The organism is Pseudomonas sp. TNT2022 ID1044 (genome assembly GCF_028656895.1).
GTDB lineage: Bacteria > Pseudomonadota > Gammaproteobacteria > Pseudomonadales > Pseudomonadaceae > Aquipseudomonas > Aquipseudomonas reinekei.
Genome location: NZ_JAMDHB010000009.1, coordinates 228,320 through 339,408, shown reverse-complemented (window position 1 = coordinate 339,408; position 111,089 = coordinate 228,320). Strand labels below are relative to the sequence as shown.

At 59.7% G+C, this 111,089-nt stretch carries 111 protein-coding genes and 6 pseudogenes (2 of these 117 running past the window's edge); 55 read left to right on the top strand and 62 right to left on the bottom strand.

All coding sequences use genetic code 11. The features are described from left to right. From tssB to tssA, 14 genes are all read left to right on the top strand, one after another. On the top strand, positions 1-317 hold the 3' portion of the coding sequence (tssB, locus tag M5G20_RS14495; RefSeq protein WP_273919621.1) for a type VI secretion system contractile sheath small subunit. 217 nt of this gene lie to the left of the window's left edge; only the last 317 of its 534 coding nucleotides appear in the window; the start codon falls outside the window, past its left edge; the stop codon is at positions 315-317. Positions 318-327: 10 nt separating this feature from the next. Beyond that, positions 328-1,830, top strand: a complete 1,503-nt coding sequence (gene tssC, locus M5G20_RS14490; protein ID WP_075949369.1) for a type VI secretion system contractile sheath large subunit — start codon at positions 328-330, stop codon at positions 1,828-1,830. Between the two features lie 25 nt (positions 1,831-1,855). Continuing rightward, positions 1,856-2,338 carry a type VI secretion system baseplate subunit TssE gene (gene tssE, locus M5G20_RS14485; RefSeq protein ID WP_075949370.1) on the top strand — a complete coding sequence of 161 codons (483 nt, stop codon included), beginning with the start codon at positions 1,856-1,858 and terminating at the stop codon, positions 2,336-2,338. Next, entirely contained in the window at positions 2,338-4,170 is a 1,833-nt protein-coding gene (gene tssF, locus M5G20_RS14480) for a type VI secretion system baseplate subunit TssF (protein WP_273919620.1), read from the top strand. The genes tssE and tssF overlap by 1 nt, the downstream gene beginning before the upstream one ends. Next, on the top strand, positions 4,134-5,204 hold the full coding sequence (gene tssG / locus M5G20_RS14475) for a type VI secretion system baseplate subunit TssG (RefSeq protein WP_150736178.1): 1,071 nt from the start codon (positions 4,134-4,136) through the stop codon (positions 5,202-5,204). The genes tssF and tssG overlap by 37 nt, the downstream gene beginning before the upstream one ends. After that, a complete protein-coding gene (gene tssH / locus M5G20_RS14470; protein ID WP_273919619.1) occupies positions 5,201-7,804 on the top strand; it encodes a type VI secretion system ATPase TssH in 2,604 nt (867 codons plus the stop codon). The genes tssG and tssH overlap by 4 nt, the downstream gene beginning before the upstream one ends. Positions 7,805-7,827: 23 nt before the next feature. Next, positions 7,828-8,583, top strand: coding sequence for a type VI secretion system lipoprotein TssJ (gene tssJ, locus M5G20_RS14465; RefSeq protein WP_273919618.1), 756 nt, complete (start codon positions 7,828-7,830; stop codon positions 8,581-8,583). Continuing rightward, positions 8,580-9,923, top strand: a complete 1,344-nt coding sequence (gene tssK, locus M5G20_RS14460) for a type VI secretion system baseplate subunit TssK (protein WP_034150984.1) — start codon at positions 8,580-8,582, stop codon at positions 9,921-9,923. Before tssJ ends, tssK begins: the two co-directional genes overlap by 4 nt. Then, on the top strand, positions 9,920-10,633 hold the full coding sequence (gene icmH / locus M5G20_RS14455; RefSeq protein ID WP_273919617.1) for a type IVB secretion system protein IcmH/DotU: 714 nt from the start codon (positions 9,920-9,922) through the stop codon (positions 10,631-10,633). Before tssK ends, icmH begins: the two co-directional genes overlap by 4 nt. Before the next feature lie 30 nt (positions 10,634-10,663). Next, entirely contained in the window at positions 10,664-14,536 is a 3,873-nt protein-coding gene (locus M5G20_RS14450; RefSeq protein ID WP_273919616.1) for a type VI secretion protein IcmF/TssM N-terminal domain-containing protein, read from the top strand. 31 nt (positions 14,537-14,567) lie between these two features. Beyond that, positions 14,568-15,494 carry a type VI secretion system-associated protein TagF gene (gene tagF, locus M5G20_RS14445; protein ID WP_273919615.1) on the top strand — a complete coding sequence of 309 codons (927 nt, stop codon included), beginning with the start codon at positions 14,568-14,570 and terminating at the stop codon, positions 15,492-15,494. Beyond that, positions 15,491-17,971, top strand: a complete 2,481-nt coding sequence (gene tssM, locus M5G20_RS14440) for a type VI secretion system membrane subunit TssM (protein WP_273919614.1) — start codon at positions 15,491-15,493, stop codon at positions 17,969-17,971. Before tagF ends, tssM begins: the two co-directional genes overlap by 4 nt. 150 nt (positions 17,972-18,121) lie before the next feature. Next, positions 18,122-18,640, top strand: coding sequence for an Hcp family type VI secretion system effector (locus M5G20_RS14435; RefSeq protein WP_075949379.1), 519 nt, complete (start codon positions 18,122-18,124; stop codon positions 18,638-18,640). A gap of 94 nt (positions 18,641-18,734) precedes the next feature. After that, positions 18,735-19,832, top strand: coding sequence for a type VI secretion system protein TssA (tssA, locus tag M5G20_RS14430; protein ID WP_273919613.1), 1,098 nt, complete (start codon positions 18,735-18,737; stop codon positions 19,830-19,832). A 229-nt stretch (positions 19,833-20,061) separates the two neighbouring features. On the opposite strand, the gene M5G20_RS14425 is transcribed toward tssA, so the two are convergent. The 4 genes from M5G20_RS14425 to M5G20_RS14410 all read right to left on the bottom strand — a co-directional run bounded on the left by M5G20_RS14425 (position 20,062) and on the right by M5G20_RS14410 (position 24,673). Beyond that, on the bottom strand, positions 20,062-21,408 hold the full coding sequence (locus M5G20_RS14425) for a glutamine synthetase family protein (protein ID WP_273919612.1): 1,347 nt from the start codon (positions 21,406-21,408) through the stop codon (positions 20,062-20,064). 21 nt (positions 21,409-21,429) lie between these two features. Beyond that, a complete protein-coding gene (locus M5G20_RS14420) occupies positions 21,430-21,984 on the bottom strand; it encodes a helix-turn-helix domain-containing protein (protein WP_075949382.1) in 555 nt (184 codons plus the stop codon). A gap of 25 nt (positions 21,985-22,009) precedes the next feature. Continuing rightward, positions 22,010-23,299: an NAD(P)/FAD-dependent oxidoreductase gene (locus M5G20_RS14415; protein ID WP_273919611.1), complete on the bottom strand. Its 1,290-nt coding sequence runs from the start codon at positions 23,297-23,299 to the stop codon at positions 22,010-22,012. A gap of 171 nt (positions 23,300-23,470) precedes the next feature. After that, positions 23,471-24,673 carry an NAD(P)/FAD-dependent oxidoreductase gene (locus M5G20_RS14410; RefSeq protein WP_273919610.1) on the bottom strand — a complete coding sequence of 401 codons (1,203 nt, stop codon included), beginning with the start codon at positions 24,671-24,673 and terminating at the stop codon, positions 23,471-23,473. 293 nt (positions 24,674-24,966) lie between these two features. On the opposite strand from M5G20_RS14410, the gene M5G20_RS14405 reads away from it, so the two are divergent. Continuing rightward, positions 24,967-25,536 carry an RrF2 family transcriptional regulator gene (locus M5G20_RS14405; protein ID WP_273919609.1) on the top strand — a complete coding sequence of 190 codons (570 nt, stop codon included), beginning with the start codon at positions 24,967-24,969 and terminating at the stop codon, positions 25,534-25,536. A 3-nt stretch (positions 25,537-25,539) separates the two neighbouring features. Here M5G20_RS14405 and M5G20_RS14400 read toward each other — a convergent pair whose 3' ends face one another. After that, positions 25,540-25,881: a hypothetical protein gene (locus tag M5G20_RS14400; protein WP_273919608.1), complete on the bottom strand. Its 342-nt coding sequence runs from the start codon at positions 25,879-25,881 to the stop codon at positions 25,540-25,542. A gap of 246 nt (positions 25,882-26,127) precedes the next feature. On the opposite strand from M5G20_RS14400, the gene M5G20_RS14395 reads away from it, so the two are divergent. Next, positions 26,128-26,361, top strand: a complete 234-nt coding sequence (locus tag M5G20_RS14395; RefSeq protein ID WP_273919607.1) for a hypothetical protein — start codon at positions 26,128-26,130, stop codon at positions 26,359-26,361. A gap of 64 nt (positions 26,362-26,425) precedes the next feature. Here M5G20_RS14395 and M5G20_RS14390 read toward each other — a convergent pair whose 3' ends face one another. Further along, positions 26,426-26,617, bottom strand: coding sequence for a DUF2188 domain-containing protein (locus M5G20_RS14390; RefSeq protein WP_273919606.1), 192 nt, complete (start codon positions 26,615-26,617; stop codon positions 26,426-26,428). Between the two features lie 217 nt (positions 26,618-26,834). On the opposite strand from M5G20_RS14390, the gene M5G20_RS14385 reads away from it, so the two are divergent. Then, complete coding sequence (locus M5G20_RS14385; RefSeq protein WP_273919605.1) at positions 26,835-27,197, top strand: NUDIX hydrolase; 363 nt, start codon at positions 26,835-26,837, stop codon at positions 27,195-27,197. Between the two features lie 11 nt (positions 27,198-27,208). Here M5G20_RS14385 and M5G20_RS14380 read toward each other — a convergent pair whose 3' ends face one another. The 8 genes from M5G20_RS14380 to M5G20_RS14345 all read right to left on the bottom strand — a co-directional run bounded on the left by M5G20_RS14380 (position 27,209) and on the right by M5G20_RS14345 (position 34,706). Further along, positions 27,209-27,982 carry a 1,6-dihydroxycyclohexa-2,4-diene-1-carboxylate dehydrogenase gene (locus M5G20_RS14380; RefSeq protein ID WP_273919604.1) on the bottom strand — a complete coding sequence of 258 codons (774 nt, stop codon included), beginning with the start codon at positions 27,980-27,982 and terminating at the stop codon, positions 27,209-27,211. Between the two features lie 7 nt (positions 27,983-27,989). Then, positions 27,990-29,003: a benzoate 1,2-dioxygenase electron transfer component BenC gene (gene benC, locus M5G20_RS14375; RefSeq protein WP_150736196.1), complete on the bottom strand. Its 1,014-nt coding sequence runs from the start codon at positions 29,001-29,003 to the stop codon at positions 27,990-27,992. Positions 29,004-29,013: 10 nt separating this feature from the next. Further along, positions 29,014-29,502 carry a benzoate 1,2-dioxygenase small subunit gene (benB, locus tag M5G20_RS14370; RefSeq protein ID WP_273919603.1) on the bottom strand — a complete coding sequence of 163 codons (489 nt, stop codon included), beginning with the start codon at positions 29,500-29,502 and terminating at the stop codon, positions 29,014-29,016. After that, complete coding sequence (gene benA, locus M5G20_RS14365; protein ID WP_273919602.1) at positions 29,499-30,863, bottom strand: benzoate 1,2-dioxygenase large subunit; 1,365 nt, start codon at positions 30,861-30,863, stop codon at positions 29,499-29,501. The genes benB and benA overlap by 4 nt, the downstream gene beginning before the upstream one ends. A 254-nt stretch (positions 30,864-31,117) precedes the next feature. Continuing rightward, positions 31,118-32,077: an AraC family transcriptional regulator gene (locus tag M5G20_RS14360; RefSeq protein WP_273919601.1), complete on the bottom strand. Its 960-nt coding sequence runs from the start codon at positions 32,075-32,077 to the stop codon at positions 31,118-31,120. Between the two features lie 194 nt (positions 32,078-32,271). Next, the gene (gene catA, locus M5G20_RS14355; RefSeq protein WP_273919600.1) at positions 32,272-33,201 is read right to left on the bottom strand and encodes a catechol 1,2-dioxygenase; all 930 of its coding nucleotides are present in this window, start codon (positions 33,199-33,201) and stop codon (positions 32,272-32,274) included. Positions 33,202-33,256: 55 nt separating this feature from the next. Beyond that, the gene (gene catC / locus M5G20_RS14350; protein WP_034150962.1) at positions 33,257-33,547 is read right to left on the bottom strand and encodes a muconolactone Delta-isomerase; all 291 of its coding nucleotides are present in this window, start codon (positions 33,545-33,547) and stop codon (positions 33,257-33,259) included. 10 nt (positions 33,548-33,557) lie between these two features. Beyond that, complete coding sequence (locus tag M5G20_RS14345; RefSeq protein WP_273919599.1) at positions 33,558-34,706, bottom strand: muconate cycloisomerase family protein; 1,149 nt, start codon at positions 34,704-34,706, stop codon at positions 33,558-33,560. A 127-nt stretch (positions 34,707-34,833) separates the two neighbouring features. Between M5G20_RS14345 and M5G20_RS14340 the strand changes: the two genes are divergently transcribed. Continuing rightward, positions 34,834-35,718: a LysR family transcriptional regulator gene (locus tag M5G20_RS14340; RefSeq protein ID WP_273919598.1), complete on the top strand. Its 885-nt coding sequence runs from the start codon at positions 34,834-34,836 to the stop codon at positions 35,716-35,718. A 6-nt stretch (positions 35,719-35,724) separates the two neighbouring features. Here the strand turns inward: M5G20_RS14340 and M5G20_RS14335 are convergent, their stop codons facing one another. Continuing rightward, the gene (locus tag M5G20_RS14335) at positions 35,725-35,964 is read right to left on the bottom strand and encodes a DUF1652 domain-containing protein (RefSeq protein WP_075949398.1); all 240 of its coding nucleotides are present in this window, start codon (positions 35,962-35,964) and stop codon (positions 35,725-35,727) included. A 112-nt stretch (positions 35,965-36,076) separates the two neighbouring features. Continuing rightward, complete coding sequence (locus M5G20_RS14330) at positions 36,077-36,976, bottom strand: polysaccharide deacetylase family protein (protein ID WP_273919597.1); 900 nt, start codon at positions 36,974-36,976, stop codon at positions 36,077-36,079. 209 nt (positions 36,977-37,185) lie between these two features. Here M5G20_RS14330 and M5G20_RS14325 point away from each other — a divergent pair, with 209 nt between their 5' ends. Continuing rightward, on the top strand, positions 37,186-37,866 hold the full coding sequence (locus M5G20_RS14325) for an SOS response-associated peptidase family protein (protein WP_273919596.1): 681 nt from the start codon (positions 37,186-37,188) through the stop codon (positions 37,864-37,866). Positions 37,867-38,124: 258 nt separating this feature from the next. Beyond that, positions 38,125-38,394: a hypothetical protein gene (locus M5G20_RS14320; RefSeq protein ID WP_273919693.1), complete on the top strand. Its 270-nt coding sequence runs from the start codon at positions 38,125-38,127 to the stop codon at positions 38,392-38,394. Between the two features lie 76 nt (positions 38,395-38,470). On the opposite strand, the gene M5G20_RS14315 is transcribed toward M5G20_RS14320, so the two are convergent. From M5G20_RS14315 to M5G20_RS14305, 3 genes are all read right to left on the bottom strand, one after another. Then, positions 38,471-38,626, bottom strand: a complete 156-nt coding sequence (locus M5G20_RS14315) for a hypothetical protein (protein WP_273919595.1) — start codon at positions 38,624-38,626, stop codon at positions 38,471-38,473. Between the two features lie 66 nt (positions 38,627-38,692). Then, the gene (locus M5G20_RS14310; protein WP_191635301.1) at positions 38,693-39,004 is read right to left on the bottom strand and encodes an AzlD domain-containing protein; all 312 of its coding nucleotides are present in this window, start codon (positions 39,002-39,004) and stop codon (positions 38,693-38,695) included. After that, a complete protein-coding gene (locus M5G20_RS14305; protein ID WP_273919594.1) occupies positions 39,004-39,702 on the bottom strand; it encodes an AzlC family ABC transporter permease in 699 nt (232 codons plus the stop codon). Before M5G20_RS14305 ends, M5G20_RS14310 begins: the two co-directional genes overlap by 1 nt. Positions 39,703-39,841: 139 nt before the next feature. On the opposite strand from M5G20_RS14305, the pseudogene M5G20_RS14300 reads away from it, so the two are divergent. Beyond that, a pseudogene (locus M5G20_RS14300) lies at positions 39,842-39,952 on the top strand (sensor domain-containing diguanylate cyclase); the annotation flags it as partial. Between the two features lie 35 nt (positions 39,953-39,987). Beyond that, positions 39,988-40,371, top strand: coding sequence for a DUF2784 domain-containing protein (locus M5G20_RS14295; protein ID WP_273919593.1), 384 nt, complete (start codon positions 39,988-39,990; stop codon positions 40,369-40,371). 41 nt (positions 40,372-40,412) lie between these two features. Here M5G20_RS14295 and M5G20_RS14290 read toward each other — a convergent pair whose 3' ends face one another. Together M5G20_RS14290 and M5G20_RS14285 are read right to left on the bottom strand one after the other, a co-directional pair. Further along, on the bottom strand, positions 40,413-41,966 hold the full coding sequence (locus M5G20_RS14290) for a sensor domain-containing diguanylate cyclase (protein WP_273919592.1): 1,554 nt from the start codon (positions 41,964-41,966) through the stop codon (positions 40,413-40,415). 88 nt (positions 41,967-42,054) lie between these two features. After that, positions 42,055-42,582 (bottom strand): DUF3087 domain-containing protein, encoded by a 528-nt coding sequence (locus tag M5G20_RS14285; RefSeq protein ID WP_273919591.1) that lies wholly within the window; start codon positions 42,580-42,582, stop codon positions 42,055-42,057. Positions 42,583-42,813: 231 nt separating this feature from the next. Here M5G20_RS14285 and ppnN point away from each other — a divergent pair, with 231 nt between their 5' ends. The 4 genes from ppnN to M5G20_RS14265 all read left to right on the top strand — a co-directional run bounded on the left by ppnN (position 42,814) and on the right by M5G20_RS14265 (position 46,607). After that, entirely contained in the window at positions 42,814-44,187 is a 1,374-nt protein-coding gene (gene ppnN / locus M5G20_RS14280) for a nucleotide 5'-monophosphate nucleosidase PpnN (RefSeq protein WP_273919590.1), read from the top strand. Between the two features lie 596 nt (positions 44,188-44,783). Continuing rightward, positions 44,784-45,524, top strand: coding sequence for a response regulator (locus M5G20_RS14275; protein ID WP_150736252.1), 741 nt, complete (start codon positions 44,784-44,786; stop codon positions 45,522-45,524). A 170-nt stretch (positions 45,525-45,694) separates the two neighbouring features. Beyond that, on the top strand, positions 45,695-46,147 hold the full coding sequence (locus M5G20_RS14270) for a hypothetical protein (RefSeq protein ID WP_273919589.1): 453 nt from the start codon (positions 45,695-45,697) through the stop codon (positions 46,145-46,147). Between the two features lie 235 nt (positions 46,148-46,382). Continuing rightward, positions 46,383-46,607 (top strand): hypothetical protein, encoded by a 225-nt coding sequence (locus M5G20_RS14265; RefSeq protein WP_075949018.1) that lies wholly within the window; start codon positions 46,383-46,385, stop codon positions 46,605-46,607. Positions 46,608-46,711: 104 nt separating this feature from the next. Here M5G20_RS14265 and M5G20_RS14260 read toward each other — a convergent pair whose 3' ends face one another. The 3 genes and pseudogenes from M5G20_RS14260 to M5G20_RS14250 form a co-directional block, all read right to left on the bottom strand. Beyond that, the gene (locus tag M5G20_RS14260) at positions 46,712-48,142 is read right to left on the bottom strand and encodes an FAD/NAD(P)-binding protein (protein ID WP_273919588.1); all 1,431 of its coding nucleotides are present in this window, start codon (positions 48,140-48,142) and stop codon (positions 46,712-46,714) included. Between the two features lie 14 nt (positions 48,143-48,156). Beyond that, positions 48,157-48,264, bottom strand: a pseudogene (locus tag M5G20_RS14255) (ABC transporter ATP-binding protein); the annotation flags it as partial. Between the two features lie 32 nt (positions 48,265-48,296). Continuing rightward, positions 48,297-48,860, bottom strand: a complete 564-nt coding sequence (locus M5G20_RS14250; protein ID WP_273919587.1) for a helix-turn-helix domain-containing protein — start codon at positions 48,858-48,860, stop codon at positions 48,297-48,299. Here M5G20_RS14250 and M5G20_RS14245 point away from each other — a divergent pair. From M5G20_RS14245 to M5G20_RS14215, 7 genes are all read left to right on the top strand, one after another. Next, entirely contained in the window at positions 48,855-49,880 is a 1,026-nt protein-coding gene (locus tag M5G20_RS14245; protein ID WP_273919586.1) for a DMT family transporter, read from the top strand. The genes M5G20_RS14250 and M5G20_RS14245 overlap by 6 nt on opposite strands. A gap of 233 nt (positions 49,881-50,113) precedes the next feature. Then, the gene (locus tag M5G20_RS14240) at positions 50,114-53,032 is read left to right on the top strand and encodes a monovalent cation/H+ antiporter subunit A (protein WP_273919585.1); all 2,919 of its coding nucleotides are present in this window, start codon (positions 50,114-50,116) and stop codon (positions 53,030-53,032) included. Continuing rightward, a complete protein-coding gene (locus M5G20_RS14235; protein WP_007944721.1) occupies positions 53,032-53,376 on the top strand; it encodes a Na+/H+ antiporter subunit C in 345 nt (114 codons plus the stop codon). Before M5G20_RS14240 ends, M5G20_RS14235 begins: the two co-directional genes overlap by 1 nt. Continuing rightward, positions 53,373-55,058, top strand: coding sequence for a monovalent cation/H+ antiporter subunit D (locus tag M5G20_RS14230; RefSeq protein WP_273919584.1), 1,686 nt, complete (start codon positions 53,373-53,375; stop codon positions 55,056-55,058). The genes M5G20_RS14235 and M5G20_RS14230 overlap by 4 nt, the downstream gene beginning before the upstream one ends. Then, complete coding sequence (locus tag M5G20_RS14225) at positions 55,055-55,543, top strand: Na+/H+ antiporter subunit E (RefSeq protein ID WP_273919583.1); 489 nt, start codon at positions 55,055-55,057, stop codon at positions 55,541-55,543. The genes M5G20_RS14230 and M5G20_RS14225 overlap by 4 nt, the downstream gene beginning before the upstream one ends. Next, a complete protein-coding gene (locus M5G20_RS14220; RefSeq protein ID WP_075949011.1) occupies positions 55,540-55,818 on the top strand; it encodes a K+/H+ antiporter subunit F in 279 nt (92 codons plus the stop codon). The genes M5G20_RS14225 and M5G20_RS14220 overlap by 4 nt, the downstream gene beginning before the upstream one ends. Then, positions 55,815-56,177: a Na+/H+ antiporter subunit G gene (locus M5G20_RS14215; protein WP_273919582.1), complete on the top strand. Its 363-nt coding sequence runs from the start codon at positions 55,815-55,817 to the stop codon at positions 56,175-56,177. Before M5G20_RS14220 ends, M5G20_RS14215 begins: the two co-directional genes overlap by 4 nt. 18 nt (positions 56,178-56,195) lie before the next feature. On the opposite strand, the gene M5G20_RS14210 is transcribed toward M5G20_RS14215, so the two are convergent. From M5G20_RS14210 to M5G20_RS14195, 4 genes are all read right to left on the bottom strand, one after another. Next, positions 56,196-56,633, bottom strand: a complete 438-nt coding sequence (locus M5G20_RS14210) for a DUF3995 domain-containing protein (RefSeq protein WP_273919581.1) — start codon at positions 56,631-56,633, stop codon at positions 56,196-56,198. A gap of 225 nt (positions 56,634-56,858) precedes the next feature. After that, a complete protein-coding gene (locus tag M5G20_RS14205; RefSeq protein ID WP_273919580.1) occupies positions 56,859-57,875 on the bottom strand; it encodes an ABC transporter substrate-binding protein in 1,017 nt (338 codons plus the stop codon). Between the two features lie 118 nt (positions 57,876-57,993). Further along, complete coding sequence (locus tag M5G20_RS14200) at positions 57,994-58,197, bottom strand: hypothetical protein (protein ID WP_273919579.1); 204 nt, start codon at positions 58,195-58,197, stop codon at positions 57,994-57,996. After that, the gene (locus tag M5G20_RS14195; RefSeq protein ID WP_075949006.1) at positions 58,197-58,646 is read right to left on the bottom strand and encodes a hypothetical protein; all 450 of its coding nucleotides are present in this window, start codon (positions 58,644-58,646) and stop codon (positions 58,197-58,199) included. The genes M5G20_RS14200 and M5G20_RS14195 overlap by 1 nt, the downstream gene beginning before the upstream one ends. A gap of 432 nt (positions 58,647-59,078) precedes the next feature. On the opposite strand from M5G20_RS14195, the gene M5G20_RS14190 reads away from it, so the two are divergent. The 3 genes from M5G20_RS14190 to M5G20_RS14180 all read left to right on the top strand — a co-directional run bounded on the left by M5G20_RS14190 (position 59,079) and on the right by M5G20_RS14180 (position 60,095). Beyond that, positions 59,079-59,327 (top strand): hypothetical protein, encoded by a 249-nt coding sequence (locus M5G20_RS14190; protein WP_273919578.1) that lies wholly within the window; start codon positions 59,079-59,081, stop codon positions 59,325-59,327. Positions 59,328-59,487: 160 nt separating this feature from the next. Beyond that, entirely contained in the window at positions 59,488-59,718 is a 231-nt protein-coding gene (locus tag M5G20_RS14185; protein ID WP_273919577.1) for a hypothetical protein, read from the top strand. A gap of 137 nt (positions 59,719-59,855) precedes the next feature. Continuing rightward, entirely contained in the window at positions 59,856-60,095 is a 240-nt protein-coding gene (locus M5G20_RS14180) for a DUF2789 domain-containing protein (RefSeq protein ID WP_075949004.1), read from the top strand. A gap of 5 nt (positions 60,096-60,100) precedes the next feature. On the opposite strand, the gene M5G20_RS14175 is transcribed toward M5G20_RS14180, so the two are convergent. The 4 genes from M5G20_RS14175 to M5G20_RS14160 all read right to left on the bottom strand — a co-directional run bounded on the left by M5G20_RS14175 (position 60,101) and on the right by M5G20_RS14160 (position 64,170). After that, entirely contained in the window at positions 60,101-60,304 is a 204-nt protein-coding gene (locus tag M5G20_RS14175; protein WP_273919576.1) for a hypothetical protein, read from the bottom strand. Between the two features lie 216 nt (positions 60,305-60,520). Beyond that, positions 60,521-61,744, bottom strand: a complete 1,224-nt coding sequence (locus tag M5G20_RS14170) for a methyl-accepting chemotaxis protein (protein ID WP_443218303.1) — start codon at positions 61,742-61,744, stop codon at positions 60,521-60,523. Between the two features lie 627 nt (positions 61,745-62,371). Continuing rightward, positions 62,372-62,776, bottom strand: coding sequence for a TraR/DksA family transcriptional regulator (locus M5G20_RS14165; RefSeq protein ID WP_007907888.1), 405 nt, complete (start codon positions 62,774-62,776; stop codon positions 62,372-62,374). Between the two features lie 461 nt (positions 62,777-63,237). Beyond that, a complete protein-coding gene (locus M5G20_RS14160; protein WP_273919574.1) occupies positions 63,238-64,170 on the bottom strand; it encodes a hypothetical protein in 933 nt (310 codons plus the stop codon). Between the two features lie 267 nt (positions 64,171-64,437). Between M5G20_RS14160 and M5G20_RS14155 the strand changes: the two genes are divergently transcribed. Both M5G20_RS14155 and M5G20_RS14150 read left to right on the top strand, forming a co-directional pair. Beyond that, on the top strand, positions 64,438-65,121 hold the full coding sequence (locus M5G20_RS14155; RefSeq protein WP_273919573.1) for a response regulator transcription factor: 684 nt from the start codon (positions 64,438-64,440) through the stop codon (positions 65,119-65,121). After that, on the top strand, positions 65,099-66,493 hold the full coding sequence (locus tag M5G20_RS14150; RefSeq protein WP_273919572.1) for a sensor histidine kinase: 1,395 nt from the start codon (positions 65,099-65,101) through the stop codon (positions 66,491-66,493). Before M5G20_RS14155 ends, M5G20_RS14150 begins: the two co-directional genes overlap by 23 nt. 140 nt (positions 66,494-66,633) lie before the next feature. Here M5G20_RS14150 and M5G20_RS14145 read toward each other — a convergent pair whose 3' ends face one another. The 3 genes and pseudogenes from M5G20_RS14145 to M5G20_RS14135 all read right to left on the bottom strand — a co-directional run. Then, complete coding sequence (locus M5G20_RS14145; protein ID WP_273919571.1) at positions 66,634-67,044, bottom strand: SRPBCC family protein; 411 nt, start codon at positions 67,042-67,044, stop codon at positions 66,634-66,636. Between the two features lie 27 nt (positions 67,045-67,071). Beyond that, the gene (locus tag M5G20_RS14140) at positions 67,072-67,869 is read right to left on the bottom strand and encodes an SDR family NAD(P)-dependent oxidoreductase (RefSeq protein WP_273919570.1); all 798 of its coding nucleotides are present in this window, start codon (positions 67,867-67,869) and stop codon (positions 67,072-67,074) included. Positions 67,870-67,939: 70 nt separating this feature from the next. Further along, positions 67,940-68,044 (bottom strand): annotated as a pseudogene (locus tag M5G20_RS14135) (aldo/keto reductase); the annotation flags it as partial. Between the two features lie 509 nt (positions 68,045-68,553). Between M5G20_RS14135 and M5G20_RS14130 the strand changes: the two are divergent. From M5G20_RS14130 to M5G20_RS14115, 4 genes are all read left to right on the top strand, one after another. Next, positions 68,554-68,808: a DUF6124 family protein gene (locus M5G20_RS14130; protein ID WP_273919569.1), complete on the top strand. Its 255-nt coding sequence runs from the start codon at positions 68,554-68,556 to the stop codon at positions 68,806-68,808. A 100-nt stretch (positions 68,809-68,908) separates the two neighbouring features. Continuing rightward, a complete protein-coding gene (locus M5G20_RS14125; protein WP_273919568.1) occupies positions 68,909-69,631 on the top strand; it encodes a type III secretion system effector phosphothreonine lyase in 723 nt (240 codons plus the stop codon). 438 nt (positions 69,632-70,069) lie between these two features. Then, positions 70,070-70,417, top strand: a complete 348-nt coding sequence (locus M5G20_RS14120; RefSeq protein ID WP_273919567.1) for a DUF6124 family protein — start codon at positions 70,070-70,072, stop codon at positions 70,415-70,417. Positions 70,418-70,630: 213 nt separating this feature from the next. After that, positions 70,631-71,551 carry a LysR family transcriptional regulator gene (locus tag M5G20_RS14115; protein ID WP_273919566.1) on the top strand — a complete coding sequence of 307 codons (921 nt, stop codon included), beginning with the start codon at positions 70,631-70,633 and terminating at the stop codon, positions 71,549-71,551. On the opposite strand, the gene M5G20_RS14110 is transcribed toward M5G20_RS14115, so the two are convergent. After that, the gene (locus tag M5G20_RS14110) at positions 71,472-72,065 is read right to left on the bottom strand and encodes a DinB family protein (RefSeq protein ID WP_273919565.1); all 594 of its coding nucleotides are present in this window, start codon (positions 72,063-72,065) and stop codon (positions 71,472-71,474) included. The two genes, M5G20_RS14115 and M5G20_RS14110, sit on opposite strands and share 80 nt — an antisense overlap. Positions 72,066-72,152: 87 nt before the next feature. Next, the gene (locus tag M5G20_RS14105; RefSeq protein ID WP_273919564.1) at positions 72,153-73,274 is read right to left on the bottom strand and encodes an NAD(P)/FAD-dependent oxidoreductase; all 1,122 of its coding nucleotides are present in this window, start codon (positions 73,272-73,274) and stop codon (positions 72,153-72,155) included. Positions 73,275-73,661: 387 nt separating this feature from the next. On the opposite strand from M5G20_RS14105, the gene M5G20_RS14100 reads away from it, so the two are divergent. Together M5G20_RS14100 and M5G20_RS14095 are read left to right on the top strand one after the other, a co-directional pair. After that, positions 73,662-74,678, top strand: a complete 1,017-nt coding sequence (locus M5G20_RS14100; RefSeq protein ID WP_273919563.1) for a GlxA family transcriptional regulator — start codon at positions 73,662-73,664, stop codon at positions 74,676-74,678. 101 nt (positions 74,679-74,779) lie between these two features. After that, positions 74,780-75,097, top strand: a complete 318-nt coding sequence (locus tag M5G20_RS14095) for a DUF2388 domain-containing protein (protein ID WP_273919562.1) — start codon at positions 74,780-74,782, stop codon at positions 75,095-75,097. A gap of 122 nt (positions 75,098-75,219) precedes the next feature. Here M5G20_RS14095 and M5G20_RS14090 read toward each other — a convergent pair whose 3' ends face one another. Then, the gene (locus M5G20_RS14090; RefSeq protein WP_273919561.1) at positions 75,220-76,011 is read right to left on the bottom strand and encodes an SDR family NAD(P)-dependent oxidoreductase; all 792 of its coding nucleotides are present in this window, start codon (positions 76,009-76,011) and stop codon (positions 75,220-75,222) included. Positions 76,012-76,135: 124 nt separating this feature from the next. Here M5G20_RS14090 and M5G20_RS14085 point away from each other — a divergent pair, with 124 nt between their 5' ends. Then, positions 76,136-77,080 carry a GlxA family transcriptional regulator gene (locus M5G20_RS14085; RefSeq protein WP_273919560.1) on the top strand — a complete coding sequence of 315 codons (945 nt, stop codon included), beginning with the start codon at positions 76,136-76,138 and terminating at the stop codon, positions 77,078-77,080. A gap of 22 nt (positions 77,081-77,102) precedes the next feature. On the opposite strand, the gene M5G20_RS14080 is transcribed toward M5G20_RS14085, so the two are convergent. The 6 genes from M5G20_RS14080 to M5G20_RS14055 form a co-directional block, all read right to left on the bottom strand. Next, positions 77,103-77,768 carry an HAD-IA family hydrolase gene (locus tag M5G20_RS14080; RefSeq protein ID WP_273919559.1) on the bottom strand — a complete coding sequence of 222 codons (666 nt, stop codon included), beginning with the start codon at positions 77,766-77,768 and terminating at the stop codon, positions 77,103-77,105. 74 nt (positions 77,769-77,842) lie between these two features. Beyond that, entirely contained in the window at positions 77,843-78,241 is a 399-nt protein-coding gene (locus tag M5G20_RS14075; protein ID WP_273919558.1) for a response regulator, read from the bottom strand. A 112-nt stretch (positions 78,242-78,353) separates the two neighbouring features. Continuing rightward, positions 78,354-78,497 (bottom strand): hypothetical protein, encoded by a 144-nt coding sequence (locus tag M5G20_RS14070; RefSeq protein ID WP_443218304.1) that lies wholly within the window; start codon positions 78,495-78,497, stop codon positions 78,354-78,356. Between the two features lie 166 nt (positions 78,498-78,663). Beyond that, positions 78,664-78,930, bottom strand: coding sequence for a pentapeptide MXKDX repeat protein (locus M5G20_RS14065; protein ID WP_273919557.1), 267 nt, complete (start codon positions 78,928-78,930; stop codon positions 78,664-78,666). Positions 78,931-78,983: 53 nt separating this feature from the next. Next, complete coding sequence (locus M5G20_RS14060; RefSeq protein WP_075948973.1) at positions 78,984-79,769, bottom strand: molybdopterin-dependent oxidoreductase; 786 nt, start codon at positions 79,767-79,769, stop codon at positions 78,984-78,986. Then, the gene (locus M5G20_RS14055; protein ID WP_273919556.1) at positions 79,766-80,383 is read right to left on the bottom strand and encodes a cytochrome b/b6 domain-containing protein; all 618 of its coding nucleotides are present in this window, start codon (positions 80,381-80,383) and stop codon (positions 79,766-79,768) included. The genes M5G20_RS14060 and M5G20_RS14055 overlap by 4 nt, the downstream gene beginning before the upstream one ends. 190 nt (positions 80,384-80,573) lie before the next feature. Between M5G20_RS14055 and M5G20_RS14050 the strand changes: the two genes are divergently transcribed. Beyond that, entirely contained in the window at positions 80,574-81,515 is a 942-nt protein-coding gene (locus tag M5G20_RS14050; protein WP_273919555.1) for a class I SAM-dependent methyltransferase, read from the top strand. A gap of 16 nt (positions 81,516-81,531) precedes the next feature. On the opposite strand, the gene M5G20_RS14045 is transcribed toward M5G20_RS14050, so the two are convergent. Then, a complete protein-coding gene (locus tag M5G20_RS14045; protein WP_273919554.1) occupies positions 81,532-82,305 on the bottom strand; it encodes a helix-turn-helix transcriptional regulator in 774 nt (257 codons plus the stop codon). A 110-nt stretch (positions 82,306-82,415) separates the two neighbouring features. Here M5G20_RS14045 and M5G20_RS14040 point away from each other — a divergent pair, with 110 nt between their 5' ends. Both M5G20_RS14040 and M5G20_RS14035 read left to right on the top strand, forming a co-directional pair. Continuing rightward, on the top strand, positions 82,416-83,519 hold the full coding sequence (locus tag M5G20_RS14040) for an extracellular solute-binding protein (protein WP_273919553.1): 1,104 nt from the start codon (positions 82,416-82,418) through the stop codon (positions 83,517-83,519). A gap of 77 nt (positions 83,520-83,596) precedes the next feature. Next, complete coding sequence (locus M5G20_RS14035; RefSeq protein WP_273919552.1) at positions 83,597-84,727, top strand: DmpA family aminopeptidase; 1,131 nt, start codon at positions 83,597-83,599, stop codon at positions 84,725-84,727. A gap of 319 nt (positions 84,728-85,046) precedes the next feature. Here M5G20_RS14035 and M5G20_RS14030 read toward each other — a convergent pair whose 3' ends face one another. After that, positions 85,047-85,769 (bottom strand): GNAT family N-acetyltransferase, encoded by a 723-nt coding sequence (locus M5G20_RS14030; RefSeq protein WP_273919551.1) that lies wholly within the window; start codon positions 85,767-85,769, stop codon positions 85,047-85,049. Between the two features lie 213 nt (positions 85,770-85,982). Between M5G20_RS14030 and M5G20_RS14025 the strand changes: the two are divergent. Beyond that, positions 85,983-86,456 (top strand): annotated as a pseudogene (locus tag M5G20_RS14025) (2Fe-2S iron-sulfur cluster-binding protein); the annotation flags it as partial. A 156-nt stretch (positions 86,457-86,612) separates the two neighbouring features. Here M5G20_RS14025 and M5G20_RS14020 read toward each other — a convergent pair. The 9 genes from M5G20_RS14020 to M5G20_RS13980 form a co-directional block, all read right to left on the bottom strand. Continuing rightward, positions 86,613-89,099 carry a TonB-dependent siderophore receptor gene (locus M5G20_RS14020; RefSeq protein WP_273919550.1) on the bottom strand — a complete coding sequence of 829 codons (2,487 nt, stop codon included), beginning with the start codon at positions 89,097-89,099 and terminating at the stop codon, positions 86,613-86,615. 120 nt (positions 89,100-89,219) lie between these two features. Then, positions 89,220-90,173: a FecR domain-containing protein gene (locus M5G20_RS14015; RefSeq protein WP_273919549.1), complete on the bottom strand. Its 954-nt coding sequence runs from the start codon at positions 90,171-90,173 to the stop codon at positions 89,220-89,222. A 3-nt stretch (positions 90,174-90,176) separates the two neighbouring features. Next, complete coding sequence (locus M5G20_RS14010) at positions 90,177-90,686, bottom strand: sigma-70 family RNA polymerase sigma factor (RefSeq protein ID WP_150735103.1); 510 nt, start codon at positions 90,684-90,686, stop codon at positions 90,177-90,179. 110 nt (positions 90,687-90,796) lie between these two features. Next, on the bottom strand, positions 90,797-91,366 hold the full coding sequence (locus M5G20_RS14005; RefSeq protein ID WP_273919548.1) for a YceI family protein: 570 nt from the start codon (positions 91,364-91,366) through the stop codon (positions 90,797-90,799). A gap of 138 nt (positions 91,367-91,504) precedes the next feature. After that, positions 91,505-92,191, bottom strand: coding sequence for a phosphoribosyltransferase (locus M5G20_RS14000; RefSeq protein ID WP_273919547.1), 687 nt, complete (start codon positions 92,189-92,191; stop codon positions 91,505-91,507). A 157-nt stretch (positions 92,192-92,348) separates the two neighbouring features. Further along, positions 92,349-93,314 carry an alpha/beta fold hydrolase gene (locus tag M5G20_RS13995; RefSeq protein WP_273919546.1) on the bottom strand — a complete coding sequence of 322 codons (966 nt, stop codon included), beginning with the start codon at positions 93,312-93,314 and terminating at the stop codon, positions 92,349-92,351. 140 nt (positions 93,315-93,454) lie between these two features. Further along, positions 93,455-94,816 (bottom strand): MATE family efflux transporter, encoded by a 1,362-nt coding sequence (locus M5G20_RS13990; protein WP_273919545.1) that lies wholly within the window; start codon positions 94,814-94,816, stop codon positions 93,455-93,457. Positions 94,817-95,230: 414 nt separating this feature from the next. Continuing rightward, positions 95,231-96,445 (bottom strand): aldose 1-epimerase family protein, encoded by a 1,215-nt coding sequence (locus M5G20_RS13985; protein ID WP_273919544.1) that lies wholly within the window; start codon positions 96,443-96,445, stop codon positions 95,231-95,233. A gap of 257 nt (positions 96,446-96,702) precedes the next feature. Beyond that, positions 96,703-98,913, bottom strand: a complete 2,211-nt coding sequence (locus M5G20_RS13980; RefSeq protein ID WP_273919543.1) for an LTA synthase family protein — start codon at positions 98,911-98,913, stop codon at positions 96,703-96,705. Between the two features lie 291 nt (positions 98,914-99,204). Here M5G20_RS13980 and nhaA point away from each other — a divergent pair, with 291 nt between their 5' ends. Further along, a complete protein-coding gene (nhaA, locus tag M5G20_RS13975; RefSeq protein WP_273919542.1) occupies positions 99,205-100,401 on the top strand; it encodes a Na+/H+ antiporter NhaA in 1,197 nt (398 codons plus the stop codon). A 261-nt stretch (positions 100,402-100,662) separates the two neighbouring features. Here nhaA and M5G20_RS13970 read toward each other — a convergent pair. Both M5G20_RS13970 and M5G20_RS13965 read right to left on the bottom strand, forming a co-directional pair. After that, positions 100,663-101,565 (bottom strand): annotated as a pseudogene (locus tag M5G20_RS13970) (universal stress protein). An 82-nt stretch (positions 101,566-101,647) separates the two neighbouring features. Further along, positions 101,648-101,770: a hypothetical protein gene (locus M5G20_RS13965; RefSeq protein ID WP_273919541.1), complete on the bottom strand. Its 123-nt coding sequence runs from the start codon at positions 101,768-101,770 to the stop codon at positions 101,648-101,650. A 146-nt stretch (positions 101,771-101,916) separates the two neighbouring features. Here M5G20_RS13965 and M5G20_RS13960 point away from each other — a divergent pair, with 146 nt between their 5' ends. Both M5G20_RS13960 and M5G20_RS13955 read left to right on the top strand, forming a co-directional pair. After that, positions 101,917-102,891 carry a TerC family protein gene (locus M5G20_RS13960; protein WP_273919540.1) on the top strand — a complete coding sequence of 325 codons (975 nt, stop codon included), beginning with the start codon at positions 101,917-101,919 and terminating at the stop codon, positions 102,889-102,891. A 91-nt stretch (positions 102,892-102,982) separates the two neighbouring features. Then, the gene (locus M5G20_RS13955; RefSeq protein ID WP_273919539.1) at positions 102,983-103,738 is read left to right on the top strand and encodes a bestrophin-like domain; all 756 of its coding nucleotides are present in this window, start codon (positions 102,983-102,985) and stop codon (positions 103,736-103,738) included. A gap of 114 nt (positions 103,739-103,852) precedes the next feature. Here the strand turns inward: M5G20_RS13955 and M5G20_RS13950 are convergent, their stop codons facing one another. Continuing rightward, the gene (locus tag M5G20_RS13950; protein WP_273919538.1) at positions 103,853-104,311 is read right to left on the bottom strand and encodes a winged helix-turn-helix transcriptional regulator; all 459 of its coding nucleotides are present in this window, start codon (positions 104,309-104,311) and stop codon (positions 103,853-103,855) included. Between the two features lie 137 nt (positions 104,312-104,448). On the opposite strand from M5G20_RS13950, the gene M5G20_RS13945 reads away from it, so the two are divergent. Continuing rightward, complete coding sequence (locus M5G20_RS13945) at positions 104,449-105,732, top strand: MFS transporter (RefSeq protein ID WP_273919537.1); 1,284 nt, start codon at positions 104,449-104,451, stop codon at positions 105,730-105,732. Then, positions 105,729-105,863 (top strand): annotated as a pseudogene (locus M5G20_RS30290) (EamA family transporter); the annotation flags it as partial. The gene M5G20_RS13945 and the pseudogene M5G20_RS30290, both read left to right, overlap by 4 nt. A gap of 77 nt (positions 105,864-105,940) precedes the next feature. Here the strand turns inward: M5G20_RS30290 and yfcF are convergent. The 3 genes from yfcF to M5G20_RS13930 all read right to left on the bottom strand — a co-directional run bounded on the left by yfcF (position 105,941) and on the right by M5G20_RS13930 (position 107,746). Next, a complete protein-coding gene (gene yfcF, locus M5G20_RS13940) occupies positions 105,941-106,573 on the bottom strand; it encodes a glutathione transferase (RefSeq protein ID WP_212627140.1) in 633 nt (210 codons plus the stop codon). A 184-nt stretch (positions 106,574-106,757) separates the two neighbouring features. After that, on the bottom strand, positions 106,758-107,216 hold the full coding sequence (locus M5G20_RS13935) for a metallophosphoesterase family protein (protein WP_273919536.1): 459 nt from the start codon (positions 107,214-107,216) through the stop codon (positions 106,758-106,760). A 35-nt stretch (positions 107,217-107,251) separates the two neighbouring features. Further along, positions 107,252-107,746: a cupin domain-containing protein gene (locus M5G20_RS13930; protein WP_273919535.1), complete on the bottom strand. Its 495-nt coding sequence runs from the start codon at positions 107,744-107,746 to the stop codon at positions 107,252-107,254. Positions 107,747-108,034: 288 nt separating this feature from the next. Here M5G20_RS13930 and M5G20_RS13925 point away from each other — a divergent pair, with 288 nt between their 5' ends. Continuing rightward, positions 108,035-108,475 (top strand): hypothetical protein, encoded by a 441-nt coding sequence (locus M5G20_RS13925; RefSeq protein ID WP_273919534.1) that lies wholly within the window; start codon positions 108,035-108,037, stop codon positions 108,473-108,475. A 281-nt stretch (positions 108,476-108,756) separates the two neighbouring features. On the opposite strand, the gene M5G20_RS13920 is transcribed toward M5G20_RS13925, so the two are convergent. After that, positions 108,757-111,089 carry the 3' portion of a sensor domain-containing phosphodiesterase gene (locus tag M5G20_RS13920; protein ID WP_273919533.1) on the bottom strand. Its footprint extends 562 nt past the window's final position, so only the last 2,333 of its 2,895 coding nucleotides appear in the window; its start codon lies beyond the right edge, outside the window; its stop codon occupies positions 108,757-108,759.

The following is a 111,089-nucleotide window of genomic DNA, read 5'->3' as shown; positions in this document are numbered from 1 at the left end:
TGCTCAAGGGCATCAAGCCGCGCCTGACCTATCGCGTCGACAACACCCTGGCGAAAAACGGCACGCAGCTGGGTGTCGAGCTCAACTTCAACGCCCTCGAAGACTTCGAACCGCAGAACGTGGTCAAGCAGGTCGAGCCGCTGCGCAAGCTGCTGGAAGTGCGCAACAAGCTGGCGGACCTGCGCAACAAGATGGGCGGCAACGACAAGCTCGAAGAGCTGCTGATGGACGTGTTGCAGAACACCGAGAAGTTGAAAACCCTGGGCAAGGAATTCGGTCGCGAAGCCGCCATTCCAGCCACCGACGGCAAAGCGTAGGAGCCTGACGATGAACGACAAGCAAACCGTGACTCAACAGGACAGCGAACTGGTTGAAGTGGAAAACTTCACCGCGCAATCCTCGCTGCTCGACAGCATCATTTCGCAAAGCCGCGTCGCCCGCTCCGAAACCGAGCGCAGCCGTACCCGTGACCTGATTGGCGAGTTGGTCAACCAGATCCTTGAAGGCGAAATGACGCCGAGCAAGGACCTGATCGCCGTGCTCGATGCGCGCATCGCCGAAATCGACGCGATGCTTTCCGAGCAGATGAACGAGATCATGCACGCCAGTGAATTCCAGCAGCTGGAAGCGTCCTGGCGCGGCCTGAAGTATCAGGTCGACCAGACCGAAACCAGCACCACGCTGAAGATTCACTTGCTCAATGCGTCGAAAAAAGACCTGGTGCGCGATCTCAAGGCTGCCTCCGAATTCGACCAGAGCGCGCTGTTCAAGAAGATCTACGAAGAAGAGTACGGCACCTTCGGTGGTGCACCGTTCGGCATGCTGCTGGGTGACTATGAGTTCAACCGCAGCCCGGAAGACATGTACCTGCTCGAAGAGATTTCCCATGTCGCCGCGGCCGCCCATGCGCCGTTCATCTCGGCGGCCTCGCCTGAGCTGTTCGGCTGGGACTCGTTTACCGACATGTCCGGCCCACGGGATCTGGCGAAGATTTTCGATACCGTTGAATACGCCAAGTGGAAGTCGTTCCGCGCCTCCGAAGACTCGCGGTATGTCGGCCTGACCCTGCCCCACGTGCTCGGTCGCCTGCCTTACGGCCCGGATACCACGCCGGTCGAAGAATTCAACTTTGTCGAAAGTGTCGACGGACGCGACCACAACAAATACCTGTGGATGAACGCCGCCTACGCGCTGGGCACCCGGGTCACCGATGCGTTTTCCCGTTACGGCTGGTGCGTGGCCATCCGTGGTGTCGAAGGGGGTGGCCTGGTTGAAGGCTTGCCAACCCACACCTTCAAGACCGACGACGGCGAAATCGCCCTCAAGTGTCCGACCGAGATCGCCATCACCGACCGCCGCGAGAAAGAGCTGTCGGACCTCGGTTTCATTCCGCTGGTGCACTGCAAAGGCACCGACTACGCCGCGTTCTTCGGCACCCAGTCGGCGCAGAAGCAGAAGCAATACAACACCGACATCGCCAACGCCAACGCCCGGCTTTCCGCGCAATTGCAGTACATCTTCGCCACTTCGCGCATCGCGCACTACATGAAGGCGATCATGCGCGACAAGATCGGCAGCTTCGCCTCGCGCAAGGACGTCGAGCTGTTCCTCAACAAGTGGCTGTCGAGCTACGTGTTGCTGGACGACACCGCCAGCCAGGAAGCCAAGGCCAAGTTCCCGCTGCGCGAAGCCCGTGCCGAGGTGTTCGAAGTACCGGGCAAACCAGGCGTCTACAAGGCCGTGACGTACCTGCGCCCGCACTATCAACTGGACGAACTGACCGCGTCGTTGCGCCTGGTCGCTGAATTGCCGCAATCGACCCGCGGCTGATCGAGCACATTGCCAGGGAGGCAATATGACAAATCAACACAAGCTGTTGCCCTCACTGCTGGACCGATTGCTGGACGATCGTCCGCACCAGTCCATCGAAGCGTCGTCGCAACGCTTGTGTTCGCTGGCCGATTACAAGGCCAGCATCGTTCGCGACCTGGAGATCCTGGTCAACACTCGCCAGTCCCTGGTCGCCAACGAGCTGGACGATTTCGTCAATCTGAGCGGCAGCATCCTCGATTACGGCATGCCGGATTTCACCAGCCGCAGCGTGCTTGATCCAAAGGATCGTCTGTTGATTCAGCGGCAACTCGAGAAAGCGATCAGCGACGGCGACCGGCGCTTTCGCAGCGTCAAAGTCCAACTGCTCGCGCAACAAACCGGCCAACGCATGCTGACCTTTCGCGTGGATGCCGTCTTGCGTCTGCAAGACGTCAACCGGCAGGTGTCCTTCGACGCCGTGCTGCAGGTCAACACCCAGGAATACAAAGTGCAGAACCTCAACTGATGCTCGACGATCTGCTGCCCTATTACGAAAAGGAACTGTCGCACCTGCGCTTTTTGGGCCAGGAGTTTGCGAGCCAGTATCCGAAAATCGCTTCGCGGTTGCTCATCGAGGGCGATAACTGCGAAGACCCGCACACCGAGCGCTTGATCGAAGCGTTCTCGTTCCTCTCTGCGCGGGTGCACAAAAAACTCGACGACGAACTGCCGGAAATCGTCGAATCGTTTCTTGAAGTGCTGTACCCGCACTACCTGCGCCCTACCCCGTCGATGTCGATCGTCGAGTTCAACCTGGGCAAGCAGGAAAAAATCACCGAAGCGTTCCGTGTGCCCCGGCATACCGAGCTCAGTGCCAACCCGATTGAGGGTGTGGTGTGTAAATTCCGCACCTGCTACCCGGTCGAGCTGTGGCCGGTGGCGGTGCAACAGGCGTCGTTCATCGAGATGGAACGCTCGGCGTTCAACGGCCACAGCGCTGACCTGGTCGCGCGCTTGCGCATTGGCCTGGCGGCGACGTCCGATGTGATGTTCGGCAAGATGGAGCTCGACAGCCTGCGGTTTTTCCTCGACGGCGAAAGCACGTTGATGCTGCAGTTGTACGAACTGCTGTTCAACAACCTGGCCAAGGCCACGTTGAGCTTCGAGGATCAAGGGCGAAGCCGCGAGGTGGTCTTGCCGGCCAATGCGTTGAAAGCGGTCGGTTACGGCCTGGACGAAGGGCTGGTGGATTACTCGGAGCGTTCGTTCCTCGGTTATCGCTTGCTGCACGAATACTTCACCTTCCCCGACAAGTTCATGTTCTTCGACCTGTCCGGTTTTGCACGCATTCTGGCGGGCAAGGAAATCAAGCAAGTCGAGGTCAATTTCTACTTTTCCGACTACGACCTCAGCGATCGCCTGGCGCGCCTGACGCAAAATATCGGGCGCAATAACTTCAAGCTCAATTGCACGCCAATCATTAACCTGTTCCGCCAGCAGGCCGAGCCGGTCAAGCTGACCCACGCCCAGCACGAGTACGCGGTGACGCCGGATGTCCGTCTGCAAAGCTCGGCCGAAGTGGTGTCGATTGATCGCGTGCGGCGCGTGCGCAAGGTCGGCGGTATCGATCAGGTCGGCACGTGCCATCCGTTTTTCGAACCCCGGGGCGATCAAGGCCCCGGCCAAAGTTTCTGGATTGCCCGGCGCCGCGCCGTGCACACCGGCCAGCGTGACGGCTCGAACGTGTTTATTCGGGTGGTGGACCGCGAACTGGGTTTGCTGGAGGCCAACAACGATACGTTGAGCATCCGTCTGACCTGCAGCAACCGCGACCTGCCGCTGATGCTGCCGTTCGGGGGCGAGCGCGGCGATTTCAATATTCCCGGCAACTCGGTGATCAAAGACATCCGCTGCCTGCGCAAACCTACCGCCACTGCCCGGGTGCCGCTGGGCAACGGGGTGATCTGGCGGCTGATTTCGCACCTGTCGCTGAACCACATGTCGCTGGTCTCCCGTGGTCGCGAAGTGCTGCTGGAGCTGTTGTCGCTCTACAACTACCGCAACGTGTCAGCCATCCGCAAACAGATCAACGGCATCGTTTCGGTGAGCAGCGAACCGGTGGTTGCACGCATCGGTCACCCGCGGCCGAACTTCGTTCGCGGCGTCGGCATCACCCTCAATTTCGATGAAAGCCAATACACCGGCAGCGGTGTGTTTTTGTTCGGCATGGTGCTCGATCACTTCTTTGGTCAGTACTGCTCCATGAACAGTTTTACCCAATTAACCCTTCGCACCTTGCAGCGCGAAAAGAGAGTCGTCCAATGGCCACCGCGAACCGGCGATCAACCCCTGGTCTGATTGACCAGGCACGGGCTGAGCCGCACCGATTCGAGTTTTTCCAATTGGTGCGCTTGCTTCGCCTGCATTACAGCAGAACCGGGCGCATGGACCTGGAAACCCGACCGCACGAAGACCCTTTGCGTTTTCGCTCGCAGCTGTCGCTCAACTTCCCGGCCAGTGAAGTCAGCGACTTGCAGTTCGAGCGCGAAGGCAAAGTGTCGGTGGCCGGCCTGCCGCTGTCCGAGGTGCAGGTCACGTTCATGGGGCTGGTGGGGCCGTCGGGTGTCTTGCCGCGCCCGTACACTGAGTTGTTGATCGAGCGACACATCCAGTACCGGGATGACGCGGCGCACGCCTTTCTCGACATCTTTTCGCACCGCATGACCACGCTGTTCTACGAGGCCTGGCAAAAGTACAAGTTTTACATCGAGTACGAGCGCAACGGCAGCTCGGATTTCGACCGCTATCTGCTCAACCTGGTGGGGTTCGGTCCCGAGGCGCAGAAGCAGAAGTTCGACAAACAGGGCTCGCCCTTGCGCCGTGAATTGTTCAGCTATTTCTCCGGCCTGTTCGCCCAGAAGCCACGCAACGCATTGAACCTGGAAGTGATGCTCAGCTTCTATTTTTCGCTGCCGTTCAAGGTCAAGCCGTTTGCCGGGCGCTGGCTCAAACTCGATGCCAGCCAGTGCACGCAACTGGGCCGCAAGAACGCCGTGCTCGGGCAAAGTGCCGTCGCCGGTAACCGGGTCTGGGATTACCAATCGTGCGTGCGCATCGAGACGGCCCCACTGGAGCTGGCCGACTATCAACGCTTGCAGCCGGGTGCCATCGACTACCAGAAACTGCTGGAACTGGTGCGTTTCTATGTCGGTGCCGAGCTCGACTTCCAGCTGGCGCCCAAGCTCAAAACCCAAGCCGTACCCGTGGCCCGCCTCGGTCGCCAGGGCAATGTTTCGCTGGGCCGGCTCGGCTGGCTCAAACGTCCAGGCGTCGACGTGGAACCCTCCCGTTGCGCGCTCTTCCACATTCCTTTTGATGGGGTCTCCCTGTGAACCTGAAGTCCCTGTTCGCCAAGCTGAACGACACCAGCCGCACCGCCACCGAAAGCGCCGCGGCGCTTTGTCTGTCGGAACACCACTACGATGTCGAAGTCGAGCACCTGTTGCTGCAGTTGCTCGACAGCAACGACAACGACCTGCCGGCCATCCTGCGCCATTACGACGTGGTGCCTGAGCGTTTGCAGGCACAATTGGTGACGGCACTGGGGACCTTCAAGAAAGGCAATACCCGCACCCCGGCGCTGTCCCCGCACCTGACCCGCATGATCGAGCAGGCGTGGGTGCTGGCCTCCATCGAGTTCGGCCAGGCGCAGATCCGTACCGGTCATCTGCTGCAGGCCTTGCTGGATGACGATGAGCTGCGCCGGGTGGTGATTGCGGGTGCGGCCGAACTGGAGAAGATCAACGCCGACGATTTACGCGTGAACCTCAACGCGCTGGTAGAAGGCAGTGCCGAGTCGAAACAGGCCAAGGCGCTGGACACGTCCGGCGGCGCCAGCGCCAACCCGGTAAAAGGCAACGGCAAAACCCCGGCCCTTGATCAATACACCATCAACCTCACGCAAAGTGCACGCGAAGGCCGGATCGATCCGGTGCTCGGTCGCGAGTTCGAGGTGCGGCAGATGGTCGACATCCTGACCCGTCGCCGCCAGAACAACCCGATCCTCACCGGTGAAGCCGGCGTCGGCAAAACCGCCGTGGTCGAAGGCCTGGCCCTGCGCATCATCCAGGGTGACGTGCCGTCGGTGCTCAAGGGCGTGGCCATTCACACATTGGACCTGGGCCTGTTGCAGGCCGGTGCCGGGGTGAAGGGCGAGTTCGAAAACCGCCTCAAGTCAGTCATCGAAGAAACCAAACGCAGCCTGCACCCGATCATTCTATTCATCGACGAAGCGCACACCCTGATTGGCTCGGGCGGCCAGGCCGGGCAGAACGATGCGGCCAACCTGCTCAAACCAGCCCTGGCTCGCGGCGAACTGCGCACTATCGCGGCGACCACCTGGGCCGAGTACAAGAAGTACTTCGAAAAGGATGCCGCCCTGGCCCGCCGCTTCCAGGTGGTGAAAGTCGAAGAGCCGGACGAAGACAAGGCGATCCACATGCTGCGTGGCCTGCTGGCCAAGATGCAGGAACACCACAAAGTCACGGTGATGGACGAAGCGCTGGTGCAGGCCGTGCGCCTGTCCAATCGCTACATCACCGGGCGCCAGTTGCCGGACAAAGCCGTCAGCGTGCTGGACACCGCTTGCGCCCGGGTCGCCCTGGGGCAATCGGCGCAGCCCGGGCCGCTGGAAGACTGCAAGCGTCAGATCGACAATTTGCAGGCGGAAATCTCGGTACTGCAGCAGGAAGCCGCCAAAGGCAGCGACCACGCCCGACGCCTGAGCACCCTCAACGCCGAACTGCTGAACGAACAGCAGACCCGCGACGCCCTCGAGCAACAATGGCAACGGGAACTGCAACTGGTCGAGCAACTGGGTGCCCTCAGCCACCCGGAAAATCAATCACCCGATGCCCTCGAGATTGCCGCCGTACGCGCCGAGCTGATCAGCGTCCAGGGCGAGCAACCGCTGGTGCATGCCCTGGTGGATGGCGGCACCATCGGTGAAGTGATCTCCGGCTGGACCGGCATCCCGCTGGGCAAGATGCTGCGCGACGAAATCGAAACCGTGCAGCGCCTGCCAGCGCTGCTGGGCGAACGCGTGCTTGGCCAGGACCATGCGCTGCACGAAATCGGCAAGCGCATCAAGATTTCCCGCGCCCGCATGGAAGACCCGAACAAACCGATCGGCGTATTCCTGTTGCTCGGTCCGAGTGGCGTCGGCAAGACCGAAACCGCACTGGCGCTGGCCGACACCCTGTACGGCGGCGAACGCAACGTCATCACCATCAACATGTCCGAGTACCAGGAAGCCCATACGGTCTCCAGCCTCAAGGGCTCGCCGCCGGGTTACGTCGGTTATGGCGAGGGCGGCGTGCTGACCGAGGCCGTGCGGCGCAAGCCTTACAGCGTGGTGTTGCTCGATGAAGTGGAAAAGGCCCACCCGGACGTGCTCGAACTGTTTTTCCAGGTGTTCGACAAAGGTGTGCTGGATGACGGCGAGGGTCGCGAGATCAACTTCCGTAATACCGTGATCATCCTCACGTCCAACACCGGCACCGACCGCATCATGCAGTGGTGCCTCAATGCACAGCCGCAACCGACGCCGGAAGCCATCGTCGAAGGGCTGCGCGACGAACTGAATCAGGTGTTCAAGCCAGCCTTCCTCGGTCGCCTGACCATCGTCCCGTATTACCCGGTCAAGGACGCGATTCTGGAGCGCATCGTCGCCCTCAAGCTGGAGCGCATTCGTCAGCGTTTCGAACGCAACCATCAGGCCGTCCTCAGCTATGACGAGGCGTTGGTCAAAGCCATCGCCTCACGCTGCACCGAGGTCGACAGCGGCGCCCGCAACATCGACAACATTTTGTCCAAGACCCTGATGCCGGAACTGGCGCAACGGGTGCTGGAGCGCATGGCGCAGGACAAACCGATTCAGAGTTTGAACATCGAGTTGGGCAGCGATGGCGATTTCGCCTATCGCCTGTCCTGACCGGGCATTTACAGGTAGTGGTCATGGATAACAGACATACAGGGAAGCGTTCCGCGAAGGCGGCATGGGCAAAAAGCCTGACGGCGGTGGCGGTGATGCTGGCGCTGACGGCTTGCGGCGTGACCGATCGGGTCAGCAAACGGGTCGACGACACATGGGCCGGCGACATGCTGTTCGATGACACCGAAAAAGTCATCCTGACGTCCGACGGCGGCAACCAGCTCAATCCCGACGCGGCCGGCCAACCGCTGTCCGTGGTGCTGCGTGTCTATCAACTGACTTCGCTTGAACGCTTTTCGTCGGTTGACGCGGACTCATTGTGGGACGACCCGCAAAAAGCACTCGGCAACACCCTGATCGAGAACCGCGAAATCACCTTGTTGCCAGGAATGGGCCAGGTCGACAAATGGCCGCTGAACAAGGCCACGGGTTATGTCGGCGTCGCGGCTTTTTTCCGCACTGACGAGAACAGCCGCTGGAAGGTCGCGTTTGACGCTAACTCCCTGCGCAAGGACGGCATCTGGTTCTCATCCAACGGACTGCGTGTGCTGGTGGACAACAACACGGTGTCCGCCGTCAGCGGCGTCGACGTGCTGAACAAACCCAAGAGCGAAGAACAACTCGCCAAAGCCTCCGCCCTGCCCGACCAACCGGCCCAGCCGACCCTGACCCAACGGGTTCAGGACGCCGTGATCGAAAAAGCCCAGGACGAGGCCGCCGGCTCCGCGCAAAAAGCGCTGGACTCGAAATTGAATTCATTTTTGGAAGGCGCTCAATGAGTAAGCAAAGCCGGGTGATGTGGTCCGAAGGCATGTTCCTTTTGCCACAACATTTCCAGTATCAGGATGAGTTCCACCAGCATCAGCTGGCGCAGGCAACGCTGCGTAACACGCCCTTTCACTGGGGCGTGCAGTTGCTGGAAGTAGACGAGGAAGCCCTCGCCACCGGTTCCCTGCAGCTCAAGCGTCTGAAACTGGTGTTTCCCGACGGCAGCCTGTTCGACGCGCCGCAGCATGATCCGCTGCCGGCAGCCCGCGACTTGAAAGACCTGCTCAAGGGCAACGACCTGAAGGTTTACGCCGCGCTGAAACTGCCTGAGCCCTTCGGCCTGAATTACGTCGAAGACGGCCAGGAGCAAAAGACCGGGCGTCGCTTTCGCAAGCAGTTCGACACCTTGCCGGACCTCAATGAAGGCGACCTGGAAAACGAAATCACCAGCCTGCGCCTGAACGTGGTGATGCTGATCGACGGCGATAATCTGGATGGTTACACCTGGTGCCCGATTGCCCGCCTGTCGCGCAACAACATCGGCGGTTTCAACCTCGACGGGCATTTTGTGCACCCGACGCTGCACCTGGGCACCCATGACACCCTGATCGGGCTGGGCAAGCGTTTGCTCGGCGCCTTGCAATCCAAGAGCAAGGCGTTGTCGGGCCGGCGTCGCGAGCGTGCGGACCAGATCGCCGAATTTGGCTCAAGCGATGTGACCCTGTTCTGGCTGCTGAACACGGTCAACCGTGCCCATCCGAGCCTGGCGCACCTGCTCGCGCACCCGCGTTTGCACCCCGAGCGTTTGTATCTGTTCCTGGCAGAACTTGCCGGCGGCCTGCTGACGTTTTCACTGGATACCCAGCTCAACGACATTCCCGAATACGACCATCACGATCCGGCGGCCTCGCTGGTCAAGCTCGACGAGATGATTCGCGTGCTGCTCGACAACGTGGTGCCGAACCAGTGCGTGGTGATCAACCTGACCCAGACCAAACCGTCGTATTGGCAAGGACAGCTGCACGACCCGCGGCTGGCGGAGGCGGATTTCTACATTTCCGTGCACGCCGACATGCCCGGCGCAAGCCTGCTGGAACTGGTGCCACGGGCATTCAAGGTCGGCTCGCCGGAGGACATCGAAGTGGTGGTCAACAGCGCCATGCCGGGCGTCACGCTCAATCACTCGACCCGCCTGCCCAATGCGATTCCGGTGCGACTGGACAATCACTACTTCTCCATCGAACCCCACGGCCGGGTCTACGAACGAATGATGAGTGCCCAGGCCATTTCTTTCTATGCGCCCAGCGCGTTCACCAACCTCAAGCTTGAACTGATGGCGGTACTCAAATGACCGAAGCCGTACTGCAAGGCGCCGTCGCGGCTGCCCGTGAAAAACCGACGCTCAAAGACCTGGTGCAGGACTTCATCAGCATGGCGCTGATCGTGCGCAAGGGCCGCCAGGTCACCTCGGTCAGCGCCTTTGAAGCGAGCGTCGACACGTTCTTCAATTCCCTGGAACGGGATGCCCGCAGCGCCAACTACAGCGTTGAGCAGGTGAAGGACACCCAGTACGCCCTGTGTGCGTTCCTCGATGAAAGCGTATTGCGCTCAGAGGAAAACGAATTGCGCCGTCACTTTGAATTGCAGCCTTTGCAGTTCCGCTATTTCGGCGTGCACCTGGCCGGCGAAGGCTTTTACGAGAAGATCGATTCGTTGCGCGGCGACGTCAAACAGAATCTCGATGTACTTGAGGTGTATCACCTGTGCCTGGCGTTGGGTTTCGAAGGCAAGTTCACCATTGGGCAAAAAGACCAGCTGCGTTACCTGGCCAACACCCTGGGTCAGGACATCGCGCGTTTTCGCAAGACGCCCAAGGCGCTATCGCCCGACTGGGCACTGCCAGACCAGGTCTCGCAGATGCTGCGCCATGAAGTCCCCCTCTGGCTCTACCTGGCGCTGATTGCGCTGGTCTGCGTGGGTGTTTACCTGACGCTGGACTGGTTGCTGGGCAAGGATGTAGCCGCGTTGTCCGAACAAATCAGCCAGCTGTTCAGTGCCTGAGCACAGGTCAGGTAACCGAGTCAGGAAGACATGAAGACATTATTGCGTTTGTTGAAAAGCTTTTGGTTCCTCATCCCCGTCCTGTGGCTGGCAAGCCTGGCGGTCAGTTGGTTCGCGGCCCCGCGCGTGAGTTGGCTGCGCGGTTATGCGCTGGAGACGATGGCGATCGTCAGCGCCTTCTACCTGCTGATCATTGTGCTGCGTCAGTACAAGCGTATCCGGGCTGAACACAACCTCGAAAACCTGGTGCAAATCGAAGTTGACCGGTCGCTCAAAGGCGCCGGTGAGTTCCGTGACCAGCAAGTGCTGCGCGAACGCCTCAAGCACGCCATCGCCATGCTGCGCGCCGATCGCTCGGCCGGTGGCGGCGGTTCGTCGGCACTTTACGATTTGCCGTGGTATCTGGTCATCGGCATGTCGGCCGCGGGCAAGACCTCGTTGCTGACCCGCTCGGGGCTGTCCGCCAACATTGCCAGCAGCGCCAACGACACCGAAAGCGGTACGCAGCACTGCGATTGGTATTTCAGCCCCGAGGCCGTGATGATCGACACGGCCGGCCGTTACCTGCGCGACGACCCGTCGGCCAGCGAATTCGCCGCCTTCCTGCGCATGCTGAAAAAACAGCGCAGCAAGGCCGCGGTCAATGGCCTGGTGTTGGTGGTCAGCCTGCCGGAACTGCTGGCCTGCAGCGTGGCCAAGCGCAATGAGCTCGCCGCGCAACTGGTCTCGCGTATCGAGGAATACAACGATTGCCTTGAGGCCAATCCACCGATTTACCTGATGCTGAGCAAGACCGATCAACTGCCGGGGTTCAACCAGGCGTTCGAAGGCCTGGACCTGAACGAGCGCCAGCAACCGCTGGGCATGACCTTCGGTTTGTCCGAGATCCGTAGCCAGGGCCTGCGTCCGGTGCTGGACGCCAAGCTGGCCAACCTGCACGGCCACATCCGTCGTCACGTCGACGCGCAGATGATTGCGTTGGGGGCCGATGCCAACAGTGCATTGCTGAACTTCCCGAACTATTTCGCCGAGTTGTCGGGCGTGCTGGAGCAGTTTCTCCAACACTTCGCCGAGAGCCGTCGTAGCGGCGCGCCACTGTTGTTGAGGGGACTGTATTTCACCAGCGCCTTGCAGACCGATCAGCAACTGAGCCAGGTGTATGAAGACGACCTGGCCGAGTCGTTCGCCCTGCAACCGGAGCAGGGGCAACCGGAGCCAAGCACCGGCCGCAAGATCAGCGACCGCAGCTACTTCATCACCGATACGTTCCGTCGGGTGATCTTCCCCGATCGCGACTTGACCGTTTACCAGTCGCGGTTCGGCAAGAACAAATCCGCCAGCCCTGCCCTGCTGGGTCTGGCGGTGCTGGCGGGTGTGGCGTTCATTGGCTGGCAGATCCTGTCGTTCCAGAACAACCGCCAGTGGCTGGCGACACTGCGCGAGCAACTGACCGAACTGCAACAATCGCCGGACAGTGTGCGGTTACTCGCCTCGGGTCACGGCCTGGAATTGCTGCGCGAGCAACTCACCACTATAGAGAAGCACCGCGCCAAAGGCGTGCCGCTGCAACTCGGCGCCGGCCTGTACCGGGGTGACGATGTTTATCGCGTCGCACAGACCGCCTACTTGCAGCAACTGCGCACTCAGGCCCTGGAACCGATCACCCTGCAACTGCAATTGCAGATGCGCGCGTTCAATGAGTTCGCCAAAACCATGGACCCGCAGAATAACTTTGCGCCTGCGACGGCCAAGGCCGGCTCAGCCAAAGCCCGTTTGCAGGGGCAGAAACTGCCAACCCGCCTGAACAACCTGCCGCGCAGTACCGGTGATGTAGCCAGTCGCTTGAACGGGGCTGCCAGGGGCGCCGCAAACAAGGTTCGCGGCGAAGCACTGACAGCACTGCGCAACCCGGCTACCGCGAGCGATGCCGCTGAACTGTCGGCGACGACCGGCGGGCTTTCGCTGTCCGAAGAAATGTTGGGCCGACTCGATGAACGCCAGGTCGCTTCGATTATCGAATCGTACAACGCACTCAAGTTGTATCTGATGCTGACCCAACCTGCGACCCATCCGGATCCGGAATTCGTGAGTGCGGCGCTGCCAGTGGCCTGGGCCAAGACCGCCAGCACCGACAACGCGGTCAGCAGTGCGGTGATTCAGGACAATGCGCCGGCGTACGTGCAATTGCTCAAGAGTGGTCAGGCGCCGACCTTGTCGCGCAACGAGCAGCTGATCAGCGAAACCCGCAACAGCCTGAAGTCGTTCATGATTTCCAGTTCGCTGGTAGACCGCGAATACCTGCGCCTGCAACTGGAATCGAGTCGCCAGTTTCCGGCAGTGGGCCTGAGCGATCTGGTGCCCTTGCCGGGCCGTCAATTGCTGTACGGCACAGAAGCGGTCCCAGCGATTTTCACGCGTCAGGGCTGGGAGCAATTCGTCAAGCCGGAGCTGATCAAACTGGTGTCGGGCAACCTGCAGAATGAATCGGACTGGGTGCTCGACGGCGAAGGCGCCGACAGCATTGTGCAGAAGGCCAATTTCATCCGTGAGTTCATGGCGCGCTACAAGCGCGATTACACCCAGGCCTGGTACACCCTGATCGACAGCGTCGGCGTTCGCCACTTCACGGACATGGCCAACGCGACTCAACAACTGTCGCTGCTCAGCGATGTGCAGAACTCGCCGGTGAAGATCCTCCTGGCGGCGGTCAATGACAACACCCAGTGGGATGTCCCTGCCCCCCGCGAAACCCTGCAGGCAGGCATCAAGCCCGATGACGGATTCTGGAGCAGTGTCAGCGGCATTTTTGATGGCAAGAATGCATCGCCACGCTCACTGATTTCGCCATTGCCGGCGGTTGACGACGGCAGCCTGGCCAAACGCTTCGAGCCGGTGTCGCGGGTGTTCGCCGTGCAAAACGCCGAAGGTGCCGACAGTACGATCATGGACCGCTACCTGGCGGGCTTGCGCAAACTCAAGGTGCGGATGAACAACATCCAGCGCTCCCAGGATGTCGGTAAAAGCAGCAAGCAGCTGATCAGCGAAACCCTTGAAGGGCTGCCAAGCGAAGTGACCAGTGTGCGCAACTATGTCGAGACCACCGTCGACACCAGTCAGGGCGGCTTGTCCACTGCGTTGCAGGGCCTGTTCAGCCTGCCGATCCAGTTTGCCTGGGAAACCTTGCGTGACCCTGCCGGCCAACAGATTGCCAAAGCCTGGGCACAGCAGATCGCCAAGCCGTGGGAACAGGTCATGGCGCACCGTTATCCGATCGCGGCAGGCAGCCGCAACGAAGCGTCGGTCAAGGACCTGCAGCGTTTCGTCGACCCGGAATCCGGCCTGCTGCCAAACTTCAAGCGTAACGAAATCGGCAACCTGTCCGGTGGCGAAGGTCTGGGCATGAGCAGCGACAGTAAGGCAACGCCGCTGGTCAACCCGAACATGGTCAACAGCATCGACAAGGCCAGCTCGTTGGGCCAGGTGATTGCCAGCCTGTCGGACCGCGACAACGGCTTCGAGATCATGCTCGAACCCTCAGCCAGCCTGACCGACATCATCTTCACCCTCGATGGCCAGGTGCAGCACTACCGTAACGGCAAGACCAGCTGGAGCCGCTTCTCGTGGCCGGGCACGACCACCACGCCGGGCGCACGCCTGGATGTGGTGACCCTGACCGGCGAGCGCCTAACGGTGTTCGACTACCCGGGCCGCTGGGGCCTGCTGCGCATGAACGACAGCGCACGGGTCAGCGATCTGGACGGTATTCAACAACGTTTCAGCTGGAACACCAGCAGCGGCCCGGTCAGCCTCGCCGTGCGCAACTACGGTGGCGTCAAGCTGACGGACCTGGGCAACGTCAAGGCCTTGAGTGCGCTCAACGCCAAAGAAGGTCGTCCGCTGTGATAGGCCGCCTCTCGAATCAGGGAACCGGCCAATGATCGGCTGCTTCGGCAAAGTCCCCGCGAGCCCGGACTTCGTCAGCCTGCAAGGTGCAGGCGACGACGTCTGCGAGTTCGACGGCTGGTTGCAAGGCGCGCTGGCCGCCTTGCAGCACCGCGAAGACTGGCGCGAACTGTTCGACGCATTGCCGCTGTGCTTTTTCAGCTACCGCGCGCGCAGCGGCAACTGGCTGCTGGGCGGGCTGATCAGCTCGAAAGATTCGAGTGGGCGGCGCTATCCGTTTTTCATTTTCCAGACGCTCAAGGCCAGCGAGGCCGAGCCTCTGGTCAATCCGTTTACCCTCGGCGAACTGTTCAGCGGGCAGATCAGGCCCTTGCTGCACATGGCGGTCCAGGGCGAAAGCACTTCGGTGCTGTTCGAACGCATCAAGGCCCTGCGCCCATTACAAGGCCAGGACTTCGAGTTGTTCCGGCGCGTGCATGACAAGTTTCTGGTGAATTTCAATCTGCGCGACATCAGTACCGCGCTCGAAGGTGCCTACCCGGAGTTCGTCACCAACGCCGTACTGACCCGGCTCCTGGCCCTCAGACGGCACCTGTCTCACCCGACGCCGATCGGCATCGCCCTGCCCTTGCCGGCGGAAAGAGGCCTGAAGAATCCGACCGCCGATTTGTGGGTCACCTGGCTGAGGCATATGACGCCTGAACGCGCGGTGCCACAGGTCAACCTGCTGGCCGACGACTTCATGCGTCCCAGGCTGATCTGTTTTGTCTCACGCCAGACCAGCGATGCCTACCGCGTGCTGACGGGGATCAGTGAGCGTTCGCAAAGCTACGACGTGCTGGCCTCTTTCGAAGCCTTCGACGAGCACCACCGCACACACGCCTTTCCCGAAATCGACCGCCCTCTGGGTGACGTTATCGACCGTTTTGTCGATGCCCTGGATTCGAAGTCCGTATGAACAAGATCAAGTATTACTTCTTGCGCTATCAACCCTACATTCTCGGGGTGTGCTTTTTCCTCACGATCTTCGTGGTGTGGGGCATCGGGCGGGCGTTCGATTTCAGTTCGCTCAACAGCCTGCTGACCGGCATTGGCGTGTTCCTGGGGCTGTCGGCCAGCTACGTCTTGCTGCTTTATCGAGGCGTGTCCCGGCATCACAATCTCGAAGGATTGCTGCGCGAAGATGCCGATCAGGCGGTATTGAACGCGAGCCCGGCCGATCGCGAAGAGGTCAGCCTGCTGCGCGAGCGGCTGCTGCAGAGCATTGAACGCTTGCACAACAACAAGCCCCGTGGCAGCAACGCCAAAGATGCGCTGTATGCCCTGCCCTGGTACCTGGTGGTCGGGCAGCCTGCGGCCGGTAAAAGCACCATGCTTTATCAGTCGGGTCTGAATTTCCCCTACGCCGAACGCGAGGGCGTGCGGGTCGCGGGCCTGGGTGGCACGCGCAACTGCGACTGGTTCTTCAGCTCCGAAGCGGTCCTGCTGGACACCGCCGGCCGCTACATGAATAACCAGGAAGAGGCCGGCAAATGGCGGGCCTTCCTTCAGCTGCTGCGCCAGCATCGCCAGCGCCGGCCACTCAATGGCCTGATCGTCACCGTCAGCATCCACGACATCCTGCAATCCTCGCTGGAGGATCAGGAACGTATCGCCAAGCGCCTGCGCGAACGCATTCAGGAAACCCATGCCCTGCTGGAAGTGCGACTGCCGGTCTACCTGGTGTTCACCAAGTGCGACCTGGTCCCGGGTTTCGCCCCCTTCTATCGCCAGCTGGATGAAACCGCGCGCGGCGAAGTCATGGGCAAGACCTTTTCCCACAAAGGTTACGAGCAGGCCGATTGGGGCCAGCGCTTCGGCGTCGCAATGGACGAGTTGGTCGGCTACTGGCAACAGGTGGCGAGCCAGCAGTTGGTGACGCAGGACATCCAGATCACCCGTCAGGATTCGGCGGTATATCGCTTCCCGCTGGAACTGGCGGCGCTCAAGCCACGGCTGCAACTGTTCGTCGATGCGCTGCTGCGGGCCAATCCTTATCAAAATGCAGAACTGCTGCGCGGCTTCTATTTCACCAGCGCCCTCGATGCCGACCAACCGGAAATGGGTGGACACGCACGCCAGGTGACAGAGCGCTTCTCGCTCGAACGGGATCTGGAGATCGCCAGCGGCAACGCGCAAGCGCGCCCGTTGTTCATCAACAGCCTGTTCCGCAAAGTCATCATTCCCGACCAACATCTGGTGGCGCTGTACACCACCAACCATCGTGAGCGTCGGCGCAAAGCGGCATGGATCGGCGGTGCCGGCCTGGTTGCGGTGCTGCTGTGCAGCCTGCTCGGCTGGTCGTACATCAACAACCGCAACACCCTGCAAACCCTCTCGACAGAGCTGACCCAGGCCGCTGCCGACGATCACTCGGTCACCGGCCAATACACCGATTGGCAGACCCTCGATCGTCTGCGCTTCTGGACCGCGCATTACTACGCCCGACATCATGACGAAGGCGTGCCACTGCGCATGCGCCTCGGGCTTTACCAGGGTCATAAGGTCGAGCCAATGTTGCGCAGCCAGTATTTCGAGCGGCTGGAAACCGTGATGCTCAAACCCACGGCCGACAACCTGACCCGCTCGCTGTATTTGCTGACCACGCTGAAGGTCTATCAGCGCAATGCCAAAGAGTTAATGGCGGTGACCGGCGTGGACAGCGTCGAGCCCAAGGCGTTGCCGAACGACAACCGCGCACAATCCATTGCCGCGTTCGGCAAGGCAACGCTGGACACCTACGTCATGCTGTCGCGTGCGCAACGGGACAAGGCCGACCCGGCGTTCCTGAAAGCGAAAATCCCGGATTACTGGTATCCGGCAATTGCCCGCCAGGTCGGCAGCGCCGCCGTCACCGCCACCCCTCAGGACTATGAGTTCGCCAGCCGGCAGATCAATTTCTACAGCGATCAGATTCACGAGCCGGACGTGCCGCGGATCCTCGACAACGCGTTCCTGATCTCCAGCTCGCGCAACTACATCAACAGTCTGCTCACGCAGTCGTTGCGCTCGATCGAGACCATCACGCTGGAGTCGGACACCCTGTTCGCCTTTGCCCGTGCCGACTTCCAGAGCCTCAAGACTGAGGGGCAAAGCCAACTCAGCGCGATTGCCGGCAAGCTGCTCAGCACGCCCAACATCGGAAAAATCATCATTGCCGGCCACGCTGATCAACTCGGCGATCCGCAGGGCAACCTGCAGGTTTCCAGGCAACGGGCACAAACCATCAAGACGTATCTGGTGGGCAAAGGCGTCCCCGGTGAGCTGGTAGAGGCGGTCGGCGAAGGCAGCAACAAGCCTTTGGTCAAGTGCGATATGCAGCAACCAAGGGCTCAACTGATTCACTGCCTGGAACCCAACCGGCGGGTAGAAATCGAAGTGCGGGCACTCAATTGAGACGCTACGTGCAATGAAGAAAAACCGCCACTCGGGCCAGTCCCGAGTTGGCGTAACACACCTCTCTTGATTGTTTCAAAGAGGTTAAACGAAGGGCTGTGATCTGTTTGCAGGTGACAACCTTTAAATGAAGGTAAGGAGAAACTAAAAATGGCATTTGACGCATACATCCAGATCGACGGCATTCCAGGTGAAGTACTGGACGAAAAACACAAGGATTGGATCGAAGTGTTGGGCTACGAGTACGGCGCAACCCAGGCCACTTCCGCGACGGCCAGTTCGTCGGGTGGTGCTTCGTCGGAGCGTGTAGCGCTGAGCGACTTCAGCATTCGCAAAGCCGTGGACAAGGCTTCTGCCAAGCTGTTCGAAGCCTGCTGCAAAGGCACGCACATCGCCAAGATCCAGCTGAATGTGAACCGCGCTGGTGGTGACAAGGTGACCTACCTGACCATCAACCTGGAAGAAGTCGTGGTGTCTTCGGTCAAAGCGGTCGCCGGTGGCAGCCAGAACGGTGAAGACAAATCGGTTGGCGACCTGCCGATCGAAGAAATCAGCTTCAACTTTGCCCGCATCAAAACCACCTACACCCAGCAGAGCCGTGCCGATGGCCAGGGCGGCGGCAACGTCACCGGTGGTTGGGATCGCACTGCCAACAAGGTTTTCGCATAACACCGTGGCAATGACGGGCCGCTCCGGCGGCTCGTTTTCAGCACCGTGCCTGCCGGGCAGGCACGGTGTTCTTTTATTTTGATCAGAGTTTCCTATGTCTGAATTTCTCAACGACCTTTCGCTGGCCGAACTGACCGCGCCCATCAATGAGGGGAGCGGCGAAGACTTGAGCTTTTCCGCCTTGTTCGATCAGGTGAAAGAAGCGCGGCGAGCAGACCCCGATTATTTGACCCAGGGTGACTGGCAAACGGATCTGAAGTCCTCTGACTGGGATCTGACCATCACCCTGGCTGCCCAAGGCCTGGCTCGACAGAGCAAGGACCTGATGCTTGTCGCCTGGCTCAGCGAAGGGCTGGCGCACAAGTACCACTTCAGCGGTATCACCTTTGGCCTGACGCTAGCCGAACGCATTCTGGACTCTTTCTGGGCCGACCTGTTTCCGTCCCTCGAAGACGGCGTCGATGAGCGCGCGGCCCGCCTGGCGTGGATGAAGACGACGCTCGCCGATGTCGTCGGCGGTCTGCCCATCACCCAGGGCCAGCAATACGGTTTGCTTCGTTATGACGAGTCCCGGCATGTCGAAAACCTGGCCCTGCAAAGCCCGCAGGCCATGCGCGCCGCCCTTGACGAAGGCAAGATCAACGCCGAGGCGTTCCAGCGCTCGGTGGTGCTGACCGACTCGGATCACCTGCGCCGCAAAGCCGGCGAAATTGCCGCCAGCCTGAGCGCCTGCCAGCAATTGCAGAGCACCGCTGACCGGCTCTTCGGCCATGACGCGCCAAGCTTTGCCGGGCTCCATGACGTGTTGTCCCGTGCCGGCCAACTGGCTGAGAAACTGCTCAAGGATCGAGGGATCGAACTGAACCCGACCCCAGTCGCGCCTGCCCCGACCGTCTCCGAAAGCGCTGGCGCACAACCCACAGGTGCTGCAATGACCCAGACCCAGCAAGACATTCCCGTCACGCCGTTGCGCACCACGCCCCAGACCCGCGACGAGGCGTTCACCCTGCTGGCGGGGATCGCGCAGTTCTTCAAGCAGACCGAGCCGCAGAGTCCCGTCCCTTACCTGATCGAACGCGCGATCAAATGGGGCAACATGCCGCTGGAAGGTTGGCTCAACGATGTCATCAAGGACAGCAATGTGGTGGATAACATCCGCGACGTGCTGGGGACCAAGGAAGCGAAGTCCTGATTCGGCCCCGAAGCTCGCACGACACAAAAATGGCGGGCAAAAAAAATCCCGGGCAGCTGATGGACGCCCGGGACTTAAAAATGCATAAACCGTGGTGGTGAACGCGGCGCGGATATTACGCAATGTTTCGCGCTGTAACAAGATATTTTGTTTAACCAGCCAGTTACTAAAAAGCCTAACCCATTAAATATCCAGATATTTTTTAGGGTTAACCTGGAATCCTCCTTAACTATAGGAACCAGCGATACTCCCTCGCACTGATGTCGTGCAGGAAGGCCAGGTGGTCCTGACGCTTGTTCTCGCAATAGACATCCACGAACTCCGCACCCAATCCTTCGCGTAGTGGCGAGTGATTTTGCATCGAGTGCACGGCCTCGAGCATTTCCAGCGGGAAATCGATGCCACTGCTGCGGTCTTCGTTCAGCGGTGCAATCGGCTCGCACTCCCCTTCCAGCCCCTGCTCCAGGCCCACCAGAATGGCCGCAAGCACCAGGTATGGATTGGCATCAGCGCCGGACAGACGGTGTTCGATCCGCAGGTTTTTCGCGTCCGAGTCCGGCACGCGCAGGCACGCATCACGGTCTTCAAAGCCCCAACTGGCGCGCGATGCGACGTTCACCGTGCCGCTCAGACGGCGCAGGGCATTGTGGTTCGGTGCGAAAATCGGCATGCAGTGCGGCAATACATCCAGGCAACCGGCCACGGCATGGCGCAATGCCTGCTGGCCGTTCACCGCCAACAGGTTATTTCCGGCCTTGTCGTACAGGCTCACATGCACATGCATGCCGCTGCCAGGGTGCTGCAAGTACGGCTTGGCCATGAAACTGGCGCGGTAGTTGTGCTTGAGCGCCACGCCACGGGTGCTGCGGCAAAACAGGGCGGCCCAGTCGGCGGCGCGCAGGCCGTCATCCGAGTGGCCAAAATTGATTTCAAACTGGCCCGGCCCCAACTCGGCGGTGATTACCGTGGCATCGATACCCTGCGCCCGCGCGGTCTCGACCATTTCATCGAGCACCGGGGCAAACCGCGACAGGCGTTCGATGTGCATGTTTGGCTGGTCATCGGCATCACCCGTCAACGGATCGCGGGCAAACTGCGGCAAACCATCACGCAACTGGCTGTCGAACAGATAGAACTCCAGCTCGAACGCCACCACCGGGAAAATGCCTTTGCGTTTGAGTCGGTCCAGCACTTGCGCCAACACTTCACGCGGCTCGAAGACGATCGGCTTTTCTGTGCCATCGGAGGTGATGAGCATTTGCCCCAGTGGCTGTTTCTCCCAGCTCACCAACTTGAGCGTGCCCGGCACCAGGCGACGCAGCGCATCCGGGTCGCCGTCGTTGAAGCAATAGTCACCAATCTTGAACAGCCCGCCCTGAGTGCCAAGCAACACACAGTTTTGCGGCAACTTGAGCGCACTGCCGGCGGCGACTTTTTCGAGCATTTCGATCGGGTAGCGCTTGCCATAGAAATGGCCCGGGATGTCCAGGGAAATCAGGTCGACGTAACGCACATCGGGATTGCGCTGACGAAACCCGCGCACTTCGGCCAGCAGTTCAGAGCACACAGCATCCATCATTCTGATCCTTGTTTTTTATCAGGTGTAAACCCAGAGCACGCGGGTGAGTTGGTCTGACAGGTTGCCGTAACGGCAATGGGCATGACTGGCGAGTTGAAAGCTGTCGCCGGCGTGCAGAGTCACCGGCTCGTCGTCATCCAGCCACAACGTCAACTGCCCTTCGAGGACGTAGCCGCCCTGCTCCGAGCTGTCTTTCATGTGCCGGTCACCACTGCTCGCACCCGGTTCCAGCTGGCTCTCCAGCATCGAAAAGGACGCGCGCATTTTCGGTGAAACCATGATGTCGGTGATGCCGTCGGCGTAGTACAACGTGCGCCGCTCATCCGGCCGCGTCACCCAAGGCAAGGCCATGGGCTTGGGCAGGCTGTAGAAATAGGTGGTGGGCACGCCGAGGGTTTCGCTGATGGCCGTCAGGTCGGCGACCGTTGGACGGGACAAGCCGCGCTCGACCTGCGACAGAAACCCCACCGACCGGCCGATTTTGTCCGCCAGTTCCTTGAGGGTGTATTTCTTGTGTTTGCGCAGGTCCTGAATCAGGATCGCCAGCGCCGAAATTTCTTCTTGCATGTCCATCTATAGGCTTCCGCAAATTCTCGTTTCAAATGCTGTCGCGCAGCCGATACCAGGCTTTGCCGATGGCTTCCAGCGGAGCGGCCATGTACTTGCCGCCGGGAAAGCTGCCGTTGGTCAAACCCTGGTACAACGCCAGTTCATCCTGCTGGCCGAGTATCGCATCGGACACCGCCCGCGCCCCGGCCAGGGTCGGCAGCACACCGTGCCCGGAGTAGCCCTGCATCCAGTAAAGGTCGCCGCGCCGGCCGATGTCGGGCGTGCGCTTGAGGGTCAGGTCGATGTGCCCGCCCCAGGCGAATTCCAGCTCTACGCCTTTCAATTGCGGGAATACGCGTTCCAGACACGGCCGGGTGGCACCGGCGATGTCCTTCGGCATGCCGCCGAGGTAGGTGCAACCACCGCCGAACAACAACCGGTTGTCCGGCGTGCGACGGAAATAATCGAGCACGAACTGGTTGTCAGTGACACACACATTGCCCGGCAGCAACGCCGTGGCCTGTGCCTCGGTCAGCTCAGCGGTGGCCACCTGGTACGTGCCGACGGGCAACACACAACTCGCGAGTTGTGGATCAAGGCGATCAAGGTAGGCATTGCAAGCCAGCACCAGCACATCCGCGCGGATGTGACCGCGCTCGGTGGTCACCACGTACCCGCCTGCCTCCTCGCGATAATCCAGTGCCTTGCTCTGTTCATGAATCACCCCGCCGGCACGCTCAATCGCAGCGGCCAGCCCCAACGCCAGCTTCAGCGGATTCAAATGCCCGCCCTCGGGATCAAACAACCCCGCCTGATAGCGCTCGCTGGCAACCCAGTCGGGCAACTGGTCCCGGGGGATGAACTGCAAACCGTCGTGACCCCATTTGTGGCTGGCTTCGTGCTGCCATTCGGTGAGCAGACTGACCCGGCGCGGCATCACCGAGGTCCACAAGTGCCCGGGCCGATAGTCGCAATCGAAGCCATGGCGTCCCGGTAAATCCCGCAACTCCCGCGCTGCCCAACGCATCCCTTCCCACAACTGCCGCGCGCGCTGGTAACCCAACGCGGCTTCCAGCGGCGGCATGTCGCATGACCAGCCGAGAATGGCCTGGCCACCGTTGCGTCCTGATGCAGCCCAGGCCACTCGGCTGGCTTCCAGCAACGTCACGCGCTTGCCCGCCAGGGCCAGACGTAATGCGGTGTGCAGGCCACTGAAACCGGCACCGATAATCAGTATTTCAGTGGTTTCTTCGCCTTCAAGAGCCGGTCGATTGGGCAACTGATCCGCACAGGTATGGGCGTAATAGCTGGCGATGTGTTGGGTGGATTGCTGAAACATACCGGCTCCGTGAAATTTTATAGTTTTAATTTCATGAAAAAATACACGACGAATTTCATATGGGCAATGGTGTCGTCAGCGCAGCACGGATAGGTACACAAACCAAAACGCAAAAAAAATCCCGCCCAGGCAATCCCGGGCAGGACTCATATCAATCAAAAAACCAGAAAATCACGCAATCGGAATCAAAGGATCCGCCGCCGCCCACGCCACTGCACGATCAGCCACCGGCGGGTAAATCCAGACAGTGTTGATCTGCGTCTTGAGTTCCTTACCCTCCTGCCCGATCAACTTGACCTGACGATCCCAACCCTCGGTATAAACCGCCCCCCAAGCCCCCAGATCCAGACACGTTACATACTTCGGCTGACGATACGGCGTCGGTTCGACACCCAGAATTTGCGCCGCAACGTTATTGCCCGCATGACGCCCCAACACAATGGCGTGCTGACACGTCATCAACGCATGGTTGCCCATGTCATCAGTGGCCGCGTAGGCAACATCACCCGTGGCATAGACATCGTCCAGCCCGATGACTTTCAGATGCGCATCAACATGCAGACGTCCCAGATGATCGCGCTCGGCGGGGATCTGCTCGGTCAGTGAACTGGCACGTACGCCGGTCGTCCAGACCACGGTGCTGGCCTCGATGCGCTGGCCGTCGGACAACGTCACGCCCTGTTCATCAACAGCGACAACCGAAGCGTTCAGGTGCCATTTCACGCCGGTTTCAGTGCTGGCCTCAGCGATTTTCTCGGCGATTTGCGGCCCCATGGAACCGCCGACCTTATTACCGCGATCCACGATGATCACGTTGATGTCCGCACGATCACCCAGGATGGCACGCAGGCGAGTCGGCATTTCAGTCGCCGTTTCGATGCCGGTGAAACCGCCGCCGGCCACCACGACGGTATTGCGCGCCGGGCTTTCTGGCTGGTTGACCAGGGACTTGAGGTGGTTTTCCAGGCGCACGGCCTGCTCGATCTGGTCGACATCGAACGCATGCTCAGCCACACCCGGGGTACCAGGCACGGCCAGACGACTGCCGGTGGCCAGAACGAGTTTGTCGTAGATGGCGACCTGTTTTTCGCCCGCCGCGTCGATGTAGCCAACACGCTTTTGCGCGACGTCGATGGTTTCGGCGGCGCCCTTGATGAACTTCACACCGACCGCATCGAACAGTTCGCCAATCGGAGCGGCCAGCTGGTGGGCATTCGGCTCGTAGAAGCGCGGACGCACACGCAGTTCGGCCTGCGGAGCCAGCACGGTCACTTCAACGTCATCGTGACCATGAATGTCGAACAGACGCGTGGCGCTCAAAGCGGTCCACATGCCACCGAAACCTGCGCCGATTACCAAAATATGCTGTTTCATTTGTCGCTCCAGAGAGGCATTGAAATTCGTTGAATGATCAGGGGATTGGTGTGCTCGTCCTTGTGAACGCAGCGCTTGGCTCCCGACCTGACAACGGCGACTCTATTTGTCCTAGTTAAAAGCCGCAACAGATTTTTTCAAATGCTTGCAATCGATCAAATCGATACACCGGCAAAACCCTCTGAAACCGATAGCTTCAGCGCAGTTATCGGAAAAATTCAAAAGCGCTTCGGCGCGTTGTATGGTCGGTCATCAGCTGTTAATATTTGCGACAACATTAGTCGGAGATCGAGATGTCTCTTTACAGCGCAGGTGTCGAGTACGGCATTCACTGCCTGATTTTCCTGGTGGGTAATTGCGGCGATACCCGTGAAGCGAGCGTGCGCGACCTTGCGCAACTGCAGGGCGTGCCCCTGGACTATCTGGCAAAAATCTTCACCAAACTGGCCAAGGCAAAACTGGTGGTCGCCACCGAGGGTGTGCGGGGGGGCTTCAAGTTGGCGCGACCAGCCGACGAGATCTCGCTACTGGATATCGTCAACGCCATCGATGGGCGCAAGGCCATTTTTGAATGCCGGGAGATTCGCGGTCGCTGCGCGTTATTTGAAGGTGAAGCTCCCGACTGGGCGCTTGAAGGCCACTGCTCGGTGCATGGCGCAATGATGACGGCGCAAAAGCGCATGGAAGACGCCCTTGCCCAGCAAACCATTCTGGATATCGCCCGGAAGGTCGCGCGCAAAGCGCCCGCCGAGTTCAATGCGCAGGTCGACAACTGGATGAATGACCGCCGGGAAAAGAAAGGCACAGCGAACGCTCAGGCAAGCGACGATCAACTCATCCAGGTCACGGACATTTCCGGCTGAAGACTACAGGCAGTCACGCACTGCATCGCGCAGTGCGCCGGATTTCGCCCAGGGCGGCCCTTGATACAGCGACACCCGGCTACCGTCCTTCGACTTCACGATATCCAGAACCTCATCGGCCGTGATGATGCTGGGCGCGGTGATCCGGTAGCCATTGGAAATCGACGCTTGAGTACTGTTGGAAACTTCTTTCTGCCACATCGGCAATACGCACGCGGCATAGTCCTTGGGTGCTTTCTCACTGTACTTGCTGACATTCGGTTCGCCGGGCACTACAGACGCCGGCAACGAACATCCCCCCATCAACGCCAAAACCACACCCCCCAACCACATGCGACTCTGCATAAAGCATCCTTATCCTGAAAACATGAAATGTAGCCTGTCCCCACCCCGGCAGCCATTTTTGGCGTCGCGCCTTAGACGATGGTGCTGTGATCGCCATTTGCAAGATCGCTACGTGACTACGACAGCGAATTTTTCCGTTCGCGCAAATTTCCCGACCAAAGGAAGCGGCGCAGAAGCAGACGAATACAACGCCTCGTGTCAGTAATGGGTCTAATCTTTCGTAGCACTGCGTTTCAGGAGAACATCATGTGGCTTAACGAAAGCGAACAAGCGCTTCGGCGTGATCTGCAAGGGCTGGCATCAGACCTGCGATGGTCGGCAGTGGAACTGTTGCGCATCGCGGAGCAATTGCGCCTGACCGGTAACGATGTCGATGCAGAAGCCGTCAAGCGCCTGTGCGACCTGTTTCAAGGCGACGAAAAACGCTTGTCGGCGTACGCCGAGGAAGTGAAAGCCAAGACCATCACTCGCAACAAGTGAGACCTTTCACCGGACACAACGAAAAGCCCCGGCATGCCGGGGCTTTTGCGTGCGCTATAGGCCCTTACTGACTGTTCGCCTGCTTGCTCGGCTTCGATCGGTAACCGGGAAGAGACGCCGCAAATGCCAAGGCTTCTTCTCGGCTGGCAAATGATGCCAGCCGGTCACCTTTGGTGCAGACGCGCCATGGGCCGTTGTTTACGCTGAGTACGTCATAACCGTTCATGTGCATTCTGTTCAACATCGGAACGCTCATAGTCACCTCCATTTCGGCAGTGATATCCAGAGTTAACGCTTCTACCTTACACCCACCTGCCGCGAGAGTGCCGACCAGACGTCGTCTCGAATTACTCCATTCAAATGCACTTTTACACTTTTAGAGCCCTCCAACTTCCCGAAGAGAGGCAAAATGCGCACGGCTTGAATATTGCATTTTTATTTCTGTTTTGTGGCAGGCAACAATCGGGTAACACATGAAAGTACGCGCAACCGTCATTTGCGAGCAGGACCGACACATTCTCCTGGTGCGCAAGCCGAGATGTCGCTGGGCATTGCCTGGCGGAAAGGTCGAACCCGGTGAAACGGTGCCAGAAGCCGCCCAGCGCGAGCTCCAGGAAGAAACCGGGCTCGAGAGCGATGAGATGCTGTACCTCATGGAGATGGAAACGGCAGGCACCCGCCACCACGTCTACGAAGCCTCAGTGGTGAACCTGAATGAAGCCCGGCCACAAAACGAAATCTTCGACTGCATCTGGTTTCCACTGGATGCCGTACACAACCTTGACACCAGCGACGCCACGCTCAGAATCGTCAGAGCCTTTCAGCGTCGCTTGTAACCCATCGATTGTCAGCCCTGATCACCGCCGCCAACCGGCATGACCATGCCAGTGATGTAGGAAGCATCATCGCTGGCCAGAAACAGAATAGCGCCGGCCTGCTCATCCAGCGTGCCGTAGCGTTTCATCAGGCTGCTGTCGATGGTCTGGTCGACGATCTGCTGATACCAGACTTTCTCTTGCGGGCTCTGCTCGGCGCTGTTGCGCGGAATCACCCGCGGCGGCGCTTCGGTCCCCCCGGGCGCGGTGGCATTGACCCGCACGCCGCGTCCGGCGGTTTCGAATGCCAGGCACGCCGTCAGTGCATTCACGCCGCCCTTCGCCGCGCCGTAGGGCACGCGATTGACGCTGCGGGTGGCGATGGACGACACGTTGACGATCGCCCCACTGCCCTGCTCCAGCATGAACGGTAATGCGGCATGGCAACACCACAATGTCGGGAACAGCGAACGGCGCACTTCGGCTTCGATCTGCGACGCTTCGTAGTGCTCGAAAGGCTTGGCCCAGATTGTCCCGCCGACGTTGTTGATCAACACGTCCAGGCGCCCGAAATGCTTGACGGCGCTCTGCATCACCCGGTTGCATTCGTCGTATTGCTCAAGGTCGGCAGTCAAAGCCAGGACCTGACTGCCCTGCCCCAGTTGCTGCTGGACCTCGAAGACCAGGTCGGAACGATCAACCAGAATCAGCTTCGCCCCTTCCGCCGCCATGCGCTCAGCAACGCGCCGGCCGATGCCTTGCGCCGCGCCAGTGATCAGCGCGACTTTATCTGTGAATCTGTCCATGAGCACCTCACGCCGCGCTGGCGGCAAATTTTTCGTAGTAGAAGTTCACAGGCGCAATACCTTGCTCGCGGATGAACTGGCTGACGGCCTCGACCATCGGCGGCGGACCGCACAGGTAGACATCGACATCACCGTCATTCAAATGCTTTGGCTCGATGTGCTGGGTGACGTAGCCCTTGAGCGGATGCTGGCTCTCAGGGCTGGCGACGCAGGCGCTGAAGGTGAAGTTGGGAATGCGCGCGGCGAAGGCTTCCAGGCGGTCGAGCTCCACCAGGTCGAAATCGTGGGTCACGCCATAGATCAGGTGCAACGGGTGATCACTGCCCTGCTCGGCGATTTTCTCCAGCATCGCGGTGAACGGCGCCAATCCGGTGCCACCGGCCAGCAACAGCAACGGGCGGCGGATATCGCGCAGGTAGAAACTGCCCAAGGGGCCGGCCAGGCTCATGCTGTCGCCCGCCTTGGCCATGCCGGTGAGGAAGCTGCTCATCAACCCGCCCGGCACGTTGCGGATCAGGAAGCTGACCTCGCCGTCGCGCTGCAACGAGCTGAACGAATAAGCGCGGGTCTGCTCGCTGCCGGGAATGCCCAGGTTCACGTACTGCCCCGGCAAGAATGCCAGTTTGCTCAACGCCTCACCCTTGATCGACAGCGCGATGGTGCTGTCGGACAACTGGCGCACGGCGCTGATGGTCGCGTCGTAGCTGGCCTGACGGGTGCGGCAGACCTCGGAGGACGTTGGCACCCGCACCACGCAATCGCTCTGGGCGCGCATCTGGCAGGTCAGGACAAACCCTTGTTCGGCCTCTTCAGGGCTGAGGGCGTCTTCGATGTACTCCTCGCCCAAATCGTATTGCCCGGCTTCGGCAAAGCACTTACAGGTGCCGCAGGCGCCGTCGCGGCAGTCCAGCGGAATGTTGATGCCTTGGCGGTACGCGGCATCGGCCACGGTTTCGCCGACGTTGGCGTCGATGAATCGAGTGACGCCGTCTTCAAAATTGAACGCGATGGAATGGGTCATGACGGCAGTCTCACAAATGGTAAACATCGATGACCTGGCGAACGTAATCGTTCTTCAGAATCACTTTCTTGGCCTTGATCAGCGGGTTTTCACCGCGCACATCGAGGGTGTAGAAACTGCTGCCGAAATAGCTGTCGACGGTTTTGTAGCGAAAGCTCAGGGTGTGCCAGTTGAAGCGCACCTTGCACAGTCCGTCGGCTTGTTCCAGTAGCTCGATGTTGCTGATGTTGTGGGACGTGCGGGTGTCCGGCACGCTGGCGCTGGAGCGCTCGGTCTTGATGCGGAAGATGCGGTCTTCAAGGCCGGTGCGGTTGCCGTACCAGATCAGCGAGATTTCCCGCTGCGGGTCTTCGGTCAGTTCATCGTTGTCGTCCCAGGACGGCATCCAGTAGGTCGCGTCAACGGCATACATTTCCAGCCAGTCGTCCCACTGGCGGTCGTCGAGGTAGCGTGCTTCGCGATAAAGGAAGTCGCGCACCGCTTCATAGGAAATGGTCATTGCACGTCCTCCACGGCGATCAGTTTCGACTGCTCGGCCGCCAGGGCCTTGAGCATGGTCTGCTGCCAATACTTGTGTTGCAGCACGAACAGGCCTTCGTCCTCGGTGCGCACACCGCTGAGCAGCGGATGCAGGTCGATTTCTTTTGCCGCCTCATCGGCGCCATCGATCCAGTGCTCGGCACCCCGGGACATGTCGTTCCAGGTGGTGACGCTGCCCTGGTAGCTGGTCTGGCACGAGCGAAACTCTTCCAGGTCGTCCGGCGTGGCCATGCCGCTGACGTTGAAGAAGTCTTCGTACTGACGAATCCGGCTCGACCGCGCGTGATCGCTCTCGCCCTTTGGCGCGATGCAGTAAATGGTGATTTCCGTACGGTTGACCGAGATCGGCCGGGCGATACGAATCTGCGAGCTGAACTGGTCCATCAGGTACACGTTCGGGTACAGGCACAGGTTGCGCGAGTTTTCGATCATCCAGTCGGCGCGAGCCTTGCCGAAATCTTGCGCCAGCTCGTCGCGACGTTCGTACAGCGGACGATCCTCGGGGTTGGCCCACCGGGTCCAGAGCAGCATGTGGCCCTTGTCGAAGGAATAGAAACCACCGCCCTGCTTGGCCCAGCTGCCGGCGCTCATGGTCGGGTTTTCATCACCGGCTTCGCGCTGTTTGCGCTGGTTCTGGGTGGCCGCATAGTTCCAGTGCACGGAGCTGACGTGGTAACCATCGGCACCGTTTTCGGCGGTGAGTTTCCAGTTGCCTTCGTAGATGTAGCTCGAAGAACCGCGCAGCACTTCCAGGCCTTCAGCCGACTGATCGACGATCATGTCGATGATTTTCGCCGACTCGCCCAAGTGCTCCACCAGCGGCAACACATCGGCCTTCAGGCTGCCAAACAGGAAACCGCGATAGGATTCGAAACGCGCCACTTTGGTCAGGTCGTGAGAGCCTTCGCAATTGAAGCTCGCCGGGTAACCGGCGTTGGCCGGGTCTTTGACTTTGAGTAGCTTGCCGGAATTGTTGAAGGTCCAGCCGTGGAACGGGCAGGTGTAGGAGCTTTTGTTGCCGGACTTGTGCCGGCACAGGGTCGCGCCGCGATGACTGCAGGCGTTGATGAAGGCGTTGAGCACACCGTCCTTGTTGCGCGCGATGAAGATCGACTGGCGCCCCATGGTGGTGGTGTAGAAGTCATTGATATTGGGGATCTGGCTTTCGTGGGCCAGATACAGCCAGTTGCCTTCGAAGATGTGTTCCATCTCCAGATCGAACAACCGGGGGTCGGTGAACATCTCACGCTTGCAGCGATAGACGCCTTGTTCGGCATCGTCTTCAAGCAGGGAATGCAAATATTCGGGTCGCAGGGTCATGGCCGCCGCCTCCATTGTTATTGTTCAGGCAGGGGTCATGCTAGGACGGGGCAATGGGCTGGACTATCCGCGGGGTGCAGACCTTTATCCGTTTTGTGCAGGGGGCTTGCGGTGTGTCAGGCGCTATCAAGGGTGACTGTGCAGGCCCCTTCGCGAGCAGGCTCGCTCCCACAGGGGTAACGCGATCCAGTGTGGGAGCGAGCCTGCTCGCGAAGGCGTCGGGTCAGGCGCCATGAATGTTGGACGTGCCGGTTTCAGTGCCGGCGCTTGAGGGTATCGGACGGTAATTCACCGAACTGCTTGCGATAGCTGTCGGAGAACCGCCCCAGGTGCAGGAAGCCGTAATCCATCGCCACTTCGGTGACGTTGCGCACATTGCAGGTCGGGTCGCTGAGGCAGGCGTTGATGCGTTCCAGTCGTTTCTGGCGCAGGTAGTTTTTTGGCGTGAGTCCGGCATTGCGCTCGAACAGGCCATACAGCGAACGCAAGCTCATGTGCGCCTGGCGCGCGAGTTCTTCACTGTCGATGTCCTGCTTGAGGTTATTGGCGATGTAATCGGCAATTGCCTCGAAGGTGGCCGTCTGCGAGCTCAGTTCAAGGCGGCAGACGTTGGTTCTCATCAGGCTGAGCATCTTGCTGACGATGATCTGCGTGTAATGCTCCTGCACCCTGGGGATCTGTTCGGTGGACTCGGCCTCCTGGCAGATCATCGCCAGCAGGTTGACGAAACCTTCCAGCTCATCGAGTTGATAACGGTTTTCCAGAAACCGCACGCCCTGCCCCGGATACCGCCAGCGCTGCTCATCGCAAACGGATTCAAACAGGCGGGTCGGGACTTTGAGGATGAATTTTTCGCAATCGGCGGAATAGGTCAGGTCCACCGGATCGTCGGGGTTGATCAGCAGCAATTCGCCGGGCGCAAAGTAATGCTCCTGGCCGTGGCCACGCCACAGGCAGTTGCCGCGCAGCAACACTTGCAGGTGATAAATACTGTCCAGCGCACCGGACGTCACGCGCACACTGGCTCCGTAACTGATGCGGCACAGGTCGAGGCTGGCGAATTTGCGATGGTCAAGGCTGGCCAGCGGGCTGCCGGCACGAGGCATGAGAATGCAATGATTACCGACGTGCTGATTGACGTAGCCCGACACCGCATAAGGGTCGGCATGGTCGAATACTCTGCTGCGCTGACTCAACAGTTGAGCTTGCATCATCGGGTCACTCTCATTGTTGTTATAAGTTGCTTCGGGCCATTCTAGAACACCGCATCAGTCCCTGGAGATTTTCCAGACAGCTAACCGAAACCCTTGTGGGAGCGGGCCTGCTCGCGAAAGCGCAATGTCAGTCAACATTGATGTTGACGCTGACTCCGTCTTCGCGAGCAGGCGCGCTCCCACATGGCTTGTTGTCAGTCTTCCAGTGCACGAACCCGCTCGTGGCGCTGTTGTTCCTCAGGCTGGGCAGACGATTGCAGGGTGAAATCGAATTCGATTTCGGCAAAACGACCGCTCACGCCATGGGCAGCGGCGCGCTGCTGATCGTCGCTGAAAGTGATCTTGGCGATCAGCTCGTCACGGGTGGCGTAGGCGAAGTCGTCATGCAGGTACTTTTCGCCATCGAGGTTGATCTGCGTCGTCAGGTGGCGATGATCCGGTGCGGAAATGAAGAAGTGCACGTGCGCCGGACGCTGGCCATGACGGCCCAGTTGATCGAGCAGTTGCTGGGTCGGACCGTCCGGTGGGCAGCCGTAGCCCGACGGCACGATGCTGCGGAAACGGTAGCGGCCTTCGGCGTCGGTAACGATGCGGCGACGCAGGTTGAATTCCGATTGGGCCGGGTCGAAGTACGAATAGGTACCGCCGGTATTGGCGTGCCAGACGTCCACCACGGCACCGGCCAGCGGTTCGCCTGCGGTGTTGAACACACGACCTTGCATGAACAGGGTCACACCCGGATCAACGCCGTCATCCAGGCGCGCTTCGCCTTCGGACAACGGTGCACCCGCCACGTACAGCGGGCCTTCGATGGTGCGCGGCGTACCGCCGGATTTACCGGCCTGCTCGTCTTCGGCGTCCATCAGCAGGTCGAGGTAGTGCTCCAGACCGAGACCGGCCACCACCAGCCCGGCTTCCTGACGCGCACCCAGCACGTTGAGGTAGTTGACCGCCTTCCAGAACTCTTCCGGGGTCACGGCGAGGTCTTCGATGATGTTCACCGAGTCACGCAGGATGCGGTAGATCAGCGCCTTGGTCCGTGGATTACCGGCGTCGTTCTGCAGGCCGCTGGCCTCTTCGAGAAAATTCTGGACTTCGGCAGTGTGGGAAATCTTGACGTTCATGTTGGTGGGTTCCTCATCTTGTAATTATTAGGTTAGCGCGCTGAACAGGCTGGGCTCAGCGGTCGTCGTCACGGATGGAAGATGGATGCCGGCACATCGCGTCGATCTCGATGGCCATGTACGGGAACAGCGGCAGTTGCATCAGCAGGTCATGCAGCTCCTGAACGCTGTCGACATCGAACACGCTGTAATTGGCGTAATGCCCGGCGATGCGCCACAGGTGACGCCACTTGCCTTGGTCTTGCAGGCGCAGGGCCAGGGCTTTTTCGTCAGCCTTCAATTTGGCCGCCGCTTCTGGATTCATGTCGACCGGCAGGTTCACGGTCATTTTTACGTGGAACAGCATAACGCTCTCCTCAGGCTTGATGAATGGCGGTGGATGTCTTGTCGCGGCGGAAAAACGCCAGGCGTTCTTCATCCAGGCTCAGGCCCAGACCCGGGGTGTTCGGCACGTGCAGCTCGAAATCGCGGTAGACCAGCGGTTCGCTGAGAATGTCTTCGGTCAACAGCAACGGGCCGAACAGCTCAGTGTCCCACGCCAGTTTGTTCAGGGTGACGAAGGCGTGCGCCGAGGCCATGGTGCCCAGGCCACCTTCGAGCATGGTGCCGCCGTAGAGGGCGATACCCGCTGCTTCGGCGATGGAGGCGGTGCGCAACACGGCGCGCGGGCCGCCATTCTTGGCAATCTTCAGGGCGAACACCGAAGCCGCGCCTTCGCGAGCCAGGTTGAACGCATCTTCCACACACTCGATGGACTCGTCGGCCATGATCGGCGCCGGGCTCATGGCGTTCAGACGCGCCATGCCGGCGCGGTTGTTGCGCGAGATCGGCTGTTCGATCAGGTCGATGCCATTGGTCCCGAGAATCCGGCAGGCACGCAGCGCGACGGCTTCGTCCCAGGCCTGATTGACGTCGACCCGCACACTGGCGCGGTCGCCCAGGGCTTTCTTGATCGCGATCACGTGGGCCAGGTCGCGGTTGACCTCGCCGGCACCAATCTTCAGTTTGAAGATGCGATGGCGACGCAGGTCGAGCATTTTTTCCGCTTCAGCGATGTCTTTTTCGGTGTCGCCACTGGCCAGGGTCCAGGCCACGGGCAGCGCATCACGCACACGGCCACCGAGCAGTTCGCTGACCGGCAGCCCCAGGCGTTTGCCCTGAGCGTCGAGCAGCGCGGTTTCAATCCCGGATTTGGCGAAGGTGTTGCCACGGATGCTGCGCTCCAGGCGCAACATGGCGGCATTGACGTTGCCGCTGTCCTGACCGATCAACAGTGGCGCGAAGTGTTTGTCGATGTTGGTCTTGATGCTGTCCGGGCTTTCGTTGCCGTAGGCCAGGCCACCGATGGTGGTGGATTCGCCGATGCCTTCGATGCCGTCGGCGCAACGCACGCGGATGATCACCAGGGTCTGGTTCTGCATGGTGTGCATCGCCAGCTTGTGCGGGCGGATGGTCGGCAGATCGACGATGATCGTCTCGATCGACTCAATGGCTGTTGCAAGCATTTCAATACCCGTCAGGTTCTTGGAGTTCTGGAATCGATTCTCGTACGGCTTTTTTTTCGATGCCAATATAGAATTGGTCTGACTTGATACCTTAAAGGTATGCAAACAACTGACATCCGGAGGCTCCATGGAACTGCGGCACCTGCGCTATTTCCAGGTCTTGGCGCAAACCCTCAACTTCACCCGCGCCGCCGAACTGCTGCACATCGCCCAGCCGCCCTTGAGCCGGCAGATCCAGCAGCTGGAGGATGAACTGGGGGTGATCCTGCTGGAGCGTGGGCGACCACTGAAATTGACCGACGCCGGGCGGTTTTTCCATGAACACTCCACCGCCCTGCTCGAACAGCTGAACAAGATTTGCGACAACACGCGGCGCATCGGACTGGGAGAAAAAACCTGGCTGGGCATCGGTTTTGCGCCGTCGACGCTGTACGGCGTGCTCCCGGAACTGATCCGCCGCTTACGCAGTGGCGAGCCGCTGGAGCTGGAGTTGGGCCTTTCGGAAATGACCACCCTGCAACAGGTACAGGCGTTGAAGGCCGGACGTATCGATATCGGTTTCGGACGTATCCGCATCGACGACCCGGCCATCGTACAAACCGTACTGACCGAAGACCGCCTGGTTGCCGCCCTGCCCGCCGGGCATCCTTTGCTTGCCGGCCCCATCAGCCTGCGCGATCTGGCCAGGGAACCCTTTGTGCTCTACCCCGGCAACCCGCGCCCCAGCTATGCCGATCACGTCATCGCGCTGTTCGAATCCTACGGCGTGAGCATCCACGTCGCGCAATGGACCAATGAACTGCAAACGGCGATTGGTTTGGTGGGGGCCGGAATCGGGGTCACGCTGGTGCCGGCCTCGGTGCAATTGCTGCACCGCGACGACATCGGCTTCACGCCATTACTGGAAGATAACGCGACCTCGCCGATCATTCTCAGTCGGCGGGCGGGCGATGTGTCGCCGGGCTTGAACCATTGCCTGCGGATGATTGATGAACTGTTGCCGAGAAACTGAAAACGCTTAGCCGGCAAAGGCCCGGCGCCCGGCGCTCATCTCGGTACGCAACTCGCCGATCAGCTCGGAGATGGCGCGCACACTGGTCAGTTGCTCGGTCGAAACACCATCGATCAACAACTTGACGTCGCCGGAAGCAGGCTCGAAAACCTCGATGCGCAATAGGCCCAGGGTTTCCGTGCACTCGCAGGTCAGCGGCTCAAAACCGGACTCTACTATGTTGCAAAGTACTGAAATAGGAACCATGGCCGGTGCCTCGGCGACAGTTGATCGGTTTGGATCCGTTTCAGCATAGATCGCCTTTGCCGATTGTGCGCCAGCGAAAAATGTTAAATGCCTCTCACTTTTAACAGATTGTTCAATGCGGATTGTCCTTCCAGATCCAGTTCCACATGCCCGGCAGTTCAACCGGCTGCGAACTGTCGCGCAACGTGCGCGCCATTGCTGCGCGTTGCAGTGCGGCGGTGTCGTCGTAAAACGGCCGGTCTGCGGTCCTGACGCCGGTCGCCTGGGCGCTGTCGAGCAGGATCTGCAAGTACTCGCGGGTGTGCCGGGCGGTGTAGCGATTGAGGTCATGGAAGGTCACCACCACCGGAATGACCCCGTCCACCACGGGCAGCTCACCACGGGCGATGCGCTCGCGCACCTCGGACATTGAACGCAGCATGTGCGAACGCCGCCGCGGGCTGGCATTGAAGCCCCAGATCTTGCCGTCGTTGGCGCTCAGGTCGGTGAGCAACACATGCAGGCCATGCTGCTGATAGGCGGCAAACGTGCGCTTGTCGTAACTCCAGAATGGCGGCCGCACCAGAGTTGGGGGCGCGCCGCTGATCGCGGCAATATCAGCGCTGCCATCAGTGAGCGCCTGTTGCAGTTGCTGGGCGTCAAGCGAACGGTGATTGGTGTGCGACGGTGTGGCCGTGTGGAAGGCCAGGATGTGCCCGGCATCCCGCTCGCGGTGCATGACTGCGCGCCCGATGTCGCTGCCGCCGGCCCTCGAGGCACGGGTCTGGACGAAGAACACCGCTTTGATGTCCGTTTGCAGCGGATTCACCGCCAGACTGTCGAGCACGGTTTCGGTGGGGTTCCAGAAACTCGAGGCGGAGGGACCGTCATCGAATGTCAGCAGAAAGCGGATCGGTGGTTGCGCGCGCAGGCGTTGTTCGGTTTGCGGGGTCATTTCGATGGGCGCTGCAATACAGCCCAGCAGACTGACGGCCACCGCGCCGGTCATGAGTATCTTCAACCACTGTTTCATGTTTTGCCTTGGGTCAGACCGTTACGGTCAACACGTCAAACGGCAAAATGCCTTCGACCGTTCATCCTTCTTCGGCCCGCAGCGCGCTGCGAGCCGGAGTTGGATAAGGGTACACAGAGTTTGGTTCCGACAGGAACTGACGGTGCAGCTGACGGGCGCACGTGATCTGAGGCAACTAGACTGAAAGCCTTGGCCAGAGGAACCAGTCGATGTGTGGACGCTTGTCGCAATACCGGGGAATCCACGATTTCGTCGCGGTGCTGAGCATCCCCGACGCGCTGATCAACCACGTCGGCGATCAGCCTTTGGCGCGCTACAACGCGGCGCCCACCACGCAACTGGCGCTGTTGCATCGGGAGGACGACGGCCTGCACGCCGATTCGCAGCGCTGGGGCTGGCGTCCGCATTGGGCCAAGGATCGCGCCGCGCCGATCAATGCGCGGGTCGAGAAAGTTGCCCACGGTCCGTTCTTCCGGGCGATCTGGCCACACCGGGCGATCTGCCCTGTCGACAACTGGTTTGAATGGGTCGATGCCGGAGACGGCACACGGCAACCCTGGCTGATTCGGCGACGTGATCAGGGGCCGGTGTTCTGCGCGGCCATCGGCCAATTCCCGACGGGCGGCGCTGCGCCCAGGGAAGACGACGGCTTTGTGATCATCACCGCCGACAGCGCCGGCGGCATGCTGGACATTCATGACCGTCGGCCGGTGGTGTTTTCGGCCGAACTGGCGCGGGAATGGCTGGACCCGGCCACGCCCCGGGAACGCGCCGAGCAAATGGTACTTTTGCAAGGTGAAGACAGCCACGCGTTCTGCTGGCACAAGGTTGGCAAAGCGGTTGGCAATACGAGAAACCAGGGACCGGAATTAATTGTTGAAGTGACCTGAAAGTGTCAATAACGACAGTGACTCTGACATAAATAACAGTTATTCATGAAAGATAAGGTTACAACTTTAACAGTAACTGTTTCGCTGAATTAACACCGGGATCCCGGGTTTAACCGCTGGTCTGACCAGCGAGTCGCTTTGCATACATTTATTGTCGCTAACGCTAATATTCGCGCCGTATTTCCAGCGACACCATCAGCTGACCAAAGAGTCAGCAATAAAGTGATCCCCATACACCAAGCCTTGCAGAGAACTAAATTGCGCGACGATTTTATGAATAATCAAGTCGTGAGTTTGGCTCGTGTTTTTCTTACAAAGACAGAGCACTACCAACTCGACTGTTTCATCGGGCAATACATACAGACCCGTAACTTGCGTTCAATCCCCAACATCAATGAAATCCTGAGTTCAACCCTCGAAAGTTACCCGGGCAAGCCCCCGGTAATGGTCAACGAGCTCAATGCCTGGATCGACAAGACATTGGGTTTTCGAGCCGCTCATCCGGACCTCCTTAATACTCTGGAATAACCCAGGTAACGGTCGCAGTCACGACAAAGCCCCGCCAAAAACCGGGGCTTGTTCGTGTCTGGAGCCCGCTCAGGGGTCAGGGTTTTAATGGAATTTCGATATCACGATCCGACAGCTCGCGACTGTCGTCGTGTTTCCACGTCTTCTCCGATTTTCGCTGCTGTTCAAGCTCTTCTTCTGTCGGTTCATCCTTGTCGTCTTCCGGGTCCGGACGCTTGGGGTCGATTGCCATGTTCACCTCTCTTCCTGAAGGGGTCGTTTATCCGTTTTAAGCGTAGAACAGAATCCTGTGCCCGACTTACAGCCACCCGCGCAGCAAAAAGAAGAAGCCCATGCTCAACAACATGCTGAGCAAGGTGTTGCGGGTGTAGAGCACCAGGCAGACTGCCACCAGCGAACTGATCAGGTATGGGTTGTCCCATTGCAGGTTCAGTTGTTTCTCGGGCATGAACACGATTGGCCCGCAAATCGCCGTCAACATCCCGGGCACGGCGAAGCCGAGAAACTGCCGGGCATTGCTGCTCAGGCGCAGTGGCAGCCGCGGCTCGAGAAAGACATAACGATTGAGAAACACCAGCACGCCCATGCCGAAAATGACTGCCCAGACCATCATGTGCGCGCTCCCTGGAATTTGTTGCAGATAAACCCGGCAGTCATGCCTGCCAGCCCCGACAGCACCAGCGCCGAGCCCCACTGCCAATAGCTGAACAACACCGAGCAGAACAGCGAAACAGCGACGCAGACCACCGTCGGCACGTTGCGCACCACCGGGGTGATCAGCGCAATGAACGTGGCAGCGATGGAGAAATCCAGCCCAATGTGTTCAAGACCGGGAATACTGCTGCCAAGCACGATCCCGGCGAGGGTGAAGAGGTTCCAGGCAACGTAGAACGTCAGGCCGACGCCCAAGGCGTACCAGCGATCGAACTGCTGCTTGTCGTGCTGGCTGGTCAGGGCAAACAACTCGTCGGTGAGCAGAAATCCCAGGCCCAACCGCCAGCGCCCCGGCAACGGCGAAATCACCGAGCGCATGCTCATCCCGTAGAGTAAATGCTGGGAAGTCAGCAACAGCGTGGTCAACAGGATCGAAAAGATCCCGGCCCCGCCCTTGAGCATGCCGATGGCCACCAGTTGCGCGGCGCCGGCAAAGACGATGCTCGACAGGCCCTGCCCTTGCAGCGGCGTGAGATTTGCCTCAATGGCCATGGAACCGGCCAGCAAGCCCCAGGGCGCGGTGGCCAGGGACAACGGCATGATCGCTGCGGCACCGCGAAGAAACGCACGGCGCGGCAAGTGTGAGTTGGACATAACGCTCTACAACCAGAAGAAAGACGCCAGACTGTGCCAGCAGCCGCAGCCGAAGGCTTGAACAATCTTGCGCATTGCCACGAACCCGCTCCATTCAGATCGCGCACGAGTTCTCCGTCGTTTGATCTTTGTTGAGCATGCGTCCTTGCACAATACGGCGCTGGAATTCGTCGAACAGGTCGACAAGTTGCGCTATCAAGCCAGGCACAACGGACGCATGCGCGCGCAGTTCACTGATTTTCGCGAGTAGGATAGAGCGATCGCCTGACCCCAGCGGGAGTCGACATGCTTTACCGAATTGCTGCCGATGGGCTGGTGCTGTTCCACCTGGCGTTCATTCTCTTCGTCTTGTTCGGCGGGTTGCTGCTGCTCAAATGGCGCCGCCTGATCGGCTGGCACCTGCCCTGCGCCGCATGGGGTGTGGCGGTGGAATTCTTCCACCTGCCCTGCCCGCTGACGCGCTGGGAAAACCTGATGCGCCATGCTGCCGGGCAAAGCGGTTATGGCGCTGGTTTCATCGAGCATTATGTGTGGCCGATCATTTACCCGGCCGGCCTGACGCCGGGCATTCAACTGTGGCTGGCCGGTCTGGTGTTGCTGGTCAACGGGGTGGTCTATGTTCAGGTGTTCAAGCGGTGGTCTTTTGAAAGATCGCATCCCGAGGAATGATGAGCAAACGGATGCAGGCCAGTGCCCGCTTTGTCTGCACCTCAGTTGGCGATGACGCTCATGTTGCGACCGCTGGCCTTGGCCACGTACAACGCCTTGTCGGCAGCACCGATCAAGTCTTCGGTAGCCGCTTGCGAAACCGCATCGTAGCCACAGACGCCGACACTGACCGTCACCACCCCTTCGGGACTTTCACTGTGCTCCAGGCCGCTGGCGAGCACCGCGCTACGGATTTTCTCCGCCAGCAAAAACGCTCCCACGTAATCAGTCCCGGGCAGCACCACGGCAAACTCTTCGCCACCGAAACGCGATGCCAGGTCACCGGGACGCTTGATGTTGTCGACGATGATCGCACCGATCTTGCGCAAGCAGTCGTCGCCAGCCAGGTGCCCGTAGTGATCATTGAAAGCCTTGAAATGATCGACATCGATCATCAGCAGCGCGAGGCCGGTATGGTTGCGCCGGGCACGCCCCGCTTCGGCCTGAATGAACAGATCGAACTGACGCCGGTTGGCCATCCCGGTGAGGGCGTCTTCCAGCGCCAACAGTTCCAGGTTGCGATTGACCTCCAGCAACTTGTCCTGGGCGCCGAGCAGTTCAGACTGAATGCGGTTCTGCTGTTTCATCAACTTGATCAGGCGATAACCCAACACGCCCAAAAACCCCAGCAACAACGAGACGATGGCGGCACTGAGCAGCGACTCCTTGCGCCAGCTCGCCAACACTTCGTCTTTGTTCAACGCGGTAAAGACAATCAGCGGATAGCCATCGACCCGACGATAACCCGTCACGCGCTCGACGCCGTCGATCACCGATGTGATCGTGGCCGTCCCCGCACTGCTGACGGGCAGCAACTGAGTGAACAGCGGGCTCTTGGTCAGGCTGGAACCGATGTCCGCATCATGGAACGGTCGACGCACGACAATGCGGGCATCGTCGGCGATCAGGCTGATCACACCGTTTCTGCCAATGTCGATGCTGTCGTAGAGCTGCAGGAAGTGGCTGAGATAAATCGTCGACAGTGCGACGCCGGCAAAGCTGCCGTCGGGATGATTGAGCCGCCGCGATACGGTCATGATCCATTCGCCGCTGGAACGGCTCTTGATCGACGGCCCGATGTGCGGGCCGCGATCAGGGTGATCACGATGGAAGATGAAGTATTCACGGTCGGAATTGTTCGCCACACCGACTTCGGCGCCGTTTGAATTAGCGATCCATCGCCCGGTTTCGTCATACACAAACAGGCCATGGATCTGGCTCAATTCACTGCGCTGGGCGCCGAGCAGACGCTGCAAGCGATTGATCCGGCCCTCATCGATGCCATCGTTTTCAAGGCGATCGACCAGGGTAAACAGCAGCGTATCGGCCTGTTTGATCGTTGCCTGCACTTGCGAGGCCAGGGTCTGCGCAAGGTTGGACATCGCCACTTCCTTGTCATGCAGGTGGTACTGGCGAGAACTCCAGGCCTCCCAGATGACCATCACCGCCATCGACAGGCAGACCGCAACCAGCAGCATCACGGCGGAGCGAATCTTCAGGCGGGCAACGCCAGGCCGGCTATTTTCGATACGATCGTGAATGGACGGATGCCCCATGTCGCTCGCTCCTTGATGATTGGGAAAACGAGGCTTCCTGCTCGATTTCTAATCACTATGCCTTCCCCGGGATGCCCACGCTATCGGGTCAGCCTGATGTCCGCTTCACCGACTCCAGCCATGCCGGGTCCAGGCGTATTTGCTGCGGATCAAGCCCCAGCGCCTGCATTCGTGCTTCGTGTTGCTGCATTTCCCGGCTCAATTGCCCATGGTCGCTGGAGTTACCGTCCAGTTCGTGCATTTGGCTCAATCCCAGATGATAGAACCGAAGCAGCTTCATGGCCGTCGGATCATCCGCCTGCACGGCGGCCGTGATGTGATGCATCACGTTGGTGACGCTCATCAGGCTGCGCTTGAGTTGCCAACTATAGACCGCCGGCGCCATCCATTCCTGGCGCCAGAACACTTTGCGCATCAGCGCCGCCATCAACAGTACCGCGGCAAACACACCGCCGATGTTGAACCGCAGGTTGTCGCCGCCAGGTTCGCCGAACAAAGCCACCGCCGCTGTGGAGAGCATCATCGCCAGCGCCACGAAGATCAGCGCAATGATCAGCGTGCTGCGCCGGGTCTGTTGCCGGTAGGTTTGGGCGTCCATCGGCTGGATTTCGAACATTGCGTCGCGATTCCTTTCTTCAGTGATAAAAAGACTCTGCATCAAAAAGACTGCGGGGCATTATCGCCTCTGCACGGGATTTAGCTATGCTGGGCTCCCTTTTCATCTTTTCATCGTCAATCGGGGACATGGCGAGACCGCGTATTTAGTGCCATCTTCTTTCATGGATACACACTATTCGGATGCCATTCGTTGTTTCTGTAGGAATGACATCGTTTTAAGGATCATTGAATGACCCAACGACAAGTAATCAATGCTTCGGTCAGCCCGAAAGGCAGCCTGGAAACACTCTCCCAACGGGAAGTCCAGCAACTGAGCGAAGCCGGATCCGGCAGCACCTACGACATCTTCCGCCAATGCGCCCTGGCCATCCTCAACACCGGCGCCCACGTCGACAACGCCAAGACCATTCTCGAAGCCTACAAGGACTTCGAAATCCGCATTCACCAACAGGACCGCGGCGTACGCCTGGAACTGCTGAACGCCCCCGCCGACGCTTTCGTCGATGGCGAAATGATCGCCAGCACCCGTGAAATGCTGTTCAGCGCCCTGCGCGACATCGTCTATACCGAAAACGAACTCGACAGCCAACGTATCGACCTGAGCACTTCCCAGGGCATCAGCGACTACGTCTTCCACCTGCTGCGCAACGCCCGCACCCTGCGCCCCGGCGTCGAGCCGAAGATCGTGGTGTGCTGGGGTGGCCACTCGATCAACACCGAAGAATACAAATACACCAAGAAAGTCGGCCACGAACTGGGCCTGCGCAGCCTCGACGTGTGCACCGGCTGTGGCCCAGGCGTGATGAAAGGCCCGATGAAAGGCGCCACCATCGCCCACGCCAAACAGCGCATCCACGGTGGCCGCTACCTCGGTTTGACTGAACCGGGCATCATTGCCGCCGAGGCGCCGAACCCGATCGTCAACGAACTGGTGATCCTGCCGGACATCGAAAAACGCCTGGAAGCCTTCGTTCGCGTCGGCCACGGCATCATCATCTTCCCCGGCGGCGCCGGTACGGCGGAAGAGTTCCTGTACTTGCTCGGCATCCTCATGCACCCGGACAACGAAGGCCTGCCCTTCCCGGTCATCCTCACCGGCCCGAAACACGCCGCGCCGTACCTGGAGCAAATCGACGCCTTCGTCGGCGCCACCCTCGGTGAGGCTGCCAAGCAGCATTACCAGATCATCATCGACAACCCGGCAGAAGTCGCCCGGCAGATGACCCAGGGCCTCAAGGCGGTCAAACAGTTCCGCCGCGAGCGCAACGATGCGTTCCACTTCAACTGGTTGCTGAAAATCGACGAAGGCTTCCAGCGCCCGTTCGACCCGACCCACGAAAACATGGCCAACCTCAAACTGAGCCGCGACCTGCCGCCCCACGAACTGGCCGCCAACCTGCGCCGCGCGTTCTCCGGCATCGTCGCCGGCAACGTCAAGGACAAGGGCATCCGCCTGATCGAACAACACGGTCCGTACCAGATTCGAGGCGATGCGGCGGTCATGCAGCCGCTGGATCAACTGCTCAAGGCATTTGTCGCGCAGCACCGGATGAAATTGCCGGGGGGTGCGGCTTATGTGCCGTGTTATCGAGTGGTTGCGTGATTGATGGAGTGAACTGCTGATGACACAAGCCGGAGCGATTGCTTCGGCTTGTTGCTTTCAGGACCGGGGAAAAGCCAAGTTCCGAAGGGGCTGTTAAGGCGCCATCGCCAGCAAGCCGGCTCCTACAGGTGGGAATGCGGACGAACCCGACAAACAGGCCGGCCGGTAGGCCGCCTCGCTTTGGCTTTGGCTTTGGCTTTGGCTTTGGCTTTGGCTTTGGCTTTTCTTGCCCCATCGAGAGGCCGAGCGCAGGTTCTGCGCAGTGGGCAACCCGGCATGGATGCCGGGTTAGCCGCCCCCGGCCATGGATGGCCGATGGCGGCGGGCCCACGGAGCAGGACCGGAGCGAGGGCATGCCGAGCCACAGCGAGGCACCGAACGAAAGGGGCAAGAGCCCTTGGTTACTTGGGGCTTTTCCAAGTGACTCGCCGTAAAGGCGAAACCATAAGTAGCCGTTACCGCAGAAACGGATATGTACGCAACCCACCCAAAGCATGGTCGGCTACAAGGCCGCCAAGCCCAAAAAAATCCGACAACCACAACCCCCGCCGCTCCTCTAGAATGCCCCAAACCGCGAATAACAAAAGGATCACCCCATGGACCACACCAACCACATCCTGATCGTCGACGACGATCGTGAAATTCGCGAACTGGTAGGCAACTACCTCAAAAAAAACGGCCTGCGCACCACCATGGTCCCCGACGGCCGGCACATGCGCAGCTTCCTCGAAACCAACCAGGTCGACCTGATTGTCCTCGACATCATGCTCCCTGGCGATGACGGCCTGGTCCTGTGCCGCGAACTGCGCTCAGGCAAACACAAAGCCACACCCATCCTGATGCTCACCGCGCGCAACGACGAAACCGACCGCATCCTCGGCCTGGAAATGGGCGCCGACGACTACCTGACCAAACCCTTCGCCGCCCGCGAACTGCTGGCGCGGATCAACGCCGTTTTGCGCCGCACCCGGATGCTGCCACCGAACCTGCTGATCACCGAAAGCGGCCGCCTGCTCAGCTTCGGCCGCTGGCGCCTGGACACCACCGCGCGCCACTTGCTGGACGAAGACGACACCCTGGTCGCCCTCAGCGGCGCCGAATACCGGCTGCTGCGGGTATTCCTCGATCACCCGCAACGGGTGCTCAGCCGTGATCAATTGCTCAACCTGACCCAAGGCCGCGACGCCGACCTGTTCGACCGGTCCATCGACTTGCTGGTCAGCCGCCTGCGCCAACGACTCAAGGATGACTCGCGGGAGTCGACCTACATCAAGACCGTGCGCAGCGAGGGCTACGTTTTTTCCTATCCGGTGGAAATGCTCGATACCCAGGTATAAGCAATTACCGAGGGTTTTGTATCCGTCTGTATAAAAACCTCCCCCGGATACCTAAACGCCGATTTCGAGCGTTTCAGGCACACATCAGCGATACACCCCGGCGTTTAACTGTGAACACCAGATAGCACGAGCTACTGACCTCTCACACTTAAGCGCACGGAGAATTACCCATGTTCAACTTCTCGAAAGTTTCGTCCCTGGCACTCGGCCTCGCCCTGGTGGGCGGTCTTGGTTTGTCCAGCCTGGCATCGGCCAACACCTCGAACACCGCGTCAAACAGCCAGATCCAGTCGCTGCTGGCAGAGGGCGGTTCGGACCGGTTGCAACAAAATCGCGTGGCTGAAGGTGGCTCTGACCGCCTGATCCAGAACCGCGTCGCCGAAGGTGGCTCTGACCGCCTGATCCAGAACCGCGTCGCCGAAGGTGGCTCTGACCGCATCCAGAACCGCGTCGCCGAAGGTGGCTCTGACCGCCTGATCCAGAACCGCGTCGCCGAAGGTGGTGCCGATCGTTTGCAAGAACTGCGTGAGCGAGTGGCCTCGATCCCTCACAACGCACTGCTCGGCGGCCTGATCGTCGCCGAAAACCGTGCCGAGTTCGGTTCGAAATATCAGCGCTACTGATCACGATCGTCCAATCAGCAAATCTCCCTGTGGGAGTGGGCTTGCCCGCGATGACGGAATGCCAGGCGACATCATCGTCGACTGTCAGGTCCCCATCGCGGGCAAGCCCGCTCCCACAGTTTTGTTTTTTGAGGATCATCGCTCTCGATAATGACTATGCGTCAGGGTGTTTTTTCATCACGACGCTCCAGCACTACAGTAGCCACATCTTCTCCCCACACTCTGGAGCAACATCATGAAAAGCATCATCGGCATCGGCTTCGCCCTTTCGGTTCTTGGCGCCACTTCTGCCATCGCCGCCCCGCACGCAACGACCCCCGTCGTCGCAGCAGCCAAAGTCAGCCAACCGGCCATCCTGAACGTGAACACCGTCAGCGTTGACCAGAAAGACACCCAGGCGAGCAAACTCTACGTCGCCGAAAATCGCCCTGAGTTCGGTTCCAAATATCAGCGCTATTGATCAACGGCCTTGGGCTGCTTGAAACAAGAAACCCCGCCAACGTGCGGGGTTTCTTCATTTCCAATGTGGCAAGCACGCTCGCCACAGGGTAATTCCAACAGCAATTACACAGTTGCCAATCGTGCAGCCAACGCCTTGGCCTGGCTGGCGACGTCGGTGACGGCCGTGCTTTCCCACCACATCCCGCGCAACGGCGGGCCCATGGCAAACAGCCGGTCAGCCACCCGTCCCTCGGCATCCAGCACCGCACCATCCACCTCGGCGGCGATCCCCAAGGCCAACGGCCCCGGCCGAATCAGCCCGCGCGCCAGCAATTGCTGCGGCAACGGCCGGGCGACCCGGCGCCAGTCGTACTCGATCCCACTGGAGTTGATCAACGCCGCGCCCCTGACGACAACCGTCTGCGCTTCAGCTCGACGACGAATACGAATACTCACGCCACCGCCCGCAGCAGGCTCCAGACCTTTGAACGACGCAGCCTGAATCCGCAACCGACCTTCCCCGAGCAAGCGTTCCACCAGCTCGGCGCTCAGGGGGGGCGAACGGTGGTGATGACTTTCCCACCAGGGACGCACGTGGCGGACAAACTGCCGGCGCTGCACATCGTTGGCCTGATTCCACAGGCGACCAATATGCGCGCGCACCGTGTCCAACGGCGCTTGCCAATCAATCCCTTGCGTGATGGCATCGCGGCAGTGCCGGCGTAATTCACGCACCAGCTGCCGTGGTGTGCGAATGCTGTGATCCTCGGCCAGGAAATCCACCCAGGCCGGAGGCTGGCGCCGGACATGGGGCAACAAGCCGTGACGGGAAAACACCTCGATCGGCCCGCGATGCCCGGCCTGTTCCAGCGACACCACGGCATCGACCATGGTCAGGCCCGAGCCGATGATCAGCACCGTCGACTGCGGATCGAGCTGCTGCATGGCCGCCACATCCCACGGATCGAGCGCCGCCGCGTTCAAGCCACTGGATTCGGTCTGCGCTGTGCGCGCGGCCGGAAACATTCCTGTGGCAAGCACCGCACATGCACCCTGCAATCGCTGGCCATCGCTCAACGTCAGCCGCACCGACTCGGCATCGGTTTGCAGATCCACCACTTCGGCCCGCACATGCTCGACCGTCGAACCGTTCAAAGCCCCCACCGATTGCGCCTCGGCCAGACGCTGTTGCACATACAGGCCGAAAATCCCCCGAGGCGGGAACAGTTCACTGATCGGCACAGGCTGCTCGTTCGACTCCGGCCAGCCACCCGCGGCGATGTATTCGGTCAGCCATTGGGTCAGGTCATCGGCGTTGTCCGGGTCGACGCTCATGCGCGCGGCGTTGCCGTTGAGCGTATGGCCCAGTTCCACGGCGCTGTAGGCTTCGCCGCGCCCCAGCTCGGCGCGCGGTTCGATCACCAGCACCTGGCGTTTGCCCGGCAGGCGCAACAGCTGCGCCGCCAGCATCGCGCCGCTAAGGCCGCCGCCGATGATCAGGATGTCCGCGTGACGGATGGCGTCGGTTGCCCGTCCGCTTTGGGTTTCACTCATGCCGTTCTCACTGATCAATGTTTGCCTGGATAGAAATCATGCAAAACGCCCCGGGCCAGCAGCTCGCTGGCGCTGCCGGACAACACCACCCGGCCAGTATCGAGGACGCAGGCCGTGGACGCGGACCTGATCGTCACTGTTGACGGGCCAACAGTCAGATCACCACATTACGCACGAACCGCACCGCCACCGCCCCCTCGTTGCGATAGGAATGCGGCTGGTTGCTGGCGAACATGAAAAATTCACCTGCGGCAATCGTGTGTGAGACCTCGCCGACCATCAGCGTCAGGCAACCTTCGAAGACATAGAACTGCTCGCTCCAGCCATCGGCATCCGGCTCCGACGGGTAATGCTCGCCCGGTTCAAGGCGCCATTCCCAGAGCTCGACTTCACGGGTGGCGTTGGCCTTGGCCAGCAACACCGCCTTGCTGCCGGGGATCGTCCCGGCCCAGGCCAGTTCGTTGATGCGGCTGTGGTCACGGGCATCGGGCGCCTGGATCAGATCGCTGAACGCCACGTCCAACGCTTCGGCCACGCGGTCGAGGGTGGTCAGGCTGACGTTCTTTTCACCGGCCTCGATGGCCACCAGCATACGGCGGCTGACCCCGGATTTTTCCGCCAAAGCGGCCTGACTCATGTCGGCGGCATGGCGCAGACGTCGAACATTCTGGCTGACGTGCTGGAGGACCGAAGCCCGTTGCGAAGAATCTTTGTGCACTATATTGCTCACTCGGTGGTGCTGCGCAGTATACTGCCCAACTTCCGGCGCATTGTGCGTCCCCCTCAGGTAGCACGCAAGATCATGACGTCGGTGAACAGCTCCCAGAACCCCTCCCGCTTCCTTCGGCTCAGCAAGGCCGAATGCGTACTGGTGTTGATCACCATGGTCTGGGGCGGGACCTTTTTACTGGTCCAGCATGCGATGACCGTCAGCGGCCCGATGTTTTTCGTCGGCCTGCGCTTTGCCGCCGCTGCAATCATCGTCGCCCTGTTCTCCTGGCGCAGCCTGCGCGACCTGACCCTGTTCGAACTCAAGGCCGGTGCCTTTATCGGCGTGGCGATCATGCTCGGGTATGGCTTGCAGACCGTCGGCTTGCAGAGTATTCCCAGCAGTCAGTCGGCTTTTATTACCGCGCTCTACGTGCCTTTCGTGCCTCTGTTGCAGTGGCTGGTGCTGGGCCGTCGACCGGGGTTGATGCCGAGCATCGGGATCATGCTGGCCTTTACCGGGTTGATGCTGCTGTCCGGTCCCTCCGGTGCAGCGCTCAACTTCAGTCCCGGTGAGATCGCCACGCTGATCAGCGCCATCGCGATTGCCGCCGAGATCATCCTGATCAGTAACTTCGCCGGCCAAGTCGATGTTAAACGAGTGACGGTGGTGCAACTGGCGGTGACGTCGGTGCTGTCATTCCTGTTGGTGGTGCCGACCCAGGAGCATATTCCGGACTTCTCCTGGCTCCTGTTATGCAGTGCTTTGGGGCTGGGCGCGGCGAGTGCGGCGATTCAGGTGGCGATGAACTGGGCGCAGAAGAGTGTCTCGCCGACTCGCGCCACATTGATTTACGCCGGTGAGCCGGTATGGGCCGGGATTGTCGGGCGGATCGCCGGAGAACGTTTGCCAGCCATTGCACTGCTGGGGGCGGGGCTGATTGTCGCGGCGGTGATTGTCAGTGAGTTGAAGACCAAGGGTAAGACTGCTGCGGCAGCGCAAGCGCTGGAGCGCGAGACCCAGGGTTAAACCGCAATTTTTCTTCGTGTTATAGATAGCCATCGCGGGCACAGTCGGAATGCCTTTCCCTGTGGGAACGAGCCTGCTCGCGATGGGGCCGGTACAGGCGAAATCCCTATCCCTGAAACAATGTTAAACAGGCTTTTTCCGTCTACCGTGTAGGATTCTGCGACAGCTTGGCGTTTGGTGATCCGGGAGCTGGCACGTATGATGCTTCACAAACTTCCGCAGATTAGAAGCCTATGTCCCTGATAGTTCTACTGCTTCTGCCTTTCTTGGGCAGCTGTCTGGCAGCGGTGCTGCCACACAATGCGCGTAACACCGAATCACTACTGGCTGGCCTTGTTGCCCTGATCGGCACCCTCCAGGTCGCTCTCCTGTACCCGCAAATCGCCCATGGCGGCGTGATCCGCGAAGAATTCTTCTGGCTGCCAAGCCTGGGTTTGAACTTTGTCCTGCGCATGGACGGTTTCGCCTGGCTGTTCTCGATGCTGGTGCTGGGCATCGGCACGCTGGTGTCGTTGTACGCCCGTTATTACATGTCTCCGGACGATCCGGTGCCACGGTTCTTCGCGTTTTTCCTGGCGTTCATGGGCGCCATGCTGGGGCTGGTGATCTCGGGCAACCTGATCCAGATCGTGTTTTTCTGGGAGCTGACCAGCCTCTTCTCGTTCCTGTTGATCGGCTATTGGCACCACCGCGCCGACGCACGGCGCGGCGCCTATATGGCGTTGATGGTCACCGGTGCGGGCGGTCTGTGCTTGCTGGCGGGGGTCATGTTGCTCGGCCATGTGGTCGGCAGCTATGACCTGGACAAGGTCCTGGCCGCCGGCGATCTGATTCGCGCACATGCCCTCTACCCTATCCTGCTACCCCTGATCCTGATTGGCGCACTGAGCAAAAGTGCGCAATTCCCCTTCCACTTCTGGCTGCCCCACGCCATGGCCGCACCGACACCGGTGTCGGCCTATCTGCACTCGGCAACCATGGTCAAGGCCGGCGTGTTCCTGCTGGCACGGCTGTGGCCGTCGCTATCCGGCAGTGAAGAATGGTTCTACATCGTCAGCGGCGCCGGGGCCTGCACCCTGTTGCTCGGTGCCTACTGCGCGATGTTCCAGAATGACCTCAAGGGTCTGCTGGCCTATTCGACCATCAGCCACCTCGGCCTGATCACCCTGCTGCTCGGGCTTAACAGCCCTCTGGCTGCCGTGGCCGCGGTGTTCCACATCCTCAACCACGCCACATTCAAGGCCTCGTTGTTCATGGCCGCCGGTATCATCGACCACGAAAGCGGCACCCGCGACATCCGCAAACTCAGCGGCCTGGTCAAACTGATTCCGTTCACTGCGACCCTGGCCATGGTCGCCAGCGCCTCCATGGCCGGTGTGCCCTTGCTCAACGGCTTCCTGTCGAAAGAGATGTTCTTCGCCGAAACCGTGTTCATCAACGCCACGGCCTGGGTCGAAGCCACCTTGCCGATCGTCGCGACCATCGCCGGGACCTTCAGCGTCGCCTACTCCCTGCGTTTTACCGTGGACGTGTTCTTCGGCCCACCCGCCACCGATCTGCCCCACACCCCGCACGAGCCGCCGCGCTGGATGCGTGCGCCGGTCGAACTGCTGGTGTTCGCCTGCCTGGTGGTCGGGATCTTCCCGGCGCAAGTGGTCGGCCCGTTGCTCGCCGCTGCGGCGCAACCGGTCGTTGGCGGGCAGTTGCCGGAATACAGCCTGGCCATCTGGCACGGTTTGAACGCACCAATGATCATGAGCCTGATCGCCATGTCCTGCGGTGTGTTGCTCTACCTGCTGCTGCGCAACCCGCTCAAGCAAGGTCGCTTCAAGCATCCGCCACTGGTGGGTCGATTCAACGGCAAGCGCCTGTTCGAACTGGCGCTGGTGCTCAAGATGCGCCTGGCCCGCCGCCTGGAACGGCGAGTCAGCACCAGGCGCCTGCAAACCCAACTGTTCCTGATGGTGCTCGCCGCGGTGCTGGCCGGGTTAATCCCGATGCTGCACAGCAGCCTGAGCTGGGGCGACCGGCCGAAGATTCCGGGTTCGATCATGTTCGTCATCCTCTGGTTGCTGGCAATAGCCTGCGCCCTCGGCGCTGCCTATCAAGCCAAGTACCACCGTCTCGCGGCACTGACCATGGTCAGCGTTTGCGGCCTGATGACCTGCGTGACCTTCGTCTGGTTCTCGGCGCCGGACCTGGCGCTGACGCAACTGGTGGTCGAAGTGGTGACCACGGTGCTGATCCTGTTGGGCCTGCGCTGGTTGCCACGGCGGATCGAAGAAGTTTCGCCGTTGCCGAGCACCCTGCGCAAAGCCCGCATCCGCCGCTTCCGTGACTTGCTGTTGTCGACCGTGGTCGGCGGCGGCATGGCGTTGCTGTCGTACGCCATGTTGACGCGGCAGACGCCCAACGACATTTCCTCGTTCTACCTGAGCCGTGCCCTGCCCGAGGGCGGCGGCAGCAACGTGGTCAACGTGATGCTGGTGGACTTCCGAGGCTTCGATACCCTCGGTGAAATCACCGTGCTGGCGGCAGTGGCGTTGACCGTGTTCGCCCTGCTGCGGCGTTTCCGTCCACCGAAGGAAAGCCTGCAATTGCCCGCCCAGCAGCGCTTGCTCGCACCCGACGTGGTCACCGATCTGGTCAACCCGCGCCACGCCAGCGATACCGCGCTCGGCTTCATGATGGTCCCGGCGGTGCTGGTGCGTCTGTTGCTGCCGATTGCGCTGGTGGTGTCGTTCTACCTGTTCATGCGCGGGCACAACCAGCCGGGCGGCGGTTTCGTCGCCGGGCTGGTGATGTCGGTGGCGTTCATCCTGCAATACATGGTGGCCGGCACCCAATGGGTCGAGGCGCAAATGAGCCTGCGGCCGCTGCGCTGGATGAGCGTCGGCCTGCTGTTCGCCACGCTCACCGGCCTGGGTGCGATGCTGGTCGGCTATCCGTTCCTGACCACGCACACCTGGCACTTCGACTTGCCGCTACTGGGTGACATTCACCTCGCCAGCGCGCTGTTCTTCGACGTGGGCGTTTACGCGGTCGTGGTCGGTTCGACGCTGTTGATCCTCACCGCCCTGGCCCACCAATCGGTCCGCGGCCACAAAACCGCGGCCCAGCCCAAACCCGTCGCCATGAAGGAGGCCGTCTGATGGAAGAAGTCATCGCAATCGCCATCGGCGTCCTGGCCGCGTCCGGCGTCTGGCTGATCCTGCGCCCACGGACATTCCAGGTGGTCATGGGCCTGTGCCTGCTGTCCTATGGCGTCAACCTGTTCATCTTCAGCATGGGCAGCCTGTTCATCGGCAGAGAGCCGATCATCAAGGACGGTGTGCCGCAGGACCTGCTGCACTACACCGACCCGTTGCCGCAAGCGCTGGTGCTGACGGCGATTGTCATCAGCTTCGCCATGACCGCGCTGTTTCTGGTGGTTTTGCTGGCCTCCCGAGGCCTGACCGGCACCGACCATGTGGATGGCCGGGAGCCTAAAGAATGAATGCAATGACGCACCTGATCGCCGCGCCCATCCTGCTGCCGCTGCTGACCGCCGCGATCATGCTGATGCTCGGCGAGAAACACCGCCCGCTCAAAGCCAGGATCAATCTGTTCTCCAGCCTGCTCGGGCTCGGCATCTCCGTTCTGCTGCTGCAATGGACCCAAACCACCGACGTGCCCGGTTCCATCGGCGTGTACCTGCCGGGCAACTGGCAAGTGCCGTTTGGCCTGGTGCTGGTGGTCGATCGCCTGTCGGCACTGATGCTGGTGCTCACCGGGATCATCGGTGTCTGCACCCTGTTGTTTGCCATGGCCCGCTGGGACAGCGCCGGTTCGAGTTTTCATGCGCTGTTCCAGATCCAGTTGATGGGCCTGTACGGCGCGTTCCTGACCGCCGACCTGTTCAACCTGTTCGTGTTCTTCGAAGTGCTGCTGGCCGCTTCTTATGGCCTGATGCTGCACGGCTCGGGCCGGGCGCGGGTGTCTTCGGGGCTGCATTACATCTCGATCAACCTGTTGGCATCGACCCTGTTCCTGATCGGCGCGGCGCTGATCTACGGCGTCACCGGCACCCTGAACATGGCTGACCTGGCACTGAAAATCCCGCTGGTGCCGGAAGCCGATCGCGGCCTGCTGCATGCAGGCGCGGGGATTCTGGCGGTGGCATTCCTGGCCAAGGCCGGCATGTGGCCGCTGAACTTCTGGCTGGTGCCGGCGTATTCCTCGGCGAGCGCGCCGGTGGCGGCGATGTTCGCGATCATGACCAAAGTTGGTATCTACACCCTGCTGCGCCTGTGGACCCTGCTGTTTTCCGGTCAGGCCGGGGCGTCGGCGTACTTCGGTGGCGACTGGCTGATTTACGGCGGCATGGCGACCATCATTTGCGCTGCCGTGGCGATCGTTGCCGCGCAACGCCTGGAACGCATGGCCAGCCTGAGCATTCTGGTGTCGGCCGGGATTCTGCTGTCGGCCATCGGTTTCGCCCAGCCCAACCTGATTGGCGCAGCGCTGTTTTACCTGGTCAGCTCGACCCTGGCCCTGAGCGCGTTGTTCCTTTTGGCCGAGTTGATCGAACGCTCGCGCTCCGCCAATGAAATCCCACTGGAGGATGAAAACGAGATGCTGCCACGGCCGCTGGAATCGCTGCATCCGGCCAAGGGCGTCAACCTCGATGACGACCGCAAAGCCGTGGTCGGTCAGGTGATTCCGTGGACCATGGCCTTCCTCGGCCTGAGCTTCATCGCCTGCGCCTTGCTGATCATCGGCATGCCGCCGCTGTCCGGGTTCATCGGCAAACTGAGCCTGCTCAGCGCCCTGCTCAATCCGATGGGCCTGGGCAATGGCAGTGATGCGCCGATCTCGAATGCGGCGTGGGGCTTGCTGGCGTTGCTGATTCTTTCCGGGCTCGCTTCGCTGCTGACTTTCTCGCGCCTGGGTATCCAGCGTTTCTGGACCCCGGCAGAACGGCCATCGCCGGTGCTGCGGCGGTTTGAGTGCGTGTCGATCTTCGTCCTGCTGGGCTTGAGCATCGCCCTGACGTTCCGGGCCGAGCCGCTGTTGCGCTACACCCAGGCCGCTGCCAATGCCTTGAACAATCCGCAGCAATACGTGATGGCCGTGCTCGGCACCCGCGCAGTGCCGAGTCCGGAAGCTCGGGCTGCACGGCTGGAGGTGCAACCATGAAGCGTCTGTTTCCCGCGCCGTGGTTGTCACTGGCCCTGTGGCTATTGTGGCTGGTGCTGAACCTGTCGATGAGCCCCGGCCACCTGCTATTGGGCGCTGCCCTGGGCTTCTGTGCGCCGCTGATGATGCGCAAGTTGCGCCCGCTACCGATCCGCGTTCACCGACCGGGGGTGATGCTGCGCCTGTTGCTGGTGGTGTGTCGCGATGTGCTGGTGTCCAACCTCGCCGTGGCCTGGGGCGTGCTCAACGCCGGCCGCCGGGCGCCCCGCTCGCGCTTTATCAAGGTACCGCTGGACCTGCGCGATGCCAACGGCCTGGCGACGCTGTCGATGATCTGCACCGTGGTGCCCGGCACCGTCTGGTCGGAATTGGCCCTGGACCGCAGCATTCTGTTGCTGCACGTCTTCGATCTGGACGACGAAGCGCAGTTCATCGAACACTTCAAGGTGACTTACGAGCGTCCGCTGATGGAGATTTTCGAATGAGCGCCCTGCTGTCGAACGCGATTCTGCTGAGCCTGTTTCTGTTTTCCGTGGCGATGATCCTGACCCTGATCCGCCTGTTCAAAGGCCCCTCCGCCCAAGACCGGGTCCTGGCGCTGGACTATCTGTACATCGTGGCGATGCTGATGATGCTGACGCTGGGCATTCGCTACGCCAGTGACACGTACTTTGAAGCGGCGCTGCTGATCGCGCTGTTCGGCTTCGTCGGCTCGTTTGCCTTGGCGAAATTCCTGCTGCGCGGCGAGGTGATCGAATGAACGCAGAACTGTCTCTATGGGTGGAAATCCCGGTTGCGATCCTGCTGGTGCTCGCCGGCCTGTTCGCGCTGATCGGCGCCACTGGCTTGCTGCGCATGAAGGATTACTTCCAGCGCATGCACCCGCCAGCCCTGGCCTCCACGTTGGGCGCGTGGTGCGTGGCACTGGCTTCGATCATCTACTTTTCGGCGTTGAAGTCCGCGCCGGTGCTGCACGCCTGGCTGATTCCGATCCTGCTGGCGATCACCGTACCGGTGACCACTTTATTGCTGGCTCGGGCAGCGCTGTTTCGCAAGCGCATGGCGGGAGATGATGTGCCGGCTGAAGTCAGTAGTCGGCGGACTGAGAGTGGTCGCTAAGTTCAGGACCAGCCAGCCTTAAATCCAGGCCACGGCCAACAATCCACCGCCCAACACCACACACAACGGCGAGTAAACCCAGGTATCCCACCGGGCAAACCTTGAGCCTTTGATCACCTTGAAAAACCCCACCAGCTCCGAATCGCCAATCGCCCGGGCGAACAGTAACAGCGCAATCGCGCTGATCACCCACTGCAACATTTGATGATGCACCTGCGGCAGCCACCAGCCGACCCGCAAACACACCAACAGGGCAATCACCAACAGGGCTGCTGCCACCAGCAGCGTGAGCCAGCCTCGCGGCTTGAAGGCCGGGCGCAGTTGCGTGCCGCCTTCCTGTGGCACTTGAGGAACGGCCGCCACCGCGGCCCATTCGCCGCCCAGCGCCCAATAAACGTGAACCAGAGCAATCGCCGCAAATATCGTCACCAGCCATTGAGCCAACGCAAGGGTCATGGTTGAGGATCCTTGAAAGGGATTTGGTCAAATCATCCTAGTCGGCATTTTTTGATGTGCACGACCGTTGGTGCACAACCTGACAAACGTGGGGCTGACGCCGAAAAAAGCATCGCGAGCAGGCACGCTCCCACAGGAGTTATTCAGTGATCACAGATTTTGCGAACGACCGGGAACCAATGTGGGAGCGAGCCTGCTCGCGATGGCGGTGTCAGACTCGCCGCATCACTTCAACTCGGCTGACACTTTGTCCGCCACATCCTTCGGCACCCAGGCCTTCCACACATCCGGATGCTTCTTCATGAAGTTCTCGGCTGCCTGACGCGGTGCGGTGTGTTTCTCGCTCATCTCGGCCAGCGCCTTGTTCAACGGATCAATCGGAAAATCGACCTTGGCGAAGAACTCGGCAATCTGCGGATACTGCTTCTGGAACGGCGTGGACACGCCAATGGACAGCTTCGAGGGCAGCGAGCGGGTGGGCTGGGGATTGGGGTTGTCGGCGTCGGTGAGGGTTTTCCAGGCTTCGGCGTCGAAGGGCGGCTCTTCAAGCTGGATCAGCTTGAAACGACCAAGCAAGGGCGTAGGCGACCAGTAGTAAAACAGCACCGGCTTGCCGCGGCGGATCGACGAGCTGATCTCGGCGTCCAGCGCCGCCCCCGAACCGCTGCGGAAGTTCACATAGCTGTCGTCCAGCCCATAGGCCTTGAGTTTCTGCTTGTTGACCACTTCCGAGGTCCAGCCAATGGGGCTGTTGAGGAAGCGCCCCTTGTTCGGCGCTTCGGGGTCCTTGAACACGTTCTTGTATCTGGGCAGGTCGCTGACACTGCGCAAGTCCGGCGCCATCGGCTTGATGCCCTTGGCCGGGTCACCCTTGATCACGTACTCCGGCACCCACCAACCTTCGGTGGCTCCCTTGACCGTATCGCCGAGGCTGACGACTTTGCCTTCCGCCTCGGCCTTGACCCACACCGGACTGCGCCCGGCCCACTCCTCGCCAATCACCTGAATGTCATTGTTGGCCAGGGCGGTTTCCAGGGTAATGGTCGTGCCCGGCAACGTGTCGGTCGGCAGGCCGTAGCCCTTCTCGACAATGATCCGCAGGATGTCAGTGATCAGGCTGCCGCTTTCCCAGTTCAGGTCGGCGAAATGAATCGGCGCCTGGGCGGCCAGGGCCGGAACGGGAGACGCCAACAAACCGCAAGTGGCCAGGACCGCAGCCAGCAACCGTCGAAAACCTTTCATGCTTTTGCACCTCGTGCTGTTCACAGCAATCGCAGGATGGCCTGGCAGAATACCGCGAAGCCTCTGAATGATCAGTCAACTGACTGTAGTAGAGGTTCCTGCTTTCGAGGGGCATGGATCAGTTTTCAGAAATTTCCTGCAAGCGCGCCAGCTCTCGTCTGACCATGTTGGCGTAGGCCGCCGGCTGCAGCGCGTAGATCTGTGACGCCACCCAATTCAGCCACGCTCCCTGCAGAACGGCTTTCTGCTCGAACAACCGCAGGGCTTCGGCTTGGGCGCCAGCCTGGTGCTGTTCGTGGAAGTCGGCGCGGGACTGGGTCATTACTCGCTGGCCTTGAAGGTCACCAACTCGCCTTTGCGCCATTTAGCGGCTTTGGCGGTTACCGCTTTCAGGGTTTTGGTCAGGCCTTCCTGTAACTGCTGGTGGGCGGCAAATACCGTGACCACGCTATGACCTTCCTTGAACAAAACGGCCTGGCCGTCGGCGGTGGTGACAAAGGCGTAGTCGCCCAGGCCATAGACCGTCAGTTTGATTTCACGGAATTTGATTTCCAGCTTGCCGCCTTCACGGCTGGGCAAAACCGAAGCGCTGAAATGATCGCCGACCTTGAGCTTAAGTCCCGGTTTGTCATCCACCACCAGTGCTGACTCGGTGTCGATTTCGGCAACGTAGATGCCTTCAGCATTCTGCTCGGTGATGTAGACGAAACGAGACTGAAACTGCTTAACCAGCTTTGCGCGCAAATCACCCAGAACGAACAAAGCATGCATATCGAGATTACTTACTGCCAAGGAAACATCCCCACATCTAAAAATGAGGCTGCACGCGAATAAAGCGCACAGCCGAAAAAGGCGGCAATGCCGAAAATGAAACCAAAAGACCCGGGTTGAAAGCCTGAATGAGTAGAGGACTCATCCATCACGAGACTTGAGCAGACTACTGGAACGTCGCTCGTGTCGCCTTGCCTGGTGTTCGTCAAAGGTTGAAGGAAAACGCCTTTCTTACAGCCAGAGAAATACGGACTATCAACTTCAGGGAAAAAACTCTTAAAAAAAAGCACTTTTCTGACATATCGCCAGCCGAAAATTGCTTTAGATAACCATCAATCACCCACCAGTGAGGGTGATTCTAGAGCAGCGATGCTCACCGAGACTACCCATAACGACGTACATACGTCGGCAAAACAACGAAAAGGACTTCATATGTGCACGCTGACACACTTCGCCCACCCGCAACTTTCCTGCTCCGGCAACCCTTCTGCCTTGTATCCGGTGGCATTGCATGACCCTGACACGCACCTGCCGGACCACCAACCGCCAAGGTTTCAGGTGATTCTGGCCGGGAATGCGTTCTTTCATATCAAGGAAATTTCCACGGGACATGTAAGAGGTTTCCGGGGTAATCACAACGACGCCTGCGCCCTCGCCCGCTCGCTTGAGTCGCGTATTTGATCTCTTTACCGCGCTTCATCCTTGAAACGTTTCGTCATGCCGGCGACTTAACTCAGCCGCCGGCCTGCAACTGCTGCCATACTGCCCGACCAATCAAACGCGTCCCGCCAAAGAGGACGACGTTGAACACAACAATATATTTCCAAGGGAAGGCTGCGACGTGACGGAATTTGATATCGGCGAGTTTTTTATCCGGGGCGAAGCCAGAGAAGTCGAAGGCGAGTTCCAGGCAGTGATAGTCATGCGCGCCAAGCCACCACAAAAAGCCGTGACCTATCACCAGGTCGAGAAAGATCGCTGGTTCAAAAATTCTGAAATTGCCGCCATCGCCGCCCATGAATCCGCCCGGGAGTTGAAGGCTGCCGTCGACGCCGGTGCATTGAAAGCCTGATGCCCGGGTTTGTGGCGTCTATGCTCATCGCTGCGTTTGAACATCGCTTTCGAACTTACTGAAACGCTACTCGCTCAGAAGCAATGGAGCCGTAGCTCAGTCCTCGTACGCGACCGATTATCTGCAAGGAGATGAAGATGGAATCACCGACCCACGACTTGAAAGGTTTGTTCGACCAGCTCGGCCTGGATTCCACCCAGAAAGCTATCGACGATTTCATTGCCAGCCATTCACCGCTGCCCGATGACAAGAAGCTCATCGATGCCGATTTCTGGACGCCGCAGCAGGCAGGTTTCCTCAAAGAACAACTGCGCGAGGATGCCGACTGGGCGCGGGTGGTCGACGACCTCAACCTGCGCATGCACCAGGTTCACTAGCGTCATCAGTGCAGGCTGTCTGACGATTCGGCATTCAATTGCGCCAACCAGGCAGCCTTGCATTCCTCCGCTTCCGAGCGACTGGAAAACGCCGTTCCCCGGCGCTCGCCATTGAGCAACACCACCCAGCAGACACTCTGCCCCAACGCGCGCAGGCTGGCGGGCACACCGCTGCCGATCATCACGGCGACATCAACTTTACCTTGCATGCTGACCTTCTCACATCGTTAGCAACCTAACTATGTAGACATATTAATCAGTCGATTCCCGAGGAAACAGCTGCGACCGCACACAGCAGCATTGCCAGAATCGCAACAATGCACAGCGCTATCAAACCCGCAGGAGCCAGCTTGCTGGCGAAAGTTTTTTGAGGTCGCTATCGCCAGCAAGCCGACGCCTCGAAGCGCCATCCGCGCTGCCTCCCTTTAACGAGGACTCTGCGGCTTGTAGCCCATTCGCAAGCCACCCCAATGCCGCCCCTTGAGCATGATCGGCACCGACAGGTCGTGCATCAGCTCCCCCGTGTCGCGGGTGTAAGTCTGTAGCAGCACCGCTTGCTGGTGGCTGCCGCAACGGATTCCGGTGCGATCGGCGAACTTGCGTTTGGTACGGTTTTGCAGGGTATCGACCTGGGTATCACCCGTCAGTGGCTGGCTGAAAACCGCGTTATGGGTCGGCACGTAGCCCTGCTGAGTGCAGGCAATGGCGAATACCAAACCTTCATGACGTGGCAGCAACGGCTCTTGAATAGTCGGCAAGACCTGATCGGTGTAGCGGTCGAAACGTGTCTGGAATTTCGCCGGGCTGGTGTTGGGGATCGCCTGATAGTTGCGGTCGAACAGGTCGTCGAGGCTGATATGGCCCGCCTCAACATCCGCCTCGAAACGCGCCGCAATCTGGCTTGCGCCTTCCCGGGCCAGGTCATACACGCGCTGGTGATAGTCATCCAGGCCAACTTCGGCCAAGCGTTCGCTGATGGTTTCGGCCTGGCCCTCCATCTGCACCGCGGCTTCAGCCAGGCGCCGGGTCTGCTGGTCACTGATCGCCAGGTCGCTGCGCATCTGTTCGATGGCGTGAAACAGGCTATCGAGTTGCTCACGATTGGTGTCGGCGCCACGGGCGATTTCCCCGACCTGACGCTCGACGCTGGCGGCCAGACGAGCGATGTTTTCCAGGTGTTGCCCGGTGTGCTCGACCTGCTCGACGCCGTTATCCAGGTCGCTGGATAACTGACGGATCTGCTCCACCACCTGCGCGGTACGGTGCTGGATGTCGGCCACCATTTCTCCGACCTCTCCCGTCGCCGTCGCCGTTCGCGCAGCGAGGCCGCGGACTTCGTCGGCGACCACCGCGAAACCACGACCGTGCTCGCCGGCGCGTGCGGCTTCAATCGCGGCGTTTAGCGCCAACAGGTTGGTCTGGCTGGCGATGGACTGGATGACCAGGGTGACGCGCTGGATATCATCACTGCGCAGGCTCAAGGCTTCGATCAGTTCACGGCTGCTGTTGGCGCGCTGGCTGAGCTGGTGCATGCGCGCAATCGACTCGAGCAACTCGACACGCCCTGCTGCACCGCTCTGATGGGCCTCGCTGGCCGCACTCAACGCCTCTCGACTGAGGATCGAAGTGGCCTGTTCGGTAGCGATCATGACTTCAGCGTTGCTGACGATTTGTGCGGCAGCGCCGAGTTGCGATTGCAGCTTGTCGGCCAGTTGTTTGACAGAAAAGGCTACGCCAGCGGCTGACAGCGCATTGTGACTGGTGGTGTAGGAAAGATCCCGGGTCAGGGCAGAAATGGCGATGGACGTATCCAGAGGCGCGGTTTCGGGCGTTGCGCGCGACCGCAGGCGTGGCAGCCAGACAATCAGGATGACCAATGGCAGGCCAAGGTAAAGCGACCAGCCCCCCAGCGTCATGCCACACAGCAAAAGCATCAGGGCGATGCTTTGCAGCGTCGGTGTGAACCAGCGGTTTTTCGGCAAAAACACTGGTGCAGGCACGGCCGCAACCAGAGACTCGTCTCTCGTCATCGTTGTCACCCCAAATATCTTCTAATTGTTGTCTTCGCATTAAACGCCACTATAGGGCCATTATCTATGAGCCTTTAGTCGTGGGCGTTGCAGCAGATCAATAGAAGGACGGGGTTTCTACAGACGTCGAAAAACAAAGATCGCAGCCTTCGCCAGCGCCCACAGGGTTAAGTGAACCCATGCAGGTGCTGCCGAAGGCTGCGATCTTTTCAAGGCAGCCCGCGTTGAACGGGCTGCCTCACAGAATCAGGCCTGACGCTGGTGCTTGTCGATCTGCTCGTGACGCTCTTGAGCTTCGATGCAGTACTTGGTGGTCGGACTGATCAGCAGGCGCTTGAGGCCAATTGCCTCACCGCTGTCGTCGCACCAGCCGAAGCTGTCTTCCTTGATGCGTTCAAGGGCTTGTTCCAACTGAGGCAGCATGCGCTGGTCGCGATCGATCGCGTTCACCAGCCAGGTGCGCTCTTCTTCAACGGAAGCCGCGTCAGCCGGATCGGCCGGGGTGTCCAGGCTTTCGATGGCGATGCGATTCTGTTCGATGCGCTCATGGGTTTCGACTTTCATGTTCTGCAACAGCTCGCTGAAAAAAGCATGTTGCTCGGCGTTCATGTAGTCATCCGCCGGCATGGCCAGCAACTTGTCCTTTGTCATTGATATCTCTATAAAAAAACGTGCATTAAGGCGAATTAGGGAGCGTTCCGGCAGACCTGGACGGGTCATCGGAAAGGCGCCGTTTATACCAAGCGCCACCCGGCACTCAATTTACGAGGGGCGGCAGTCTAAGGCCGAGTGGAGGCCTCAGCAACTGAAAAGACAGCGAATTTGTCCGACAAAGCCTCGAAAATGCTCTATGGCAGGCTTTGAGGTGGATATCGGAGTGCGTTTATAGCAAGAAATTCAATCCGGCACAGGTATATAGAAGATAAACGGCTGTGTTTGCACATTCCCAATATCGGCGCTGCGCAAACAAAATCGCCGCTTCTACCCAAGGCAGAAGCGGCAGAGGCACGAGCCTCAGTCGATCAATGCATGAACAGAGCGATCAGAATGATGATCGGGATCGGTACGCCGAGAAAGAACAGCAGTAATGAACGCATGATGATTCTCCTGGTTTAACGAATCGTTGGGGTGGTCGCGTAGGTGTCGGTTTCCAGGTACACCACGGCATCCCGGCGACGACCACCGAAGGTCGCGGCAAGGCTGGCGAAGAACGCACCGGCCAACAGCGCTACAAACATCCAGAGGGTGGTCCAGGCGGCGACTTTGGCGGCGGTGTCAGCCGCTTGCTGCGCTGCCAGTTTGGCGTCCGCCACGGTTTTTTGCGTGCGGGCATAGACTTCATCGACACGACGCTCCGCGTCCGCTTGCGTCAAATTCGTCCGTTGCGCCACCAGTTGCGCCAGATAAGCCCGATCTTCGGCGGCCAGTTGTCCGTCGTTGCTCAGGGACCGGACGAAAATCCGGGTCACCGTGCCCTTCGCCGCGTCATCGCTGACGGCAGCCGGACGATCATCGCGGAACAGGCTATCAATGTAGTAACCGTATTGATCGCTATCGGTGTTGCCAGCAGCGGCGCCCGCCGCTTGCGTGGCAGCAGTGGCGGCACCGGCGACCATGTTTGCCCCGGCCTGCACCCCGCCGCTCACCACGCTGCTGACCGAGCCGGCAACCAATGTGGCCGTCACCAGCGTGGCCACGCACCAGGCGAGAAAGCCATGGGCGGTGTCGCGAAAGTACACTTCATCGCCATGCAAGTACGCCCACTTCACCCGCAGCCGCCCGGCGATGTAACCGCCGGCGCCGGAAGCGATGATTTGTGTGACGGCCAGCCAGACGATGGTCGAAATACCCAGGCCCTTGGCGCTGACACCTTCATTGGCCCACGGCGAGACCGCCGAGAATCCCAGGCCGAAACCCAGCAACACAAGGATCAGCGATAACGCCGCGGCAGCCGCGGCCCCGGCGAAAATCGCCCCCCACGACACGCCAGACAGCGTCGTCGATTCGTCTTCGGCAGGATAGAAACCATCAGAGGATCTATTCATTGTTATATCGCTCCAGGCAGAAAAATGGTGTTACAACTCTCGAGGGAGCATTTGCAGACACCATGCCAGTCAAGCGTTCTGAGTAAAGCCAATGTTTTCAGCGAGATACAAAGTATGAACTTCGGCGACTCTTGCAATATGCAACGAATGGGCGGACTCAGCGGGTTTTATGCATTGAAGCGTCCATGAACTTTTATTTAGAAAGCCTGCGATCATTTCTTGGCAAAATGCCCCACACCGTTGTGAACATTTACTCAGGCCCATTCCATGACCCGCATCTTGACCATCGAAGACGACGCCGTGACCGCCCGTGAAATCGTCGCCGAATTGAGCAGCCATGGACTCGACGTCGACTGGGTCGACAACGGCCGTGAAGGGTTGGAGCGTGCGGTCAGCGGCCACTATGACCTGATCACCCTCGACCGCATGTTGCCCGAGCTCGATGGCCTGGCGATTGTCACCACGCTGCGGACCATGGGGGTGGCCACGCCGATCCTGATGATCAGCGCCCTTTCCGATGTCGATGAACGCGTTCGCGGCTTGCGCGCTGGCGGCGACGATTACCTGACCAAGCCGTTCGCCACCGATGAAATGGCCGCCCGGGTTGAAGTGCTGCTGCGTCGACAGAACACCGTGACCGCCCAGGCCACCACGTTGCGGGTGGCGGATCTGGAGCTGAACCTGATCAGCCACGAAGCCAGCCGCGACGGTCATTTGCTCACGCTGCTGCCCACCGAATACAAGCTGCTGGAATTCCTCATGCGCAACACCGGGCAGATCCTGTCGCGGATGATGATTTTCGAAGAAGTCTGGGGCTACCACTTCGACCCCGGCACCAACCTGATCGATGTGCACATCGGCCGCCTGCGCAAAAAGATCGACCCACCTGGCAATGTCCCATTGATTCGAACCGTGCGAGGCTCGGGTTATGTCATTGCCGAACCCGTCTAAAGGCTGGCGCTCTTCCAGCAGTCGCTTGCTGGCGCTCTACAGTGCGCTGTTCGTGGCCTGGAGCGGCATTCTGATGGGGGTCATGTACTTCGAGGTGTCCGCTTACCTGGACAACCTGGCCAAGCATTCGCTGATGCAGCGCCAGCATCTGTTTTCGCGTTTCCAGGGCGAACAACTGGTGGACGCCCTCGCCGTCAGCATGACCTTCGACATCCGCGGCATCGACGGCTATGGCCTGTTCGATCAGCAGCGCCGCTACCTGAGCGGTGCGCTGGACCACATTCCCCATGGCCTGCCGCTGGACGGCAAGATTCACATGCTCAGCGATTGCGCCGACTCCGACGACCCGACGTTGCCCAATGACAGCTGCGACGCCGTGGCGACCCAGACCCGTGACGGCCTCTTGCTGGTGCTGGTGCGCGACAACGGCTCGCTGTTCGCCGTTACCCGGATCATTCTGCACGCGTTGTTCTGGGGCGTGACCCTGACCATCCTGCCGGGCATCGTCGGTTGGCACTTGTTGCGCCGCCGTCCGCTACGGCGGATCCGCGCGATTCAGGCCAGCGCCGAAGCCATCGTCGCCGGTGACCTTACCCGACGCTTGCCGCTGTCCAATCGCCGGGATGAGCTGGACATGCTCGCGGCCATCGTCAACGCCATGCTCGAACGCATCGAACGCCTGATGCACGAGGTCAAAGGCGTTTGCGACAACATTGCCCATGACCTGCGCACGCCCCTGACCCGCTTGCGCGCTCAGCTTTACCGCATGCAGCAACAGGCCGGCGAAGGTTCGGCGCAGGCGGCGCAACTGGATCTGGTATTGGGTGAGGCCGACACATTGATGGCGCGGTTTCGTGGCTTGCTGCGGATTTCCGAACTGGAGGATCGCCAGCGCCGTTCCGGCTTCGTGCAACTCGATCCGGTGTCGTTGCTGCAGGAACTGCATGAATTTTATCTGCCGCTGGCGGAGGACGACGGCCTGACGTTCGAGCTGCAGTTGCCTGAATCATTGCCACCGCTGAATGGCGATCGGGCCTTGCTGTTCGAAGCGCTGGCCAATCTGTTGAGCAACTCGATCAAATTCACCCCGCCCGGCGGCCAGGTGATTTTGCGCGGGATCGACGCAGGCGGACACACCCGCATCGAAGTGCTGGATTCCGGCCCGGGCATTCCCGAGGCTGAACGCGAAGCGGTATTCCAGCGCTTCTATCGCGCTGAGGCGGGGAATCTGAAAAGCGGTTTTGGCTTGGGCCTGTCGATCGTCGCAGCGATTGTCAGCCTGCACGGGTTTACGCTGGAGGTGGGCCGCAGCGAGCTGGGGGGGGCGCGGTTGGTGCTCGACTGTGAGCAGCGTTTGATTGCCCAGAGCTGAATACTAAAAAATCGCAGCCTTCGGTAGCGCCTACAGGTGTACACAACACTCTGTAGGAGCCGACTTGCTGGTGATGGGGCCAATGAACGCTGCTCCCACCTTGAGACTGCCATCGCCAGCAAGCCGGCTCCTACAAGTGATCAGGCTGGATAGTTAGCCCGCAGCGCCTCGAGGCCTCCCTGGTAGATCCCGGTAAACAACGCCTCTACTTCCTCGTTACTCACGCCTACCGGTTCAAACCGGCCGGACCATGTAACCCGAGCCCCGTCGCCCTGCGCTTCAACCTTGATCGTCGCCAGGTATTCGGTCGCCGGAAACGGTGCCTGCAAAATCGAGTAGCTGTATGTCTTGGCGGCGTTGTCGAACGCTTGCAGGCGCTCGACCACCACCCCACCGTCCGCCGTTTGCAGGCTGCGCACGCGCCCGCCTTCGCTCAGCTCGCTCTTGGGTATGAACGGTAGCCAGTCCGGCAGCGCGTTGAAACCACCGATCAATTGCCAGACCTGATCGGCCGAGGCCGGGATATCGATGAATGCTGATGCAGTTGCCATGTAAAGCGCTCTCTCAATGAATAAGGTTCAGATGGCCATGCTGTCGACGACACCGCCGTCGACTCGCAACGCAGCGCCCGTGGTGGCCGAGGATAGCGGCGAAGCAATGTACGCCACCAGATTCGCGACTTCATCGACATGGGCGACGCGCTGAATGATCGAGGTCGGCCGCGCCTCACGCACGAAGGCGTCGGCTTCCTCCTGGAGGCTGCGACCGGACGCGGCAATGGCATCCTTGAGCATCAACTCCACGCCATCGGTCAACGTCGGGCCTGGCAGGATCGCATTGACCGTCACCCCGGTGCCCGCCAGCCGCTTGGCCAGTCCGTGGGACACCGCCAGGTTGGCGCTTTTGGTCACGCCATAGTTGAGCATGTCGGCCGGAATGGCGATGCCGGATTCCGAGGACAGGAAAATCACCCGCCCCCAGCCCTGCTTGACCATGTCCGGCACGTAATGCCGGGCCAGGCGCACACCGGAAATCACGTTGATTTCGTAGAAGCGCGTCCACTCGCTGTCGGGCGTTTCAAAGAAATCCACCGCGTTGAAGATCCCGAGGTTGTTCACCAGAATGTCCGCTCGCGGCTCGGCGGCGAACAGTTTTTCCGCGCCTTCAGCCGTACCGAGGTCAGCGCTCAGCCCACGCAATTGAGCACCAGGCACCTGCTCACGAATGCTCGCCAACGCCTGCTCGACCTTGGCCGACTCGCGACCGATCACCACCACCGTGGCGCCGGATTCGGCCAGTGCCTTGCTGATGCCCAAACCAATGCCAGCGGTGCTGCCGCTGACAATCGCCAGTTTTCCACTCAAATCGATTTTCATGTTCAGGCTCCAATGATTGGCAATGGTGCGCGCTCGGACACCCGTTTCGCATCGCGCAGCGCATGCCACCATCCAACAAGCGCTGCGAGGCGCGGTCATGGTCGAGAACAGTGTAGCGACCCGCCAGCAGAAAACCGTCCGGTTGCGCTTCGCTCAGATCAAGGGTCAATTCACACAGTGCCCCCTGTGGCGAGGGAGCTTGCTCCCGCTGGGTCGCGCAGCGGCCCTAAACCCTGCAACCTCGGTCATTCAGGCACACCGCATACGCAGGTTTTACGACTGCTGCGCAGCCGAGCGGGAGCAAGCTCCCTCGCCACAGGGTTTATGGCAGCCGTTCAAGGTTGTTTAACGGCTGTCAGCGTTACTTCATGAAAGCTACAACGCCTTGCGTCGTTGCCTACGCTTACGCCAGAATCCGCCGGCTTGTGCGCCTTGGGGCCGGGTTCTATCGTTTGCCGGTCGCTGAGAAACAACGATGGGGTTTGGTAGCCCGGATTTTCCAGGTGTGCAGTGCGACCTTCTGTGAAGGCTTTTTTGTCTTTGCATATATGGTGGCCATGCGCAGGGCGTCCTCGGACGCGCCGGGTTCCTGGGATTACCGGTCTACCAACCTGCGCATGGCCGCCACTCTCGTTTGGTAGCGAAACGTGACGGCTCCTAATTTACAACCCAGGAGCTCCATCCATGTCCAAAGTCACATCCACCCCACCTGACACTGACCACATCCCCTCCGCCGCCGACATCCGCGCAACGCCACGCACACTCTGCACGATGTACGTCATCGACCCGCAAATCGACGTCGAAACCCTGCTGGCCGATGCGTGCGAATCACTGGCCTCGGCCCATGTCATGACCCTGGACCTGGCGGATCGGACAGAGGGATCAAGCCGCAACATCCTGCTTGATACAGAGCTTCAGGAAAGTGCTGATGAACTCTGAACCTGCCCTATAACCCTGCGTGCTTGAGCTGTTTTTGGAAGACCTACTCCTTGAGTGCTGCGTAGAGTGCCGGCCCCTTACATTGCGCCGAGAATGGCTCATGCCCATCAAAAATCGCCCGCCTTTACTGGATCTCACTCAGCTGAAATCGAACGTACCTGATGCCACTACACCGCAATCCACACATGTGTACCTGAACGCAAATTTTGAAAGTTTGATACACCAGATGCGCAGCGAACCAGTGCCTGACTTCAAGCATGCTTCTCATGCTCCGGAATACTGCAACATGCTTCGAAGTGGGTTCTATGATCGACATAACAGCTTCATGTTGAACAACAGTGGAGAAGACGTGTTCATACACGCGCGTCGTGAACCAGCTCAATGCACAGGTCCGTTTGACGGCGATAAGTTTCACCTCAGCATCAAACCCGATGAGGTGCCAGAGGCATTTGACGCATTACGTGGGCTACTCTTTTCCGATGACAGTCCAATTGACAAGTGGAAAGTCACAGATATGGAGAGAGCAGAACCTGCGAGTCGCGTCAGCGAGGGAGCCCAATTCACCCTCTACGTAAAATTGGACCTGGCGAGCGAGCAACACTCGGTACAGGAACTGCATCGCGTGCGGCACTTTGTGGAATGCCTGGAGTCGATACTGACCGAAAGCAACATCCAGCCTGGCCAGCACCCGGACTCAGACATTCGCCCCTCGTCCTGGCAGTACGTCAGCTATAGAAACGAACTGCGCAGTCACCGGGAAGGAAGCGAGGCACAAAATCAGATGCTCAGAAGCGAGCCGTTCTACCGGTTGGTCACTGAATAAACACCGCGGATAAACTGCCCTTCTCCACAGCCGATCAAAGCCGTATGCAGAACCTGTGCAGGAGCAAGCCTGCTCGCTCCTAGAGATTGCATTTCGAGTGTTTGTTTAATGGCTGTCAGCGTTACTTCATGAAAGCTACAACGCCTTGCGTCGTTGCCTACGCTTACGCCAGAATCCGCCGGCTTGTGCGCCTTGGGGCCGGGTTCTATCGTTTGCCGGTCGCTGAGAAACAGCGATGGGGTTTGGTAGCCCGGCTTGCGAAGTGCACAACATCATTTGCGATGATTCTCCGTCGCTGTTTTATGGTGGTCATGCACAGGGTGCCCTCGGGCGCGCCGGTCTCCTCGCATCCCGGTCTACCAACCTGTGCATGGCCACCACCTTCGTTTGGTAGCGAACGGTGATGGCTCCTTTATTACGATGAGAGGAGTTCTATGTATGTGCAAACCAACGGCTAATCCACCAAACACCGATCCAATCGCCCCGAACGAAAACCTCCATTCACAAAAAAACCAAGAAAACATCGACCACATCCCCTCCGCCGCCGACATCCGCGCAACGCCACGCACACTCTGCACGATGTACGTCATCGACCCGCAAATCGACGTCGAAACCCTGCTGGCCGATGCGTGCGAATCACTGGCCTCGGCCCATGTCATGACCCTGGACCTGGCGGATCGGACAGAGGGATCAAGCCGCCACACCCTGCTGGGCATCGCCCAAGTCATCATGCTCGGCGAGCTGGCGGTGAACCGGGCGCTGGATCGAATCGATCCACCTGCATAAACGCAATCCCCTGTGGCGAGGGAGCTTGCTCCCGCTGGGTCGCAAAGCGGCCCTAAACCCTGCAACCTCGATCATTCAGGCACACCGCATACGCAGGGCTTATGACTGCTGCGCAGCCGAGCGGGACGGGACGGGACGGCGATCCGACAAGCTCCCTCGCCACAGCGTTTGATGCTTTACTGAAAAAACCCCAAACCCTAGCGAGTCCCGAGCATGAACCGCAACGACCTGCGCCGCGTGGACATGAATCTGTTGGTGATTTTCGAAACCCTGATGTTCGAAAAAAATCTGACCCGCGCCGGCGAGAAGCTGTTTCTCGGCCAGCCTGCCGTCAGTGCGGCACTCGCCCGGTTGCGCGATTTGTTTGATGACCCGTTGCTGGTGCGTAACGGTCGTGTGCTGGAGCCGACGCCCCGGGCGCTGGCGATTCTCAAGGAGTTGCAGCCGGCGATGGATACCATTTCCGGCGCGGTGAGTCGGGCCAAGGATTTTGATCCGTCGATCAGCCGCGATGTGTTTCGCATCGGGCTGTCCGATGATGCCGAGTTTGGTCTGTTTCCACCGCTGCTCAAGCAGATCCGCGAAGAAGCGCAGAACATTGTGGTGGTGGTCCGGCGGGTGAATTACTTGTTGATGTCGTCGATGCTTGCCAGCGGGGAAATTTCCGTGGGCATCAGTTACACCACGGAGTTGCCGGCCAATGCCAAACGCAAGAAATTGCGCGACCTGAGCGTCAAGGTGCTGCGCGGTGATGATCGCCCCGGCCCGCTGACCCTGGATGAATTCTGCGAGCGTCCCCACGCACTGGTGTCGTTTTCCGGGGACCTGAGCGGTGCGATCGATAACGACCTGGCCCGTATCGGACGTTCCCGTCGGGTGGTGCTGGCGGTACCGCAGTTTTCTGGCCTGCGGGCGTTGCTGGCAGGCACTGACATGCTCGCGTCGGTGCCGGACTATGCGGCGGCTTCCCTGATCGAAGGCAGCGACCAGTTGCGTGCCGATGACCCGCCGTTCGCTATCAATCTGTCGGAGCTGTCGATGGTCTGGAACGGCGTCAGCGATAACGATCCGGCAGAACGTTGGTTGCGATCGCGTATTGCGGAGCACATGTCTGCTCCACTGCCGAAGCATTGAGTGAGTTGAAGTTCGGGTCGGTCTCGCGCAGGTAGATCGGCAGGTCGGTCATCGGCGGCATGGCCGGGATTTCGAAGTACATCTGGATCACCCAGCCCCGGTGATAGCTGGCGTGGTTGACCACATGCATGAGCATCGCGCCGGCGCTCATGGTGCCGCTTTCACCGGAGATAAACGTGAACCGCAGGGGTTTATCCAGCGAGGCATCGGTCTGCCGCGCGCTCCAGTTGCAGTACCAGTGATCAACGTTCTGTTGCGCCAGGCGCAGGTCCGGCAAGGCCGGGTGCACCACGTCATGGGAAGACTTGAAGCTATGCCCTCGCCCTTCAAGATGAGCCTGCCAGAGGCAGTCCACGACATACATGTGATTGAGCGTGCCAATCATGTTCTTGAAGATACCGGCGCGTTCCTTGTCGATTTCGCCCGGCGGCAACTGCGCCAGATTCTCGAAGAGGCGCTGGTTGGCCCATTGTTTGTAATCGGCAAGCATGCGGGCAGTGCGTGCATTGATCATCGAACTTCTCCGATGGCGAATAGCGCATCTCCCAAGGATAGCGCTATCCACGCCAAGTGCCGCAGGCGCTGATCATCGGTATGGCGGTTACCTCGTCAACGAATCCACCACCCGCCCGGCCAGCGCCAGGCAACTGGTCAGGCCCGGCGACTCAATGCCGAACAGATTGACTAACCCGGGCAGGCCATGGTCGGCCGGACCACTGATAATGAAGTCTGCTGCCAGCTCGCCCGGGCCACTGATTTTCGGGCGAATGCCACTGTAGGCCGGTTGCAGGCTGTTATCCGGCAAGCCCGGCCAGTAACGCCGTATGGCCGCGTAAAAACCGTCGGCCCGTGCTGGATCGACGCGGTAGTCCTGCGTATCAACCCATTCCACGTCCGGCCCGAATCGCGCCTGGCCTGCGAGGTCGAGGGTCATGTGCACCCCCAATCCGGCGCTCTCGGGTGCCGGGTAGACCAGATGCCGAAACGGCGCCCGGCCGCTGAAGCTGAAATAGCTACCCTTGCACAGCCGCGCCGTCGGAACGTGTTGTGCAGGCAGACCGGCGATTCGGCTCGCCACTTCAGGCGCGGACAATCCGGCGCAATTGATCAGCTCGCGGCAGCGCAAGGTCATGGGTTCGGCGCCGCCGATGTGCAGCTCAAAACCCTGTTCGATAACGCGCGCCGACAGCAACGGCGAGTGAAAGGCCAGTGAGCCGCCACCGCTTTCGACATCGCCTTGCAACGCCAGCATCAACTCGTGGGAATCGACAATCCCGGTCGATGGCGACCACAACGCAGCGACGCAGGACAGCGCCGGTTCAAGCTCATGCGCCGCACTCGCCTCCAGCCATTGCAAATCATCGACACCATTGCGCCGCCCTTGCTCCAGCAACACCCGCAAGGCCAAACGCTGCGCCTCATCGGTGGCGACGATCAGTTTCCCGAGGCGTTGATAATTGACACCGCGCTCATCGCAGAAGGCGTAGAGGCGATGCTTGCCCTCCACACATAACTGCGCCTTGAGGCTACCGGTAGGATAGTAAATGCCGGCGTGGATCACTTCTGAGTTGCGCGAACTGATGCCCGTGCCGATGCCTTCGCCGGCTTCGAGCACAATCACTTCACGCCCACTCATGGCCAGCGCCCTGGCGACCGCCAAACCGACCACTCCAGCCCCGACCACCACGCAATCGATATCGACGTTGCCCTGTCCTGCACTCATGTCAAACCCGCCCTCGCTCGCGGTAATCGATCAGACTGGAGAATATCGCCAGCAGCACGCCCCCGCGCGCTGAATAATGACGGGATCTGATTGGGGGATCACCGAATGTCATCCAATGTCGACCTGCGGACAGGCCGCCAGCACTTGCGCACGCACGTCCGGTTGGCTGATGTCCCCGGTCCGCCAGCGCTTGTCAACGAATGGCTACGGGGTTGAGGCTGACCTGGGTCGACCCCCTGCACAGCGGCTGCCCGAGTACGAACATGCTAGAGTGATTCCGCTTGGGCGACTGACATAAAACCCTGAAATAACGACAGCCGACCAATTGCGATAACCTTTAGATTGTTTGCGAATTATGATTATTCCCACTCGCTGAAACAGAAGCCTATGAACATCGCAAATTCACTCGCCCCCCGCGAAATCCAATCCGAAGCATCGCGCCTGATCGTCTTCCTCGCTTACCCGCAGATGGGCCTGCTGGACTTGACCGGCGCGCAAACCGTGTTTTGGGCGGCCTCTCGTTATCTCAGCAGCAGCAATCTGCCGGGTTACAAACTGCAAACCGCGAGCCTCAACGGCGGCCTGATTCAAACGGCCGAAGGCCTGGCTGTCGACACCCTGCCGTTGAGCGATTTCGCCGAGCACTTGATCGACACCCTGATCGTCCCCGGGGCGCCGGAGATTATTCTGGCGATGAACAATGCCCTGGACGTTGTCGACTGGCTCAAAAACGCCGCGACCCAGGTCAGACGCACCGCCTCGGTGTGCAGCGGCACGTTCTTGCTCGCCGAAGCCGGATTGCTCGATGGCCGGCGCGCCGCTACCCATTGGGCGATGTGCGGCATGCTCAAGGAGCGTCACCCGTCGATCGAAGTCGACAACGATGCGATCTTCGTTCAGCAGGGCTCGGTCTGGACTTCCGCCGGGGTCAGTGCCGGCATCGACCTGGCCCTGGCGCTGGTCGAAGAAGATTGTGGACGTGAACTGGCGCTGCTGGTGGCGCGGGAAATGGTGGTGTTCCTCAAACGTCCCGGCGGCCAGGCTCAATACAGTGAATTGCTGCAATCGCAGACCAGCGACGGCGCCGTGTTTGACGACCTGCACCTGTGGATCTCAAAAAATCTTGCGAGCAATAACCTGACAGTCGACCTGCTCGCCCAGCAGGTGCAGATGAGCCCGCGCAACTTCGCCCGGGTCTACAAACTCAAGACTGGCCGCACCCCGGCAAAAGCGGTGGAGGTGCTGCGCGTGGAAGCCGCCCGACGCCTGCTGGAAGACTCCGAACGTAATATCGATCAAATTTCCCGACTGTGCGGGTTTGGTGATGAAGAGCGCATGCGCCTGACATTCCAGCGCAACCTGGGCGTCTCGCCGAGGGACTATCGCAACCGCTTTTCCCGTTGAATCAGCGGCCGGATGCAGCGGCAGGGAACTCCTGAGCGTTGTCGTGCATCCTAAAGGATGAGGTATTTCCTTTTTGCTGCACGCTTTCAGAGGACACCGTCATGCGCCGTCTGATTCTCATTTCTTCCCTTGTGCTGTGCTTACCGTTCGGCTCCGCGATGGCCGATGTGGACGCAAAAGATGTCGCCACTTCGGCAGGGGTCTCGGCCTCGTTGTACTCGACGTTCAAGGACGACAAGTTGATGATTCCCGCCCGGGATGATGCGTCCAGCTTCGTAGCCAGTGAGGGTGCGATTCGTGGCGTTTATCTGGAGCAGGTATTACAACGGGTACGTCAGCAAAATCCTGGGCTCAATGCCAGTGACGAAGAACTGGCCCGTGCCATTCTCGTTCAGGACGGCACGCAAGCGCTTCAATAGCCAGCGTCAAACTGAGCGGTGGGGCTTGTGACACTTCGATAGCGTTGTCAGCCCTGCCCGTTTTTGACCCCACCGTTGCGCATTGAGGTTGACCCTGCCGCGCCAGCGACAGGGTCGGCATTTCAGCGATAACGCGGTGCCGCTGCCGAACTTCCGAACAGCCCGCTCAACACTTGGCGCTGAGCTTCATGGCGGCCCCACTGGCTGCCATCGTGCAACCCCGGGATGGTCACCACTTCACCCTTCGCCAACCCCACCAATGCCGCATCGACCATGTCCTGCGCGGACATGACGATTTCCGGCGGCAGGTTTTCCACCGGGTTGCCCGCTTCGCTCCAGAAGTCGGTCGCGGTGGCGCCCGGGAGCACCGCCTGGACGCGCACGCCTTTGTCGGACAACTCCCGATGCATCGACTGGCTCAAGCCCAGCACAAACGCCTTGGTCCCACCGTACACTCCGTTGAGGATTTCCGGGGCGATGGCAACGATTGAAGAAATGTTGATCACCGTCCCGGCGCCGCGCGCGACGAAGCCAGGCATCACGGCGTAGGCCAGTCGCATCAACGCGGTGACATTGAGGGTGATCATGTCTTCCATTTCATCCACCGGGCTGCCAAGCAATGGCATGACCGCGCCGACACCGGCGTTATTGACCAGCAGCGTGATACTGGCGTCGTTGCGCAGGATGTCTTCTACCCGCCGCACATCGGCCTTTTCCTTGAGGTCGGCGGCGACCACTTCCACGGTGCGACCCGTCTGGTCGCTCAACTGTCTGGCCAGGGCATTGAGTTTTGCCTGGCTGCGGGCGACCAGAATCAGGTCATAGCCCTGGCGGGCGAGACGGTCGGCGTACACCGCGCCGATACCCGACGATGCGCCGGTGATCAATGCAGTGCCTTTGGATGAGAGCGCCATAATCGGTTTCCTTCACAGTGGGGCGAGACATTCGCCGGTTGTGTACCGTTATAAATGCCCTCGCCTGCGTCTCAAATGACGTTTAAAGTACGTTTTTCGGACATCACCGTTTGAGGACATCTTGATGATCACCGTGGCGTTTGTGGTATTCGAAGGCTTCCAGTCCATGGCACTGGCGGCGATGCCGGTGTTCGAGTACGCCAACTTCAGCGCTGGCGAAAGGCTGTACGACGTGCGCGTGCTATCCGCAGACGGCTGCTCGTTGCGGGCCTCCGGCGGTTTGAGTATCGGCACTGAAGCATTCGATGAGCGCGTGTTCGACACGGTGATCGTGGCCGGCGGTGATTCCGTCCTCGAACAGGCGCCCGACGCGGTGCTCGAATTCCTGCGCGCCAGCGTCAACACCGCGCGCCGCACCGCGTCGATTTGTTCCGGGGCTTTTGTCCTGGCTCAAGCCGGATTACTTGAAGGAAAACGCGCAACCACTCATTGGGCGTATGTGCGACAGCTGCAGGATCGTTTCGCCGGAATCCACGTGGAGGCCGACCGGATCTACGTGATTGACGGTGCCATCTGGACGTCCGCCGGCATGACTGCCGGTATCGACCTGGCGCTGGCCATGGTCGAAAAAGACCATGGCGCCGACCTCGCCCGTTCAGTGGCGCAGAAGCTGGTGATGTATCACCGCCGCGCGGGCGGTCAGTCGCAGCATTCGGCGCTGCTGGAACTGGAACCGAAATCCGATCGCATCCAGACCGTCTTGACCTACGCCCGGGAACACCTGGAGCAAGTGCTTTCAGTCGAACAACTGGCCGAGGTGGCGCGCCTGAGTCCACGGCAGTTCAGCCGGGCATTCCGCGCCGAAACCGGCCAGTCGCCGGCCAAGGCCATTGAAAACCTGCGCCTGGAAGCGGCGCGGCAAATGCTCGAACGCGGGCGCTTGACCCTTGACCAGATCGCCCTGGAAACCGGCTTCAGCGATCGGCGCCGCATGCGCGAAGCGTTCCTGCGGGCATTCGGACAGCCACCGCAGGTGATACGACGTAGCGCGCGATCAGCGTCAGCATAATTCCGGCAGGCTCGCCCTGTATTTAGAGGGGGCGCAGGCTGAGACTTTTCTCAGCCAAATGTGCTTCGACCAAATCGTAACCCGCCAACGTCGCATGCTCCGTTTGAATCGGTTGCTCATGCGTCGCCGTCACAATCAGCAGATCCGCACCCGCCGCCTCGGCCGCGAGAATCCCCACCGTGGCGTCTTCGAACACCAGGCATTGAGTCATCTCCACGCCCAGCCGTTTCGCCGCGAGACGATAACCGCTCGGGTCGGGTTTGCCGAGGCTGACGTCTTCGGCGGTGACCATCACGTCCGGTTCAGGGATCCCTGCCGCTGCCATTCGACGCAACGCCAGCGTCCTCGGCGCTGAGGTGACGATGGCCCATTGATGAGCCGGCAGCGACTTGAGAAACGCCGCAGCGCCGGCCACTTGCTCGACGCCCTCGACATCGTCGATTTCCGCCTGGGTGATCCACGCCGCTTCCGCCTCGGCATCCACACCGGGCAAGGCCAGACGCGTGATGGTGTCGATGGCACGGGCACCATGGATGGTCGGCAGAAAGGTTTCGACGTCGACACCATGGCGCAAGGCCCAGGTGGTCCAGACGCGTTCGGCGGCGGCAATCGAAGTGAGGATGGTGCCGTCCATGTCGAAGAGGAAGGCACGATAAGGGGTATTGAAGACGGATGTTTGAGCTGGCAAAAGGTCCTTCCTGTCTCAAGAGTCTGACGGATGTTTTGCACAATCTACATGATCCGCAGCAGCACCTGCAGGACTCATCGGGATTTGAGGGCGCCTTCCACACAATCGAGCAACTGCCCCAGCGCCCAGGGTTTCTTGATGAAAGCCACCTCATGCCGGACCCCGGAGCTTTGCGGGGTTTCGTAGCCGGACATGATCATGATCGGCTTGTCCGGCCAGCGATCACCAAACTGGTTGGCGAGATCGGCGCCATTGAGTTTGCCGGGCATGGTGATGTCCGTGAGCAGCAAGCTGACTTGCGCAGCATGCTGCTCCAGATATTCCGCTGCGGCATCGGCACTGTCCTGCGGCTGCACCTTGAAGCCTTCTTCCTGCAGAATTTCACAGAGAAATTCCAGGATCAGCGGATCGTCTTCAACCACCAGAATCAACCCCTCAGGAAGAATTCCGTCCGCCGTCGTCACTTGGCTCATGAACTTGCCGCTCCCTGATTGCACCTATGATTTCGCGGGTCTGAACCCGCTACCTACAAGTAGGAGCAGCGGACTCCGTGGAAATTCATTTTTGATACACCCAGGTGATAAATCAAGCGTCCTGCAGGATCAGATCAGCGCCCTTCTCGGCCACCATCAACACCGCGGCGTGGGTGTTGCCCGAGGTGACGTTGGGGAAAATCGATGCATCGACGATGCGTTTTTTAACACTGAGGCTTGGCGGGGCTGTAACCATTAAAAGTCATGGGGGTATGAGTTCAGGTCATACCCGTTCAAGCGCGGTAGAAAAACTGTGGGAGCGAGCCTGCTCGCGATTGCGTAGTGTCAGCCCATACATCTGTTTGCTGACAGACCGCCATCGCGAGCAGGCTCGCTCCCACAGGGGATTGCGTTATTTATGGTTATTGCGACATGGCATCCTTTTTCATCGCGTCTTTGGACATGGCGTCTTTTTTCATGCCGTCCTTGCTCATGGAATCCTTGGACATCGCGTCTTTTTTCATCGCGTCCTTGGACATTGCATCTTTCTTCATCGCGTCTTTGGACATGGCATCCTTGGACATCGAATCCTTGCTCATGCTGTCCTTGCTCATGGTGTCAGCCGCGAACACGCTAGCGGCACCTACGGCCAGGCACATGGACAAAACAGCGGTGGTCAACTTTTTCATGATGAAACTCCTTGGAGCATGGGTTTGCGGACGGTGAAGGTGTCGGACGTTTATCAGCTGCCACCGAACCAGTTGTAGCCCTGGTCTTCCCAGTAGCCACCGCTGAAGGTGTTGCTGACGAAAATCGCCTGAATGTGTTTGGGGTTCTTGTAGCCCAGCTTGGTGGGCATGCGCAGCTTCATCGGGAAGCCGTATTCGCGCGGCAGCACCGCGCCGTCATAGGTCAGCGACAACTGCGTTTGCGCGTGCAGCGCGGTGGCCATGTCGATGCTGGTGTAGTAGTCGTCGGCGCATTTGAAGCCGACGTATTTGGCATCGGTGTCGGCGCCGATGCGCTTGAGGAAATCGCTGAAACGCACGCCTCCCCAGCGGCCGATCGCGCTCCAGCCTTCCACGCAAATGTGCCGGGTGATCTGCTCGGTCTGGGCCATGGCGCGCAGTTCTTCAAGGCGCCAGCTGCGTTTGTCGGCGACCAGCCCGGTGACTTCCAGGCGATAGCTCTCCTCCTCCACCGTCGGCGCGTCTTCGATGCCGTAGAACGCATTGAAGGGAAACGGCCGGGTGATCATCGACGCCGGGTAGGTCGGGGCCATGGCGTTGGGGTTGAACAGCCAGCCCTGGACCCGGTCGTTGAAGCGCGACATCGACGACAACGCAGTCTCGACGCTGTCATTGTCGGTGATGTTGCAACCGGACAGCATCGCCACGCCGCCCAGGGTCAGGCCACGCAGCAGAAACGAACGACGCGAGCGGTCTTCGATCTGGGGTGCGAGGATCTTGCGGGCATCCGTGAGGATCGAAGCCTCATCCAGCCCTGGCACCTGAATGCGCTTTTTCATACCGGCTCCTTGCGGCCAACGATCATGGCCAATAGCGTTTTGGGCACCAGAGCGACCATCACCAGATGCACCGCCACGAAGGCCACCAAGAGCGCCATGGCGAAGAAGTGCACACGGCGCGCGCCTTCGTAACCCCACATCAATTCGCGCAAAATCGGGAACTGCACCGACTTCCACAACACCAGCCCGGAGAGCACCAGCAGCGTGATGTCGATGATCACAAACAGGTAGGCGAAGCGTTGCACCTGGTTGTAATGACTGAGATCGGAATGCCCGAGCTTTCCGCGCAATGCGGCCCACAAGTCGTGCAGCACGCCTTTGGGCGACAGCGGAAAAAAGCGTCGTTTGAGACGGCCACTGAACAGGTTGATGACCAGGTAGACCAGGCCGTTGATCGCCAGGAACCACATTGCCGCGAAATGCCATTGCAAGGCGCCACCGAGCCAGCCGCCGAGGGTGATCGACGCGGGAAAACTGAAGTCGTAGATCGGCGAGGCGTTGTAGATGCGCCAGCCACTGGTGACCATCACCAGCACCGCCAGGGCATTGAGCCAATGGGTCAGGCGCAGCCAGCGTGGATGACTGGCCTTGGGTGAAGCAGATGGCTGCGACATGTCCGGCTCCCGATGTTGTTGTTCGTTGGAGCCGAGTATGGGAGCCGGAAGATCGCCAAATCCTCACGCAAAGTTAAATTAATCGTGATAACTCGCCTCCGGACACCCCGCTCCCACAGGGTTTTGTGTGATCTGTAACGAGCGCATCTATGGTTAAATGCCGCCCCCCGCAAATGGCCGACCCAAACCCATGAACGCAGACGCCCTCTCCAACCTTCACGACCACCTGCTGACGGCGCTGGCAACACCGCCCGCCGAAACCCGCCGCCTGTTCCACGGCCGTGGTCGCTGCTGGCCGGGGCTGGAACAGCTGACCGTGGACTGGCTGCAAGGGGTGGTGCTGGTGGCGTTGTTCAAGGAACCGGAAGCTGAGCAACTGGAAGACTTGAAGCAACGGCTGATGGCGATCACTCAATCGCCGCAATGGGCACAATCGGGCGCACACACGTTGCTGCTGCAACACCGCTACCTGCTGCAAAGCACCACCGAATGGCTGCTGGGCGACGTCATCGACGAAATGACCATCACCGAAGGCGGGCTGAAATACCGGGTGGATCTGGGTCGCAAGCAGAACACCGGGCTGTTCCTCGACATGCGCTACGGCCGCGATTGGGTGCGGGCCAACGCCGACGGCAAACGAGTGCTAAACCTGTTCGCCTACACCTGCGGCTTCTCGGTGGCAGCGATCGAAGGCGGTGCGACCCACGTGGTCAACCTCGACATGTCCAGCCCGGCCCTGAGCCGTGGTCGCGACAATCATCGGCTCAATGGCCATGACCTGAGCCAGGTCACGTTCCTCGGCCACGACCTGTTCAAGTCCTGGGGCAAGGTGATCGGCAAAGGCCCGTACGACCTGGTGATCATCGACCCGCCGTCGTTCCAGAAGGGCAGCTTTTTGCTGACCAAGGATTACCAGCGCGTGCTGCGCCGCTTGCCAGAATTGCTGGCTGAAAACGGCACGGTGCTGGCCTGCATGAATGACCCGGCGTTCGGTGCCGACTTCCTGATCGACGGCGTCACCCGCGAAGCACCGAGCCTGCATTTTGAACAACGGCTGGAGAACCCGCCGGAGTTTCCCGATGCGGATGTGGAATGTGGATTGAAGGCGTTGGTGTTCAAACTCGAAAACTGATAACCAACGCTTGATTTCAACGCGGTCGCAACACCAACGCAAACAACTCCCCATGCCCATTCACATTGAGCTTGTGATAAAGGTTGCGCCGATGCACCTTCACCGTCTCCGGTGAAATGCCCATCTGCTGGGCGATAGCCTTGCTGGAGAAACCCTGCAGAATCAGCCGCGCCGTTTCGATCTCGCGTACTGACAAGCGCGCATCGAAACGATCCAGCAGCGTCGCCAGATCCCCAGCCACGGCCTCGGCGACCGGCCCTTCCGGCGGCAGCAATCGCAAGTGTCGACGCATGGCGGCCAGCACCCAGTCGCGCACACACAACAGGCGGCCCTGCTCTTCGAGGCTGAAGCGTGTCGCACGCCCCAGGGACAACCCCAGCACGGCGCCGTCAACATTGACCATGAATTGCAACTCGTCGCCGCCGACCACGCAACGGAAGTAGCTGAGGTAGTACTCGCTCTGCAGGAACTGGTCCGGAGCCACCGAATCGAGGCTGTGCAAACCGTCACTGATGCCGGCACACACCGCGAGGTAAAACGGATCGAGCAAGTACATGCCAGCGCGGTAGTCCGCCAGTTCTTCGTGCTCATCAGCGGTGGCTTTGGCGTCGAAGTCGATCAGCAGACGCGGCATCCGCCCTGGCTGCATCACCGCGACCAGGGCGTTGTCGAGCGGCACCAGCAGGCGCAGCGTATCGACCAACGCCCGCCAGAATCCCTCCTCGCCCAGCGTGGCAAACACACGCGCCAGCCCCTGGTGCATCGGCAACTCTTTCAACAACGCGTCCACGCACTACCCCTTTCGAGTAACCCATGATGGGAATGGGTAACGGCCACCCCTGTCGATACCCTGCAAGCTCCTGAACATCACCGGCCGCAGCAGGCCAGGAGTGCCGCATCATGAGTGGTCATCGCTCGTATTTCAATCTGGGGTTGGGCGCCTGTCTGGCGGTGTCGCTGTCGGCCGTTGCGGCCGAGAACCCGACCGTTCACGTGTACAACTGGTACGACTACATCGGCCCGACCACCCTGCATGACTTCCAGCGAGATACCGGTATCCAGCCCGTCTACGACACGTTCGACAGTGCCGAAGTACTGGAAGGCAAACTGTTGACCAGCCGTAGCGGTTACGACGTGGTGGTGGCCAGCAACTACAGTTTGCCGACACTGATCAAAGCCGGTGCCCTGGCGCCCATGCCTCGCGCCGACCTGCCTGATTTCAAGAACATGGACACCGACCTGCTGGCAAAACTGGCCAATAACGATCCGGGTAACCAGTACGCCGTGCCGTACCTGTGGGGCACCAACGGCATCGGCTACAACATCGATAAAGTGCGTGCGGTGCTCGGCGAAAACGCGCCAGTGGATTCCTGGGATCTGGTGTTCAAGGAAGAGAACCTGGCCAGGCTCGGTGAATGTGGCGTGGCGATGCTTGATTCGCCTTCGGAAATGCTGCCGGTCGCCCTGCACTACCTGGGCCTGCCGCCCAACAGCACCCACCCTGCGGACTATAAAAAAGCCGAGGCGTTATTGCTCAAGTTGCGCCCGCATATCGCCTACTTCAACTCGTCGAAGTTCATCAGTGATTTAGCCAACGGCAACATCTGCGTCGCGGTCGGCTGGTCCGGAGCGATGCTTGAGGCCAAAGCCACCGCCGAGCAGGCCGGCAACGGCGTGAAGATCGCCTACAGCTTGCCGAAGGAAGGCGCGCCGGTGTGGTTCGACACGCTGGTGCTGCTCAAAGACGCACCGCATCCGCAACAAGGGCTGGCCTTCATCGATTACTTGATGCACGCCGAGGTCATCGCCCCGATCAGCAATCACCTCAACTACCCCAACGGCAACCGCAATGCCACGCCCCTGGTGGCTGAGGCGACACGGACCAATCCGGCGGTTTATCCAACGGCTGAGGCCCTGGCTACGCTGTTCACCTTGCAACCGTTACCGCCGGCCACCGAACGGGTGCGGACGCGGATCTGGAGCAAGGTCAAGAACGGCCAGTAGGCACACCTCTATCCCCTGCGGGATCCGCCCCCGAACACACACCTTTTTATGCCATGAATTTGAAGACGAGAGATCCGATGAAACCACGTGCCCGCGACCTCAACATCCAGTTTGGCCAACTGCAACCCGGCCCGCTCAATGCCATCACCGACGTGCCCGGCGTTAGGGTCGGCCACTGCGATGTGCGAGGTCGTACCGACAAAGGTCGCGACATCCTGACCGGCGTCACCGTCATCGAACCGCGTGCGGGTTCCACCAGCGAGCAACCGTGTTTCGCCGGAGTCCATGTGCTCAATGGCAATGGCGACGCCACGGGGCTGGAGTGGATTCGTGAAGCGGGTCTGCTGACCAGCCCGATTGCCTTCACCAACACCCACAGCCTGGGCGTGGTGCGCGATGCGCTGATCGCCGTGGACCGCGAGCAGCAAACCGGAGACGGCAGGCTCTACTGGAACATGCCGGTGGTGCTGGAAACGTATGACGGCCTGCTCAACGACATCAACGGCTTTCATGTGAAACCCGAGCACGTCGCCGAAGCTGTGCGCAGTGCCAGGAGCGGCCCGGTGACGCAAGGCAATGTCGGCGGTGGCAGCGGCATGATCTGCCATGAGTTCAAGGGCGGCATCGGCACCGCCTCGCGGAGATTGGACAGTACCCAGGGCGGCTGGACCGTCGGGGCCATCGTCCAGGCCAACCATGGCATCCGCAACGAATTGCGCGTCGATGGCTACCCGGTCGGGCGTTACATGGAGCAGATCGACTCACCGTTTCTCAAAGCTGCGCTGCCGCATCCGGGCATGGGTTCGATCGTGGTCTGCCTGGCGACCGATGCGCCGCTACTGCCACACCAGTGCACCCGTCTGGCGCAGCGTGCCAGCCTGGGTCTGGCCCGTACCGGTGGCGGCAATGAAGACCACAGCGGCGACATCTTCATCGCCTTCGCCACCGGCAACCAGCACGTGCCCCCGGCTGCCTACGAGAGCAAAAAAGCACCGACCACCGACAACCTGAGCATGGTCAACAACGATCACATTAGCGAGTTGTTCCTGGCCGCGACCGAAGCCGTGGAGGAAGCCATCATCAACGCCATGCTCGCCGCCGATACCGCTGAAGGTAACGGCCATGCGGTGCCGGGGCTGGATGCTCAAACGCTGCTCAAGGCACTGCGCCGGGCCGGCTGGCCGGGGGATTCGACTAGCGGTACTTGAGTGAAACACTCGGTCTTTCTAGGATGAACTTGCGCAGCCGCCTGTTTGCTCAACAAGCCGTTGCGTAAGTGGTGAGTGCACTGAACCCCTACAAGCTCACCGCTTGCTTCATGCGCATCTTGAGCCTCAATGGCTCTACTTCCTCCCCATCAAAGAGCTTTGAGGCTCTTTTTTTACCTTCGAGAAACAACCACTTTCATTGTGAAAGCGAGCCTGCTCGCGAATGCGGTGTGTCCGTCGCGATCAATGTTGTCTGACACGACGCCATCGCGAGCAGGCTCGCTCCCACAGGGGAATTGCTGTGTGGAACAGATTGTGATCAGACCAGGCGCAATCGTGGGCCGTTGGCCGGGGCCGCGTCGTCCCCCAACCGTCCTCGCACGAACTCATTGGCCTTGAACGTCAACTGATCCAGATGCCGGTCCCGCTGCTTCTCGGCATCGACCATCGCCCGCTTGCCATGTTTTTGCAGCAGGTAGGTATGAATCTGCCGCACTTCCAGCGAGCTGTAGATCGGTGCCACGTCCAGCATCGCCATCAATCCGTCGCTGCCGTGGTCGCGGGTGTTCATCAGGACCTGGGTTGCGCGCACGCCCACCACCTGAAACCCCATTGCTTCGAAATACGGCACCTTGGCCACCGCGCAAGTCAGCTCGGCATGGGGATAACGGCCGACCATTTCCCGCAGCATCCGACGCGCAATGCCCTGGCGCCGATGTTCCGCCTGAACCGCCATGTACGCCACGCCGCACGCCTCGGGATCGTCCTTGACCGGCAGATACAGCAAGAAGCCAATCACCGTGTCCGGATCGTCCAGATCGGTGGCGACGATCAGCTCTACATCAATGCCTTTCGCACCGTTCAACGCTTCCAGATACAGATGCACTTCGTAGCCAATCGCGTACTGGTAAACGTTGTACAGCAGGTTGCTCGGCGGTATCGCGACCATGCTGATGTCGGTCAGGTTGTCGACCACCATCTGCAGGATCTGGCTATTGATGTGCTCGGGGCACGGCGTTTTGAAGTGCGTGATCTGCGGCATTGCGGGGGTTGGCTCCGGGGTGGCGTAAAGCGTTCGTTGCGGGCGGACATCTTAACGCGTTCCGGCCCCTTGCTGGATTCATGAGCTACACGCATGACTCTATAGCTGAAAACCGCAGAAACATTTTCATCAAACCACAGGTCACTCCTATTGATGAGGGCTGCGAAGTGCCGCAGGGCACTGCACGCGAAAATAACCCAAGGAACTGACCTGATGACGATTTCCCGACGCACATTCCTGATTGTCGGTGCAGTGACGGCGGCCAGCGTGGCGCTGCCGCCGTTCATTTCTGTGCAGGCATCCACCGCCAATGCCGCGCGCCCGATCAAAGCCTCGGTGAAGATCTGGGTGAACGACGAACAGCGCGACCTCGACCTCGACCTCGACACCCGCACCACCCTGCTCGATGCCCTGCGGGAAAACCTGCAACTGACCGGCACCAAGAAAGGCTGCGACCACGGCCAATGCGGCGCCTGTACGGTGATCGCCAATGGACGGCGGATCAATTCGTGCCTGACCCTGGCCGTCATGCACGAGGGCTCGAAGATCACCACCATCGAAGGCCTCGGCACACCGCAACAGTTACACCCCATGCAGGCCGCGTTCATCAAGCACGACGGCTATCAGTGCGGTTACTGCACACCGGGGCAGATCTGTTCGGCGGTCGCCGTGCTGGAGGCGTTGCGGTATCGGGGGTGATGATGATTGGCGGCCCCATCGCGAGCAGGCTCGCTCCCACCGGGTACCGGGCCGCCCGGATGTATATCGGCGGGAGCCTGATGTTCGGGTTGGCGTTGGTTTGCATCTTGCCATGATCATCAGGCCCGCCTCGCTGGCATCGAGTTACCAGTCGTAAGTCATCTCAACCGACGCCACCCGCTCCTGTCCGTAGTAGCAGCCAAACGAGTAGTTGCAGTCCGACACATACTCGCGGTCGAAGATGTTCTGCACGTTCAGGCGGGTCTGCAAACCGCGCAAGCTTGGGTCGAGTTTGCCCATGTCATAGCTGACGGTGGCGTCGTAGACGACCCAGGACGGGACGTCGAACGAGTTGGCCGCATCCCCCGGCTTGCGTCCGGTGTAACGTGCACCAGCGCCGAAGGTCAGGCCATTGAGGGTGGCCTGGGTGAAATGGTAGTCGACCCACATCGATGCGGAAACCGGTGACTGCGCTTCGTTGCGGTTGTCCTCGTTGCCCCAGGTGTCCTTGGTGTAGAACGAGTCCATGTAGCTGGCAGCGGCGAGGATGTCGACGTTGTCGATGCTCGATTTGATTTCCAGCTCGACGCCGCGCGAACGCGTTTCGCCGCCCTGGGACATGTACTCCGGATAGTCATCGTCACCGGTCAGCACGTTCTTCTGTTTGATCTCATACACCGAAGCGGTGATCAGGGTCTTCTCGAACGGCTGGTACTTCACGCCCACTTCGTATTGTTGACCCTCGGTCGGCTCGAAGGCCTTGCCGCCACGCTCAGGCGCCGCAGTGCCCAGCGTCGGCAGGAACGACTCGGAATAGCTGACATAGGGCGCCAGGCCGAAATCAGTGACGTAAGTCAGACCGATACGCCCGGTGAACTTGTTGTCGCGTTTGGATTCACGGGTCGATGCGAGCAAATCCTTGTTGTCGATTTCCGCCCAATCCTGACGCCCGCCGATGGTCAGGATCCACTGGTCCAGTTTGATCTGGTCCTGCAGGTACACCCCCGTCTGACGCAGGGTGTTGTCCCATTGGGTGGTGAGCGTTGGCGTCACGCTGCTGGTGTCGTAGTTGTTCTTGCCGTACAGGTTCACCGGCAACACATTGTTGGCGTTGTAGCCGTCGTACTTGCGGGTGAAATGCCGATAGTCCACCCCTGCCAGCGTGGTGTGTTCCAGGGCCCCGGTGTTGAATTTGTATTCGAGGTTGTTATCGACGGTCCAGGCGATGTTGTGTTGGTGCCAGTCGACCTTGGCACGATTGGCGCGGGTGTAATCGGTCACGCCGGCATCGGTGACGAAGCTGCGCAGATAGAAACCCCTGTAACGATCGCGCACGTCGGTGTAACGCGCAGTGGAGCGGTATTTCAGGTCTTCACTGAAGTTGTGGCTGAAGTCATAACCGAAGATGTACTGGTCACGTTTGTAGTCGTTGAAGTGGGTGTCGCCGGAGAAAAAGTCACGATTGATTTTCTCGCCGTTGGGGCCACGGTTGAGGGAACCGATGCGTGGCAGCGACTGATAATCAGGCACGCCGTCATCGCGCTGGACCTGCGCCAGCACCGTCAGGAAGGTGTCATCGGTAGGCGCCCAGGTCAGGCTCGGCGCCAGCAGCATGCGTTCGCTGCTGTTGTGCTCGACCTGCTCGCCTCCCTTGTTGGCGACGCCGATCAGGCGATAGGTGAACTGTTTCTGTTCATCGAGCGGGCCACTGGTGTCGAAGGCACCGTTGACCCGATCGTAACTGCCCGCACCCAATTTGATCTGGCTGCGCTGCTCGGTGGTCGGGCGCTTGGAGACCATGTTGATCAAGCCTCCAGGCTGGTTCTGCCCATAGAGGACCGACGACGGCCCCTTGAGCACTTCGATGCGCTCCAGGGTATAGGGATCGATTTGCGGCGCACCACCGAGGCTGCCGGCGTAAGGGATGTAGGCACCATCGAAATACAACGGCGTCGGCGCGAAGCCACGGCTGGTGATTTCATCGGCAATCGAGTTGCGGTCGGTGTATCCGCTGGTGTTCACCCCCGGCGTGTAGCGCAAAGCCTGGGTCAGGTTGCGCGCGCCTTGGGTTTCGACCTGATCGGCGGTGACCACGTTGATGGTCTGCGGGATTTCGAGGATCGGCGTGTCAGTCTTGGTGCCCGTGGCACTGCGGGTCGCCACGAGGCCGTCCACCGGTCCGTAAGCGGACTCCACGATCACACCGGAAATACTGGTGGCCCCCAGTTGCAAGGCGGCGCCGTCACCCACCATCGGTAATAGCGAATAGCTGCCGTTGTCATGACGCACAGCCTGCAATTTGCTCCCGGCGAGCAATTGGCGCAGCCCCGCCTCCACCGAGTAACGCCCTTGCAATCCCGCGGTCGTTTGGCCAATGGCAGAGCCCGGTTCAAACGACACGGTCACCCCCGCGGTGCCGGCAAACCGGGTCAACGCCGGCCCCAGGGGACCTGCCGGAATATCGAATTCGGCCTCAGTGCTGGTTTGCGCCCACGCCGGTTGTGCCACGACTGCCATGCCCAACGGCACGACCAGCGCCATACCGAGCAGTGCGGCATGCACGGCGCAGCTCAAGGGTCTGACAGATGGCTGGAGGGAAGAAATGCTCGATGGGGAATTGCGAGGGGTCATGCAGTGTCCTTTCGCCCGTGAGTGGCAGTCAATGGCAGCGTCTAAATGCGCCTCCTAACTACCAAGTCGAACGAGAATCGAAATCAATAACCCCTGCGTCACATTTTTTCGGTCAATCACTCAAACAGGCTCCACGCTGGCCCAAAAGCGGCTGAACCGTCGGATGCGCACGGGCAAGGTCGAGGTCAGGTTGTCCAGAATGGTGTCGGTGGTGGCCAGATGAAAAGCCCCGGAGATACGCAGCGCCGCCACCGCCGGATCACACCCCAAGTACCCCGGACGATAACGCTGCAGTTCACGGACGAAGTCACCCAGACGCCAGTCATTGACCACCAGCATGTCGCGGGTCCAGGCGTCCGACTGCGGGACGGCGCGCAGCACGGCATCGGTGGCATCGCGGCGAAAGCTCAATTGCTGGCCGGCATCGACGCGCACCGCTGGGCCGGACAGATCGGCGCAGCGCACTTCAACCGCATGTTCCTGCACGCTGACCCGCGTTTGCTCCGCGTCGTGGCGCACGACAAAACGGGTGCCCAGCGCGCGGATGCTGCCTTCAGCGGTATGGACCACAAAGGGCCGCGCCAATGAATCGCGCGCTGTGTCGATCTGGATTTCGCCCTCAAGCAAACGAATCTCGCGCAGGGTGGCGCTGTAGCGAATGTCCACCGCCGTCGCCGTGTTGAGTTGCAGTTGACTGCCATCGTCCAGTCGCACCCGGCGACGCTCGCCGGTGCCGGTGCGCTGGTCGGCCATCAACGTCGGCAGCGGTGTGGTGTTCCAGGCCAGTGTCCCTGCCCCACCCGCCATCAACAGAATCGACAACACCTTGAGCACGTCCCGCCGTTTGGCCCGGGCGTTGGTCAGGGTCGGGCGGGCGACGGCGGGAGATAGCTGGCCAAGCTTGTCTTGCAAACGTCCGAGGCGCTCCCATGCCTGCACATGCCGAGGATCACGCTCCAGCCAGCGCCGATGCGCTTCGCGTACGGCGGCGTCCGGCACCTCACCGCGCAAGTCGACGTACCAGCGGGCAGCGGCTTCAAGGGTGGCGAAATCCAGAGGTTGCGCGCGGGCCACGGTTCAGTCCTCGATCAGCAGCAGACAGTGAGTCAGGGCGCGCACCGCGTGTTTCTTGACCGTGGTCACCGAGACATTCAGGCGTCGCCCGATCTCGACATAGCTCAGGCCATCGAGCTGGGCCAACAGGAAAATCTCGCGGGTGCGCTCACCCAGGCCGTCGAGCAAGCGATCGATTTCCATCAGGGTTTCGATGATCAGCGAACGGGTTTCCGGGGAAACCGCCACCGGCTCGGGAATATTCGCCAGGGTTTCCAGATAAGCCTGCTCCAGCGCGCGACGGCGGAACATATCGATCATCAGGCTACGAGCGATAGTGCTCAGGTAGGCGCGAGGCTCGCGCAGCTCCTGGGTCTTGCGCTGGGTGAGCACGCGAACGAAGGTGTCCTGGGCCAGGTCCGCCGCGCTGTGGTTGCAGCCGAGCCGCTTGCGTAACCAGCCACACAACCAACTGTGGTGATCCTCGTAAAGCGTGTGCACGGCGTGTTGCAGCGAGAGGTCGGCGGAGGACATGGAAAGGCCCGATACAAATTTATTTGATAATGACTCTCATTTTCTTCCAAGCCAACGCATTTTGGCAAGACCACCCCCGTGTTTCTGCGCGGCTGAGTGATGGCTTTACGTCAACGCTCGGGCGCGACTATGCGGAAACGTATGTTGATGTCGTTGGAGACAAGACTGTCAGCCCATTCACCCGTACCAATCTTGAAGTCACTGCGTTTGAGTGTTAATTCGCCATCGAAAATGCCGATCGCATTTTCCGCTTTCAGCTGCACCGGCACCTCCACCTCCTGAGTGAGACCCCTGAGCGTGAGATTGCCGGTGATCATGTAATGGTTGTTGCCGAGGTCCTTGACCCGAGTCGATTCGAAGATTGCCTTCGGATACGTGGCCGTGTCGAACCAGGCAGGCTTGGGGAGTTCGGTCCTGGCGTCACTATCGTCCACCTCGATGCTGTCGAGGTCGATGATCAACTTGGCCTGCGCATCCCGAGGATGCGTTGTGTCGAAATCGAGGGCCCCGACGAACTTGCCGAACGTGCCATACACCCGCGAGCCCATCTGGCTGTAAGTGAAACTGAGGGTACTGGCCGCAGGATTTACTTCGGTGTATTCGACTGCATGGGCGCACGCAAACACACCGAACACAAGGACGCAGGCCCATTTAGAGAAACGCGAAGTACGAGCGCTCATTGGTCTCTCCGGGGTGCAGGTAAGCCGACAGTAGGTGGACTAAAGCAAAGAACCATCGTTTATGCCACCCGCAAAATCTTTACCAGAGCAAGTGACGTTGTGCGATGACATCGCCCCGTCCGATCGCTGCCGCGATGATCAACCGTTGGCGTCAGGCGAACCGTCTTCTCGCCGCCAGGCTCGCTGCAACAAGGCGATCACCTCGGCATCCGACGTCTGGGAAAAATCCACGTACCAGTGGCCAATCGACGTGAACCCGTCAGGGAAAAGTGGGCACACCAGCTCGTCCACTTCGCCGCGCAACACTTCTGCCGTTTCCACCGGCGCCACCGGCACGGCCACCACAATGCGCGACGGCGCCTGCAATCGCGCCGCCTGCACCGCCGCCAGCATCGAAGCGCCGGTCGCCAGGCCGTCGTCGATCAGGATCACCACCTGATCCTTGAGCTGCAACGGCGCCCGCGATCCTCGGTAGGCCTGCTCCCGGCGCAGCAGTTCGCGGCTCTCGCGCTCGACCACGGCCTGGAATGCAGCCTTGTCGATGGGATGAAAGCGCAGCGCTTCTTCATTGCGAATCTGAATACCGCCACTGGCGATCGCGCCCATGGCGTACTCCGGACGGGACGGCACGCCGAGTTTGCGCACCAACATCAAATCAAGGCGAACGCCGAGCGCCGAGGCCACTTCGTAGGCCACCGGCACACCGCCTCGGGGTAAAGCGAGAATGATCACGTCAGGTCGATGGGCATAAGCGAGCAGCGGCTCCACCAGACGCCGCCCGGCGGCGGCTCGATCCTGCAGGATGGAACGGGACAAGGGGCTCATCGGAAAACCTCCCCAGGCAATAGCGCCTGTCGGTTATTTTCCCCACCACTGGATTGTCGGTGCGATGGTGGCCGTCAGCAAGACCTCACTGCTCACCACCGCCCCCTGTAGGCGCGAGCCTGCTCGCGATGACGCCCGCCCGGTCAACCGTGAAGCATTATTTCCCGACATGCCTGCCAAGGAAATCTCCCACCAACCGCGCAATTTCCCCAGGTTTTTCATCCAGCGCAAAGTGCCCGGCCTCCAGCACATGAATTTCCGCGCCCGGCAGATCCCGTCGATAAGCCTCGGTTTCGGCGACGTCAAACGACGGATCAAACTTGCCCCACACCACCAGCGTCGGCGGTTGGTGCTCGCGCAGCCAGGCTTGCCACTTCGGATAGCTGGCCACGTTGTTGCGGTAGTCGTAGAACAGATCGCTCTGGATATCCGCTTGACCTGGCTGGTTCAGGAAGTTGAATTCGTCGGTCCACAAATCCGGGTTGAACACCTCGATCGCCGGATTGGCGCCGACATGCCGTTGCCGGGTGGTCGCCAACGAGAAAAAGCTCGCTCGCAACCCCGCCTCGTTCGGCGCTCGATTGGCCCAAAACTCACGCCGTTTCTGCCACAGCGGCCCAAGCCCGTCTTCATGCGCAACCGCATTCTGAACGATCAGTGCCTGCAGGCGTTCGGGATGCGCGAGCATCATTCGAAAGCCCACCGGGCCGCCGTAATCCTGCACATACAACGCATATTGGTTCAGGCCCAGGGCTTCGGTGAAATGCTCCATCACACTGGCCAGATGATCGAAGGTATAGGCAAACCGCTTCGAATCCGGGGCATCGCTATGACCAAACCCCGGATAGTCCGGCGCCACCAGGTGGTAGTTCTGCGCCAACCGTGACAGCAGCGGGTCATACATGCGCGAAGAACTGGGGAAGCCGTGCAGCAGCAACAACGTTGGCGCATCCGGACGACCGGCTTCACGATAGAAAATCGTCAGGTCATCGACCTTGATACTGCGGTAGGCAACGGCCATTTGCTCCACTGAAGGACTCGCCGCTTCGGCAGCGTAGGCGGTACTGGAAAGCGACAGGCCCAAGGCACAACCGAGGGCCAGGGCAGACAGCAATTTATTCATGGGAAACTCCGATTCAGGGTGCGAAAGTGACTTGGGCAAACAGTGCCACTTCGATGTATCCACCCCGTACCGGATTTGTAATCCCCTGTATGTTCACCGCCGATCTTACATAGCGATACACACGCTCTGCGGCCGCTGCGCTACACCAACCGCTCAATCTTCTGATGCTTCCACACCAATTTGTAATACAGCGTCTGCAACACCAGCATCCCCAGGTACGCCACCGGAAACGCCATCCACACCCCTTGCAACCCGAACCGCGCATCCAGCAAATACGCCACCGGCAACTGCACGCCCACCACGCACACAATTGAAATCGCCACCGGCACCATCACCGTGCCGCTGGCGCGCATGATGCCGCCGATGATCGCCTGGAAGCCGAACACCAGCAGGCTCCAAAGCATGATGTGCAACAGGTGCTCGGCCATGTTCAGCGTCGATTCTTCCGTCAGGAAAGACGCCAGCAACGCGCTCGACAACAAATAGCCAAGCACGATCAAGCCGCCCGTCAGGCACACATTGATCATCAGCCCGGTCTTCAAAATCGGCCCGATGCGCTCGATGCGCCCTGCCCCGATGGCCTGCGCGCCAAGGATCGATGCCGTGATCGCAATCGACAGCGCCGGGAACTGCACGTAGTTGACGATCTGCGTCACCGCGCCATACGCCGCCGTCGCCTGGGAACCGTGCTGGTTCACCAGCGCCAGAATCACCAGTTCCGACAGCGACAACACGACCATCTGCAACCCGGTGGGCAAACCGATGCGCAGCACCTTGCCGAGGATCGCCCAGTCCAGCTTCATCGCCGCAAAAAACTCGCGGTCTGGCGCCAACGGATGGCCACGACGAATCAAGCGCCACGCCAGCCACCCCATCGCTGCCAGGTTGCCCGCCAACCCGGCAAACGCCGCACTTTGAATCCCCAGCGGCGGCAACCCCAGCCACCCGCGAATCAACGCCGGCGTCAGCGCCAGGCCAATCGCGGTCGACACCACCAGCGCCAACAACGGCGACAATGTATCGCTCACCCCGCGCAGCAACTGCGTGAACAACACAAACACCAGCAGCGTCGGCATGAACCACAACATCACATGGGCATACGCCACCGCATCGTCCAGCACATCCGCCGGCGTCCCCAATCCCACCAGCGACGACCGCGCAAACACACTCCCCACCACCGCCGCGACCAACCCGATCAACACCCCCAACATCAACGTCGCCCCGGCAATCGCCTTCACCAAATGCGTCTCCCGCGCCCCCCACGCCTGCCCGATCAACACCCCCGCGCCAGCGCCCAAGCCAATGACCAAAGCGATGAAGAAAAACACGATGGGGAACATGCCGGAAACGGCCGCCAGCGCTTGCGTGCCGAGCATCTGGCCGATGTAGATGCTGTTGACCGTGCCGGACATCGATTGCAGGAAATTCGACAGGACCATGGGCGCGAGGAACAGCAGGTAGATTTTCCAGAGGGGGCGTTGGGCGCTAGTAGCGGTTTGCATTGGGTGGAGGTCCATCTCGACGGCGTGAGGGCTGATATGAGGATAGCTTCGGTGAGTTATGAGCGAGGGGCAATGAACATTTGGGGGGATGTTTAGTTTTGTAGGGATGTGAGGTGAAAGGTCTGAGAATTCATTGTTATTGGTCCTACATAAAGCTCGGAATGTCTCACCTACCGCGCAGAACTTGTGCGACGGCGGCGATGAAAAGGCCCGCCAGGAAAGTCTCGCGTTACTGGACACGCTGAAGCTGACCTCGAAGAGCAACTCGTCGGCAATCAGCTTCGCGCATGTTCAGAAAATCGGCTACGACAAGTTCGACGCCGTATTCGTGCCTGGTGGCCATAAACCGATGCAGGATCGTCGCAAGACGACACCCGAGGGCTGCAATATCGGCCGACAATGCGCTAGCCGGTGTCACCCTTTGGTCAGATCAACCAACGGCGTCTGCCGCACCTCAGTCTCCCGCCCACCCTGAATCTCGCTGACCTGCTTCAATGCCTTATCCACCGCCGCCTTGTCCGCCAACAAGCTGTAGCTGATGCGGAACTGCTTGTGTTCCTTCGGCCCAATGGTTGGCACCAGGTTCAGTGGCCGCTGATAACGGCGGTTGTAGGAAAAACTTGTCCCCGGCTCCAGCCCCGTGACATAGCCCTGGCCTTGGGTATCGGTATTTTTCCACAGGGAAAACACGGGCAGTGTCTGAGTATTGAAGCCGACCGAAACGCCCAGGCTGCCGGCCTTGTTATGCAACACGGTCAAGGTATCGCCCTTGGCATCGGCATACGGCACCACGTTGTAAACCGTTTCATCGTAGTCCTTGGTCGGTGCGCGGTAGGTTTGCCAGTCGGGCAGATCGCCCTTGGCCTTGTCGTTGAACGGCGACACCTGTTTCACCGGCGCGGCGAAACGAGCGCCCTGCTCCAGGAACGGGGTGCTGAAGTTACTGTGATACAGCGCCTGGTATTCCTTCGGATAGTCGCCGTTGTTGGTCAGGGTGTCGTTGAGGTCGAATACGACGCTGCCGGGTTCGGTGACCAGTTCGGTCGCGACGGAGAAGTCGACTTTCTTGAACGCCTGCTCTTTCAGTTCGCCGCGCAAGGTGATGGCGTACGGCGGTTTGTCATCGATGTGCAGGGTGACTTTGCTCGCAGGAATGTTGGCGGCCCGACCGTGCAGGGTCAGCAGTTCACCGTTGTCGATGCCGGGGTGGCCGACCCATTCGTATCCGCAGCGGGTGACCAACTCATTGAAACCTTCCAGCCAACCCAGGCCACCGCGGCCATTGAGTTCGATGAAAGACGGATTGACCACTTCCTTGACCGGCGAATCCCAGCCCATGCGCACATTGCCGACCGAAGCCTGCAAGACGTTCATTCCGCGAGTCGGCACTACCGAGAGTTTCATCGTACCGTTATCGATGTCGACGATGCTGACGCCCTCCTGCCGACCGCCGTGCAAGGTGCGCAGAGTAATGCTGAAGGGTTTATCGGTTTTTATGCCGAGTTGCTGGCTGGTGATCTGCCAGTTCTGGGCGGCTTTTTCGGTGTCGAGCAGGACGTAATCCCAAGCCATGGCATGGGAGGCAGCGGACAGTGCGCTGAGGGCAACAAAGAGTTTGAGCGGGGTCATGGCAGCAGCCTTTCTTGGATTTGTGCCATTTTTATAAACTTGATGAAACGTTTCAGCAAGCTTAATGAGCTTGGCAGCAATTTCAGGCCAATCGATATCACCTCATTGACGAGAGGCCATATGATTCAAGAAATACCAACACACCGTTTTTCAAAGGGCTTCATGCTCGGCTAAAGAGCAAGGCTCAATCAAAACCTTTCCAAAACAGTCCGCCCGTATGGTTGCACTCGACGTCAGAGTGCAACCATACGGGGTACCTAGCTTGATTGAGCACCGCTGTCGACCGGATTCTCATCCAGCACTTCCAGTGCTTCTGGCAACTCGGTAATCACGCTGAAGTCGCTCACCTCAACGGCACCCAATCCATAGCCCAACAAGTGGAACGAAAACGCCTTACGTGACTGCGGATTGTCAAAACTGAAGTCCATCTCCAGTGGCTGGTCTGCGGTGACGACCATTTCCGCTGGCAGGCCCAGTTGGACATCCTGTTCCAGCTCCTTGGCCTTGAGCAGTATGTAGGCCTTCTGTTGTGGATCTACCGAGCGCACGGTCAGACGCACACGAGTCTGTGAGCCCTCGGGCATTTCCAGGTACTGAGCACCGATAAGGTTATCGGCCCAGTCATCCTTGATCTGCGCCTGAAGCGGGATGATGGCGGGACTGCCGAACTGGTAGTGCTGGTTCAACGGCGTGCGGAGCAGCGAACGATCCAGTGCCGTCGCTCTGGCTACGATTTGGCGGGCACGCGCGCCCCCATACTGCCCCGTCAACGTTGCACGTTCGGCAATGAAGCCGGCGCTGGCGTAATACCGGCAGCGCTGTTGAAAGTCACACTCGGTCAAGGTGCCTTGGCCATCGTGATAGCGCAGCTTGTCGTTGGTGAATGACATGATTTCGCGGCCCGTTTCATAATCACGAAACAGGGAACGACCGCTCAAGGTTGAGGGGACAGGTAAGGCGAAGTAGTCGAGTATCGATGCACTCAGATCGACATGCCCGTAGACCCCAGACTTCACACTGGGCAATTGATCCTGCTCGGGCGCCAGCATCAGGTTGAAGCCCCATGAGGAAGCCAGCCGCACACCCTCTATGCCGTGAGATTCATCCGAGGTGATTACCACCAGGGTGTCTTTCAAGATGCCCTGACGTTCCAGGCCGCTGAGGAATTGCCCGAGAGCATCATCCAGATACCCGACGGCGGCCTGCTTGGGTGTGTCGTAGCGCTCAAGGTAGTCTTCAGGGGCCGAATAGGGTTGGTGGGTGCCAACGGTCAGCAGGGTCAGCATCCACGGCTTTTTCTGATTTTTCAGCTGGCCGACGTAGTCGAGCGCCCCCTCGAAGAAAGCCTTGTCGTCCTTGCCCCAAGGGAACTCCAAGTAGTTGCCATTAGTGAACCATTCCAAGCCGTGAGTAGCATGGAAGCCGATGTGCGGCATGATCTTGTCTTTGGCCATGAATCGAAGGCCTGCACCTTGAAGGTAGTGCGTGGCAAACCCGTTCTTGTGCAACTGGGCTGGCAAGCAGGCTTGGTTGCGCTCGCTCTGGGTCAACATTTCGACGCCTTTGGGCGTGCCGTTATCCAGCTTGTCGTAATCGCCGCAAAGCATCGCGTAAAGGCCGCGAATGGTTTGATGGCTATGCAGTACGTAGTCCGGCGTGTTCATGCCGCGCTCTGCCCAACGACTGAGGTTGGGCATGAGGTTTTCTTGATAGCTGCTGTGCAGGGCTTGGCGGTTGACGCCGACGTAAGCGCCGGGAATACCTTCCAGCGCGATGATCAACACATTGCGCGCACGCCCCGGTGCCGCGAGCAATTTCTGTCCGTCCAGATCGAGTTGAGTGAGCCCCGCCATTTGCGGTGGGAGATCGACAACTTCACCTTCGAACCACGCTTGTGCGCTTGCCTGAACATCGCCAACGCCCGCGGCCATCAACTGATGCGGGAGGTTGAACAAGCGCCACTGGTCTTCCTCTGAGGGGTACAGGTGCTGAGCGCCCCAATGGGCGATCAATAGCAGTAGCGGTGCTCCCCATGCGCTTCGTGGCAAACCCGGAGTGGCAGAGGAGCGCCCCAGATACTGCGCGATCAGCCAAATCACCATTCCAAGAAACAGAGTGGCGCCCAGCCAAGGCTGGGCGAAACCACCACCGGTAGAGTTTGCCAAAAACTGAGGGTCGATCAGGTAGTGCAGGTCTGCGGCGTTTGGAAGTCTACCGACCGCGCTGACCAGTTCGGCAGTCGCCAGCGTCATTAGCGCCCATGCCAGCAGCACTGGAAGTGCTAACCACCAAGGACGGCGATGCAGGAGAACGATGAGCAGGCTCGCAATTCCCAGATCTGAAAGGTAGCCGAGTGGATTCGACCAACCCAGTGCCGCACGCATGCACACAGGCACTATCAGAACCAATCCGATCAAAGTGATGAGGCGTGCACAGGGTTGTCGTAACCAGCGACGGATAATGTTCACAGAGGCCTTCCAGACATTAAATCTTCATACAAGTGTGCTGGATGGTATCAAGCGATGGGAAGACTGGCCGGATTATTCGAAAAGGACATGGGGTGTGGAGCCGATGGTTGGCATGTATTTTGTTTCGCATGCCAATAGGTTCTGGTCTAAAACCCCCACTCCAGCGTGATGAAGGAACAGCATTAATGCCCCTTATGGCCCTGAACATTAACTGTTTCAGGCTATTTAACGCCGCCACTCGTGTAGGCCAGATGTTAATCTATTACCTTTTAAGTGATCCCAAGGACGTTGATGACCAAGCATCAAGCTAAAGCCGAAACCCCTAGAGCAGCCGCGATTCTGGCTCGCTTCCTGTCGTCGGAATCCGCTGGCGGTCTCGTATTGATGGGTGCAGCTCTGGCCGCTCTCATTGTTGCTAACTCGCCTCTATCCCAGAGTTACTTTGCAGCCTTGCACAGCGTTTGGATGGGCATGTCTGTAGAGCATTGGGTGAATGATGGCCTGATGGCGATCTTCTTTCTGATGGTCGGTCTGGAAATCAAACGAGAGGTGCTGGCTGGTGGGCTCTCCACTTGGGGGCAGCGAGCCTTGCCTGGATTTGGTGCCTTGGGCGGCATGGTTGTTCCTGCGCTGATCTACATCGCAATCAACTGGGGTAATCCTGAGACCTTGGGGGGATGGGCGATCCCGGCCGCTACTGACATTGCATTCGCCTTAGGTGTTTTGTCGTTGCTGGGTAAGCGAGTCCCGACTTCGCTGAAAGTGTTTCTGGCTGCTTTAGCGATCATTGACGATCTGGGCGCGGTGGTGATCATCGCCTTTTTCTATACGTCGGGCCTTTCTATGCCGATGTTGCTGGCCTCGCTTGCGACCCTGGTCATTCTGATCGCAATGAATCGATTGGGCGTAAGGCGATTGTTCCCGTATCTCCTGATCGGTGGTGTGCTGTGGTACTTCGTGCTGCAATCGGGTGTACATGCCACGCTGGCGGGTGTCGCTGTGGCGCTGTGCATCCCCATGGGCAAGCCAGAAGAGGAAGCCCGATCTCCGCTGCTTTTCCTGGAAGAGAAGCTGCACATGTGGGTAGCGTTCGCTGTGGTGCCGATTTTTGGTTTCGCCAACGCGGGTGTTTCATTGGCCGGTATTTCAATGGAGAACCTGGTCGATCCGGTTCCGCTGGGTGTAGCGCTGGGGCTGTTGGTGGGCAAACAGGTCGGCATTTTCCTGTTGACTGCCCTGGCCATTCGTATGGGCCTGGCCAAGCTGCCGGAAGGCAGTACCTGGGTTCAACTCTATGGCGTAGCACTGTTGTGCGGCATTGGTTTCACCATGAGCCTGTTCATTGGCAATCTGGCGTTCGCCGGATCAGCTCTTTTGATTGATGAAGTCAAAGTCGGTGTATTGATCGGATCGATTCTGGCAGCGTTGGGCGGCGTCATCGTCCTTCGTCGCAGCAGCGTCCTGACGAGTGCTGCCGCAGCCAAATAATCTCTCTTGATATGACCACAGTATTTCTCGAAGCCTGGAAATACTGTGGTTTGGAAACCTGCGTCAGCGAAGCAACAAGGCAGGCTAGCGTTGATGCGGTTTTGATCCAGGTTACCGGAAATCTTTGACCTGCCTGAATACTCGGTAATCAAGGGCGTCATGCGTGTCTTCATAGACCGCCCAAGGGGCAGCTGAAGTCAGCAGCCTGGTCAAAACCACATCAGCACCAATAGCCGCCTGCGGTAGTGGCGATTTTTTCGTTCAGTGATCCGCCTCTCCCTTGATGGCCAAAACGCTGCAGGGCACCTGATACAGAACATGCTCCGTGGTACTGCCAATCAGCTTGTCCACCCCCTTGTGATGGGTATTTCCCATTACGAAGACATCCGCTCGAGTATGAGTGGCAAAGTCGGCCATCGCTTTGGTTGGCGGCCCTGCAATGAAGTGTTGCCGCTCAGGTGGCACGCCGTGGCGTCCAGCCAAGGCAATGAAGCACTTCTCAAGTGACCGGCGCACGTCGTTGCTGAAGCCTGGCATCGTCACGGCACCAGCACCTGCATCAGAGAAATGTGTTTGGGTCAGTTCATAGGCATACAGCATGTGCAATTCAGCATCACATTGCGTCGCCAATTCGTTTGCCGCCTGAATGACGCTGTCGTTGATTCCGCTGATCTGACCCTCTGGATGCGATGGATCAACCGCCGCCACAATCACCCGAGGAAGCGGACACCTGACTTCGCTGACCAGATGTATGGGGGCCGGACATTCGCGCAACAACTGCCAATCCAAAGGCGTGACGAATATGCGTTTGAGCGCTGATTCATGATGTACGTCCTTGATAATCAGGTCCGGCTGCATTGCAGCCACATGCCCAAGGATCTCTTGCAGTGGGTCACGGGTCAATGCAACTTCGGTGGTCACATTGATGCCCTTCCTGCGCATGAGTTCGGCCTCATCCGTCAATCACTGCAGGTTCTCTTGCCGGCAACGCTCACGAAGTTCTTCACTGTTGCTCATTAACCTCATAAGGTCGAAGTCTTCGATGAACACCGCGATATGCAGCGCTGCGCCTGTGGCATCGGCCAGTGCGATGGCCCGCTCCATTGCCGGCGAGTGACGCATGGTTGGACCTGCGATCAGAAAGAGTCGTTGATACTGCCTCATGTGACACCTCCAAACGTTCTGGGTTATCCGCTAGCGCCCCCAGCACTCTCGCTTGTCCCACCAATGGCGATCTCTTATCGCCTCAACTGCCTGGATCGACACTATCAATATACGCCAGCATTACCGGCTTATCAGTTTCCAGACCTTCGAACGGTGTAGCAGACCGTTCATCGAGATCGAGTAAGAGGCGGGATTGTTGGCGCACGCCATGCTCCTCACCCGGGGCTCGTAACCTGAATCAATACTTCGTAAAAAACGAACTATTCGTAATGAATAAACGATTTTTGTTGATGTAGAAGGCTCGTTAGGATGACTCCTCCAGCCTATTTCTGCTTCAAGCGGAGACAGTAAATGACCGCCATCAGCGTCGGCCAACCCTGGATGTGGGCCGCTTTCATCGTGTTCGTTCTTGCCATGCTGGCGCTCGATCTGTTCGTCTTCGGCGGACGCAAGGCGCATCGTGTTTCGGTCCGCGAAGCGCTGGCCTGGGTCATCGCCTGGATCAGTTTGGCGTTGGTCTTCGCCGGCCTGCTCTGGTGGTATCTGCACAGCATGTTCGGCGTCGAAGTGGCCCAGCGTACAACGCTCGAATTCCTGACGGGCTACCTGATCGAGCAGTCGCTGTCGATCGACAACATGTTCGTTTTCGTGATGATCTTCGGCTACTTCGCCGTGCCGCCAGAGTTGCAGCGCCGTGTCCTGCTCTATGGCGTGCTCGGCGCCATCGTCATGCGTGCCGGTATGATTTTCGCCGGTGTATGGCTGGTGCGGGAGTTTGCCTGGCTACTCTATGTCTTTGGTGCTTTCCTCATCATCACCGGCATCAAGATGCTGATCTTCGCCAACCAGCAGCCAGACCTCGAAAAGAACCCTTTGCTGCGCTGGCTGCGTAGCCATATTCGCATCACCGACGGCTTTCACGGCGAGCGCTTCTTCGTGCGTCAGAACGGCCTGCGCTGGGCGACGCCGATGTTCCTGGTGCTGGTACTGATCGAGGCCAGCGACCTGGTGTTCGCGGTGGATAGCATCCCGGCTATCTTCGCCGTCACCACCGACCCCTTCATCGTGTTCACCTCCAACATCTTCGCCATCATGGGCCTGCGCGCACTGTATTTTCTGCTTGCCGACATGGCCGACCGCTTTCACTTGCTCAAATATGGCCTGGCCATCGTACTGGTGTTCATCGGCGGCAAGATGCTGATCGCGCCGTGGTGGCACGTGCCGATCCAATGGTCGCTGACCACAGTCGGCGGCATCATCTTGATTTCGGTCCTGTTGAGCCTGACTTTAACGAAGAGCAAAACACGGGTCATGGGAGAGCAGTGATGAATCAGAGATGCTGGCGGTCGTGATCTGCTGCTTCTCACGAACGGTCTATCCTTCAAGACTTGAATCGAATTGATCAGGGCCCTGATGTATGAACGCTCTCTGGATCGCACTGGGCATTTTTGGGTGCCTGGTTGCTGCCTCGCTTCTCATGATGCAGTGGTACCCAAAGCTGGCCTCCCACCACAGGGATGAGGACACCAACTCCGTCATTCGCCTGGTAGCTAACATTTTTGTGGTGATGACATCGCTGGTCTTTGGCTTGATGATCAACTCTGCCAAAAACACCTTCGAGTCCATTGATGCAAACTTCCATGGGTACGCAACCAGCATGATCATTTTTGATCGGACACTGCGGGGCTATGGCGATGCGGCACAAGACACGCGCAATCGTCTGATTACCTATCTTCAGCGCGCTATCGAGACCCCGTATCGGGGAGACGAGGCGCTGCAGCATCGAAACAGCGAGGCGGCTAAATACCTGGATGACATAGGCAAGTCCTTGGCTGTTATAAAGCCCCCAGACCGCTACCATGAAACAATGCTTCAGGATATTCGTCAGCAATATCATTCGCTCATCGAGCAACGCTGGAGGATTGTCGAGCAGTCAGAGGGAGCGATTCCTGGCCCGCTTATAGGGATGCTTGTTGCTTGGTTGACGCTCATTTTTGCCAGTTTTGGCTACCGTGCGCCCCGTAATTCGATGGTGATCGGAATGTTCATCATCTCGTCGTTTCTCATTGCGGCTTCCGTTTACCTTGTGTTGGACATGGACGTGCCATTTCACGGTCCTATCCAGATATCCGACGAGCCGCTGCGCAGGGCGCTCGCCGTAATGCAACTCTAGGGGAGCGTCGCGGGCCAGCATTCTGAGTAGTGGCCTCAGGCGGACCACATCGAAGTCCGCTACCGCCTCTAAACCCCCAGCGGCGTTCTGGTGTGAGGCAAGGCTGCAGTCTATTCACGACTCACCGCCAACCAGTCTCACTCTGTGGCAGTCAGACGGCCCAAGTTTTTGACCGCTTGATGAGCGAACATCAATCGGCATCAGCGGCTGGCCGGACTCGTTGTCCATCAGCACAGAACGCGTCTCCTGCGGATCGAACAGGAAACGCTCTCCCCACTGCCGCATACTGACCAAAACCGGAAAGATCTCCCGTCCTTTTTCCGTAAGGACGTACTCCTTGTAGGCACTGCCGTCTGAGGCCGGTCGAACGTCGAAAACCCCGACCTCAACCAGCGTTTTCAATCGCGATGCCAGAATATTTTTGGCCACGCCCAAGCTCTTTTGAAACTCGCTGAATCGTCGAATGTCGTCAAAAGCGTCGCGGATGATCATGAGCGACCAACGATCCCCGATGGCCTCCATTGCTCTTGCTACTGGACATTCGCTGCTATGTGGTGAGGCGTCTTCGACCATCTTTTTGACCTTGCGGAATGTGGAGTTGCCGAGTCAGTGCCGCAGCTTGGCATGATGTGGTTGCAATTTAAAACCTGATGCGGCAACAATTGAATCTAGTTCTTAATTGAAACCAGTTTAACGCCATGGAAGTGCACATGACAGCAGATGTCGAATCAACCACCAAACGGTTCTCCAGACACCCTTCAGGATTGCTGCATTCGGATCCCGGAGAAAGCAGCAGGGCCGACCAGTCTCCAGGGCTTTCGCCGTCGCTGACCTTATTGTTTTCTGTCACCTGCGCGCTGGCAGTCGCCAACGTTTACTTCGCGCAACCGTTACTTGATTCAATGGCTCAGAGCCTGGGTGTCGCCTCATCAATGATCGGAGTAGTCGTGACGGCTACTCAGGTGGGTTACGCGTTGGGGTTGCTGTTCATCGTCCCGCTGGGGGATTTGGTAAACCGCAAGCGGCTGATTCTGACTCAGGTATTGCTGTCTGCGGTTGCACTCGCGGCGGTCGGCGCAGCACAGCAATGGCTAGCCCTGTTGAGCGCCATGATCGTGATGGGCTTACTGGCAGTAGTCGTTCAAGTACTTGTGGCATACGCCGCCATGCTTGCAACGCCCTCACAACGCGGGCATGCAGTTGGGACGGTAACAAGTGGAATTGTCATGGGCATTCTTCTGGCGCGGTTTACCTCCGGCCTGATTGCGGACATCGCGGGCTGGCGCGCGGTTTACTTCGTGTCCTCAGGTTTGATGCTGATCATCGCGGCGGTGCTGTGGAAAGTGGTTCCTGTCACGGCGCCGCCAAGGCACAAAGACGCCTACCTGGCGCTCATAAGTTCGGTCTTCAAACTGTTCATCACCGAACGCATTTTACGCGCCAGGGGCCTTCTGGCCTTACTGATCTTTGCCGCTTTTTCCGTGCTGTGGACATCCATGGTGCTGCCGTTGAGCGCCCCGCCGCTATCGCTTTCACATACCACCATCGGCATGTTTGGATTGGCCGGCGTCGCCGGTGCCCTTGCTGCCAGCAGAGCCGGTCGCTGGGCCGATCAAGGTCTGGGGCAACGAGTTACCGGCATTTCGCTGGGACTCCTGACACTGTCCTGGTTGCCCATCACGTTTGCCGAGACGTCCTTGATTGCGCTGGTCTGTGGCGTAGTACTGCTCGACTTCGCGGTGCAAGCAGTACACGTCACCAACCAGAGCCTCATTTTTGCTGCACGGCCCGACGCCCAAAGTCGCCTGGTCGGTGCCTACATGTGCTTCTACTCGGTCGGTAGCGCGCTGGGAGCCGCCGCTGCGACCCAGGTTTATGCGCTATGGGGCTGGATTGCAGTAAGCCTATTGGGTGCCTTGATCAGCGCTACTGCCTTGGTTTTGTGGTTTCTCACGTTTCATTTTTCAACGAACAATCAAGGAGGATCAGCATGAAAGCCAGGCACCTGCTACTCGCAATATCGATTACTGCCATATGGGGTGTGAATTTCTCAGTTATCAAACTTGGGTTCAGCTCCGTTGACCCATTCATTCTTGCCGGCATTCGCTTCACGCTATGCGCGCTCCAAGGCGCTGCCAGCCTGGCAGTCGAAACCCTCTCTCTAAAAACAAGCCGCTCTCCATAAAATGATACGTGTGCCGACTACATCGGAGGACGTTGCAATTTGACCCACTCCTGTACGGTTGGTCGTTGCCATTGGCGCTGCGCGTACTCCACCAGCGCGGGTGGTACGGAGTCACCATTGAGTATCAGCCGGTTGAGCATCAAGGCCAGATCCACATCGGCGATCGACCATTGGCCGAACAGGTACTCGGGGTTGTCGGCCAGCAGCGATTGTGCGGCACCGAACAGCTTGCGCGCTGCCGACTCGGCAGCTGGCGACAAGGGGTTTGATTTGAGTCCATAAAACACAACCAATGTGGATCGTTCCTGCCGAATGGGCAGCAGGTCACTTCGCACCCATGCCTGTACTTGTCGTGCCTTTGCATGCTGCATCAGGTCTTGTGGGTAAACCGGCGGCTGGGGGAAAACGTCTTCCAGGTACTCAGTGATCGCCGACGATTCAGACAAGGCGAAGTCGCCGTGCACAAGCGTGGGTACCCGCTGGGTCTGTGAGAGGCAGGCATAGCCCTCTGACTGGTTTTCGGATGCGTCGAGGTCTAGCGGGATCATTTCAAATTCGATGCCCTTTTCGCGGAGCACCACGAAAGCCGACATGGCATAGGGGCTGGTTAATTGAGAGTCAACGTACAAGCGCAGGCGGGAATTATTCACAGGGTCATCTCCTTATGCAGAAGGAGGCACGCTACGAGATCCACAGTGACAAATAAAATTCATGATTTTCATGGGCGTATTCCTGACCGGAATACCTTGTTGCCGGCCGCCCTCGTCTGGCTCCCTTCAGATTGGGTGCACTCGGTTTTGAGGGTGTTGACCCCGCCAGACTTTCAAAAAATGCTCACTCCACCAACGAAACCAATTCCGGCTCAATCCCGCCCTTTTCCACCTCAACCACCGCCAACGTCACCGGCAACTTGAACCGTCGCGGCCCCGCACTGCCTGGATTAACGAATAACCGTTCGCCCCGCCACTCTATGCACGGCTTATGAGAATGCCCGGTAATCACCACCCTCGTACTCGCATCAAGCAGCGCCGGCACATCGGCAATGTCATGCACCAGCAAGATCTTCCAGCCCTCGATGTCGAATCTCAGGTGATCGGCGATGTGCTCCGCCCACGGTGCCGCCAGGTCATTGTTTCCACGCACGACATGCAGGGGTGCAATCGCCGCCAGTTGTTGAAGAATCTCCGGTTTGCCGATGTCACCGGCGTGAATGATCCGCTCACAGCCTTGCAACGCCGCGAGGGCTTCGGGGCGGAGTAGACCGTGGGTATCGGAGATTACGCCGATTTTCATGCAGGGCTCCAGGCCAGGTCAGGAATGAGCGTCGTTCACTTCAGCGCATTCCGGGGATCGTCATGGCTATCAACATACTCGAGCCCCAGCGGCCCTGTCCCGTAAACCTGTGAGATGTACTCCCCGGATTTCGCCCAGTGAAAGTGCGGCGTGTTTGCCGGCAGGATTACGACGCTCCCCGGCCCATAAGCAACCAGTTTGTCCGGATCAAAAACCGTACCGAACCCGATGTAGAAAACACCGGACATGACGGTATAAATCCGACTTTCAGGGTGGGTATGCGGCATTAATCTGGTGCCGTTGGGCACTTTGACTCGTACGACATAAGGCGCGGGTTTGCTGGGATCGCCGGCCACTATCGCGAGTTTTACTTCTTTCGGGAACGCGGGAAAGCTGCGCCATTCCACGTCCTCGTTGTGTACAGCGTCGACTTTATCGAGGGGTAAGGGTTGCGCCTGCACAAGCGGCGCGGTTGCGCTGGCGACAAGAAGGGCTGCCAGGGACGTGGTTTTGAGCATGTTCTGAATCATTGGAGACACCTTAGCGATGCTGTGGACAGTAGCGTCAGGCTGACTCTATGGGTGATTGGCATGGCTGATAATGGTGCGGTCGCGCAATACAGTTGATCCGCGGTGTAACCAATGATCTGACGCAATCCCGTTTGCCAGGTTGCGCCACATCATCACGATGACCATAGACGCGCCAGTTGCCCTATCAATGCCATCGATGTTCAACATCACCTCAATGAAGTTCTCTTAAAAATTGTGCGGCGTAACATGGGCTCCATACCAACCAACAACACCCCGGAGCACACGATCATGAAACGCCAAACCATCCTCAGCATCGCATTCTCGATCTTCGCAGTTAACGCTTTTGCCGCGACCTCTGCTCAACCCGTAGTCGCTGAAGGCGGCTCGGACCGACTGATTGAAAGCCGTGTGGCTGAAGGTGGTTCGGATCGCCTGATTGAAAACCGCGTCGCTGCCGATGGTTCGGATCGTTTGAAAGGCAACGAAGTCGCTGCTGATGGTTCCGACCGTCTGCACGGCAACACCGTCGCTGCTGATGGTTCGGATCGTCTGAAAGGTAACGAAGTCGCCGCTGATGGCTCCGACCGTCTGCACGGCAACACCGTCGCCGCTGATGGTTCGGATCGTCTGAAAGGTAACGAAGTCGCCGCTGATGGCTCCGACCGTCTGCACGGCAACACCGTCGCCGCTGATGGTTCCGACCGTCTGCACGGCAACACCGTCGCCTGATTGATTCGCTTCACCGCAACACCTCGAAAAGCCCGGCCTGATCAGCCGGGCTTTTTCGTGGGCGGTGATATTTTTGCCTGCAGGTACTTACGGAGGCTGAGGGTAATTCCTGTAGGAGCCGGCTTGCTGGCGATGACGTCCTTTCAGTCGACATCGCCTCGTCTGACACACCGCCATCGCCAGCAAGCCGGCTCCTGCAGGGATTGCTTGACCCGTTCAGACTCGCTCCCACAGTTGAAGTCAGTGCAGAGCATTGCAGAACTCAGCCGACGCTGCGGTTTTTAGCGCCCCATCACCGCACTCGCCAACAACGCCTCCAGCCCCATCGGCCTGGCGAAGTAATAACCCTGGGCCTGCCCTGCGCCTATTTCGCGCAGCAGCTCCAGGGTCGCTTGATCCTCTACCCCCTCGGCCACCACGCTCAGGTCCAGCGATTCAGCCATGCGCACGATGGCCCGGACGATTGCACGGCTGCGGGCGCTGGTGGTCAGTTCGAGGATGAATGACTTGTCGATTTTCAAGCCGCTGAATTGGTATTGATGAACATAGCTCAGGGATGAAAACCCTGCGCCAAAGTCATCGAGCACCACCGTCATGCCGTTATCGGCCAGTTGCTGCATGGTCTGGCGGGCAATCGCCGGCTCGGCCACCAGCGCACCTTCGGTCAATTCCAGGCAGATCCGCGAGGGCGAGACCTTGTGTTGCGCCAGCAGGGCAAGCACATCACTGGCGAAGTCCGGGCGCGTCATGCTGTAGCTGGAGCAATTGACGTGCACCGCCGGCCAGTTGGCGTGCTCGGGTTGGGCGAGGATCGCGGCGATGCTGGCCAGCATGTACAGGTCCAGTCGGCCGATCAGGCGCAAGCCCTCGACATCCGGCAAGAACTCGCCCGGCGCGATCACCCGCCCGCCCGGCTGGTGCCAGCGAATCAGCGCCTCAAGCGCCAGCAGTTCGCCGGTTTCAACGCTGACGATCGGCTGGAAATATGGCAGCAGTTCGTCGGTACGTTTGAGCGCGTTGCGCAAGGCCCCTTCCCGCTCGACCTGGTCCGAGACTTCACGGCGCACTTCCTGGTTGAACACTGCGTAGCTGTCGCGCCCCGCACTCTTGACCCGGTACATCGCCGCATCGGCATCGCGCAACAAGTCGGCGGGCTCGTGATGGAACTGATTGTCGGCGCTGACGATACCGATACTGCAGGACGAAAAAACTTCATGGCCATTGATGAAAAACGGCAGGTCGAACGCCACCAGAATCCGCTCGGCGATTTCAATCACCACCTCCAGCGGCGCCTCGGGCGCGAGCACCGAAAACTCGTCGCCGCCGAGGCGCGCCAACATATCGGTTTCGCGCAGGCAGCCGCGCAGACGGTGGGCAGCCTGCATCAACAGCAGGTCACCAAAATGATGGCCGAGGCTGTCGTTGACCATCTTGAAACGGTCGAGGTCGATGAACATCACCGCCAGGTGTCCGCCTTCGCTGCCGAAACGCGACCAGGCCAGATTGAGGCGCTGTTGCAGGTAGGTGCGATTCGGTAGCCCGGTCAGCGCATCGTGGGCGTTCTCGTGTTGCAATTTGGCATTGGCGTGGTCGAGTTCGCGGGTGCGGTTCTGCACCCGGGCTTCGAGCTTGAGGTTGGCGGCGTGGATCGCTTCGGCGGCGGTGCGGCGCGACAACGCCGTGTCGATGTGACGCGACACGAAGGTCAGCAGTTCCTGGTCCCGCAGGGTGTACAACACCTGCGAGGTATAGCTTTGCACCGCCAGCACACCACGCACCACATCGCCATCGAACAAAGGAATGCCCAGCCACGAATGCGATCGGACAGACGCCTGGGCCAATTCGATTTCACCGTTGGCGGCCAAGCGTTCAGCCTCGCCGACGTCGATCAGGCAAGGTCGGCGCTGGCGGATCACATACTCGGTCAGGCCCCGGCGCCCGCGCCGTGCCGCCGGGCAGATGGTCTGTCGCTCGTCCACGTAATAGGGAAAGGTCACTTCAGTGGTGGCGTCGTCAAACAGCGCGATGTAGAAATTCTGCGCAAACAGCAGGTCGCCGACGATGCCATGCAAGGTCTGGAACAACTCGGCCATGTCGCCAGGCTGGCTCGACAGCTCAGCAATCTGGAACAGCGCGCTCTGCAGGTGCTCGGCGCGCTCGCGCTCTGTCACTTCCTGGCGCAGGGCGTCGTTGAGCGCCGACAGTTCCAGGGTGCGGCGCATGACCGTTTGCTCCAGGTCCTCGCGGTGCAGAATGCGGTCCAGCGCCATGGCCACGTGGCGCGCCACCACCAGAAACAGCGCGCGGTCTTCAGCGCTGTAGATGCGGGAAACGTCGTAGACCTGCATCGCCAGCATGCCGAACACGTCGTCCGAAGCATTTTTCAACGGCGCGCCCATCCAGAACTCGGGACGATCACCCACGCAGTAAAAGCGTCCCTCCGCCTGGGCCGCGAGAATGCCGGCGGCGTCGATCAGCAACGGCTGGCCGGTGGTGAGTACCTGGCCGGTCAGCGACAGGTGCGAAGGGTCAAGGTATTCGTAGTGCGAGGACTCCACGGCATCCACGTCGATGATGTCGACGTAATACGGGTAGTCGATCTTGCCACTGTGCG

What these genes read in the sequence shown, in the direction of transcription:
- tssC (WP_075949369.1), top strand. Translation starts at nt 328, where the DNA reads ATGAACGACAAGCAAACCGTGACTCAACAGGACAGCGAACTGGTTGAA.
- tssE (WP_075949370.1), top strand. Translation starts at nt 1,856, where the DNA reads ATGACAAATCAACACAAGCTGTTGCCCTCACTGCTGGACCGATTGCTG.
- tssF (WP_273919620.1), top strand. Translation starts at nt 2,338, where the DNA reads ATGCTCGACGATCTGCTGCCCTATTACGAAAAGGAACTGTCGCACCTG.
- tssG (WP_150736178.1), top strand. Translation starts at nt 4,134, where the DNA reads ATGGCCACCGCGAACCGGCGATCAACCCCTGGTCTGATTGACCAGGCA.
- tssJ (WP_273919618.1), top strand. Translation starts at nt 7,828, where the DNA reads ATGGATAACAGACATACAGGGAAGCGTTCCGCGAAGGCGGCATGGGCA.
- tssK (WP_034150984.1), top strand. Translation starts at nt 8,580, where the DNA reads ATGAGTAAGCAAAGCCGGGTGATGTGGTCCGAAGGCATGTTCCTTTTG.
- icmH (WP_273919617.1), top strand. Translation starts at nt 9,920, where the DNA reads ATGACCGAAGCCGTACTGCAAGGCGCCGTCGCGGCTGCCCGTGAAAAA.
- M5G20_RS14450 (WP_273919616.1), top strand. Translation starts at nt 10,664, where the DNA reads ATGAAGACATTATTGCGTTTGTTGAAAAGCTTTTGGTTCCTCATCCCC.
- tagF (WP_273919615.1), top strand. Translation starts at nt 14,568, where the DNA reads ATGATCGGCTGCTTCGGCAAAGTCCCCGCGAGCCCGGACTTCGTCAGC.
- tssM (WP_273919614.1), top strand. Translation starts at nt 15,491, where the DNA reads ATGAACAAGATCAAGTATTACTTCTTGCGCTATCAACCCTACATTCTC.
- M5G20_RS14435 (WP_075949379.1), top strand. Translation starts at nt 18,122, where the DNA reads ATGGCATTTGACGCATACATCCAGATCGACGGCATTCCAGGTGAAGTA.
- tssA (WP_273919613.1), top strand. Translation starts at nt 18,735, where the DNA reads ATGTCTGAATTTCTCAACGACCTTTCGCTGGCCGAACTGACCGCGCCC.
- M5G20_RS14425 (WP_273919612.1), bottom strand. Translation starts at nt 21,408, where the DNA reads ATGGATGCTGTGTGCTCTGAACTGCTGGCCGAAGTGCGCGGGTTTCGT.
- M5G20_RS14420 (WP_075949382.1), bottom strand. Translation starts at nt 21,984, where the DNA reads ATGGACATGCAAGAAGAAATTTCGGCGCTGGCGATCCTGATTCAGGAC.
- M5G20_RS14415 (WP_273919611.1), bottom strand. Translation starts at nt 23,299, where the DNA reads ATGTTTCAGCAATCCACCCAACACATCGCCAGCTATTACGCCCATACC.
- M5G20_RS14410 (WP_273919610.1), bottom strand. Translation starts at nt 24,673, where the DNA reads ATGAAACAGCATATTTTGGTAATCGGCGCAGGTTTCGGTGGCATGTGG.
- M5G20_RS14405 (WP_273919609.1), top strand. Translation starts at nt 24,967, where the DNA reads ATGTCTCTTTACAGCGCAGGTGTCGAGTACGGCATTCACTGCCTGATT.
- M5G20_RS14400 (WP_273919608.1), bottom strand. Translation starts at nt 25,881, where the DNA reads ATGCAGAGTCGCATGTGGTTGGGGGGTGTGGTTTTGGCGTTGATGGGG.
- M5G20_RS14395 (WP_273919607.1), top strand. Translation starts at nt 26,128, where the DNA reads ATGTGGCTTAACGAAAGCGAACAAGCGCTTCGGCGTGATCTGCAAGGG.
- M5G20_RS14390 (WP_273919606.1), bottom strand. Translation starts at nt 26,617, where the DNA reads ATGAGCGTTCCGATGTTGAACAGAATGCACATGAACGGTTATGACGTA.
- M5G20_RS14385 (WP_273919605.1), top strand. Translation starts at nt 26,835, where the DNA reads ATGAAAGTACGCGCAACCGTCATTTGCGAGCAGGACCGACACATTCTC.
- M5G20_RS14380 (WP_273919604.1), bottom strand. Translation starts at nt 27,982, where the DNA reads ATGGACAGATTCACAGATAAAGTCGCGCTGATCACTGGCGCGGCGCAA.
- benC (WP_150736196.1), bottom strand. Translation starts at nt 29,003, where the DNA reads ATGACCCATTCCATCGCGTTCAATTTTGAAGACGGCGTCACTCGATTC.
- benB (WP_273919603.1), bottom strand. Translation starts at nt 29,502, where the DNA reads ATGACCATTTCCTATGAAGCGGTGCGCGACTTCCTTTATCGCGAAGCA.
- benA (WP_273919602.1), bottom strand. Translation starts at nt 30,863, where the DNA reads ATGACCCTGCGACCCGAATATTTGCATTCCCTGCTTGAAGACGATGCC.
- M5G20_RS14360 (WP_273919601.1), bottom strand. Translation starts at nt 32,077, where the DNA reads ATGATGCAAGCTCAACTGTTGAGTCAGCGCAGCAGAGTATTCGACCAT.
- catA (WP_273919600.1), bottom strand. Translation starts at nt 33,201, where the DNA reads ATGAACGTCAAGATTTCCCACACTGCCGAAGTCCAGAATTTTCTCGAA.
- catC (WP_034150962.1), bottom strand. Translation starts at nt 33,547, where the DNA reads ATGCTGTTCCACGTAAAAATGACCGTGAACCTGCCGGTCGACATGAAT.
- M5G20_RS14345 (WP_273919599.1), bottom strand. Translation starts at nt 34,706, where the DNA reads ATGCTTGCAACAGCCATTGAGTCGATCGAGACGATCATCGTCGATCTG.
- M5G20_RS14340 (WP_273919598.1), top strand. Translation starts at nt 34,834, where the DNA reads ATGGAACTGCGGCACCTGCGCTATTTCCAGGTCTTGGCGCAAACCCTC.
- M5G20_RS14335 (WP_075949398.1), bottom strand. Translation starts at nt 35,964, where the DNA reads ATGGTTCCTATTTCAGTACTTTGCAACATAGTAGAGTCCGGTTTTGAG.
- M5G20_RS14330 (WP_273919597.1), bottom strand. Translation starts at nt 36,976, where the DNA reads ATGAAACAGTGGTTGAAGATACTCATGACCGGCGCGGTGGCCGTCAGT.
- M5G20_RS14325 (WP_273919596.1), top strand. Translation starts at nt 37,186, where the DNA reads ATGTGTGGACGCTTGTCGCAATACCGGGGAATCCACGATTTCGTCGCG.
- M5G20_RS14315 (WP_273919595.1), bottom strand. Translation starts at nt 38,626, where the DNA reads ATGGCAATCGACCCCAAGCGTCCGGACCCGGAAGACGACAAGGATGAA.
- M5G20_RS14310 (WP_191635301.1), bottom strand. Translation starts at nt 39,004, where the DNA reads ATGGTCTGGGCAGTCATTTTCGGCATGGGCGTGCTGGTGTTTCTCAAT.
- M5G20_RS14305 (WP_273919594.1), bottom strand. Translation starts at nt 39,702, where the DNA reads ATGTCCAACTCACACTTGCCGCGCCGTGCGTTTCTTCGCGGTGCCGCA.
- M5G20_RS14295 (WP_273919593.1), top strand. Translation starts at nt 39,988, where the DNA reads ATGCTTTACCGAATTGCTGCCGATGGGCTGGTGCTGTTCCACCTGGCG.
- M5G20_RS14290 (WP_273919592.1), bottom strand. Translation starts at nt 41,966, where the DNA reads ATGGGGCATCCGTCCATTCACGATCGTATCGAAAATAGCCGGCCTGGC.
- M5G20_RS14285 (WP_273919591.1), bottom strand. Translation starts at nt 42,582, where the DNA reads ATGTTCGAAATCCAGCCGATGGACGCCCAAACCTACCGGCAACAGACC.
- ppnN (WP_273919590.1), top strand. Translation starts at nt 42,814, where the DNA reads ATGACCCAACGACAAGTAATCAATGCTTCGGTCAGCCCGAAAGGCAGC.
- M5G20_RS14275 (WP_150736252.1), top strand. Translation starts at nt 44,784, where the DNA reads ATGGACCACACCAACCACATCCTGATCGTCGACGACGATCGTGAAATT.
- M5G20_RS14270 (WP_273919589.1), top strand. Translation starts at nt 45,695, where the DNA reads ATGTTCAACTTCTCGAAAGTTTCGTCCCTGGCACTCGGCCTCGCCCTG.
- M5G20_RS14265 (WP_075949018.1), top strand. Translation starts at nt 46,383, where the DNA reads ATGAAAAGCATCATCGGCATCGGCTTCGCCCTTTCGGTTCTTGGCGCC.
- M5G20_RS14260 (WP_273919588.1), bottom strand. Translation starts at nt 48,142, where the DNA reads ATGAGTGAAACCCAAAGCGGACGGGCAACCGACGCCATCCGTCACGCG.
- M5G20_RS14240 (WP_273919585.1), top strand. Translation starts at nt 50,114, where the DNA reads ATGTCCCTGATAGTTCTACTGCTTCTGCCTTTCTTGGGCAGCTGTCTG.
- M5G20_RS14235 (WP_007944721.1), top strand. Translation starts at nt 53,032, where the DNA reads ATGGAAGAAGTCATCGCAATCGCCATCGGCGTCCTGGCCGCGTCCGGC.
- M5G20_RS14230 (WP_273919584.1), top strand. Translation starts at nt 53,373, where the DNA reads ATGAATGCAATGACGCACCTGATCGCCGCGCCCATCCTGCTGCCGCTG.
- M5G20_RS14225 (WP_273919583.1), top strand. Translation starts at nt 55,055, where the DNA reads ATGAAGCGTCTGTTTCCCGCGCCGTGGTTGTCACTGGCCCTGTGGCTA.
- M5G20_RS14220 (WP_075949011.1), top strand. Translation starts at nt 55,540, where the DNA reads ATGAGCGCCCTGCTGTCGAACGCGATTCTGCTGAGCCTGTTTCTGTTT.
- M5G20_RS14215 (WP_273919582.1), top strand. Translation starts at nt 55,815, where the DNA reads ATGAACGCAGAACTGTCTCTATGGGTGGAAATCCCGGTTGCGATCCTG.
- M5G20_RS14210 (WP_273919581.1), bottom strand. Translation starts at nt 56,633, where the DNA reads ATGACCCTTGCGTTGGCTCAATGGCTGGTGACGATATTTGCGGCGATT.
- M5G20_RS14205 (WP_273919580.1), bottom strand. Translation starts at nt 57,875, where the DNA reads ATGAAAGGTTTTCGACGGTTGCTGGCTGCGGTCCTGGCCACTTGCGGT.
- M5G20_RS14200 (WP_273919579.1), bottom strand. Translation starts at nt 58,197, where the DNA reads ATGACCCAGTCCCGCGCCGACTTCCACGAACAGCACCAGGCTGGCGCC.
- M5G20_RS14195 (WP_075949006.1), bottom strand. Translation starts at nt 58,646, where the DNA reads ATGCATGCTTTGTTCGTTCTGGGTGATTTGCGCGCAAAGCTGGTTAAG.
- M5G20_RS14190 (WP_273919578.1), top strand. Translation starts at nt 59,079, where the DNA reads ATGTGCACGCTGACACACTTCGCCCACCCGCAACTTTCCTGCTCCGGC.
- M5G20_RS14180 (WP_075949004.1), top strand. Translation starts at nt 59,856, where the DNA reads ATGGAATCACCGACCCACGACTTGAAAGGTTTGTTCGACCAGCTCGGC.
- M5G20_RS14175 (WP_273919576.1), bottom strand. Translation starts at nt 60,304, where the DNA reads ATGCAAGGTAAAGTTGATGTCGCCGTGATGATCGGCAGCGGTGTGCCC.
- M5G20_RS14170 (WP_443218303.1), bottom strand. Translation starts at nt 61,744, where the DNA reads ATGATCGCTACCGAACAGGCCACTTCGATCCTCAGTCGAGAGGCGTTG.
- M5G20_RS14165 (WP_007907888.1), bottom strand. Translation starts at nt 62,776, where the DNA reads ATGACAAAGGACAAGTTGCTGGCCATGCCGGCGGATGACTACATGAAC.
- M5G20_RS14160 (WP_273919574.1), bottom strand. Translation starts at nt 64,170, where the DNA reads ATGAATAGATCCTCTGATGGTTTCTATCCTGCCGAAGACGAATCGACG.
- M5G20_RS14155 (WP_273919573.1), top strand. Translation starts at nt 64,438, where the DNA reads ATGACCCGCATCTTGACCATCGAAGACGACGCCGTGACCGCCCGTGAA.
- M5G20_RS14150 (WP_273919572.1), top strand. Translation starts at nt 65,099, where the DNA reads ATGTCATTGCCGAACCCGTCTAAAGGCTGGCGCTCTTCCAGCAGTCGC.
- M5G20_RS14145 (WP_273919571.1), bottom strand. Translation starts at nt 67,044, where the DNA reads ATGGCAACTGCATCAGCATTCATCGATATCCCGGCCTCGGCCGATCAG.
- M5G20_RS14140 (WP_273919570.1), bottom strand. Translation starts at nt 67,869, where the DNA reads ATGAAAATCGATTTGAGTGGAAAACTGGCGATTGTCAGCGGCAGCACC.
- M5G20_RS14130 (WP_273919569.1), top strand. Translation starts at nt 68,554, where the DNA reads ATGTCCAAAGTCACATCCACCCCACCTGACACTGACCACATCCCCTCC.
- M5G20_RS14125 (WP_273919568.1), top strand. Translation starts at nt 68,909, where the DNA reads ATGCCCATCAAAAATCGCCCGCCTTTACTGGATCTCACTCAGCTGAAA.
- M5G20_RS14120 (WP_273919567.1), top strand. Translation starts at nt 70,070, where the DNA reads ATGTGCAAACCAACGGCTAATCCACCAAACACCGATCCAATCGCCCCG.
- M5G20_RS14115 (WP_273919566.1), top strand. Translation starts at nt 70,631, where the DNA reads ATGAACCGCAACGACCTGCGCCGCGTGGACATGAATCTGTTGGTGATT.
- M5G20_RS14110 (WP_273919565.1), bottom strand. Translation starts at nt 72,065, where the DNA reads ATGATCAATGCACGCACTGCCCGCATGCTTGCCGATTACAAACAATGG.
- M5G20_RS14105 (WP_273919564.1), bottom strand. Translation starts at nt 73,274, where the DNA reads ATGAGTGCAGGACAGGGCAACGTCGATATCGATTGCGTGGTGGTCGGG.
- M5G20_RS14100 (WP_273919563.1), top strand. Translation starts at nt 73,662, where the DNA reads ATGAACATCGCAAATTCACTCGCCCCCCGCGAAATCCAATCCGAAGCA.
- M5G20_RS14095 (WP_273919562.1), top strand. Translation starts at nt 74,780, where the DNA reads ATGCGCCGTCTGATTCTCATTTCTTCCCTTGTGCTGTGCTTACCGTTC.
- M5G20_RS14090 (WP_273919561.1), bottom strand. Translation starts at nt 76,011, where the DNA reads ATGGCGCTCTCATCCAAAGGCACTGCATTGATCACCGGCGCATCGTCG.
- M5G20_RS14085 (WP_273919560.1), top strand. Translation starts at nt 76,136, where the DNA reads ATGATCACCGTGGCGTTTGTGGTATTCGAAGGCTTCCAGTCCATGGCA.
- M5G20_RS14075 (WP_273919558.1), bottom strand. Translation starts at nt 78,241, where the DNA reads ATGAGCCAAGTGACGACGGCGGACGGAATTCTTCCTGAGGGGTTGATT.
- M5G20_RS14070 (WP_443218304.1), bottom strand. Translation starts at nt 78,497, where the DNA reads ATGGTTACAGCCCCGCCAAGCCTCAGTGTTAAAAAACGCATCGTCGAT.
- M5G20_RS14065 (WP_273919557.1), bottom strand. Translation starts at nt 78,930, where the DNA reads ATGAAAAAGTTGACCACCGCTGTTTTGTCCATGTGCCTGGCCGTAGGT.
- M5G20_RS14060 (WP_075948973.1), bottom strand. Translation starts at nt 79,769, where the DNA reads ATGAAAAAGCGCATTCAGGTGCCAGGGCTGGATGAGGCTTCGATCCTC.
- M5G20_RS14055 (WP_273919556.1), bottom strand. Translation starts at nt 80,383, where the DNA reads ATGTCGCAGCCATCTGCTTCACCCAAGGCCAGTCATCCACGCTGGCTG.
- M5G20_RS14050 (WP_273919555.1), top strand. Translation starts at nt 80,574, where the DNA reads ATGAACGCAGACGCCCTCTCCAACCTTCACGACCACCTGCTGACGGCG.
- M5G20_RS14040 (WP_273919553.1), top strand. Translation starts at nt 82,416, where the DNA reads ATGAGTGGTCATCGCTCGTATTTCAATCTGGGGTTGGGCGCCTGTCTG.
- M5G20_RS14035 (WP_273919552.1), top strand. Translation starts at nt 83,597, where the DNA reads ATGAAACCACGTGCCCGCGACCTCAACATCCAGTTTGGCCAACTGCAA.
- M5G20_RS14030 (WP_273919551.1), bottom strand. Translation starts at nt 85,769, where the DNA reads ATGCCGCAGATCACGCACTTCAAAACGCCGTGCCCCGAGCACATCAAT.
- M5G20_RS14020 (WP_273919550.1), bottom strand. Translation starts at nt 89,099, where the DNA reads ATGACCCCTCGCAATTCCCCATCGAGCATTTCTTCCCTCCAGCCATCT.
- M5G20_RS14010 (WP_150735103.1), bottom strand. Translation starts at nt 90,686, where the DNA reads ATGTCCTCCGCCGACCTCTCGCTGCAACACGCCGTGCACACGCTTTAC.
- M5G20_RS14005 (WP_273919548.1), bottom strand. Translation starts at nt 91,366, where the DNA reads ATGAGCGCTCGTACTTCGCGTTTCTCTAAATGGGCCTGCGTCCTTGTG.
- M5G20_RS14000 (WP_273919547.1), bottom strand. Translation starts at nt 92,191, where the DNA reads ATGAGCCCCTTGTCCCGTTCCATCCTGCAGGATCGAGCCGCCGCCGGG.
- M5G20_RS13995 (WP_273919546.1), bottom strand. Translation starts at nt 93,314, where the DNA reads ATGAATAAATTGCTGTCTGCCCTGGCCCTCGGTTGTGCCTTGGGCCTG.
- M5G20_RS13990 (WP_273919545.1), bottom strand. Translation starts at nt 94,816, where the DNA reads ATGCAAACCGCTACTAGCGCCCAACGCCCCCTCTGGAAAATCTACCTG.
- M5G20_RS13985 (WP_273919544.1), bottom strand. Translation starts at nt 96,445, where the DNA reads ATGACCCCGCTCAAACTCTTTGTTGCCCTCAGCGCACTGTCCGCTGCC.
- nhaA (WP_273919542.1), top strand. Translation starts at nt 99,205, where the DNA reads ATGACCAAGCATCAAGCTAAAGCCGAAACCCCTAGAGCAGCCGCGATT.
- M5G20_RS13960 (WP_273919540.1), top strand. Translation starts at nt 101,917, where the DNA reads ATGACCGCCATCAGCGTCGGCCAACCCTGGATGTGGGCCGCTTTCATC.
- M5G20_RS13955 (WP_273919539.1), top strand. Translation starts at nt 102,983, where the DNA reads ATGAACGCTCTCTGGATCGCACTGGGCATTTTTGGGTGCCTGGTTGCT.
- M5G20_RS13950 (WP_273919538.1), bottom strand. Translation starts at nt 104,311, where the DNA reads ATGGTCGAAGACGCCTCACCACATAGCAGCGAATGTCCAGTAGCAAGA.
- M5G20_RS13945 (WP_273919537.1), top strand. Translation starts at nt 104,449, where the DNA reads ATGACAGCAGATGTCGAATCAACCACCAAACGGTTCTCCAGACACCCT.
- M5G20_RS13935 (WP_273919536.1), bottom strand. Translation starts at nt 107,216, where the DNA reads ATGAAAATCGGCGTAATCTCCGATACCCACGGTCTACTCCGCCCCGAA.
- M5G20_RS13930 (WP_273919535.1), bottom strand. Translation starts at nt 107,746, where the DNA reads ATGATTCAGAACATGCTCAAAACCACGTCCCTGGCAGCCCTTCTTGTC.
- M5G20_RS13925 (WP_273919534.1), top strand. Translation starts at nt 108,035, where the DNA reads ATGAAACGCCAAACCATCCTCAGCATCGCATTCTCGATCTTCGCAGTT.